The organism is Acinetobacter sp. YH12046 (assembly GCF_013419905.1).
Lineage (GTDB): Bacteria > Pseudomonadota > Gammaproteobacteria > Pseudomonadales > Moraxellaceae > Acinetobacter.
Window position 1 is genome coordinate 1 of record NZ_VOZF01000001.1, and the last position, 115343, is coordinate 115343.

Sequence of the window (115343 nt, forward strand, 5' to 3'; positions counted from 1 at the left end):
GTCCGGTGCTTTACAAGCCTGAACGATCTGCTGTTTAAATTCAGCACTGTATGTTCTTCGTTTTTTCGCAAGAGATGCGATGGATGTCTGATGATTTGTAGTCATAAATTTTAGTCCCCACTTGTTTTTAAGTGGGGACTAAATTAAGGCTTATAGGATGAATTCATAAGGTGTGTTCAGCGGACGCTTACTGTAGCACTTCGAATTCATTGACTGAATCATGATCGGAAATCATAACTTCCATTCAGGTAATATCCATTTTTTAATTTAAATTTTATTTTAATAATCAATTAATTATAATAAAAAAATGAGCCAAAAATAATTTAACCCGGGTTCTACATCCTGTAAAACCCGGGTTAATGAGGTTGTGCTTTCATATGTTATAATTGCTTCTTCGTTGTTGTGATTTCCCTTTCAGCATCATTTCCATGATGTTTTCATTCAGCTTCGTCTTCCTTATGAGAATATCCTTTCTCGACTCCCTGTGCTGATGAGCTTAGAATACGTGGATTCCTCTGTACTGCCCATTCGCAAGAAGCGGAAACTGCTGTAAGCAATATCGTACACTTTTCAGCTAAAACTATAAGAATTTCTCCTTATTCTTATAAGCCATCGCAATCTTATCAGTGACCTTTTTCTCTTCTTTCTCTGCCTTTTCAATTCCTTCCTGAATGGCTTCTTTGGCTTCCTGATCATCCTGGTCCGTTTCTTCCAGCTCTTCCTGATGATGCTCAAATACCCGCCCAGTTTGTAATACCAGATAAACCGGAAAGTGATCTGACCCGACATGTTTTAAACGCTCCATATGCACCAGGGCAAAATCGGTGCTGTGAAACACATGGTCAAGCGACCAGCGTAATAAAGGATAATCGGCATGGAAGGTATTTACATAGCGTCGACCGACACGTGGATCCAGCAAACCGCTGATACGCTGGAATAAACGTGTCGTGCGTGACCAGGCCACATCATTCAAATCTCCCATCACAATGCAGCTTTCATCCAGATCCTTAATCTGATCCCCTACAATCAGCAGTTCTGCATCACGTAAGGTTGAATCTTTAGCTTCAGTTGGACTTGGCGGTTTCGGATGCAGACAATAAAGCTGTACCGGCTGTCCGGAACGTAACATGACCTTGGTATGAATCGAGGGAATTTCATCACTCAGAATAAATTTAACCTCGGTTTCACTCAGCTCAAGTTTGCTGTACAGATGCATGCCATACAGATTATCCAAAGGTACGGGCACCCGATAGGGATAATCTGGCTCAATGACAGCCAATGCATCCTGCCATGCCTGATCGGTTTCCAACGTTAAGACCAAGTCTGGCTGATGGGTCTGGATCTGTTCAATCAGTAAATGATATTTAGTATTGGTGGTCAGAACATTTGAAACAATCAGGGAAATCTGACGATCCGGATCCAGCTGATCCTGCTTGACCTGCTTGACCTGTTTTTTCCAAACAAAGGTATAAGGCAAGACCATTTTCAGCTGATACGCCAAAGCAGCGATCAGGCCGACAAAAAGCAGCTGATTGAAGGCCGTCCATGGGTGATCGACCAGGAGAAAAAGAACAAAGGCAATGAAGCCCAAAACCAGAATCTGTAAACGTGGAAAATCTGCACCACGAATCCACCATTCATCTCGGGGAATCAGCGACCAGAAACTTAACCAGATGACCACGATTGCCATGATCTGGATAAACCCTACCATAAGATACACTCTTTACTAAGTTATTATTTTTTCTAAAAGAAAAATTGCTTTATCAATTTTGTATGTATCATAAAGCAGATATTTCGCTCAAGAATATTGATGTTTTGATTGTGTAGCTCTTGCAGTCACGTCCCTTTTTGATACACTCGAATCCCTTTTGATTTTTTAACGCACCGAGGCAAAGTGACATGAAAGTAGGTCTGGTCGGTTGGCGCGGGATGGTGGGTTCCGTCCTTATGCAACGTATGGTTGAAGAGAATGATTTTGCTCATTTTGAGCCATTCTATTTTTCTACCAGTAATGCGGGTGGTGAAGCTCCGGCATTTGGTGGTAAGACTGCCCCAGCACTTATGGATGCAACAGACATTAACAGTCTGAAGCAAATGGATGTCATTATTACCTGTCAAGGTGGCGATTACACCACTGAAGTTTTCCCAAAAATCAAAGCTGAAGGCTGGGATGGCTACTGGATTGATGCAGCATCTACCCTGCGTATGGATGATGAAGCAATCATCGTACTTGATCCGGTGAACATGCATGTGATCAAAGACGGTCTGGTCAAAGGCACCAAAACTTTCGTGGGCGGTAACTGTACTGTTTCCCTGATGTTGATGGGCTTAGGTGGTCTATTCCAGAACAATCTGGTGGAATGGGCAACTTCAATGACTTATCAGGCAGCTTCTGGTGCTGGCGCGCAAAACATGCGTGAGCTGATTACTGGTATGGGTTATTTATATAACAATACCAAAGACTTGCTGGATGATCCACGTTCTCCAATTCTGGACATTGATTCTAAAATTGCTGAATTGCAACGTGGTGAAGGCTTCCCATCTGCAAACTTCGGTGTACCTTTAGCAGGTTCTCTAATTCCATACATCGACAAGCAGCTGGAAAGCGGCCAGTCTAAAGAAGAATGGAAAGGTCAGGCTGAAACCAACAAGATTCTAGGTAACCAGCAGATCGTACCGATTGATGGCCATTGTGTACGTATCGGCGCAATGCGTTGTCACTCTCAGGCATTAACCCTGAAACTTCGCAAAGACGTTCCACTGGATGAGATCGAAGATATCATTGCAAATGCAAATGACTGGTCTAAAGTTGTGCCAAACACTCGTGAAGCATCAATGACTGATCTGACTCCTGTTGCAGTGACTGGCACATTAACTGTACCTGTTGGTCGTCTGCGTAAACTGAACATGGGTAAAGAATACCTAGGTGCATTCACAGTAGGTGACCAGTTACTTTGGGGTGCTGCAGAACCTTTACGTCGTATGCTGCGCATCTTGATTGACTATAAAAACTCTTAAGTTTCCGTCAGGAAATAAAGCATGAAGCCGATCTTTATTGATCGGCTTTTTTGTGTAACTATTGCGTAAGTATTTTACAAAAAACAAACATCCCGTTAATCTATAATTTTCGCTATGCGATAATGACTGAGCTCACAGATGACTGTATATAACAAATTAAAGCTTGCCATTTTAGCCATTGTTGCTTCACAAAATATCTATGCGATTAATGTAGATTCGGTACAAATCCAGTCTGCACCTGGGGAATTGCTTTATGCGGAAATGAATTTCCGTCAATCAGATATTAACTTGCCCATTGAGGTAAGTTTAGCCTCGCCAGAAGACCTGATTTCTATGGGTGCATCGCATCAGCCACCGGGTCATTTAAATTTTTTCACCCGTCGCAACAGTAATGGTACTGGGGTTATTACCATTACCTCGTCGCGCCCGGTCACTGATCGTGAATTAAATATCATTGTAAAAATCAAGGAAGGCAATGCAGCACGCCTACAGCATATCCGTACTGCATTAAGACCTAAAACTGATTTGTTACAGGCCAGCCTGAAACAGACTGAACAGCCCCTCGCGCCTGTCGTAGTCGTGAGTGAAAAAGATATTGCCCTGAACTTACCGGTGAGTACGCGCTATACCAATGCCTCATCCAAACCAGCCACCTCGTTTGTGGCAGAAAAACCGTTAGCCTTACAAAACACAGCACCTCCTGCATTATCAGCCAGCTCGATTCCTAAAACAGCGATAGCTGCTGTGACCCATGAGCCGACATCGAGTATTGCAGCTCAAGTCGCAAGCCCAACAAAACTTAATACCGAAACTGCGGTAGCAGCGACAAGTCATAGTTCACAGCAGGCTAGTACTGTAAACACTACGCCAGTAAATACTCCATCCAAAGCAGTCAACACAGCGGTGACTCAAGCAGATGCAACGCCCAACTTCCAGGCTGCAGCGACAAAAGTTCAGGCTGAAACAAAACCAGCTGAAGTTGCAGTAGATCCAACAAATAAAAATGCAGCCTCAGCGCAAGTTTCTGCACCGACAAGCACTGAAAACCAGATGGTGTCCAGTGATCCACTTGTCAAAAAATATGCAGAACAACAGGCTCGCAAGCAGGCGGCATCCAGCACTGCACAGGACAAACCAAATTTAGCGACTAAAACTCAGGCACAGCCGGCAGCCATCAAACAAAGCACCTCAACCCAGATCAAGCCGACGTATGTAGTACAGTCAAATGAGTCGCTTTGGGGCATTGCTTCCAGGATTGCCAATGAACAGCAGCGTCCAGTGAGTGAGGTCATGCAGCAAATCAAACGTGAGAATGAACATGCTTTTATTGGAGGCGATGCCAACCGCTTGCGTAAAGGTGCAGCGCTTAATTTAGCGACCATTCATACTGCGAAAACTCCGATCCAGGCCGCAGCGATTAAGTCCACTCAAGTACCCTCCAAACCTGCTGCAAAAACCAAATATCGCCTGAATGAGGCTGAAATGAGCCTGGTTGCCGAGAATCAGCGTGATTCCGGCCAGGTTTCTGCCAACTCAAACACAAAAGAAAATCGAACTTCGAAAGAGTTGTCATTAAAAGTTATGACAGCCCGTGAAAAAACCGTTAAATTACAGAGAAACGTAACTGAACTAGAATTGGCACTCAATCAGAAGGATCACAGAATTCAATTATTAAATGCTCGTCTTGCCCAGCTGCAACAACAGCTTAAAGCACAACAGGCAGATAAAAAGCCAATTAATTAAAAAGTTACACATGACGATTTATTGGGATAGGCGAACTTAATGACTCTATCCCCAAGGGGTAAAACATGCTGATTTATGTGATTCCATTAGTGATATTGATCATCGTATTAATTGTCATAAAAAAACGACAAGATGCTCAAGAATCAGATAAAGCAAAAACTAAAACTGTAAAAGCGAAAAAACCTGGCGCTGCGTCAAAATCCACTTCCCAAAGAACCAAAGTGGTCGAGCCAGCCGGAGTCGTTAAAAAATCAGCAACGCCTCTATCAGCAGAGACACGCAAGAAAATTGAAGGTCTGATTCAGGAACGTAATTTCTTTGCAGCCGAAGCGCAAATCAATCAGGCACTGAATCGCGATAATTCTCAACATGAGTTGTATTTACTGCTACTCGACATTCATATCCTGCAAAAAGATGAATTTGCGATTTCACAGCTGATTAACCATGTTCGCTCTCTGGAACTGGAAGATATTCTGGCTCAGGCTGAGGTCAAAAAGCGTGAGTTTGAAAACTCTTCGGTCGCTGTTCAGGATACTATTGATTTCCCAAGTGCTCAGCCACAAACCCCTCCTGTACAGGAAAGCAAACCTTCTACAGATGCCTTTGCAGACCTGGTTGCCGCCCCCGCTTCAAACGAACAGGCATTTGATGCATTACAACAGGAACTGCAACCGAGTAAACCAGCTGCTGTAGCGGAACCAGTACCTGATATCCAACCCTTAGAGTTCAACTTTGAACCGAAGATTCCAGCGGCTGAGCCAGTAAAAACGGAAGAAGTTCCGCCTGTATCAGATAATTCAGTTGAATTTGATCTTCAGATGAATACTGCTGAAACCCAGACTGCTCCAACAGCAGCAACTGAGTCAGCACCGGTTCTGGATTTTAAGCTTGAGCTTGAACCATCTATATCCTTAAAAACAGAATCAGCGCCTGCAACAACAGAAGAAATCCAGCCTTTAGATTTCTCTTTCTCTTTAGACACTCCAATACCTGCAGCAGAAAAAACAGCCGAACCTGTGACTGAGTTTGACCTGTCTAGCCTCGATATTGCAACGCCTGCAACTGAAACGCCTGCTGCGACTGAAACATCTGGATTAGATTTTAAACTTGATAATGTCGAAGCTGTAAAAGAGGCTCCTGTTTCTACAGGGGTGAATTTTGAGATTCCGACAGCGCCTGTGACTTCAACAACCGATCAACATGATCCATTGGTGCAGTCCTTCCCGGAACTGATGGAAGTTAATGAAGCGGACCTTAACCTGGAGCTGGCACAGCAATATATCCAGTTAGGCGCTTATGCAGCTGCCCGTGAAGTCATAGCTGAACGTGAAGCTGAATATACAGCAGCACAACGTCAGCAAGCCGATCAGTTGCTGAATCAAATCGCATCTTAATCAATTTCCCTTTACACTAAAGCAGTCACATTTGGCTGCTTTTTTTATGATGAAAGATATTGCACTGATTTATATGGGCGGCACCTTTGGCTGTGTCGGTGATCCGCTCGCCCCTATGTCTGCCGATTTATTTATTCCAAAACTGGAACAGCTACTTACAGATCAACCGTTCATTCAGTATTACTGCGCTCCTGTGATTAAGGACAGTAGTGCCTGTATTGCTACAGACTGGTTAGAACTGGTGCAATTTATCCAAAATCTGCAATCTGAACAGCAGATACAACATTTTGTGATTATTCACGGGACAGATACCCTGAGCTATGCCAGCGCAGTATTGGCACATTTTATGGGGAATTCGGCTCATATTGTGCTGACTGGCAGCCAGTATCCCCTCCTGAATGCTGAAGGCGATGCGCAACGCGAATTTAGCGATGCCATGGACAATCTGAGCTTTGCGCTCTCTTCAGTAACTCAGTGTAATGCAGGTGTTTATCTGGCTTTTCATCAGCAACTGATTCATGCTCAAACTGCCTTAAAGCAACATACCACTGAGCTGAATGCCTTTACTGGTCTGGATGCGCATATCGCTATTCAGGCCAACCAGCAAAGTCATCAGGTTACAGCAGACGATATTGCCAAAGCTCTGGATTTTAACTGTATGAGCTTGATGATGCAGCCGATCGATTTAGTTCAACAGTTCAATAATCTGAAAAATATTTTGGCCTATCCTCCGCATTTTCTATTCCTGCAAGGCTTTGGAACCGGCAATCTGGCCGTCAATCCAGAGATCGTAGATTTTATCAATCAGCTCTATGCCAAAGGCTGTATCTCGGTCTTAACTACTCAAGTGCCTTTCGGTGCCACCGATCAGCGTTATGCCATTGCTGAATGGGTGCATGATTGCAAAATTCTACTCAATGAAAGTTATGGCCATGCTGATCTTTATGCAAAAGCCCTAAAAATGTATTTACAATATGACACGGTAGAGCAATGGCATGCCCATTGGTACGATTAGTCAGGTTTTGAGGTCATTATGCAGCGTTTTGCGGTGGGAATTGAGTTTTGTGGAACGAATTATCGAGGTTGGCAGACTCAACAACCGGGCGTAATCAGTGTTCAGGAAACCATCGAGAAGGTTCTCAGTAAAATTGCCGATGAACCGATTATTCTGCATGGTGCAGGCCGAACCGATGCCGGCGTGCATGCGACCAATATGGTCGCACATTTTGATACCCATGCCTTGCGTTCTGAACGAGGCTGGTTAATGGGCTCAAATAGCCAGTTACCTAAGGATATCTCAATCCAATGGATCAAGGAGATGGATGATGGCTTCCATGCACGCTTTAAAGCACAGGCACGCCGTTATCGTTATATTGTCTATAACCATCCGGTACGCCCTGCCTTGCTGCATAAACAGGTCACGCATATTTACTATCCACTTGATGTCGAGAAAATGATTGAGGCAGCTGCAAAATTTGAAGGCACGCATAACTTTGAGAGTTTCCGTGCAGCAGCCTGCCAGTCCAATCAGCCGGTACGTCATGTCCGTCATTGCCGCCTGATCCAGCATGGGCCTTATCTGATTCTAGATATTCAGGCGGATGGCTTCCTGCATCATATGGTGCGAAATATCATGGGCTGTTTACTGGAAATTGGTCAAGGCATGTATGAGGTTGACCATATTGACCATATTTTTGCAGCAGAAGATCGTAAAGCAGCTGGCGTTACCGCACCACCGGATGGTCTGTATTTTATTCAGGCTGAATATCCAGAACATTTTGACCTACCCAAAGTACCTTTGGGTCCATACTGGTTAAATATGCCGGAATAAGCTAATTATTTTTAATTTTTAAATCCCTCCTAACCTCCCTTTGAAAAAGGGAGGAACTCTCCTCCTGAGCAAAGCTTAAGCACTGCTTTAAGCTGAAGCGCAAGAAAGGAGGGACTTAAGATGGTAATTAACGCTGCTTCCGCTTGCGATATTCCACTGGCGTTTCATTGGTCCAGCGTTTAAAAGCACGGTAGAAGGTACTTGGCTCCGAGAATCCAGTCAGATAAACAATACGCTCCACACTTTCATTGGTACTCGCCAATAGACGTTTAGCCAGACGACAGCGATAATCAGACAGAATCTGCTGGAAACTGGTATTAGCCTCACTGAGCTGGGTACGTAAACGGCGTGGAGTAATATTCAGTTGAGCGGCTACAGTTTCTAGCGTTGTTTCACCACTTTCTAAAGTAGAGCCAATAGCCCGACGCACTTCCCCGACTAAATCGTAACGAGCCAGTTCCTGTAATTTTTCAATTGCCAGCTGTTCATGTAGCTGCAACAGTTCCGGCTCTGCCTGCCAAAGCGGGAAATCCAGAATACTGGGATCAAAATACAAACGGGTTTCTTTCTGGCCCAGACTTACCGGACATTCATAAACCCGGAAATATTCTTCATCTGCCGCGCCTTTGGAAAAATTGAAATCGATATAGATCGGTTCAAAACGGCCTTCAGTAATAAATTTAAAGAAACGCAACACACCTGACATCGCACATTCGGTAAAGTGACGATTGACCAGACTTTCAGCAAAAGGCTGTTCACCATTGGTCAGATAGCAGCGATCATCTTCGACCACCAGCTTGGCATGAAAGGCATCACTGATCAGACGCTGATAAGCCAGTGCACGTTTCAAGCCTTCACCAAAATTCTCTGATGAAATAAACAGATGCTCAATCACCTGTCCGCGATAGAGCGGCAAATGTTCACCCAGATGCAATCCGATATCCGGGTCCTTACTGACCTCTTCTGCGGCAACCCAGAAGGCATACTGAGCACTGAGCGGAGTACGGTCATTGGTCTCCACCTGATTTAAAGCGACTCCTGCTTTCGTCAGAAGTTCTTCTGTTGGCAAACCTGCACGACGAATCGCCTGATAGCCTAAACGCAATACGACTGATGCATCCGTTAGCTGACTCACTCAAAAACCTTCCTTGTATGTACTTCATTTATACTTAAAAAGATTGAAATTAGATTAACTGTGATTGACCAAACTGACAACAGATACCACACGCTTTTTAGTTAAAAAGTTTAAACTCACACTTCGCTTATTTTTACTGACAGATGATCAGTCTAACGCCCGTTACACCTTGTGTTTTGCGAAAAAATTGACTATAATTTGCGCCTTTCCAATTTATTCATTCAGGTAGGCTATGGCCAATAAAGAGGAACTCATCGAGTTCGAAGGCGTTGTCACCGAGACGCTTCCTAATACTATGTTCCGTGTACGTTTAGAAAACGGTCACGAAGTAATTGCCCATATTTCTGGTAAAATGCGTAAACACTATATTCGTATTTTGACTGGCGATAGCGTGAAGGTCGAAATGACTCCTTATGATTTGACTAAGGGTCGTATCACATACCGTGCGCGCTAAGTTTTAGCGGAAGCAAAAGCCACTCATCCAGTGGCTTTTTTATTGTCTTTTCTTTTATATCAATTCCCCTGCACATTCCCTATACTGCATTCGAAGATAATAATTTCTATTTTTCCTCTAATAAAAACAGTGAATCATTCATGCAAAAAATCTTGCTTTCTCTGATCCTAGGAATCAGCCTGACTGCCTGCGCCACTACCAATTCGACAAAATTACGACAAATAGATCAGCAGTTATAGCAATATATCGGCCAATCTGCAGAGTCGATTCGCAAGGATCTGGATTTAACTGCACTCGGTTTTAAGACCTCAAAAGCACCTGTACAAACGGAAAAACGTCTGAGTTATACCGTACTTCGCACCATTGAACTTCCGCTGGGAACACCGGCCATTCAGCAAAGTGTCAGTATAGGTGCCCCTGTACGACTCGCAACTGCACCCGGCCCGGGTTATCAGGTTGAAATGCCCTGTCAGATTCATTTTCAGCTAGAACAAGGGATTGCTCAATCCGTGCAATATAGCGGACGTGCCTGTTAAGACTTATTTTTGCGTTTTATTCATTTTAAAGTGGATATAAGAGCGTTCTAAGTTGTCTTGAATTTGACAGCTACAGCTAACTGCCTGATTGATCCTGTCTTGCCTAATAATAAATTACAACAGTTCCTCTCACACTTTGCTACTACACTGTTTTTAAGCGTTCCTTGAGTAGGAGTGATGTGATGTTGTTAAGCAAAGGTACTTCTCTGGTATTGGGCTTGAGCATCCTGTTGCTCGGTCTGTCAGGGTGTGCACAAACACCTACGATCAGCCAGACTGACCGTGAAACTTATTTACAGCAATTTATTGGGCAGAGTAGCCAGTATATTGATCGCAATTTAGATCTGAAACGTTTGGGTTATCAGCAAATCAGTGAACCTGAGCTCAGCTCCCAACAGCTCAGCTATGTCGTGGAACGTCCTGTGACCGTTCCCTTACCGATTGCCCAGTTTCCGGCAGCAGGTACTGGCACAGTTCCGGTTCCAGTCACTGTGAGTCCTGCATCAGGTTATGATGTGAATTTGCAATGCAAGATTACCTTTTTGCTCAAAGACAATATTGCAACTTCTGTCAGCCTTTCGGGTCGAACCTGTTAATCAAAATCAGTCGTAAAAAACGCAGCTCAAGGCTGCGTTTTTTACGTGGAACTAATGTGTAACTTAGTTCAATGCAGTTACCACTGCCTGACCCATTTCCACAGTACCCACTTTAGTCATGCCTTCAGACATGATGTCAGCAGTACGCAGACCTTGGTCTAAAACATTACCTACCGCATCTTCAATCGCTTTAGCTGCAGCTTCTTCACGGAAGGTATAACGCAGCATCATGGCTACCGACAGAATGGTTGCCAATGGGTTTGCCAGGTTTTGACCTGCGATATCTGGTGCAGAACCATGGCAAGGTTCATACATACCCTTACCATTTTCATCCAATGATGCTGATGGCAACATACCGATTGAACCAGTCAGCATTGCAGCTTCATCAGACAGGATGTCACCGAACAGGTTAGACGTTACGATCACGTCAAACTGTTTAGGCGCACGTACTAATTGCATCGCAGCATTGTCTACATACATATGAGACAGGTTAATGTCCGGATATTGCTCTTCTTTCAGTGCAGTCACGGTCTGTTTCCAAAGCTCAGTCACTTCAAGTACGTTGGCTTTATCGACTGAACATACTTTACCGCCACGCAGACCAGCAAGTTCGAACGCAACTTTGGCAATACGTTTGATTTCAGACTCTGCATAAACGTCAGTGTTGAAACCTTGTTTTTCGCCATTTTCCAGTTCACGGATCCCGCGTGGTTGACCGAAGTAAATACCACCAGTCAATTCACGTACGATCAGAATATCCAGACCAGAGACAATTTCCGGTTTCAAACTAGAGGCATCAGCCAATTGTGGATAAAGAATCGCTGGACGTAAGTTCGCAAACAGATTCAACTCACTACGTAGTTTTAACAGGCCACGTTCTGGACGGATTGAACGCTCAATCGTATCCCATTTTGGACCGCCTACAGCACCGAGCAGAATTGCATCTGCTTTTTTCGCCTGTTCAGACGTTACGTCTGGATAAGGTGAACCGTGTGCATCAATCGCAGCACCGCCTAAAAGACCTTGTTCCCATGTTAAACCCAGATTGAATTTTTCATTAACTCGTGTAAGCACCTGTTCTGCGGCTTTTACAATCTCAGGGCCAATACCGTCACCAGCTAAAATCAAAATTTGTTTAGACATGAGCTTTTCCATTTATAAGGTCAGGCATCCACCTGACTAGGTTAAATTTTTTTTTCTACAAACTCTGCAATGCCATTGATGACATTATAAGGTTTGCAAAAACGACGAATCACTTTCTGCTCTTGCAACAGGTCCACACACAATGGATCAGGTGCAGAGGCATTTAATAAACTGGTGCTACGTGCATTTCGGTCACGGAACATTTTCAGGGTATAGCGTTTATTCGCATTAAACTGCTGGAACAGATGCAAGGTTTCGGCCTTATCCTTGCTAATCGGATAGAAACGCACCACCAGTTCATGCTGCCCTTCCGGCACAGATAAATAAATTGGATTATCCTGTTTCAGGTTTTTGGCCTGCAAACGAACCAGACGCTGATCCAGCGCTTCTGGGCTGATTCGCTTGGTGGCCTCATCCACAATCATGGTCCGATTTAAACGTTCAAACTGACAATCCGGTGTGCCTGCACAATAAATCAAGGCATTGGATTTGCTTTCTGCATCTTCTTTGGCGTGTTTAAGTTTGAAGGTATCAATGCTCTGACACGCGGTCATCAGCACTGATACTGCACTTAGAGCAAGCCACTGTTTCCAATACGTTGCCATGATGTCTGTATTAACCTATCAAAAAAAATTAATAATCTTCTGATATTAGCAAGGCCTTCGCAGTCATGCCATGACAATTTTTGCTGTTTTATGAATGAATTTCAGCAAATACCCATGGGCGTGATTGTTTGGTTTTTTCTTCGTAGGCACGAATATCATCTGCTGCCTGCAAAGTTAAGCCAATATCATCCAAACCATTTAACAAACAATGCTTACGGAATGGGTCCACTTCAAACTTGAAACTTTCGCCATTTGGTGTACGAACTTCCTGCGCTTCCAGATCAATCGTTAACTGATAACCTTCAGCTGCTGCACATTCCTTAAATAACCGATCAACCGTTTCTTCCGGCAAAATTACCGGCAACATGCCATTTTTAAAACAGTTATTAAAGAAAATATCAGCAAAGCTTGGCGCAATCACAGTACGGAAACCGTATTCATTCAATGCCCACGGCGCATGCTCACGGCTTGAACCGCAACCGAAGTTAGCACGAGAAATTAAGATGGATGCACCTTGATAACGTGGCTGGTTTAACACGAAGTCCGGGTTAATCGGACGAACCGAGTTATCCTGACCCGGATAACCTTCATCCAAATAACGCAATTCATCAAACAGGTTTTCACCGAAACCGGTACGTTTGATCGATTTCAAAAACTGTTTTGGAATAATTAAATCTGTATCGACATTGGCACGGTCTAAGGGTGCAACAATACCTTGTTCAACGGTATAAGCTTTCATATTTCTGCTCCTGCGTACCAATTAAAATGAACGGACATCAACAAAGTGACCGGCAATCGCTGCCGCCGCCGCCATGGCTGGACTCACCAAGTGGGTACGACCGCCATTACCCTGACGACCTTCAAAGTTACGGTTTGAAGTTGAGGCACAATGTTCGCCTGGCTGCAACTTGTCAGCATTCATTGCCAAGCACATAGAACAGCCTGGTTCACGCCATTCAAAACCAGCTTCGATAAAGACTTTGTCCAAACCTTCAGATTCTGCCTGCTGTTTCACTAAACCCGAACCCGGAACGACCATGGCCTGCTTAATGCTAGAAGCCACTTTACGGCCTTTGATTACTTCAGCCGCAGCACGAATATCTTCGATACGTGAGTTGGTGCAAGAACCGATGAATACACGGTCTAACTGAATATCTGCTAAAGGCTGACCTGCAGTTAAGCCCATATATTGATAAGCACGGTTCCAGTCATTGCGCTGTACATCATCTTTGGCCTGTTCCAAAGTTGGAACCGCTTGAGACACCGGAATCACCATCTCAGGAGAAGTCCCCCAAGACACTTGCGGTTCAATCTCTTCACCTTGTAACACTACAACTGTATCGAAGTGAGCACCTTCGTCGGAGTGCAAAGTATTCCAGTACGCAACCGCCTGATCCCATTGCTCGCCTTTCGGTGCATATGGACGGTCTTTAACATACTCAATGGTTTTTTCATCGACTGCGACCATACCGACACGTGCACCCGCTTCGATTGCCATGTTACACACGGTCATACGGCCTTCAATCGACATGTCACGGAACACCTGACCACCAAATTCAATCGCGTGACCTGTACCGCCTGCAGTTCCGATTTTACCGATAATGGCTAAAACCACATCTTTCGGTGTTACGCCTTGACCCAATTTACCGTCAACGCGTACCAACATATTTTTCATTTTCTTCTGAACCAGGCATTGGGTTGCCAATACATGTTCAACTTCTGATGTTCCAATCCCGTGTGCCAAGCAGCCAAATGCACCATGTGTTGCAGTATGTGAGTCACCACATACAACGGTCATACCTGGCAAGGTTAAGCCTTGCTCAGGACCAACAACGTGCGCGATGCCTTGACGAATATCGTTAATATCAAATTCAACAATATCGAACGTCTTACAGTTATCATCCAAGGTTTGTACCTGGATACGTGAAGTATCATCTTCAATCCCAGCCACGCCCTGCTCACGCTCTTTTTTAGAGGTCGGTACGTTATGGTCAGGTGTCGCAATATTGGCACTTAAACGCCATGGCTTACGGCCAGCAAGTTGCAAGCCTTCAAAGGCTTGTGGCGAAGTCACTTCATGCAATAAATGACGGTCGATATAAAGTAGAGCTGAACCATCATCTCGTTGTTTTACTAAATGGTCATCCCATAACTTATCGTATAATGTTTTTGCTGTTTGGGTCTCGCCTGCCATGTCGATGTGCTCCACTGGACTGGGTAAATTCTTTCGCTAATTTTGATTATATCGCTGCATTCACATAAATCTAATTTATCATTTTTATTAGTTAAAAAACTTTTTGGAATCTTTTAAAACTTAAATTAAATCATGGTTTAGCTCTCTTTTTATAAATCTAATTTTCCGATCTTTTTATTAAAAATATTCGTTTTTACAAATTAAATGAGAATTATTATTATTTCCTCATCGGCACAGATCATTTGTTTTGAGGAAGATCCACATGGCACATATTCAACGTTTCGTAGACAACAATCAGCGCATGTTCAAAAAGACATTTAGCTATTACATCATGCACATCACTGTCGCGATGTTAGTGGGCTATTTTGTCACAGGCAGTTTAACCATGGCGATTGCCTTGAGTTTATTAGAACCGACTGTACAGGCAGTTGCTTTCTTCTTCCACGAGAAAATCTGGGAAGCAAAAAGCCAGCAACAGGATGAGGAAATCACCGCATAATTTTTTGTCGATCTTCCTCTTTGAGCCACCTACCCTCGGTGGCTTTTTTTATGACATAAAATAAAACATTTAAAAATGTGTATTAATTCAACATTAAACCAATAGTTCTATATTTTTACTTTGATTTATTCTTAAATTATTACAATAATAAACTTAAGCATAAAAAAACTTTATAGGTGATCAAGATGAATCTCGCAGCTTTTGAAGCCTTTGTAAAAGTCATGGAAACAGGTTCGATTTCTTTGGCTGCAGATCAGCTTTTTATTACCCAACCGGCTGTTACCAAACGTATTCACAGTCTGGAAGAATATTTTGGGGTGAAATTATTTGAATCTGCGGGCCGTGGTGTTCAGGCCACTCATGCGGCACATTCCCTGCTGCCTAAGGTAAAAAACTGGCTGAACGAGTTGGGTGATATTCACTACACCCTGAGTCATGAACAAGGTCAGGTCCAAGGCAAACTGAAAATTGGCACCAGCCATCATATTGGCCTGCATCATTTACCGAGCCATCTGCGTGAATATGTACAGCAATATCCAAATGTGACGCTAGATGTACATTTTGTAGATTCTGAACAGGCGCATGAACAGGTCATTGCTGGTGATCTGGAACTGGCTTTCCTGACCTTGCCACCGCATGGTGATGAACGCCTAAAATATGTCACTATCTGGAATGATCCTCTGGTTTTTGTGGTCGCACCATTCCATCCACTGGCTCAGCAAAAAAACCTGTCTCTTGAAGATCTGGTGAATTACCCAAGCCTGCTGCCTTCTGCGCAGACCTATACTACGCAGATTACGATGGCCGAGTTTGAAAAGCAGGGCATCAAGCCGAAAACGACCATGAGCAATAACCCGCTTGAATCCATCCGGATGCTGGTTTCGATTGGTTTAGGCTGGTCAGTCTTGCCCAAAACCCTGGTCAACCATGACCTGCAAGAACTGGATCTGAATCTGGAAATGAACCGTCAGCTCGGTATGGTCTGGCATCCGGGTCGTACTCAATCGAAGGCGGCTGAAGCATTGGTTCAACTGATGCAAGGCCCGTCAATTTAAAATTAATTTTCACATTTCTCTGCTGCATCGATATCGATGCAGCATTTTGTTACCTAAATACATCGCATCAGTTGCTTCCTTTCAAGTACTTTTAAAAGTATCAAATTCATTTTCCTGAAGATGAAAAATTAAAACGTATTCAAGGAAGCACAGAATGCAGATCAAATCTTCTGATTCCAAAACTTTATTATCTTCTTCTCATGACCTGCTCGAAGAAATGGGTTTATGGAAACCGCTTAAACCAACGCTACACCCGACTCCCAACCTTGATTTTGAAGATGAACCGACAGCGCGTGCCGTATTACGTGATTATTTTCTAAATACCTTTGACACCTATGAGCAACTGTTTGACTGTCTGAAAAATGAAGAAGCCTTTTATGACAAACCGATTGCCTTACGTCATCCACTGATCTTTTATTTTGGTCATACTGCCACTTTTTTTATCAATAAGCTGTTGCTGGCTCAACTGATCCCGGAACGTTTAAATCCGCATCTGGAAAGTATCTTCGCGATTGGTGTAGATGAAATGAGCTGGGATGATCTGGATGAACAGAACTATCACTGGCCTAGCATTCAAGCGGTACGTGATTACCGGCATCAGGTGCGTGCCCTGGTCTTGAAAGTGATAGAACATGCGCCGCTACAACTTCCACTGAACTGGCACAATCCCTGGTGGACCATCATCATGGGCATTGAGCATGAACGGATTCATCTGGAAACCTCTTCAGTTTTAATTCGCCAGCATCAGTTACGTTATGTACAGAATCATCCGCAGTGGCGTGCCAATGTCATTACCGGTATTGCGCCTGAAAATAGTCTGATAAAGGTACCCGCAGGTCAGGTCAATTTACATAAAAATTTCGAACATGCTTTTTATGGCTGGGACAATGAATACGGCCACCATCATGCCGAAATTGCAGAATTCGAAGCCTCTAAATATCTGGTGTCCAATCAGGAGTTTTTAGCCTTTGTTGAAGCAGAAGGTTATCAGACAGCTGACTACTGGACTGAAGAGGGCCAGCAATGGTTAGCATTTTCTCAAGCCACACATCCTACCTTCTGGGTCAAAACGGAACTGGGTTGGTCCTTAAGACTGATGCTGGAAGAAGTTCCAATGCCTTGGGACTGGCCAGTCGAAGTGAATTATCATGAAGCCAAAGCTTTCTGTAACTGGAAATCAACACAGACCGGAGAATCCATTCGTCTGCCCACTGAGGATGAATGGTATCGATTGTATGCAGTTTCAGGACTGGATCCAAAATTACCAAGCCCTGAGCAAGCCAATATTGAATTAAAATATGGCCCTAACTCTTTTCCGGTGGATCATTTTCAGCATGGCGATTTTTATGATGTTCAGGGCAATGTCTGGCAATGGACCGAGACCCCGATTTATCCTTTCGAAGGCTTTCAAGTCCATCCTTTCTATGATGATTTTAGTACCCCAACCTTCGATGGCCAACATCATCTGATTAAAGGCGGTTCCTGGATTTCAGCCGGTAATGAAGCCCAGCACAGTTCACGCTATGCGTTCCGGCGACATTTTTTCCAGCATGCCGGTTTTCGCTATGTTGCCGCGGAAGAGACATCACCGCAGTTTCACTCTCAATATGAAAGTGATCAGCTGATTTCCCAATATCTGGAATTCCAGTATGGGGCGGAATATTTTGCTGTTCCAAACTTTGCCCAAAGCCTCATTCAACTGGCCCGTCCTTATTTTCAAAACATTCCGTGTCATAAAGCGCTGGATATCGGTTGTGCCACCGGACGCGCCAGCTTTGAACTGGCCCAAGATTTTGATCAGGTCACAGGTTTAGACTTTTCAGCCCGTTTTATTCAGCAAGGTGTGGTGCTGGCGCAAGGAGAGACCCTGCGCTATAGCATTCCTGTTGAAGGTGAACTGGTGGAATATAAATCCTGCTCACTGGCAGAACTTGGACTTGAACAGGTTGCCAATAAGGTCGAGTTTTATCAGGGCGATGCCTGCAACCTGAAACCGCAGCTTAAAGATTATGATTTTATTCTGGCAGCTAACCTGATTGATCGTCTGCATCATCCTAAAGCTTTTCTAAGTGAGATTCATAATCGCCTGAATATAGGCGGCATTTTGATGCTGGCCTCACCTTATACCTGGCTGGAAGAACATACAGCACGCAGTGAATGGATCGGCGGATTTAAGCAGGCGGGAGAAAACCTGAGTACCTTAGAGGGCATCAAAGCTTTACTTAGTCCACATTTTAAAATGCTGGACGAACCTGTGGATGTGCCTTTTGTGATTCGGGAAACAGCGCGTAAATATCAACATACCCTGTCCCAAATAACTTTATGGAAAAGGGTACGATAATTCCAAAATGAAAAAGCCAATCAGTTGATTGGCTTTTTGTTCGCTATTCCATCCCACTGGTAGCATCTTCATGCAGAGATTCATTAAGCTGATCCACCACAATGGCCCATTCTCCATCTGAAGCAATTTTTTCAGCCAGGAACTGGCGCTGTGCATCTGACCAATACGGCGCCTCCATCAGGTTTACATCTTTGGGTAATTGATGCTCATGAATAAATTGGGCAATCCCTTCTGCACTCGAATCCAGACCTAACTGTGCAAATAGATGAGTCATACGTGGTCTAACTTGGGTCATTTTCATTACCTCAGCGCTTGCTATCGTTATTGTCGACTTGCTTTATTTATTCTGAGCATAGCATGTTTATTCAGCAACGGGCATGTCAAAAAGTACCCTATTCTGCTTATAAAAAAGCACAACCGAAGTTGTGCCTGATTAAATCAAAAGAATTGCTTAAATCGACCAGTCCTGAATTTCCCAGCCCTGTTCTTTGGCCAATGCTTCCAGACGATCATCCGGATTTACGGCAATGGCATGATCGGCATATTCCAGCAGAAAACGGTCATTGATTGAATCTGAATAGGCCCAAGACTCGGTCACGTCACGACCTGCCAGCCATTGTTCCAGACGGGTCAGTTTACCTTGTTGATAGCAGGCAATATTGGTCACCTTACCGGTATATTTACCATCAACGACTTCAGCATTGGTGGCAATAATTTCAGTAATCCCAAACTCACGGAAAATCGGTGCAGTAATAAAGTCCGAAGTTGCAGTAATGCCTACAATTTCATGCCCTGCATCTTTATGGCGCTGAATCGCTTTAAAACCTTCCGGACGCATCTGGGGGCGAATGACTTTTTGCATGAACAGTTGATGTAATTCGGTCAGATAATCATGGTCATGTTGGGTCAAAAACTGGAACACAAATTCATTATAGGCATAGGGATCCAGTTGACCCTTTTTATAGTCCTCATAGAACTTGTCATTCATGGCGCGGTGATGAACGGGATCCACCAGGCCTTCATTGACCAGGAATTCCCCCCAGGAATGATCCGAATCGGTGTTTAACAGGGTGTGATCGAGATCAAATAGCGCCAATTTCATGAAAATACTCGTAAAAACTGAAATTTAAGAAAAAAATTGTAAATCTATCTCCGCTAGTCGATAGAAATTCGTTAAGATCATAGCAATTTTAACATTTTTAAACTTTGCTTTTTTTCGAGTTGGATAAAGAAATAATATTCCCCGAAAGCAAAGGCATAAATTAAACAATTTTAGGTAGCCAAATGATCGACTCAGAAGGTTTCCGACCGAATGTCGGGATCATTTTGGCAAACGATGCTGGACAGGTTTTATGGGCAAAACGCATTGGTCATAATGCATGGCAATTTCCACAAGGAGGTATCCAATATGGAGAAACCCCTGAGCAGGCACTTTATCGTGAGCTGAGAGAAGAAGTTGGCTTACTGCCTGAACACGTCCAGATTATCGCGCAGACCAAAGGATGGTTGCGTTATCGTTTGCCGTATCGATACATTCGCACGGATTCAGATCCGGTATGTATCGGTCAAAAACAGAAGTGGTTTTTACTCAAACTGACGGCGCCCGTACAGAACATTCAACTTGATCTGTCCGATCCGCCCGAATTTGATCAATGGCAATGGGTCAGTTACTGGTATCCATTAGGCCAAGTGGTGAATTTTAAACGCGATGTTTATCGCAAGGCCATGATTGAACTCTGTCAGCAATTACCACAACAAAAACCTTAAAAAAATCGCGTGCATGTGCAGATTTTTTGCTCGGCTATTGTTATAAATAAACTAAATTACCGGACTTCTAAAAAAATACGGAGCAGCTCCCATGTCGAATATGCAACTGGATACCCTGAGACGCATTGTCCAAGAGATTAATGCGTCTACCAGTTTGCATGAATCACTCGATATCATGGTCAATCAGGTCGCTCAGGCCATGCATGTGGATGTCTGCTCCATTTATCTGCTCGATGAACGCAACCAGCGCTATCTATTGATGGCATCTAAAGGCCTGAAGCCTGAAGCTGTCGGTCATGTGTCTCTACATACCGGTGAAGGTCTGGTTGGTCTGGTGGGTCAGCGTGAGGAAATCGTTAACCTCGACAATGCCCCTAAGCATGATCGTTTCCTGTATTTACCGGAAACGGGCGAAGAAATTTATAATTCCTTTCTGGGCGTTCCGGTCATGTACCGCCGTAAGGTCATGGGCGTACTGGTGGTCCAAAATAAAGAATCCCAGGATTTTAGTGAAGCGGCTGAATCGTTCCTGGTTACGCTATGTGCCCAGCTTTCGGGCGTAATCGCTCACGCCCATGCAGTCGGCAATATTGATGTATTCCGCAAGCCAAATAATTTACCGGCATATAAAACCTTCCAGGGCGTATCGGGTTCTGGTGGTATCGCACTTGGCCGCGCCATTGTGCTTTATCCACCTGCAGATCTGGGCGCTGTTCCGGATCGTGAAGCAGATGATATTAGCGAAGAACTGGCTTTGCTGGATAATGCTTTAAATTCGGTACGTGAAGAAATTCAGTTCCTGGATGACAAGATGCAGGATGCGCTGATGGCCGAAGAGCGTGCCCTGTTCAGTGTGTTCCTGCGTATGCTGGATGAAAATGCCCTGCCATCTGAAATTAAAGCACTGATTCGTGATGGTCACTGGGCACAAGGCGCAGTTCGCATCGTGATTGATAACCATGTGGCGCAGTTTGCCCAGATGGAAGATGATTACCTGCGTGAACGTGTCGCTGATCTGAAAGACCTAGGTCGCCGTATTCTGGCCAAGTTGCAGGAAGCCGATGAAAGCCATCGCGAACTGACCGATGAAAGCATCCTGATTGGTGAAGAAATTTCAACGGCTGCACTGGTGGAACTGCCTGTTGATAAGATTGCAGCAATTGTCACCACTGAAGGTGCCATGAATTCACACATGGTGATTGTGGCACGCGCGCTGGGTATTCCGACTGTCGTGGGTGTGACCGAACTGCCAATCAACACCTTGGATGACGTCGAGATGATTGTCGATGCACATCAGGGCCGCATCTTTATTAATCCACCACGCCGTTTGCGTACCCGTTATAAAGAAATTCAGAAAGAAGAAGAACAGATTGCCAAAGATCTACGTCAATACGAGACCAAAGATGCAATTACACCGGATGGGACTGCTGTACGTCTGTTTGTAAATACCGGCTTGATGATTGACGTGGTTCGTGGTGTACAGCGTGGTGCCAAAGGTGTTGGCCTGTACCGTTCTGAAATTCCCTTCATGTTGCGTGACCGCTTCCCGGGTGAAGAGGAACAACGTGCCATTTACCGGCAGCAGCTCAGTCACTTTGCCAATAAACCGGTGGTGATGCGAACACTGGATATTGGTGCAGACAAAGACCTGCCATATTTCTCGATTGAGGAAGAAAATTCAGCATTGGGCTGGCGCGGTATCCGCTTCACCCTGGATCATCCTGAAATCTTCTCTTCTCAGATTCGTGCCATGCTAAAAGCCAGTATCGGCCTGAATAATCTGCATATCCTGTTGCCAATGGTCACCAGCGTCAGTGAAGTTGAAGAAGCACTGTATCTGTTAGAACGTGATCATCATGCCGTTCAGGAAGAAGAACAGGTCAAAATTACCAAGCCGCAAATCGGGATTATGGTGGAAGTACCAAGCGTACTGCATCAGATTGATGAGTTTTCTGAACTGGTCGATTTCTTTTCGGTCGGTTCTAACGATTTGACTCAATATTTACTTGCCGTAGACCGGAATAATCCGCGTGTGGCCAACGTTTATTCACATTTGCACCCAGCCATTCTGCGCGCCCTGACCCGCTTGGTAGAAGACTGTCACCGTAATAACAAACCGATCAGTATCTGTGGTGAAATGGCTGGTGATCCTCTATCGGCCGTACTATTAATGGCCATGGGATTCAATACCCTGTCCATGAGTTCCAGTAATATATTGAGAGTCCGAAAAACGATCTGTCATGTACCGATGCCTGATGCACAGGAATTACTCAAACATGTACTAAAACTGGACAATCCACTCATGGTAAAAAGCTGGATGGAGCATTATTTTAGAACACATGGTTTAGGAGATATGGTGAAATCCACCACCCGTATGGTCAGCGCTTAAGGAGGAACTTTTCCAGGTTCCTCTGCATCAGTCGAGGTACTTATGGAATTTGTGCTTATCCTGCTTATGCTGGCTGCAGCGTTTTATTTTATTATTGTTGCACCAGCCTTACGTTCGCAAAAATCCAGATATACATCTTCTCGTGATCGTAATAACATCAGCTCCAGTCACCAGTATATCCGTGAAAGTGAACGTCCTAAAGCCTGTCCCTTATGGGGAATTGAAATTTCTCGTACCCAGCAACGGCGTTTAGGCAAGAATGATCCATCGGTCATTGCCGCAAAACTGTATCGGCAACAGCTAGGAAAATTTGCCAGTTTTCAACAGACCCGGCCTATGGCTGAGGCTGATCCAAATAGATCTTCGAGTTCTGCGACCCTGCCCCGTTTTTTTCAAAATATGTTTCCCGAAGAAGCTTCTTCAACTACCCGACAAAACTCACCACATTCTTCGAAAAGAAATTCATCTTTTAACTATACCCGCCAGAATCCCTTAAAGTCAGCTCCTGTCCAAAACAGACCTACTTCTTCCTGGCCGCCCTAAGCCGCCCATAAAAAAGGGCGATCATCTTGTTGATATCGCCCTTGTTTGTGCTTGGTATAACCACGTTTTGCATTTTTCTTCCGGTCTACAAAAACCTGGCTTTTATTGACTTCATGCATATGTTTGGCCACGAAGTTTGGCATGACTGCCTCTACAGCTTTTTTCTTTGCCATCTTGCTCTCTGTTTAATTTGGACTAAGGAAATGATCCGCTCGGGATGTGAAATGATTATAAGGGCGACTGGCCAATTTTCAAGCAGATCAGGACTTAAATATTTTCCAGAAAATAGATAATTTGGTAGATATTCTTGCTGTAAAAATCAGAAAATTGTGAGCAAGAGAATGCTGATTTAACTACCTGTTTAATCTTTATATTTTAATCTTAAATCTAGCTACTTTAAAAATATTTATATAATTAATAACTTACTCAACAATTTATAAAAAATAAAAGAAATATTGAAGCATTTTTCTGACTTAGAGAAGACATCTTAAATTCTGATTTTCTTATTTAATCATTTTAAACTGAGTGAAAAATTTGCATATTTTAACATTGTCACATTTCTAGAAATATCTTATGTTCAAATTAGATTATTTATTTTCAATGACTTAATTTTTATTCATTTAGGCAGTATTTTCTGAAGTTACAGAAAAACCAAACTTATTGCCAAAACACCCAATTCAACAACTCACTTAATTAAAAATCTGTTGGAAATAAAGCCCCTAATGTTATTCCTGCGCTTATAGATGATTTTTTTGAATGCTGGAATAACGAATAAAATTCTCAACGCTTGGAGAGAAATATGAGCCAAGATATGAAAAAGTGCCCTGTCACCCATCTGACTACTGAAGCTGGCGCACCTGTAGTCGACAACCAGAACAGTATGACGGCAGGTAGCCGTGGCCCATTGCTGGCCCAAGATTTATGGCTGAATGAAAAACTGGCTAACTTTGTTCGTGAAGTGATTCCTGAGCGCCGTATGCACGCAAAAGGTTCAGGTGCATTTGGTACCTTTACCGTAACCAATGACATTACTGAATATACCCGTGCAAAAATTTTCTCGGAAGTCGGTAAAAAAACCGAACTCTTTGCCCGTTTTTCGACCGTCGCTGGTGAACGCGGTGCAGCTGATGCAGAACGTGATATTCGTGGTTTTGCCCTGAAGTTCTATACTGAAGAAGGTAACTGGGACCTAGTCGGTAACAATACACCGGTATTCTTCCTGCGTGATCCACGCAAATTCCCTGACTTAAACAAAGCAGTAAAACGTGATCCGAAAACCAATAAGCGTAGCGCCACCAATAACTGGGATTTCTGGACTTTATTGCCGGAAGCTCTACATCAGGTCACCATTGTGATGTCGGATCGTGGGATTCCAGCCGGCTATCGTCATATGCACGGTTTCGGCAGTCATACCTACAGTTTTATCAATGCCCAAAATGAACGCTTTTGGGTAAAATTCCATATGCGTACCCAGCAAGGTATCAAGAATCTGACTGATGCTGAGGCAGCAGAGTTGATTGCTAAAGACCGTGAAAGCAGTCAAACCGACCTGTTTGATGCGATTGAACGTGGCGATTATCCGAAATGGAAAATGTACGTTCAGATCATGCCTGAAACAGATGCCGAGAAAGTGCCTTATCATCCGTTTGACCTGACCAAAGTCTGGCCGAAAGGTGATTATCCACTAATTGAAGTAGGTGAATTCGAACTCAACCGTAATCCGGAAAACTATTTCCAGGACGTAGAACAAGCCGCTTTTGCGCCAAGCAATCTGGTACCAGGTATCAGCTATTCACCGGATCGCATGCTACAGGCACGTTTGGTCAATTATGCTGATGCAGCGCGTTACCGTGTAGGTGTGAATCATGCCCAGATTCCGGTCAATGCCGCACGTTGCCCGGTACATTCAAATCACCGTGATGGTTTGGGCCGTATGGATGGCAACTATGGTTCATTGCCGCATTATGAGCCGAACAGTTTCAGCCAGTGGCAGGAACAGCCAGAATTCAGAGAGCCCCCCCTCAAAATCATGGGTGATGCAGATTTCTGGGATTATCGCAAAGATGATAATGACTACTTCAGCCAGCCACGTGCCCTGTTCAACCTGATGAATGATGAGCAGAAACAGGCTCTATTTAATAATACCGCAGCCGCAATGGGTGATGCGCTTGATTTCATCAAGTACCGTCATATCCGTAACTGTTATGCCTGTGATCCCGCCTATGGTGAAGGTATTGCTCAAGCTCTTGGGATGAGCGTAGCTGATGCCCAGATGGCTCGAGCAACTGATCCAGCTAAAGGCCTACCAAGCTTTCTCTAAGTTTTTTAGCTTGAACTGAGCGAATAAAAAACCACCCGAGGGTGGTTTTTTATTGGTGTTAAATTAAAGCATTAGGAATATGAATTGCAGTTCATTTCAGGTCATGTGTTTGACGGTCACGGATTTCAAAAAGGTTCTTCTACCGGTACCCAGATCTTTTTCATATCCATCAGATTCACGAAGAAATCATTGCTCAACATACCCACCCGATCAGTCAGTATGCCATGCTTGTTTCCACCACGATTGGCACCTGTACCCTTCAGCATAGGATTTAATCCTATACAAATGAGAGCTACTCTATATGCTAGCTAACGACTCAATCGTTATACAGGAGTGATCTTAAGCCCTTAGACAATAATCCGTTTGCCCTCACGAATACAGTAAAACGGGTTAATCAGCTTGGAGGAATGCTGGATAATATGCTGCAATTCATTTTCAGGCTGGTCACGTGCTTCATCGGTGAGCTGGAAGGTCCGATAATGAATGGCCATAGAACAACGTGCCATTAAGTCCTGATGGGCATGAAAAGCATCTTCCGGATTCATATGAATATTGCGCATCAGTTCACGCGGTTCATAGGCACCGATCGGCAACAGCGCAATTCGTGGTGGTCCAAGGCGTTTGCGAATTTCCTTGAAATGCGGCGCATAGCCGCTATCCCCGGCAAAATAGCAATGGTCCTTACCATTCAACAAGGAAAAACCGCCCCATAATGCACAGTTCTGATCGCGCATTCCACGTCCTGAAGCATGCTGTGCTGGCGAGTAGACAATCTGGATATCTTCAAAAAATGCATTTTCCCACCAGTCCATTTCAATGACATTATAGTCTTTAGGCAGGTACCAGCCATTACCAAGGCCGGTATAGATCGGCATTTGATAGGTCTGATGCAGCCAGGCCAAGGTCGCCAGATCCATATGATCATAATGGTTATGGCTGAGCAATACGGCATCAATATGCGGCAGCTCATCCAGGGCAATGCCAGCAGGAATGACGCGCTGTGGCCCTCGGGATGCAGAAGGACTGGCATATTCACACCAGACCGGATCAGTCAGAAAATTATACGGCCCGATCTGGATCAGAGCGGTGGCATGCCCAATAAACCAGATTTGCCAGTCATCTAAAGTGGCTTCCGGCCGATTTTGTGGCAAGGCACGCGGACGTGAAAAAAACTCGGCACGTTCCTGTTCCAGATTCACTTCCCAGGTGCTGGATTTTCTGGTGAATAACCATTTATACAAGTCAAAGCGACTCTGCTCGAGCGAATGATGCTCCAGATTCTTAAACCGCTCACCATCAAAATGATCGGAATGTAGATAATCAAATACCGGCTTGGACCAGAGATGTTTCCAACTGGACTCAGTCTCAAGCTGAAATTTTTTAGTCTTGAAAAGATCTTGCATAAATATCCACTATTTATTATTTGTTATATGCAAGACAGCATCCACCTGGAATTTTCAAACGGAGCATCTCTTTAAATCGCATACAAACTTATATACTTCGGTATTTCAGCATAGTATGAAATACGTGCCTAAGATTCATTTATGTTTTTGTTATTTTTAGCAAAACATCGAGCCCATGGAAAGACTAAAACCGATGAAAAGCTTCTAAAAAAATGAATACTCGAGATCAAGTTTGTGTCCATTCTTCTTTCTAAAAAGACAGGAGAATGATCGATATTCATCCGATAATTCTCACTCCGTACCTGACTGTACATGATTTCATGACCTAAATTTTTATCCCGTATTCATGTAATCACGCTTGATGCCCTTCTGACTATCCGACGAAAGTTATCTGCTGAAATCTTCACTTCCTCAAATACGACCTTGGGTTCGTTCCAGCCATACCGCTTTGGTTTGAGGTTTCACAAACAGAGTAATAATTTCCGGGTGTAGCTGTTTGATCTGCGCTTCAATCCGGTTAACGCACGCTTCGATCTCATCAGAAGTGAGATCGTCTTTGAATTCCAGACTTAAGGAGGCAATCACCTGATGCGCGCCCATCTGCTCAGTCAGTACCCCATTGGCACTATAGACCGCAGCATCCTGCTGGGCAATGTTAAGCACATTTTCACGCAGTCTAGGATCTGCTGTTTCACCCAGCAATAGGCCTTTGGTTTCACGTGCCAGTAACCAGGCCGATACCGCCAACACGACACCAATTAGAATAGAGGCAGCACCATCCAGCTCAGGAATATTCAGTTGATGAGCCAGGAAAATCCCGATCAGGGCAATAAAAAGACCTACTAGCGCAGCAGTATCTTCAAATAATACGGTAAAGGTGGTCGGATCTTTACTCCGTCTAAAGGCTTCGAAATAGCCCATCTTCCCTTTCATTTTACGGAAGGTTCTTAAAGCCACTGTCCAGGAGAATCCTTCACACAGAATCGCAATACCCAGCACAATATAGTTGATCATCGGATCCTGCATTTCTTCAGGATGAATAATGTGCTGGATGCCCTGATAGATCGACACAATGGCACCTAGAGCAAAGACCATCAAGGCCACGATAAAGGCCCAGAAGTACAGTTCACGACCATAGCCAAAAGGATGGTGGGCATCTGGGCGCTGCTCTGCCTTTTTCATGCCGTACAGCAACAGAATTTCATTCAGGGTATCAACCACCGAGTGAATCGCTTCACTCAGCATCGCAGAACTATTGGTGATATAGGCCGCAATAAACTTCACCAGCGCAATAGCCAGGTTGCCAAATAATGCTGCATAGACCACAATTTTATTAGATTCAGATGACATTCAAAGTTGTCCTAGTTTTTCCTCAAACAGATGGATCTATTTGATTTTTCATTTTATCTCTTTGCATCTTAATAAACTGCTGACATAAATTGTTTATTGTTTTGTTGTTCTCATTTTTAATCGGAATCTTCATGCCTGTGATTATCCCTACTTCTGCCGATCGTCATCCTCAGCTCCTAGAATTGTGGGAACAATCCGTCCGTGCTACGCATCATTTCCTAAATGACGAGCAGGTCCTGAAGATTCGCCAGCAGATTATCCAGCATAGTTATTTTGCTCAGGTGCAACTGTTCCATGTGGAACATCAGCAGCAGATTCTGGGTTTTATGGGCATTGCAGGCAGCAAACTGGAAATGCTGTTTATTTCCCCTTTGGCCTTCCGGCAAGGTATTGGCAGCCAGTTATTGCAACATGCTCTTGCTCTGGGTGTGACTGAAGTTGATGTGAATGAGCACAACCCTAATGCGATTGCTTTCTATTTAAAACATGGTTTCAAGATCATCAGCCGCTCAGAAACCGATGCTGAAGGTAATCCCTACCCAATACTGCATCTAAAACTGCAAAAATAAAAAAAGGAAGCCAAAGCTTCCTTTTAGGTCTGAATTTAACTTGAACAATCTATTTTAAGATTTAGAAAAATACTGCTCGCGCCATTCTTTCCAGAAGTACATCACGATCCCGAACATCACTACCGCAATACCAGCAAAGGCATGACTGCTGATCACTTCGTTATTCAGGGTTGCACCGAGAATCAGGGCAATGATTGGCGTCATCACATTGCTGAGGGATACGGTGGATGCAGCCAGACGGCGAATCAGCCAGAAGTAACACAGCATCGCCACAATCGAAGACAGGATCATGGTAAAACCAAAGCCGAACAGCGCCTGCATACTTGGCATTTGTGTTGGGAAAGATTGCCAGATAAATGGAATGATTAGCAATGATCCCAATGAGGAAACAATCAAAGAACCGGTGGCTTGGGACATCGGTTTTAACGGTGCATTGATCTGCTTCACCCAGAAAATCGAGCTGATATAAGACACCATGCTAATCAGCATTAGCACCACACCCCACGGATTCACTTTACTATCTGCTGACTCCGCAAAGACAAAACTTAAACCACCGACGGCAACTGCCATACCGAGCCATTGCAGCCAGATCAGACGGTTGGTTTTCAGGATGACATGCCCGATCAGACCTGCAACCAGTGGTGAGAAACCGAAAATTAAGGCCATTAAGCCAGAGGTCAAATAATTCGCAGCCAGGTAGATAAATAACTGCGCGCCGATCAAGTTCAGGCTACCTGCTACATAGCTCATCATGGAGGTTCGATCAAATGGCAATGGATTACGCATGGCAGCCAAGATCGCCAGCGCCAGCAGAGAAGCGCCGAAATAACGGATGATCAGCACCCACATCGGGTGCACTTCCTGCACGCTCCAGACAATCGCCAGTGGCGTTGCTGCCCAGATCAGCACCAGCAAGGCATAAATACTTGCCGTCACCAGCATGGGAGATGAATTTGAATTCATAAAAGACTCAATTAAATTTTTTTAGAAAGAATTGAACTAACTTCTCGTTCAAATCCACAATCGACAATACTGATGGTGGCAGGGATGCCGCTCGAGCTTTTGGGATACAGGGAAGTAGCCTCAAATGCTCAAAAGATTTTTGTTACCTTGCGCCATATATGGCTCATCTTTTAAAAGTAAAAGCACCTACTCTATAACTTATATAAGTAGAATCAAAATTGGAGGTCATGATAACTGCTCATCACAATCAAGTCCCTACATCTTTCAATATTTTTTAATACTCATAAAAAAGCAGACCCAAGTTGCCCAAGGTCTGCCCTTTTGTAAACTTATCAATAAAACAAAGTTATTTCACAAGTTTACGAAGATCCTGGCTGAGATCTAAATATTTATCTGCTTCAAACGCTGCATTCTTGCTGATCAGCTTTTTCAGGTGACGCATTTCTTTTGCCGCATTTACCGTAATACCGCCGACAATAACGCCATCAGTCACACCAAACATCACGAATGATGATTCAGCGCGAAGCTCTGGATTGATTTCACCACGAACTTGCCATTCAGCAGCCGCCATGTCACCTACGAACTGATAATTGATGTCCAACTGATCTGTCCAGAACCATGCCGGGTTAGGTGTCGGATGCTCAACGCCCATCACATGACGTGCAAAGATCCCTGCTTGCAGGTTGGCATTTTCCCAAGTTTCGACACGACGGTGGTTACCGCAATTACGAAGTTGAGTTGCCACATCACCTGCTGCATAGATGTCTGCATTTGAAGTCTGGCAGTTTTCATTTACTTTAATCGCGAAATCAACATCCAGGCCAGCTTCTACAGCCAATTGTGCATTTGGCACGATACCAATACCATAAACTACAGCATCAGCGCGAAGTTCTTCACCACCCTCAAGGGTAATCACCACTTCTTCACCATCCAGTTTGCAATCTGCAATTTTGGTTTCCAGACGAACGTCGATACCTGCCAAACGTTGTTGTTCAAGCAGGAATTCGCTCAGAATACGTGGCGAACAGCGACCCATCACCATAGGACCCATTTCGATCACAGTCACCTGACATTCTTTGAAACGTGCTGAAGAAGCCAGTTCCAGACCGATCACACCACCACCAATCAGGACAATACGACGGCCTGATTGCAATACTGGAACCAGTGCTTGTGAATCTTCTAGGTTACGTAGCGTATAAACATGTTTACCCAGCGCATCGAAGTTCGGCAGACGACGAGCTGCGCCGCCTGTAGCAAGCAACAGTTTGTCATAAGCAACAACGTCACCATTTTGAAGTTCAACCGTTTTCGCTTCAGCGTTGATTTTTTTCACGCCATTGCCACGAATGGTTTCTACACCAAGTTCCGCCAGTTTTTCTTCTGACAGGATTTCAATCTTGGTCTCTTCAGGTTTTAGAATCACGTCTTTAGACAGTGGTGGACGCTCATAAGGAAGATGCGTTTCATCACCGATCAGAATGATTTTACCTTCGTATTTGTTGCCACGAAGTTCTAAAATCGCGCTTGCACCTGCCTGGCCAGCACCTACAATTACGATGGTTTCGATGTTGCTCATGTCTTTAACCTTTTAACTCTGCAGATACGATGCCGAAGCCCGCAATCCATTCACTGATTTCTTCATAACAGTGCGTTGTCATTTCGTACTCGCCCATTTCGCTTAAAGCAGCAAATGCCGCCATCCACGAACGAACTTCCTGACCACCACGGCCACCATCACGGCGGATTTCAGCTTCAGTCATGGCTTCTAGTGCAGCGAAATCAGCATTTTTGAATTTTTCAAGCAATGCGATATCCCATTCAGCATTCAGAGGAACTGCAACAGAGGTGTCGCCCGCTGCCAGTTTTTGTCCCACTGCAATGATTTTTGACTGACGCGCGTTACGTGCTTCAGGTGTCGGGTTACGACCTGCAATCAGGAACTCTTCCACTTCTGGTGGTACAGAACCCATTTGCGGAGTTGGTGGATCGTGTGACAGACCACCTGTCCCCAGAACTAGTACACGCTCATTTTCAAGGTTCAGAGATTTGATGAACTGACCTACAGCACGGCCTAAAGCGATGGTACGCTTCGTAGTTGGCATCGGTGCTGCAGCGCCATTAATGAAAATTGGAATCGTTGGATAACGATCAAGTTTGCCGTCGCACAGGAAGTGCAATGGCTGAGTCACACCATGGTCGGCTTGCATACGGTAAGAATACGCAACGTCCACGCCCTCATCGAGTACACGACGCACTAAGCCCAGTGCTTTGTCTTCTGGTACATCAATGTGTGCATTGTCTTTACCATAGTCCCAGTCACCTGCAGCAGTCGCGCGAATGCCCACACAGAAGCTTGGCATCAGGTCATAGAAGAAACCATTGAAATGGTCAGGACCAAAGGTAATGATCAGGGTTGGGTCGTAAGCTTTTACTTCAGCAGACAGTTTTTCAAACGCTTCACGAACAGCCTGTTCTTTGCGTTTTTCCTGCGGTGAAGCAAATTCCATTAAAGGACTGTGCGATGCACAAATAAGTTTAACGGCCATGAGAGACTCCTTAAAAGGAAGGCAGCCTTAGAACAGGCTGCCGAAAAGTCCATTTCAGACTAGATTTTTATTCGTCAAAGAAACCGGCACGTGGCTGACGTAGACCACGAATACCCAGACCGCATTCTGCATTGATCAGAACACCAGTCAAAGGACGGTTATTTTGACGAGATGCCAAGAGCACATATGAACCAGTCATATCTTCCGGCTCAGGTAAGAAATTCAGTGGCATGCCACGGGCGATTTTCTCAGGATCACGTGCATCGAGCAGGCCAAGATTTTCCTGACCCAAAGATGCAGCACCTTTGATATTCACATTCATACCTGATGGCGCAACGGCATTGACTCGGACTTTAGGTGCAAGTTCATAAGCCAGTTCTTTCATAATGCCTACACCGGCATGTTTCGATGCTGTGTAAACTGGACCGCCACCTGCAGAATAAAGTGCAGAATTTGACAGTGTAAAAATGATCGAACCTTCAGATTTCACGAGCTCATCAAGTGCAGCTTTCGCGCCTAAGATCAGAGATTTGGTATTAATCCCCATAATCTCATCAAAGGCTTTTTCCAGCTGCTCACCTGAAGTATTGACGATATCGGCATAGTGATCCCAGATACCGGCATTACCCACGAAACAGTCGAGTTTACCGTAACGCTCTACAGTCGCTTTAACAGCGCGGACGTTGTCTTCATAGCTGGCCACATCACCTGCGATTGCCAGCACGCGATCACCAAAATGTGCATTCAGTGCATCGACTTTAGACTGTGAACGTTGAAGAACGGCCACTTGTGCACCCTCTTCCAGGAAACGTTCTACCAGTGCCCAACCGAGACCTGAACCACCACCAGTGATCAGTGCAACTTCGCCTTGTAGCCAACCCATGATTACTCTCCTGCCATCTCTACGTATAACGCACCATCTTCAAGTACAACCGGGAATGTTTGAATTGGGTCAGTTGCTGGTAAGCAAAGTGCCTGACCTGTTTTCAAACAGAAGCGAGCTGCGTGAAGTGGACATTCCACTGTACCGTCGTCTTCAAGGTAGCCTTCAGACATAGAAGCATTACCGTGTGAACAGCGGTCGTTCATTGCGAAGAATTCGCCACCGTTGTTGAATACTGCAAGCGCTTCGATACCGTTTACGCCGCAATCCACTTTTAACGCTTCGCCTTCGTCTAATTCGTCAACTTGGCAAACAAAAATCTTATTCATTAGAAGAACACACTCAGGTTATGTGAGTTATAGGTAACTTGGTCAAGCGTGATCTTACGGTTGAAGATCTGGAAGCCCAGGCCGCCTTCAACTTTGCGGATCTTGTCATGACGTTTACCACAGTAAATCGTAACGTCTTTCTCTTTCTGGGTACGGTACAGTAGGTATGTCACGTACACATCGTATTCGCCTTCAACTTCAGTTGGCTCAACAATCACGTTGCTCACCATGTGAGTGGTACGTGATGGAGGCTCTTCAGCCCAAGCCATACCAGTTTCCAGACGTGCAACACGACGTTCCAGAAGATCTTTCGTATCGTTGAATACCCAGGTAGTAGGTGGTTCAACTGAACGACGACGGTCACGCGTTTGAGCGTTTGGTGTAGTACGTAGCGTGTAAGAAATATCTTCAGCTAGCGTGTCTAACCACTCGCGGAATTTCCAGTCATCAAGAAGCTTGGCTTCTTGATACAGGAACTGACTAATTTGGTGATGAAGTTCTAAACTGATTTGACTCATTTCATAAGCTCCTTCTCATATTCGTCAGCCGCAGCTTCAACGTCTTCCCATTTTTCATGAATCAATAAATCTGCCCAACGGCGGTACATACCACGTGCTGCAGTTTCAGAGAAAATATAGTTAGTGATACCCGGGATACCATCTTCACGTACTTTCTCGTTACCTTTACCCATTTCCATAATGAGTTTGTTTTGACGCGCTTTGTAACCACGTAAAACTTTTTGGATTTCGATCCAGTTTTCAGAGTCATCTTGCTCCAGGAAACCAGCAGGACCGAAGGCACGAGTTGCAGAACGTTCAAATGCTGCTTGTACATCTTCTGGCGCGTCCGCATCACAGATACAGAATGCCCAAACTTCAGTTTTGTTTGGACCACGTGGGTGCCATACACGAAGAGTCGCAGTACCGTTCAACCAAGACAATGTAGGGAACATGGTGTTGTGACCTGCAAGACGCAGCGCACGAGTTTCACCTAGGCGTTCTTTCACTTCTTCGTAAGTTTCGCGGAAGTAGTTTGCTACTTCACCATCAACCCATACGTTTGCGTCTGGTTTCTCTGTGAAGAAGAAGCCTGAACCGTGACCACGTGAACCGTATTGGATCGCGTCTTTCGCAGTTTCCCAAACTGGACGAGCAGTTTGTGCAGCACCTAATTTCTTAGAAGATTCGTCGTCTGGTTTCGCACCAAGCACCTGAATTGCAGATGCGTGAGAGAACAACGCGTGATATTGGTCAGATGCGAACTGTTCAGCTGCAAATTTCCAGTTACACTCGATTTCCCATTTGTGTACACCACCCACAATCACAGTACCGCCTTCACGACGATCTACAACGCCGTCCAGGTACCAAGCGATATCGCCCATGTATTCTTCTAGATCTGGAGTCGTTTCATCCCAGCATCCGAAAATCAGGCCTTTGTATGATTTAACACGGTTAACTTCTACCAGACCCCATTGCTCTTTACATGCACCATGTGGGTAAGCACGATCTTCAAGCGGGATGTCTTTTAGAGAACCATCAATACCGTATGACCAGCCGTGGTATGGGCAAGTGAACGCACGTGTATTACCACAGTCTGCGAAGCTTACGCGCATAGAACGGTGACGGCATTGGTTTAAGAATGCTTTGATTGAGCCATCTTTTTGGCGTGCCACGATGATTGGATCTTCACCCATGTAGGTATTGAAGAAATCGCCAGCCTTAGGAATTTGGCTTTCATGGCAAAGGAATAACCATGTACGACCGAAGACACGTTCAAGTTCTAATTCGTAAATGTCAGGATCTGTATAGATAGATGGCGTGATACGTCCATTTTGTGCATCGACTAAAGCGTCGATTTCGCGCACATCAATTTTTCCACTCATGAAAAGCTCTCCTGTGACCAGTTATGGCACAAAGTAATAGACTCAACTTTTCAACGATGATGGATTTTAGGGCGGTTTTGGGGAAATATTTTTTTTGTTTCAATTAATAGTTTTAAGCAATTATTCTAGGCGTGTATTTTTATATTAAAACACTAATCAATCCCTCCAAAGCATTTACTTTCTAAATGACAAAATAATCTTCACGACATAGTTGTTTATAGATTATACTCTTCTGAAATTATAGTAAGACATTTTTTGGATTACTCGACGGGCTGATGATATGGAATTACGACACCTCCGCTACTTCATTACTGTGGCTGAAGAACTCAACTTCAGTAAGGCAGCACTCAAACTTTACACGGCTCAGCCATCACTTAGTCAGCAAATCAAAGATTTGGAAGAAGATGTCGGTGTCAAACTGCTACACCGTACCAAGCGTAAAGTCGAACTGACCGAAGAAGGTGCTGTATTCCTAGAACAGGCCCGCCTGACGCTGGCACAAGCTGATAAGGCGATTGCCATGGCCCGTCAGGTCTCACAAGCCAAGCAGCAGATGCTACGCATCGGTTTCGTCCCTGTCGCGGAAATGAAAATCTTCCCGTATATCCTGCCGAATCTGCGCGTGCAAAACCCTGATTTAAAAATTGAATTGCTCAGTCTGAACAATAATGAGCAAATGCGATTATTGAAGAAAGGCGAACTGGATCTGACCTTTACCCGTCACAATTTCCATAGTGATGAAATTGAAAGCCAGTTTGTGATTCGTGAGCCATTGATCTTCATTTTGCCGAAGGATCATCCTTTAGCGAAATACGACCGTATTCCAGTTAAATTACTGAATGGTATAGATTTTATTATTCCATCTGCAGAACAGTCACTCACCCTGCACAATACGATTATGGAATTTGCCAAGACCAATGGCATTGGGCTTAATATTGTGCAAAAGGCGGATAATATCCTGTTCAATATCAACTCGATTGGAATGGGTTTGGGCTGTGCCATTCTGCCAGGCTATATCGCACCATTGACCATGAACAATACTGTAATCCGCCCGCTGGATGTAGAACTTCCCTTTTTAGATCTTTATGTTAGCTATCGCAAGGATAGTAATTCAGTCGCAGTGAAGAAGTTCCTGGAACTCCTGACTCGCGTATTCTACCTAGACATTAACCGCGACGAACCACATTAATTTTCTATTTTTATAGCAGCACACGTAATTTCCTCTGAGAATATGTGTGCTTTTTTGTTTTTATTTTTTCTGATCAAAATTTCATTTTATATTCATTTTTCCTATGACAGACCACATCTAGCTTGGCTTCCAACATCTCCGACCATGGCTTATTAGGTTTAATTTTTGCTCAAATTAGGCTTCTTTTACAACTTAAGTCTAATAAGAAGTCTAAGGCCCATTTTAATTTTTGAAATTCTGATTAATAGCTAAAAGGCATTAAAAACATTCAAAAAATTCACTGAATGAAATGACACTCATTTGGCAGCAGTAAATCAAATATTTTAGAAAGAAAAAAGGATGACCGAAGCCATCCTTTTTCTAAACTGTTTACGACTTATTTTACGCCGTGTACAGCCAGGTAGTTTTTGATCACAGTGTTGAACTCATCTGATTTTTCAACTTGAGACCAGTGACCACATTGACTGAAGATGTGTGCATCAGCATTTGGCACGATGTTCAGGATGTCCCAAGTACGAGAAACCGGAATGACCACATCTTGAGTACCATGAATCAATAATACAGGTACAGTGATGTCTTTCATTTTTTCGAAGTCTAATGGGAATTCGAAACGGTCACGGTCACGTGCGCCTACTACATCCATCAAACGGTTTGATGCATAGTCATTTGCAGCAGAAGCAAAACGTACTTTCACCAGTTCGTCAGTGATCAGGTCTTTGTTCACGACAAACATAGAAAGTGTTTTCTTGATGCCTTCTTCAGTTAATACAGGGTTTGCATGTGCTTTTAGTGCAGCAGTCTGTTTTGCACCGCCAGTACCCATAGACACGATACCTAGAACACGTTCAGGATAATCAAGTGCCATCTGGAATGCCAACCAGCCACCCAGAGAGTTACCCACTAACCAGGTTTTTTCGATACCTAAAGCATCTAGAGTACGTACAGCATGATCCACCCATGCACGGATACCATAAGCAGTACCTGGTGCAACCACAGTTTGACCATAACCAATGGTATCGATTGCGATACAACGTGCTTGTTCACCAATTGAAGGTAGGTTTAACCACCAGTTTGCAGCAGCAGACACACCCGTACCTGAACCGTGCAGGAACAGAATAGGCGTACCTTCACCAATTTCATGGTAGTGAGTCAACTCACCTTCTGCAGTTTCAATCCATTTGTCTTCTAAGCCGAAGAAAGGATCTGTTTTATAATCAGGGATTTGAACAGTGCTCATCATGATTCCTCTTACAGTTTCTTGCTTGCGTGTTCCTCGATGACGAGAATTCGACGTCAAGTTGACTCATTAAAAATGATCTTTTTACCGTCTTATATTAACCGCTCTACTGTCTTCAACTGATATAAAATTACGATTGCATACTACAAAAAATATATTATTTAAGTCCTTGTTTTAATTAATTATTTTAAATTTAAAACCTTGTTTAATTTAAGGCTTTGATTAAGTTCTTAACTCAAAAAAAAGCAGTCAGAATACTGACTGCCCTTAAAATGCGCTTAACTTAGAATTTATGGGTATAAGTCGTCGCTACGCGGTATTCTTGAAGATCTGGTTTAGTAGGATTAGCAAAATTCACATCGATATACATTGCTTGGATGCCTAATCCTTTTAACTTACCCTCTGGAACAGTGTAATTCGCAATCAAATTTAGCTCATCAGTATTAAAGTTTTGATCACCTGATTGAGCATCATAACCTTTGAAATAAACTGCAGTTGCATTTAATCCTTTGGCACCCATTTCAGAGAAGTCATAGCCATAAGAAACATTCCATGACTTTTCTTCTGGTGCAGTAAAGGTTGCAACGCCCCAGTTCACCAGATAAGGCTGCGGCACCCAGCCACCGAATGTTGGAAATGCAGTATCACCAAACATTTGCTGATAACCCAGACCTACGGTATGCGCACCATGATTAACTTTTGCCCCTACTGACAATGCCTGATTATCAATATCACCATACAGTTTGTCACCTGAATCTGAGTTATCAAAATAACGCACATGGCTATCTAATTTGGTTTTTTCGCCTAGCGCAGTTTTGTAATTCACACCCAAGTAATGCTGTTGGTAGATGTCTTGAACATCTGCATACCAGTAGCTACCACTAATTTCAGGCGTGAACTGGTGATCTACACCGGCAATCCACATACCATCAGATTCAGGACCTAAGTCATAATGACCTTGTCTACCATCAGGTAAAGTTCTACCTGGAGAAAATAAAGCTAAATCACGGAACTGATTGTCGTAACGATTATTAATTTTATCAATATAAGCCAAAGTCAGTTTGGTATCTTTAATCTCTTTAGATTCTAACCATGCACCGCTATAAGTAGTGATGAGCTGACGAGATGGATCAAATACCAGCACTGGAGATACAGGCAATAACTCACCCACTTTCAGCTCAGTCTCAGAAACTTTAGCTTTTAAGGTTGCTCCAACTTTACCAAAATGATCTTTAGATTCTTTACCATCGTGAGGCAACACCCAATCCGGATTTTGATCACGGCCTTTGAGTTTAACTGCATGTTGAACCAGAACATCTGCACCAACCTGCACCCCACCACCAATATCGTGATAGCCTGACTTCGCATCCAAAGTCACACCTTGTGACCAAGAACCCCAATTACGTGAAGAAAAATCATCTTGATACTGACGATCTAGATAAAAGTTTTTAAATTTAAGCTGGACATTACTATCGTCAATAAAATCTGCATTCGCTGCAGTTGTTCCTAAACTTGCTGTTGCAGCAAGCATTGCTATCCATAAGTTTTGACGACGCATGGCTTATTCCTAGTAATCAAATTAAGCTATGCCGCTATCATGCTCAACTCTAGTTTTTTTAAAAATCCGACTACAGTATTAAAATTTTTCTATTAATCTCTATAGATAGAATAAGTATGCTGAAATTTGAAAAAGACTTATATTTATAAACAATTAACTAAAATAAAAAATTAACCAGATAATCAATATAAATCCATGTTTTCTATTATATAAACAGCTATTATTTTTTTATTATTTAAAAATAACTTTTTATTTATCGTTTTTATGTTTAAGGAAATGTGCGTGATTATTTTCTTAAAATAAATAGTAATAATTAAAATATCTTATTCTATCGTTTTAATATCTTATTCATTTTATTCAAATAAATAAAAAAGCGCCCTTTCGGACGCTTTTTTTAAAATTTAGCTTTTAACTATTAAGCTTGAAGCTCTTTCGCTTTAGACATAGTCAATGCCAAATCTTCAATCATATCTTCCTGACCACCAACGGTGCCACGACGACCAAGCTCAAGCAGAATTTCACGAGCAGATACGCCATATTTTGCTTCAGCACGTTTAGCGAACAGCAGGAATGAAGAGTAAACACCCGCATAACCTAAAGTTGCAGCATCACGGTCCGCACGGATCTGATGAGTCATCATTGGGATGATCAGATCTTCTGCAACGTCTTGTACTTTAAACAGGTCAACACCAGTTTCCATTTGCATACGATTGGCAACCGCAACAAACAGTTCAAGTGGCGTATTACCTGCACCAGCACCCAGACCGGCAGATGCCAAGTCAACACGTGTTGCACCCGCTTGTACAGCAGAAACAGAGTTAGCTACGCCCATACCTAAGTTGTGGTGACCATGGAAACCGATTTCGATATCTGAACCCAAGTTAGCACGTAAAATACCTACACGGTCAGTCACGTCTTGCGGAAGCATATAACCAGCAGAGTCAGTCACATAGATACAGTTAGCACCGTATGACACCATTTTTTGTGCTTCTTCAAGTAATTTTTCAGGTGTTGCCATGTGAGCCATCATCAGGAAGCCCACAGTGTCCATACCCAGTTTACGAGCAGCAGTAATGTGCTGTTCAGAAACGTCTGCTTCAGTAGAGTGAGTCGCTACACGAATAGTTGCTACACCTACATCATGTGCCATTTTCAGGTGATCAACCGTACCGATACCAGGAAGTAAAAGTGCAGATACTTTCGCTTGTTTCAGGTTTGGAATCACCGCTTTCAGGTATTCTTCATCAGTTGCAGCTGCGAAACCGTAGTTCACAGAGTTACCGCCAAGGCCGTCACCGTGTGTTACTTCAATCAGCGGTACACCTGCATCATCCAGAGCAGTTGCAATCGCAACCATTTGCTCAGGTGTAGTTTGATGGCGCATGGGATGCATACCATCACGTAAAGTCATATCATTAATAATAATCTTAGACATGAAGGTGCTCCTTAAGCTTCAACTGCATTTAAAACACGTTCTGCAAACATCTCTGCGGTACGTGCAGCTGCTGCAGTCATAATGTCGAGGTTACCTGCATATTTCGGCAGGAAGTCACCCAGACCTTCAACTTCAAGGAAGATCGATACGCGGTTGCCATCAAATACTGGACCATTCACCAGTTTGTAACCTGGTACGTATTTTTGAACCTCGAGGATCATCGCATGTACAGATTCAGTGATCGCTGCCTGATCTGGCTCACCTTCTACTAGACAGTGAACAGTATCACGCATCATCAGTGGTGGCTCAGCCGGGTTAATGATGATGATCGCTTTACCTTGTTTCGCACCACCGACTTTCTCAATTGCACCAGCAGTAGTACGCGTGAATTCGTCGATGTTTTTACGTGTACCAGGACCAACTGATTTAGTAGATACAGTCGCAATGATTTCGCCATAGTTCACAGGCTGAACGCGAGAAATCGCTGCAACCATAGGAATCGTTGCCTGACCGCCACAAGTTACCATATTGACGTTTGGCACTTCACCTTGTTCAAGCAATGCTTCAAGGTTGACAGGTGGTACGCAGTAAGGACCAATTGCAGCTGGTGTTAAGTCAATCATTAACACGCCAAGCTCGTTCAGCTTACGGCTGTTTTCAGCATGTACATAAGCAGAAGTTGCATCGAAGGCGATTTTGATGTCATCTTCAACTACGTGAGGCAGCAAACCGTCTACGCCTTCAGCAGTGGTTTTTAAACCCATTTTTGCTGCACGTGCTAGACCTTCAGAAGTTGGGTCAATCCCCACCATCCATACTGGTTCTAACCATTCGCTGCGTTGCAGTTTATAAAGCAAATCAGTACCAATATTACCTGGACCGATCAATGCACATTTAATCTTTTTCATGAATGTACTCTCTTGTATTCCCTTATTCAGCAGCAAAAGCAGCTGTTACTGAACCAAAGCCTTCAATTTCAACTTTGAATTCGTCGCCAGGCTGAGCTACAACCATTGGACCCAAAGCACCAGTCAAAATAATGTCGCCTTTTAGCAATGGACGGCCACGGCGTACCATTTCATCTGCCAGCCACACAGCAGCATTTAACGGGTTTGCCAGACATGCTTTACCCACGCCTTGAGAAACCACTTCGTCGCCACGTGTCATGACCATTTTGCAGTTCACAAGATCAAGGTTTTCCAGTTTGACCGGCTTAGAGCCCAGAACGAATGCAGCAGAAGATGCGTTATCAGCTACGGTATCAATCAGGCTGATTTTCCAGTTTTCGATACGGCTATCGACCACTTCTACAGCAGGAAGTGCATAGTCAGTTGCACTAATGATGTCTGCATACGTATGTTTTGCTTTAGTCAGATCTTCTTTGATGACCAATGCGATTTCAGCTTCAACTTTCGGTTGAATCAGCAAACCTGCAGGGATTGCTTCACCATCGCCATAGGCCATGTCGGCAAACAACATACCGAAGTCAGGCTGATCTACGCCAAGCTGTGCTTGAACCACTTTCGATGTCAAACCAATTTTACGACCTACTAGACGGCGACCTTCCGCCAAAGCACGCTCGGTATTTACTTCCTGAACCGCATAGGCAATATCTACGTCAGCACTTTCACCACCAAGTTCCGGGCGAATCGGTGCGATCGCAGTTTTTGAGAGTTCAGCAGTACGTAATGCTTGTGCAACTGATTCAACAACAGCAGAATTCGACATCAATGTTTCCTTAAACTGCAAAAATGAGGCTTATGCCGAGAACTAAGACAGGCAAAATGTTTTGACCTGATCATTTCGATCATTCCAATAAACAATTGCGCCTAGTACGGGCATATGAATAAACAGTTTTAGGATGGGAAAAATACGACGTGAATGCCAATAGTTATTTTATTTTTTGCAATAGCTATTATCTATAAATTAAATTTATAAAAATCAATTAAAAACATAATCTTATAATTATGAATTAAGTTATATCCAACTAAATAACTCAACAATCATGACAGAACAAAACCACTGTAATCACAACTTTAGACTAAAAGATAAGACCAGTTGTTCAAATCTACAGCATTGATCCGCATCTTCTATTTCAGAAAATGCCGGATCTTGAAGAATGACTAAGATACTGAATTAAATGGCTTCTTTCCATTGGACTTTAGCCAATAAAAAGTCATGCAAACTGCTGACATCCTTCACAATCGACAGTGGATTAAACTGTGCCAAAGTTTCCGGTGTATGGACGCCATAAGTCACGCCTACACTTGGCATGGCAATATTCATCGCCATTTCCAGGTCATAAGATGTATCCCCCACCATAATCGCTTCATGCGCACTAATACCAGTTTCAGTCAGAATTTCAGCCAGCATTAAAGGATCTGGTTTAGAACGGGTTTCACTGGCAGCACGAGTGGCATGAAATAGATCTATACTCTTGGTTTGCTTTAATACTCGGTCTAAACCTTTACGGCTTTTACCTGTTGCCACCGCTAGCTTAATCCCTTCATCTTTTAAGCTATACAGCATCTCAGCTACGCCCTCAAACCAGGCATCATTGACTGAGTTCATCACATAGTGATCTGAATAGGCCTGCAAAATATCCGCATGTAATTCTGGCACACTTGGGAATAGCCGTTGGGCTACTTCCGGCAAACCTAATCCGATAATACTTTTCGCATCTGCATCAGTTAAAGGTTGCTGAAACTGTTGCGCAGCAAACTGTAAACTCGACACGATCTGACCCACTGAATCAAATAAAGTGCCATCCCAATCAAAAATGACCAGTTTTACAGGTGAATTCATATAAGGTTCCTAGTATTTGATTCAGTGTCTTTAAGCCCTCTCCTTCTAGGAGAGGGTTTGGGAGAGGTGAGTTAAATTAATTCCCCACCACAATTAACATCAGTGAGCAGCTGTTTTCGTATAGGTATTATCTACTTTTCAAGGATGAAAAGTAGCAAAAATCCTTTGTTACTCTGATGGCACGTCCCTGTACCACAGAGTAACAGCGACATCCATGTCGCCCTTCATTGATTTAGAAATTGTCTTGAATCATCTCTAATAAAGAGGGAAATTTCTCCCACTCAAGTAAAGCAAGATAAGACTCATTAAAAAGCTAAAAATTACTCGTCATCTTCCGTAGGTATTACCACCTTATCCGCCTTTTGCGCACGAAGCTGAGCTACAAGACTCTGCATATCTTCAGGCAAAGGCGCTTCAATCGTCGGATAACCCGGAATTTCTAAGCGCATCGCATGCAGACATAAACGACGTGGTTTTGGTCCACGATATTCAGTCTCGTGACCATATTTCTCATCACCCACTAACGGATGACCAATGCTGAGACCATGTACACGAATCTGATGGGTACGACCAGACAATGGAGAAGCATACACCAGTGTCGCATGCATAAAACGCTCTGCCACATTCCACTGGGTTTTAGACTCTTTGCCTTCTTTAGAGACACGGACACGGCGCTCACCATTAGAAAGTTCATAACGATGCAAAGGTGCATCAATGAGTTGCTTATCTAGCGTTACCTGCCCTTTCACGACAGCGGCATAAGTTTTTTTAATCTTATGTTCACGTAATAAATCTTGTAGCGTTTTTAAGGTACTGCGCTTTTTCGAGATCATCACCAGACCCGATGTGTCACGGTCAATACGGTGAATCAATTCCAGGTATTTTTTACCTGTTGCAGCACGTAGGCCTTCAATCAGGCCATACGCCACACCGCTACCGCCATGCACGGCAATACCCGATGGTTTATTGACGACCATCAAGCCTTCATCTTCATACACTACACAAGATAAAAGGCCTTGAGCCACCTTGTCCGAAATCGGCGCTTCTGATTCATCTTTTTGTTCATAACGGATAGGTGCGACACGAATCTGGTCGCCAATCGCCAGTTTGGTTTCAGCCTTAATGCGTTTTTTATTGACGCGAACCTGTCCCTCACGAATCAGACGATAAATCCGACTTTTAGGCACCCCTTTCAGACGACTGAACAGGAAATTATCGATTCGCTGTCCATCTTGATGTTCATCCACTTCAAACCAAGTGACGCTTTGCCATTGTTGTGTAGAATTCATACAGTTACTATGACCCAAAAATTACTAAAATTGATTAAAAACTGATCACTTAGGTTATGCTTTACACAAGAAACATAAGCTTAGCCCATAGGCAGATGATGCAAGGTTTGATATAGTCAGCGCACGGAAACCATCGTTTGTGAGTAAAAGTTGAAGCATTTCAGATTTCTCTGAACTTGATTATTCAATTAAAGACTCACATGATACGGGAAGGTCCCAAAAGAATTATGCCGACGCCGAAGGCTTATTATATCGGCAAACAAAGCAAACTGTTGCGTTTAATTGTACCTCAGGTACATAAATCAGTTTGTCTGAAAAAATATGTCGCCAACCTAGTTGGTTTTTAAACGTAAACTGATACACATCAGATTAGTCGCACCCTGAAGACGACTTCAGGCTACAGCGTTTGATGCATTGGATCTGCACAGTTTGTAAAGATACGACGACAATTCCGTATCAAGACACTTTCTATAAAGAAGGGATGATCTTCGAGCAATGTGACAGTGAAAGTTACTCACATCTAATGCACCGCTTGTCCGCCAGTGAAACGTTCAGGTGACTTTAATCGTTTAAAGATTGAAGCCGTATTGCCATCATCAATACGTGAATCAAAATACCGAAGCTGATCTATATTCAAGTAGACGCCGGGAATAAAAGACTCAGACCACAATGCCAAGCATTGGAGATCTGGGCCATTGATCCGTGATGTGTGATGTTCGCTACGTGAATAGCGATTTTTTGCTGTGTATCACTATAAGGTGTTACACCCATGAAACGTATGTTGATTAATGCAACACATGCCGAAGAAATTCGCGTTGCACTTGTCACTGGTCAGCGTCTTTACGATTTCGATTTAGAGAATCGTACCCGTGAACAAAAAAAATCTAATATCTATAAAGGTCACGTGACTCGCGTTGAACCTTCTTTAGAAGCTGTATTCGTTGAATACGGCGCAGGTCGCCAAGGCTTCCTGTCTATGCGTGAAATCGCAAACTCTTATTACAAAGCCGATCCTCGCCAAACTTCAAATATCCGTGAACTGATTACTGAAGGTACTGAACTTCTGGTTCAGGTGGAAAAAGAAGAGCGCGGCAATAAAGGCGCTGCTCTCTCAACTTTCATCTCTTTAGCTGGTCGTTATCTGGTTCTGATGCCAAACAACCCGAAAGGTGGCGGTATCAGCCGTCAGATTTCTGGTTCAGTACGTGAAGAACTGAAAGAAATGCTGGCCTCTTTAAATGTGCCACGTGGTATGAGCGTCATTGTTCGTACAGCAGGCATTGGCCGTTCTCAAGAAGAATTACAGCTTGATCTGCAACATTTGCTAGACCTTTGGGCACAAATTCAAAGCACTGCAAATTCAGGTCCATCACCTATGCTGGTCCATCAGGAAGCAGGTGTGGTAACTCGTGCCATCCGTGATTACCTGCGTGATGATGTAGCAGAAATCCTGATTGACTCTGAGCAAGCCTATAACGAAGCTTATAACTTCGTTAAAGCAGTAATGCCGCTTCAGTTAGACAAACTGAAAACTTATACATTGAATGAGCCTTTGTTTGCGCATTTCGGTATCGAAAGCCAAATTCAAACTGCTTATGAACGCGAAGTAAAACTGCCTTCAGGCGGTTCGATCGTGATCGATCAAACTGAAGCTTTAGTTTCAATCGACATTAACTCGGCAAAATCAACTCGCGGTCAGGACGTTGAAGATACAGCGTTAAATACCAACCTTGAAGCCGCTGAAGAAATTGCTCGCCAATTACGTTTACGTGATATCGGTGGCTTAGTTGTCATCGACTTCATCGACATGACCAAAGACCGCAACCAGCGTATGGTAGAAGCGAAACTGCGTGAAGCAACTCAAAGCGACCGCGCACGTATACAGTTCGGCCAACTGTCTCGTTTCGGCCTGATGGAAATGAGCCGTCAACGTCTGCGTCCATCGCTTGAAGAAGCAACTGGTTATGTCTGCCCACGCTGTCATGGTACCGGTATGGTACGTGACCTGCGTTCTCTATCCCTTTCAATTATGCGTAAAGTGGAAGAAATCGCACTACGTGAACGTCATGGTGAAGTTCAGGTTGAAGTACCGGTAGAAATTGCGGCGTTCATGCTCAATGAAAAACGTCACAGCCTGGTATATCTGGAACAAACTTCAAATACACGTGTGACTGTACTTCCACATCCACACTTGGAAACACCTCACTACGAAATTTCGTATAATCCTGAAGGTTTCGCACCGACAAGTTACGAGCGTACTGAAGCAACCCGTTCAAGCGAAAAAGAACTGGGCTATGAGTCTTCTGAGTGGCATTTAGAAGAAGAACATACGCATACCGCTGCACCAGCACCTGCACAGCAGCAAAACAACGGCAAAAACAATAAACGCCGCAATAACCAGAACCAGCAAAACGTACAGCAAGCACCTGCTGCACAACAGGCACCTGCTCAAGTTGCAGCACCTGCAGCAAGCCCATGTGCATGGTTAGAAAACCTGTTTGTACAAAAACAGGCAACTACTGTTGATCAATCTCGCACGGCGAATAATGCAGCTGCTGCCATCGAACAGATGGTGAATGGCGGTGCAGTGAGCCGTGGCCAGTTCGGCCAGGTTGCTCCTGTAACACCAGCAGTATCCGCACAGCCAGCAGCTGTTGCAGCACCAGCAACTACCGGCAATGCTTATCTGGCGCCATCGACTGTAGTCCATAAACCAGAGCGTGATCAGTCTGAAAAAGCTGAACGTGAAGAGAAATCACAGCGTCATAACAAGAAAGCACGTAGCAACAAGCACAAAGAGCCACGTGAACAGGCGCAGTCTGATAATGCATCACAACATCAGGTGCATGAAGAAGTGGTTCAGGTTTCTCGTCAGGAACAACGTCAGGAAGCGCGTGAAAACAAACGCAACTCTCGCCGTCAGCACCACAATGAGTCTGCACAGCAAAGCGATACTCACGGCAATGAGCAACAGCAAAACGTGCCACGTCGTGACCGTCGCAACCAGCAACGTCCAGAACGTCCAAATCGCCACCGCGATCCAAGTGTTCTAAATGAACAAGCTGCACCTCAAGCACCTGCTGCCGTTGAAGCGCCAGCAGTCAATGAAAAGCAAGTTCGTGTGGAACTGGTCGATGCTCCTCGTAAAGAAGTGATGCCAACAGCAATGGTGGTAAATATTGACGAGGCGAAAAGCGAAATTGTGGCATTGAATGACACTGCTCCAGTCGCAAAACCTGCTGTTGAAGTGACTGCTCCCGCCGATGCTCCTGTAGAAGCACCAGCTGCGGAAGAGTTCCTGGCTGAAGTGACTGCATCTGCTCCTGCAGAGAAAACGCCTGAAGCTCAGTCATCATCAAAACAGCGTGCCAGCAATGACCCACGTCAACGTCGTCGCGACCGTCGTGCTGCACAAGGCCAACAGGCGAAAACTCAGCAATTGACACCATCACAGGTGCCAACACTTGGCCAATACACTATTGGTAGCCTGATTCGCCATGTTTATGGTGAAGACTGTTCAGTCCTGATTGAACAGTTCGGTCTGTTACCAACATTTAACCGTGCATTGCAAAAGTTCACGCAGGAATATAATGCGACTTTAGCAACGGTTTCGACCGCGACCACAGAGAAAAAACCTGTAACTCGCGATGTAGAAGTCAGCAAAGCGCAACCTGAAGCAGAACCTGCACCTGTGCTGGATTTAACTCCGCCTGCACCGGTTTCAGAGAAACGTGTGGCGAATGATCCACGTGAGCGTCGTCGTCTCGCTAAACTGGCTGCCGAGCAAGCGTTACAGCAGGCAAAACAGCAAGCACAAGCTGAAGCTGAACCTGCTGCAGAAGTAACGGCTCCAGCGGAAGAAGCGAAAGCTGAAAGTGCTGAAGCTGTACCTGCTGAAGCTCCGGTAGCTGCAGTGGAAAGCGCAGATACAGCTGAAGCGACTCAAGCTCCTGAGCCAGCTGCTGAAGCGCCTGTAGAAACTGCGAAAGCTGAACAGGCTCCCGCTGAAGAAGTCACTGAAACGACTACAGCTGAAGCAACTCCAGTAGAAAACGAAGCTGCACCTACCGAAACTCCGGAAGCCGATAAAGCTGAAGAAACTGTAGCAAAAGCTGAAAAACCGGCTGCCCGCCCACGTCGTCCACGTGGCCGTCCACCGAAAAAAACCAATACTGCAACTGAGTCATAATTCGCCCAATTGCAGTTAACTAAAAAACCTAGTCATTTCGGTGGCTAGGTTTTTTTTGCTAGATTTTGTCAGAATAGGTTGATTACTCTAGTTTCAACACGCTAAAAGATGGCTATCATCCGTTTATTGCATATAAATTAAACGCATTGGATACGAAAAATAATAGGACGCCCATGACCCAGACGAACCAACCCGATCTTATTGGCATTGCAGATGTCGCAGCCAAAATCCCTGCCTTCATCAGTAAGGTCCCTAATCTGCTGAACGGACTGCGACAGGCTTATTTACGTACTCCCAATACGCCCGCAGGCCTGGGTTTGGCTTTTGAAAAAGCAACGCAGCGTAATCCTGAAGGTATTGCATTACGTTTTGAGGATCAGTCCTATACCTATGCTCACCTAAATGGCTGGGCGAACCAGATCGCACATTTCTACCTCTCTCTCGGTGCACAGAAAGGTGATGTGGTGGCTGTAATGGTCGAGAACCGTCCGGAGTTCATTGCCAGTGTGATTGGTCTGGCCAAGCTAGGCATCACGATTGCGCTGGTGAATACCTCTCAGGTCGGTAAAGTCCTGACACATAGTATTAACCTGGTGAAACCGATTGCAGTCATTGTCGGTGAAGAGTGCCGTGCTGCCGTTGATGAAATCCGCAATAATCTCAATATTGCCGCTGACCGTTTCCACTGGTTTGCCGATCAGAACACACAAGAAAATACCGGACAAGCACCTGAAGGGTTTATCAACCTAGCAGAGCAGATTGACCAGTTCCCGAAATTCAATACACCGACTACGCATTCGGTACAAGGCAAAGACGGCCTGTTCTATATCTATACTTCAGGTACTACCGGCTTACCTAAAGCGGTGATCTTTACCAATAGCCGCTGGACACTCGCCTATGGCACCTATGGCCATGTCCTGAACCTGAATAAAGATGACGTGATGTACTGCACCCTGCCGCTTTATCATGCGACAGGTATTGTGGTGTGCTGGTGTGGGGTGATTGCCGGAAGCAGTACTTTTGCCATCCGCCGTAAATTCTCCACCTCTTCCTTCTGGAAAGATGTCAAAAAATTTGATGCTTCAGCGATTGGTTATGTCGGTGAACTTTGCCGCTACCTGATGGATGCCCCACCGTCTGAACTGGAAAAAGGCCATCGTGTCACCAAGATGATTGGTAATGGCATGCGCCCGAACATCTGGGATAAATTCAAATCCCGTTTTGGCATCAAGGAAGTACTGGAACTGTATGCCTCAAGTGAAGGTAATGTCGGTTTCAGCAATGTCTTTAACTTTGACAATACTGTCGGTTTCTCACCAACGCCTTATGCCATTATCGAATTTGATAAAGATAAAAATGAGCCTGTACGTGATGCCAAAGGTCGCTGCAAACGGGTGAAAAAAGGTGAAACCGGTTTATTGATTGGTAAAATCACCCGCCGCTCCCCTTTCGATGGCTATACCGATCCGGAAAAGAACAAGGCGGTCATCATGCATGACGTGTTCAGCAAAGGTGATTCCTACTTCAATACCGGCGATCTGGTACGTAATATCGGTTTCCGTCATGCCCAGTTTGTTGATCGTCTCGGTGATACCTTCCGCTGGAAAGGTGAAAATGTTTCAACGACTGAAGTCGAAAACATGCTGACCGAGTATGACAAAATTATCGAAGCTGTGGTTTATGGCGTAGAAATTCCAAATACCAATGGCCGTGCCGGTATGGCTGCAATTACCCTGCAACCGGGAAGCACCCTGGATGAGCAAGACCTGAAAAATATGGTCAGCACCTTTAAACGCTGTCTGCCTGCATATGCAGTTCCAGTTTTTCTGCGCATTCAAGAACAGGTAGAAACGACCGGTACCTTCAAGTATCAGAAAAACAAACTGAAAGAACAGGCTTTTGACCCAAACAAAACCGATGAACGCTTGCTGGTTTTATTGCCAAGCAGCGATGCGTATTGTGAGCTGACTCAAGAAATTTTTGAGAACATTCAAGCCTATCAATATCGTTTCTAAGTGCTGAAGTTGCCTATTTTTTGTTTAGATAAAGCAGAATTGTTGTATTTATAATCAAACATAGGCAACTTTGTTATTTTTTACTTGCGCTGCAATGAGATCTTGCTACAATACGCTCCATCAAACAAAGTGGTGCTTTCAGAACTCTTTAGTTTCTTTTGCACTGCACAATTAAGCCTTGCTTGATTGTTGGTTCAGGGCCGTTAGCTCAGTTGGTAGAGCAGTGGACTTTTAATCCATTGGTCCCGCGTTCGAGTCGCGGACGGCCCACCATTAAATTTGATATCCCCTGATGGGCCGTTAGCTCAGTTGGTAGAGCAGTGGACTTTTAATCCATTGGTCCCGCGTTCGAGTCGCGGACGGCCCACCATCATTTCTAAAATCTCTTTTTAGAAACTTCAATCAAAGCTACTTTGATTACCCGAATGGGCCGTTAGCTCAGTTGGTAGAGCAGTGGACTTTTAATCCATTGGTCCCGCGTTCGAGTCGCGGACGGCCCACCATTCTCCCCTCTATATTTATTTCTTCTTTCAATATTCTTATAATATTTCCTATATTATTCAGTTCATTCTTTTTATTTAAGCGCAATTCATCCTGACAATTTTAGAATCGCCATTTCCATTTACTCTGTTTTTAAATTTTTTACAGATTTTATCGCTTTTATTCTGTCATCTTAAATTCAGAATCTTTGACCAGCTCATACGCTTTAGAAGGTGCAGGATAACCCTGATCAAATAACTGCTGGTTTGCTCGTTCTTTTTCGTCATAAATTTTTTCCAGATTCATGACCAGATGGGTTGGGCTTTTAATTGTATAATAGAATTTTGCCCCCTCTTTACGGTCCACGATCAGTTCAGTTTGTTCCGGATTAATCGTCCAGCGGTCCTTACGATAGGTCACATTGCTTTCGGTCTGAACTCGTCTGGAATTATTCACAAAGACTTTGCCATAATGCACGATACTGCGATGCACTGTACCATCTGGCAATAAAGTCAAAATAAACACCGATTTCCCTTCCGTACAAGGTGCAAACCGTCCGTCACAATCAATCTGGGTAAGATAACGCCCGACATAGCTTTTGGCATAATCCGGTACAGGTTTAGGATCGACATTTGGTTCTACAGGCAATGCATTATAGGTTGCAGTCTGGGTGAGCGATTTAGCATTACGGGTGTCATAACTTTCATTGGCGGCGGAGATGACTACGCCATCTTGTGCCAAAGTTTTCGTAGTATCAGGTAAGGGTTTGCTTTGATGGTCATCACAGGCAATCAGTCCTGCAACACTTCCCAGCACAAATCCAAGCCGGCATAAACCACTTAAATGATGCGATACATTCGATTTCATTTTAAAAATATACCTGAAGGGGTGCACATCTATATAGGCAGACGACTCACTGAAAACTTATAAGTTTTAATAATGAATTCAATGGAATTTTTATGATCTTAGTGATTTTTTAAGGATTATTTAATCTCCCGTAACATTACTTAACGAATTTATTTTCAATAGATACTTTAAAAATTCAGATAAAACTCCATTCTTATAAATACGAGTCATTTTTTAGACTCAACCTTATTTTTTCTATCAGGAGACTTGGATGGCCAATGTTGGTTTATATCGCTCTAACCGCTCAAACATGATTGCAGGTGTAATGGGTGGTATTGCTGAACGTTTTGGTTGGAACGCAAATTTATTACGCCTGATCTTTGTGATTATTTCAGTCATGAGTGCCGCTTTCCCGGGTATTCTGGTTTATCTGGTTCTATGGCTGGTGATGCCAAAAAAGAATTCTATGCCTGATTATGCCGCGAGCAGAACTGATTATGAACGTCCTGTGCGTACCGTGAATCAGGATAAAGACTACCGATAAAATCGTTTCCTCTTTCACCTAAATATTCATATGGTGAAATTTTTATGCCACGGTCCTTCCCCCAAAAGATCGTGGTTTTTTTTGCCTGATTTTTAGGTTTTGGTCTTATTACCATTTTATGCTTTACCCTGCTCACCTGTTCAGGGTAAGTTGATACTTTATTCTTGAAATGGATTTCAGATGACACAGGCAGAATGGATTGTGCTTTGGCTGTGTGCGATCGCGGCATTACTGCATGGGGTCAGTGGCTTTGGCTTTCCTATGCTGAGTACGGCTGCCTTATCCAGTGAATATGCCTTAAGTACAGCAGTCACCCTGGTGATTCTCCCCTGCCTGTTATTGAATCTTTGGATGCTCAATAGTGATCCAAAACATGGCCTGTTGCAGAGCATTCGCTATTATGCCTCACGCTATTGGCCACTCATGCTCAGCAGTCTGGTCGGTAGTGTGCTGGGGGTCAAACTACTTATCTGGATCAATGAAGGCTATCTTAAATTATTGCTGGGTCTGGTGATTATATTTTATGTGCTGGATCAATTACGTCCTACTCCGCTTCGGGTCAGTAGCAGTCAGCTCAGTATGCTAGGATTCGGTTTACTGGCCGGCATGATTGGAGGTGCAACCAATGCCATGGCACCCTTCCTGATGATGTATCTGCTTAGCTGCCAGCTCTCCAAAACTGATATCGTCATCATCAGTAATCTCAACTTTATTGTCAGCAAACTGGTGCAGTTGACCTTACTCTTCCCGATCCTCATTTCTTTACAAACCCATCAGCGACATATCCTGCTCGGAATCACGTTATTTGCACTCATCGGCGTCTGGCTGGGTGGAAAAATACGGCATCGACTTTCCCAGCAACATTTCAAATATCTGGTGCTGTTTTTTCTATTTGGACTGGGGATTTACGCACTTTGGCAAAGTGTGGGATTATTACAACACTCTACTATACTGTTTAAATAATATCTTTTTTAATCAAAACACATATTCACTTTTATAAGAATTTCAAAAACGCTTTTAAATAAAAAAGTTGAGCAAGGAGGTTGTATGAACGACCCTTTACGCACCCCGACTAATGCCATGCCAAAAGGAATTCGCAAAGGCTGGATTTTAATTGTGATCGCTGCCGTGATCTCTTATGGCTTGTATCATATTTTACCCTATGACGAAAATGCCAATAAGGGATTGGCCCTACTGACCTTTATCGCCATTCTATGGCTGACCGAAGCCCTGCATATTACGATTACAGCCCTACTCATACCGGTACTGGCGGTTGTATTGAGTATGCCGATGGCAGATGGTGATGAACTGGTACCGATTAGCATGCAGGCAGCACTCGCTACCTTTGCCGATCCCGTGATTTTCCTGTTTTTTGGTGGTTTTGCTTTGGCTACGGCGCTGCATATCCAGAAACTGGACAAGAAGATTGCCACATGGATTATCTCGCTCTCCGGTGGACATCTCGGTGCTTCGGTACTGGCTATCTTTTTAGTAACTGCTGCCCTGTCGATGTGGATTTCCAATACCGCCACCGCAGCTATGATGTTGCCTCTGGCGCTGGGTTTACTTGCGCATCTGGATGCCGAAAAAGAACGTAAAACCTTTGTATTTATTCTGCTCGGGATTGCCTATTCAGCCAGTATTGGTGGCTTGGGCACCATCGTCGGTTCTCCACCGAATGCGATTGCAGCCAAAGCCCTCGGTTATGACTTCGCTGACTGGATGAAAGTCGGCCTGCCAATGATGTTCATTATTCTGCCAGCAATGTTGATCAGTCTGTATGTGGTATTGCGTCCAAAACTGAATCATAAGGTGAATTTTGTCACTGAAAATATCCCCTGGACCACCACCCGTATTGCGACGATGGTGTTGTTCCTCTGTACGGCAATGGCCTGGATTTTCAGTAAAAAATTGACTGAAAATTTCGGTATTTCACAGCCTGATACCTGGATCGCGATTCTGGCAGCCTGTCTGGTGGTGATTCTGGGTACGGCTACATGGAAACAGGTTGCTGAAAATACCGATTGGGGCGTGCTCTATCTGTTTGGTGGCGGCTTGACCTTAAGTGCTGTCTTGAAGGATTCAGGCAGTTCTCTGGTTTTAGGTCAAACACTGGCAAATGCTTTCGGTGACTCCTCGCCTCTCGTAATTATCTTCGTTGTGGCAACCTTCATCATCTTCCTGACTGAATTTACCAGTAATACTGCCTCAGCTGCCTTACTGGTTCCGGTCTTTGCCGCCATTGCCGACCAGATGGGTATGCCTAAAGAGATTCTGGTGATTGTGATCGGGATTGGGGCTTCTTGTGCCTTCATGCTACCTGTGGCGACACCACCGAATGCGATTGTGTTTGGTACTGGCCATATTCAACAAAGTGAAATGATGAAAGTCGGCTTTGTCCTGAATATCATGTGTATTTTCTTGGTTTCCCTGTTTATTTACTGGTTCTTTATCTAAGTTTAAATAAATCCAGATTCCAAATTAAAAAGCACCCGAGGGTGCTTTTTTTTCAGAACTATTCAAAACAGCTTTAAGCTCTCATTTTAAAATGGTTCAGTTCCTGATTCAGGGCAGCGATAATATCTGCGCGGCTGATAATTCCGACCAGACGCTGCTCACTCACTACCGGAATATAGTTAAAGGAACGTTCCACAAAATAGGGCACCAGATCCTGAATCGGCTGCAATGGCTGCACAGTGACCACTTTGCGGGTCATAATATGTTTGACTTGATGTTCCCAGCTGCTGCGCACATCTGCAGCACGTTTAAACCATTCTACCACCTGATACATGGCCAGCGTTCCCACCAGCTTGCCTTCCGCATTAACCACCGGCAGGCTCATCAGGTTCATTTCTTTAAATTTATCCAGTGCATGCTGAATATTATCATTGGCATGCAGGGTCACCACGTCTTTAGTCATAATGTCCTGACAGGTAAACTGGTTGACCGCACGGGCATTGGCTCGGTCCTGCGCTTCCAGAATAATCTTTTGCAGGTCATATTCACTAATGTCCAGCAGCTCGGTTTGCTGATCTAGTACTTCCTGAATATCTTGCGGCTGAATAGTGACTTTCTGGGTCGGGGTCGGATCTTTGGAACGGGTATTCAATTGCGCCTGCTGCGGATAACGCTTGCCAATCATTCGATTAAAGACGATCGCAATTACCATCAATAAGATCGAATTCAGCAGCACCGGATAGAAAACGAAAGCATAGCCGAGTTCATGCACCGCATTGCCGCCGAGTACCGCCGTAATAGCCACAGCACCACTCGGTGGATGCAGGGAATCGGTGGTCATCATCAGGATAATAGCCAAAGCTACCGCTAGACTAAAAGCTTCCGTCGGACTGGCAATAAACAAGGCACAGGTCACACCCACTACCGCAGCAATAGTATTACCTACCAGAATATTCCAGGGCTGTGCCAAGGGACTGGCCGGAACTGCAAACAGCAGTACCGAAGAGGCCCCCATCGGCGCAATATACCAGGCTTCAAAATCACCCAGAATCCATAAACTCAGTAATGATGATACCGTGAGACCCAGTAGTGCCCCAATACCGCAGAGTAAACGGTCCTTGAGTGGAAGAACTTTAAAATTCGGTTTTAAGGTATTGAGCCAGTCGAGATTGGAATGGAACACGGCGCGCCTGATTTTAATGTTTACAGATTTTGCGCATTATAAAACTAGTCGCTTTAAAGATGTATTTATTTTATATCTTTTAATTACACTTAAATGGATGCTGTTTAAAAAGCTAAGTCACACACCAGAGAAAAACCATCCATCTAGTCCTATTTTACTATTCAATCTCTCATAGGATTTTCAATAAGATCATTCATGTCAGGTGATTTTAGTCTCAGCTTCGCTATGAGAACCAGATTTAATCAGAGGTTCGATTTTGAGCAGCTCGACCTGACCATAATAGGTTGAAAATGCTACATCTCCGGCATCTACCCCAGTACCAATGCGAATCAGCTCGTCGACCGGAGCTAAACGGGTCGGATCAAACTGTACCCACCCGCCTTCCAGATAGGCTTCAAAAATGGCATGAAAATCGGGTAAAAATTTTTCAATTTCCACATAACCGACCACCATGCGTGCCGGAATTCCTAAAGCACGACACAGCGCAACGCCCAAATGAGCAAAGTCACGGCATACACCCGCTCGGTGGACCAGTACATCTGTCGCAGTCGTAAACTGGTCAGAACAGCCAGAGACATAAGAAATATTGTTATAAATCCACTGTTCAATGGCTTTTACACGCGTATAGCCGGGCGTCATCCAGCCAAATGAACGTTTCGCCATTTCTAATAATAAATCTGAATTGCAATAGCGGCTGGCCAGCAAATAAGGCAGTACCTCATCCGGCAGATCTGGGATTTTGACTTCATTCAGATTTTGCCTCAGATCATTCGGAATGCTCGGCTGACGGGTAACTGTCGCGCTATAGTTCAGTTCAAATGCCTCACAGGGTTCGAGTTGCAACCGGATATGACGGTTTTGATGCTGAGCATCCTGAAATTCATGCCACTTGACCGGCATATTCATAGTGAGCTGTTCTCCGAGAATATTCTGATCGGGATGATGGGCGACCTGAACCATAAAAATAAATTCGGTAGGTTGTACAATCTTGTATTTTAAATGGCACTGAATTTGGTAAGTGGTCATGAAGTTCCTTATTATTAGGCATTATTATATTGTGTGAAGATTAAACTAATTCTAAGACCGCAATCGTATGAGATCAGTTTAACTTTATCGCGCTTCAGTGAACAGGATGCTATACATCTGATTTATTCCTGATTTTTGGATCTCATCCCATTGCTATTCCAGCATAAAATTGCAGCAAAGCCGCGCAAAATCTGGCATGAATGAAGACCATTTTAATTTTTTCCAAAATATTTTCAGCGTATTAACCCTTTGCCACTCCCCTGTAAAATCCTTATAATCAAGCACAATTTTTCTCTAATTTTAAGTGGATGACCATGAGTCGCGCCATATCGCATATTGATACCTTCCAAGGCTTAATTCTTGCCTTACAAAACTACTGGGCGGAGCAAGGCTGCGTCGTGTTACAGCCTTACGACATGGAAATGGGTGCAGGGACATTCCACACTGCAACTTTCCTTCGTGCGTTAGGTCCCGAAACCTGGAATGCTGCTTATGTTCAGCCATCACGCCGTCCGAAAGATGGTCGTTATGGTGAGAACCCGAACCGTCTGCAACATTATTACCAGTTCCAGGTTGTGCTTAAGCCAAACCCGGACAACATCCAGCAGCTTTACCTAGATTCTTTAAAGGCAATCGGTATTGATCCTTTAGTTCACGACATCCGTTTCGTGGAAGATAACTGGGAATCTCCAACATTGGGCGCATGGGGTCTAGGCTGGGAAGTTTGGCTGAACGGCATGGAAGTGACTCAGTTCACTTACTTCCAGCAAGTCGGTGGTGTTGAATGCTACCCAGTAACCGGTGAAATCACTTATGGTCTGGAACGTCTGGCGATGTATCTGCAAGGTGTAGACTCAGTTTACGATCTGGTTTGGACCAAAGGTCAGTTCGGTACTGTGACGTATGGCGATGTGTTCCATCAAAATGAAGTAGAACAATCGACTTATAACTTCGAATATGCACCAGTAGAAAAAATGTTCGAACTGTTCGATTTCTACGAAGCTGAGGCGACCCGTTTAATCGAAGCTGAACTGCCATTACCTGCTTATGAGCAAGTGATTAAAGCATCACACAGCTTTAACCTGTTAGATGCGCGTGGCGCGATCTCTGTGACTGAACGTCAGCGTTATATTCTGCGTGTGCGTACTTTGGCACGTTCAATTGCGACCAGTTATGTAGCAGCACGTGCGAAACTTGGTTTCCCAATGGCAGAACCTCACCTACGTGACGAAGTCCTGGCTCAGCTTAAAGCTCAAGTAGAAGCAGAAGCGGCTCAAGCAGAAAAATCAGCGGAGAACAAATAATGTCTAAACATACAGTTTTATTTGAACTTGGCTGTGAAGAACTTCCTCCAAAAAGCCTGAAAAAATTACGTGATGCTTTAAAAGCTGAAACTGAAAAAGGCTTAAAAGATGCGGGTCTGGCTTTCGATGCGATCGAAGCTTATGCAGCGCCACGTCGTCTGGCACTTAAAATCGTAAATGTTGATGCTGCTCAAGCGGATACGCAAAAACGTTTTGACGGTCCTGCTGTGCAAGCGGCTTATGATGCTGAAGGCAAACCAACCAAAGCACTTGAAGGCTTTATGCGCGGTCAAGGCATTACGGTTGATCAGGTGTCTACTTTCCAGGCCGGTAAAGTTGAAAAAGTCTGCTACCTGAAAGATGTGAAAGGCCAAAGTCTGGACGTTTTACTGCCACAAATCCTGCAACATGCTCTGGATCAATTGCCAATCGCAAAACGTATGCGTTCTGCAGCTAGCCGTACTGAATTCGTTCGTCCGGTAAAATGGGTGGTCTTGTTAAAAGACAGCAATGTGATTGATGCAACCATTCAGGATCACAAAGCAGGCAACGTGACTTATGGTCATCGTTTCCATGCGCCTGAAGCGATTATTCTGGCCAATGCAGATGCTTATCTGGATGCCCTGCGCGCTGCGAAAGTGGTTGCGTCTTTTGAAGAGCGTCAAGCAATCATCGACCAGCAAGTCAAAGCGCTGGCTGATGAAGTGAATGCGATTGCCATTGTTCCTGCGGATCTGCGTGACGAAGTCACTGCTCTGGTTGAATGGCCAGTTGCTCTTCGTGCCAGCTTTGAAGAACGCTTCCTTGCAGTTCCTCAAGAAGCACTGATCACTACCATGCAGGACAACCAGAAGTATTTCTGTCTGGTGAATGCTGAAAACAAATTACAGCCTTACTTCATTACCGTTTCAAATATTGAGTCTAAAGATCCGACTCAAATCATTGAAGGTAACGAAAAAGTAGTTCGTCCGCGTCTGTCAGATGCAGAATTCTTCTTCCTGCAAGATCAGAAACAACCGCTTGCGTCTCGTAAAGAGAAACTGGCCAACATGGTATTCCAGGCACAACTGGGTACTTTGTGGAACAAGTCTGAACGTATTGCCAAACTGGCTGTCGCGCTTGCTCCGATTACCGGTGCCAAAGCGGAAGATGCTGAAAAAGCTGCTCTGCTTGCTAAATGTGACTTAACGTCTGAGCTGGTCGGTGAATTCCCAGAACTTCAAGGCATCGCGGGTACTTACTACGCACGTCTTGAAGGTGAAAATGATGAAGTGGCTGAATCTTTAGGTGAGCAGTATTTACCTAAATTTGCTGGTGACGTTCTACCGAAAACCAAAACGGGTACAACGATTGCGCTTGCTGACCGTTTAGATACCTTGACTGGTATTTTCGGTATTGGTCAGGCACCTACAGGTTCTAAAGACCCGTTTGCGCTACGTCGTTCTGCGATTGGTATCCTGCGTCTGGTGACTGAAAATGAGCTTGATGTATCTATCGAAGACCTGATCAAGCTCGCTTTAGCTGCTTATGGCGATGTCTTGAAAGACCACGACAACACTTTGGCAGATGCAGTTGCATTCTTGGAAGGCCGTTACCGTGCGAAATACGAAGACCAAGGCGTTGATGTTGACGTAATCCAAGCCGTTCAAGCACTGTCACCAAAATCACCACTTGATTTTGACAAGCGTGTAAATGCGGTAAATCACTTCCGTGCATTGCCTGAAGCTGCTGCACTTGCTGCTGCAAACAAACGTGTTGCCAACATCCTTGCCAAAGAAGCTGCACCTGAAGGTGCTGTGGTAGAAGCTAATCTGGTGGAAGATGCTGAAAAAGCATTATTCGCTGAACTTGCGAAAATCACACCAGTGGTTGAACCATTATTTGCTTCTAAAGATTACACTGCTGCGTTGTCTGCATTGGCTGCCCTGCGTGCGCCAGTCGATGCGTTCTTTGACGGCGTCATGGTGATGGCAGATGATGCTGAACTAAAAGCAAACCGTTTACGTCTGCTTGCTCAGCTTCGTGACCTGTTCACTAAAGTTGCAGATATTTCAGTGCTTCAACACTAAGTTCTGATTGAAATAAAAAACCCGCTTTAGAGCGGGTTTTTTATTAAAGTGCCAAAAATTCTTCAATAATAGGAAACACCAATTCTTCAAATTTATCAAATATAATTGGATCATTAACATTCTCACATACATGATCACAAAACTTATTTTTTTCAAATTTTTGGATTATTGATGGAGCCCCATAGTCATCTATTTTCTCTATTTTTGTATAAAACTCTTCTGTAAAAAGTTCTTCACTTAGAAGGTTTTCAGAACCCTTTTTGATTTTATTATTGCATCCATTAAAAGGTACTTTTTCCTTCAAAACACTTCCAATTTTTTGCTTCTGCGCTTTAGTGTCACAATCATATAAAAATAATATTCTTCTACTGATTGCATTTAAATTGTGTTTTAAAAATTCAAACCCCTTTTCTAAACTACTTTCACCACCAAATTTAACTTGTCCATCTTCTGTAGTAATGCCAATTTCATCAATTTCGATATTTTCTAACCAATCAGCTTTACCTTTTAATTCAAAAGCTTTTCTTAGAAATTTAATATCAGTTTTACCTTCAACTAGAATTAATGGTTTTTGTGTTTCTTTAATTTTTTGATGCAATTCTTCTTCAAATTTAGAAGTGTTTTTATAAAAATCAAATGATTCCTCAAACTCGCTAAACCTTTCAGAAGTAATATTCATTCCTGATGGTAAGTCAATTAATTGAATATTTTCTGCACCAAATTCTTTTTCCATTCCTAATACAAACAATGGCGAATGGGAAGTAACAATAAATTGCACTTTAGGAAAAAGCTTTATTAGCTTTGGTAAAATCTCACTTTGATGTTTGCTATGAAGATGTGCATCTATTTCATCAACAACAACAATTCCTTCAATATTATCTAAACGAATACTGTTGTTTATATTTTTATAATCAGCATGGCGAATAATCGTGATAAATAAATTAAGTAAAATTAACTGACCTGTTGAAAGTTGCTCTAAAGTTGGAATAACAACCTTTCCTTTACTATGTAAAGACAATCTAGACTTAGCTTGATTTCGCCAACCCGTTTTTAAATATAGTTCATGATTATCTAAAATTGTTTGAAAAACTTTATTTATATTTCTATATGAATTATTAATAGCATGTTTATTTCGTATGGTTTGGTCTCTCTCACCATCTCCTACTAGACAATCTAACTCTGCAGGTAAAATAGCAGAATCCAAAATAACATCTAACATCCACTGGATGTTTTTTTGAAATGTATCTATACACATTATTTCCTTATTCAGATTACCCCCATATTTTGTTTCTATATCAAATAATTCTTCAGTTGGGGCTTTTAAGTTTAACCAATGAGGAACAACCTTTCTAAAACTTGGGAAGAAAACAATAGTATTAGAGAACAAGCTTTTTATATCTTTAGTTTGAGCAAAAACCTTCTTATCGTCCCCTCTTTCTCCTTCATTAAAAGTTATTTTATTAGAATATAGATTTAGCAGATCACGTGCAGAATCTGTTTGACCTATTTTTTCACAGTAATGTATTTCTGTATTATTCTGATCATCTTGATATCTTAAATATGCAGCAGCACTTTGGTTGATTGTATTTGTATTTATATCATTACCCGAAACAATTTTAAAATATGGAGAAAATGTACTAGTCTGAGCCTTTACAGCGTCCTGATATTCACTTTTAGCTAGTTCAAAAAATGAATCCGCAATGTATGAGAGTGTATATGTTTTACCTGAACCATTTTTTCCAACTAAAATTACGTGCTTTGGATTTAAATCCTCTCGTAATTCTAACTCTAAATCTAGTTTTTCAAGTGGTCCAATATTTCTAATATGAATATTTCTTAAGTACATAACAATTTCTTTTTTATTCCTGTTAATCCAATAGTAACAAAAACCTACGATCTTTTTTCTTTACTTAATAAGTAATTTTTCATTCAAAAATTAAATATCTTTGGATTCTAAAATTTCATCCACTATAGGCATATCTCTATATATTTCATATACTCACCCTAACAACACTCAACAAGAAAGAAGCGCATGAAATTTCAAACACTCATTATGACGACTCTTGCGGGTATCGCACTTACAGCATGTACATCTCAACCGACCATTCCACAGCTGGAACTGGGCGTATTACAGGAAGTAAAAAATCTCGAAGTTATTCCAGAAACAACCAACAATAAGGCAAAACTGACCAAATTCCTCGACAAATGCGTGATTGAATTTACTGGCGACATCGGCAACAACCGTTCAGTTGAACAATGGTCATTTAAAGGCCTGACCCTGATTGATGCCGGTTCAGCAACTTTCCAGCGTGACGGTACCAGCACGGCACAAAAATTTGACCTGCACGATACGGCAGTACAAAAGAACTTTGTAATTCTGCGCAATCATTTTGCCAAAGATGCCCTAACTCAATGTGATTAAATAGATCGCCCTGTTTTTATGATGAAAATAGGGCTATTTATTTGAATGAACAGAAATTTAATTTTTCTTCTGATTTAAACTGCCTTTTCTTCCTTTTAAAAATTATAAGATCCTCGCATCAAACTACGCTGAACCTATACTCTCTCCATAGCTTATTCATTGTTTTTGGCTGATTATCCGTTACACTGAAAACCAAACTCAGACCGCTCTTTGACGAATTCGAGGTCGATCCATAATGAATATCAAAACCCCAATTATTTTAACGACTGCTTTAATGTTCTGTGCACCTGTATTTGCACAGACCGAAACCACTCAGACTACTAAACCGATTGCACCTTATGGTGAGAATCCGAACCTGCTGCATGTATTTGCCTATAAAGCACAGGAAGGTGTTATCAATACCGCTGAAAAAGTAGGTGAAGTCACTGAAAAAGGCATTGCCAAAATCAAACCGGGTGTAGATCGTGCCTGGGGCAATACCAAGTCTGCGGCATCAGATACCATCCAGAAAGTAGATGAAGGTGCGACTCAGGCAGCACAGCAAACGGGTCAGAAAATTCAGCAAACCCGTGAAGTCTGGCGCGGCAATTCACAACAGACGCCAATCGTGCAACAGCCTTTGAGTCAGCCATCTACCGCAACTCAAAATTCATCGGTATCACAATCCCAATCAAGTTCCGGTACAGCAACCAGTTATGCAGTAGATGATCTTTAAATCATCGAATTGAAAAAAGCCCATTACGGGCTTTTTCTTTTAAGCATTGAAGATAGTTGAGTCTTTCTTTAGACTGAACTCAAATAAAATCATGAGAAGATAATAAAAATGAAAAAAATTCTCCTCAGCTTTATCGCCGGCATTCTGTGTGGTGTAGCCATCCTGTACATCACTTTACTGGTTTCAGGTGAAACCGTGACCTCAATTGCTGCGATTGATGATGAATTATCCTCCATCCCGAGCCTGTCTAGTGCGAATCCTTATAACCATAAAACCGAAGGCGAAAAAATCCAGCATATAGAACACTTGGAGGAAGCTGAATTTAGGCCCGCCTCTGGCAATAATGCCGACCTGTATCGGATCAAGGATATGTGTAAATTAAGAATCGGGACTCAAGGAGATGACATTTATAGCTATCGAACTGCTTATTTTTCGCAGAATCATCTGATTTATATGTTTGAAACCCATTATCGAACATCTTATGACAAGCGTCCCGATGAACGGGTACCCGAATTTAAGCGCGTCTATCAGGAAATTATATTTAACCCCCGGTCTGCACTGGTTCAGAGTGAATTTTTAAAGCTATTAGATAAATATATTACGCCAGAAAACCGAAAAAAATGCTGATCGAATTTAATCAGCATTTAGTTTTTATTTGGCAGTTTTTAATTTACCTGACGGATAGGCCGGCCTTGCTTAAAGGCTTCTACATTTTCCACCATCTGATCCACAATGCGTTGACGCGCATCAACGCTGCCCCAAGCATTGTGCGGTGTAACGATCAGGTTAGGAATTGAGGCATCGAGCAATACATTTCCCTCTTTCGGAGGCTCCACGGTAAGCACATCCGTCGCAGCACCGGCAATTTTGCCTTCGCGTAAGGCCTGAGCCAAAGCCTGTTCATCGACGATTCCACCACGCGCACAGTTAATTAAAAATGCACTTGGTTTCATCGCGTCCAATTCGGCATGACTGATTAAATGACGGGTATCTTCCGTTAAAGGGCAATGCAGGCTTAAAAAATCCACTTGTGGCAATAACTCTGCAAATGGAATACGGGAATCATCTGCTGGACGGTTGGGCAAAGCTGCAATCAGTACTTTCATGCCAAAGGCTTCTGCCAGTCTGGCAACTGCATGGCCCAGCTCACCATAACCAACAATACCTAAGGTCTTGCCTGCCAATTCTACAATTGGCGCACCCAATAGACAGAACTGGCTGGCCTTTTGCCATTCGCCCTGCTGTACTGCACGTTGATAGGTTAAAAATGAAGTGGCCAGATTGAGCATCAGCATAAGGGTATGCTGAGCGACGGCAGAGGTGCCATAAGCCTGACAGTTACACACCACAATGCCACATGCCTTGGCCGCAGCCAGATCGACATTATTGGTGCCCGTAGCAGAAATCAGGATCAGTTTCAGTTGAGGGCATTGCTGGATGGTTGCCGCGTCAATCATGACTTTGTTGGTAATGATGACATCGACATCGGCCACACGAGACTGAATCTCTGCAGCCGATGTGGCCGGGTATAAGACCAGCTGATCAAATACTGCATGTAGTGCCTGAAAGTCCAAATCCTGTTGGTCTAAAGAAGCATAATCTAAATAAGCGGCTTTCATGGCGCTACCCTCAACCTTGTTTGACAATTTATTTTGATTGCCATTTAAAACAAGTCCTGCAGGGTTTTCAAGCAACTTACTGTCAGAAGTGGTTAATCTACAGACTTATCAATATGGTTACGCAGAGAACGGCGCACCTTATAAATCACATATACACTGAGAAAGATCAGAAAAATAAGAGAAGAACTGAGCAAGATCACTGCAGGATGCACACTTTCCGCGTGTGCAAAATTAGGCAGCATCAGTCCAAGAATAAAACAAATACTTGTAACTTGTTTGGATTGCATATATTTACTCCCTTGTCATATAAACAACCGGGAGCGGTGTGACTATTTTTCATACCGCCTAAGACCATATTAGGCCTTAGCAAACATAAGTCAAGTATTTGTTTTTTAGATAAATTTTTTGGTTAGTTCATTTCACTTCGTGTCACAAACTGTGTATTTTTGTCACTTGCGTCAACGAAACCGGAAGCGCCGTATTCATCTGTATGCAAATTCAGATGTTTATAGCTGAACATATAAAAATCAGCATAGCGTTTCATGATAATCGGATGCATGCCTACATTTAATTCATCCTGCTCCTTGACCAGTTTCATAATATGCCGATCATTCATCACCACCAGATAACGCTCATCATTCAGGTTGATGGTCAGCAAGCCATTACCCTTGGCATAGATTGGAATCAGGAATTTATGGTTCAGTGCAATCGCATCACCGGTATAGCTTTCGATCTTGTTGCTGATGACGTTAAAGACCAGTGCATGTCCATAGGCATCCAGCAATAACTGGCGCTTTTCCTGCGGCAGATTGACGTGAATTCCGAGCTTAAGCAGATCCTGCTGATCGACCTGTTTATTACTCAGCAATTCACGCAAAATCACCTGTTTCTGGGCTGCATCAAAAAATTGAGTATCCAGCAATAGGTCATTATTTTTCAGAATACGTCCTAAAGCAAAACGATGCCTCGGCAGGATATTCTCAATCACCTTGCGATAATAGAACTTGCTGTTTTTTTTGACCCGGCGCATTTTCTGGTAGAAATAACTTTCATCATAATCATGCAATAAAAAGTCATACAGCAGCTCGGAGCTGGCCAGAACAGCGATGGCGTCATGGCCGGTAAATGGCAGATGCAGTACATGATGCTGCGGAAGTACGGCTTCCAGTTTCAGATAATGTGCCCGGTCTTCGGTGCAATACGGGTCATATACCAGAATATATTCCCGTTCCGGACTGACATCTTCTGCCTCAATCCGCATGCCTTCATTCAGCTCGGGCTGGTAAAACATGTTGTAGCGGGCATCTTCGACATCTTCCGGATCAATCGAATATTGCGGCACCATCGCGACCACTCGCTGAACATTCAGCAGATTGGAATATTTAATCGCAGCATAGCCACCCATGGAGCCACCATAGGCAATGCGCTGCTGAAACGGTGCAATCAGCTCGGCAATGGCTTGCAACATGTTCCACATGGAACTTTTTGGAAACCAGGATTTATGTTTGGGCATGATTCCCAAAACATTAAATTCAAATTTCGCTAATGATTTTTCGGCATTGATGCTCAAGCCCTTGGCACGGGTAATCAAATCTCCAAATGAAAAAATCAATTCTGAAGATGACCCCGGCATAAAAATTGCGCGTATATGCTCATCTTCAAAAACAATCTGCTTATCCATAACTTTCCCGTGCTGGTGAATCTAACTTTTCGGCAACAATTCACTCAATGAATAGGGCCGAAAAAGTGAATATGCTATTTTATATCGATGAAAAAGATTAAAAAGCGCAAAATATGACACAATCACTGCATCCTGCAGCTCAACAAGGGTTTAGTACAGCGGCTGAGCTTTATCAGCAGGTACGCCCTGACTATCCGGCAGATCTTAGCCCATGGCTTGCCGAGACACTGTCATTGCCTGTAGATGCAGATCTTGTTGATTTGGGAACAGGAACAGGTAAATTTATTGCCTATTTGCGTCCACTCAGCAGCCACATCACCGCCATTGATCCTGTCCCTGAAATGCTGGCCCAGTTAAAACTGGCACATCCGGATATTCATACCCTTGAAGGGATGAGCCACCAGCTTCCCCTGCCCGATCATAGCGTGAATGCCGTGTTTTGTGCACAGTCATTTCACTGGTTTGCCAATCTGAAAACCTTAAAGGAGCTGGATCGGGTACTTAAACCTCAAGGCTTTCTGGTACTGGTCTGGAACCAGCGTGATATCACAGTCGACTGGGTCAAAGCCCTAGCAGATTGCATTGCACCACTGGAAGGCGATACACCACGCTATCATAGTGGTGTCTGGCGTAAAGTATTTGAAGAACAGAATCTCTTTCAGCCTTATGCTGAAACGCAAATGCAACAGCTACAGCATGGCCCTGTCGAGCAGGTGGTTTCCAAACGCTTATTGTCAACCAGCTTTATTGCGGCACTACCAAAAGAACAGCAACAGCAGCTCAAGCAGCAATTCGAACAAATTATCAAAAACTATACGGACAAGGGTGCAGAAGATATGATTAATTTCCCTTATGTCACCTATGTTTATGTATTCAAGAAAAATAATTAGGAACAGGATTCAATCATGCACACGATTCAATTGATGTCACGAACTGCACTTTTCACTGCCGCCATGTTTTTGATGGCCTGTGACCAGAAAAGTTCACAATCTGTAGAACAGCAGGCAACGGAAGACTCTGCATCAGAGGAAATCATGCAGGAATTGAAAACTGGACCCGTGAAAAACTTCCCTAAAACGGAAGATGATCCCCATGATATTGCTGTCTTGAATGACTATGAAGAACGTTTCCAGGAAATGAGCGCGGATCTGGAAGCTGAGCTCAATGGCATGCGCAATGATGACAATCTGACTCCGGAATTTGTCCAGCAACGTCAACGCGATCATGTCCAGTCTTCGCTAAATATGCTCAAAGATCTGGAGCTTAAAACTGAACAGGGCCGTTATATTCAGGGTTTGATGTATCAATACTGGGAACATCAGGAAAAACTGGTGAATAGTCCGAAATCTCAGGCCACTACTGTGAATGAAGCCAGTGAAAATGTAAAAGGTCTGGGCAAATATCTACATGCCCAAGAGCAACTGGAACGTTGGCGTTCACAATATCCAGAGATGACCACTGCAAATAAAGCCCCAGCACAATAAATAATACATTTCAGGAAGCAGACGCTTCCTGAAATTTTATATGCAGCACCCAGATTTAACTTTTACTTTCTGATGAATGCGTATTATTAAGCTTGAACTAAATAGTGCTGCACCCCTTCTGCGGCTGCACGTCCAGTGGCAAAACAGGCAGTGAGTAAATACCCCCCTGTAGGCGCATCCCAGTCCAGCATCTCACCACATAAGAACACATGTGGATTGGATTTAAGCTGAAGCTGCTCTGACAGAACCTCGCGTTTAACACCACCTGCACAGCTAATCGCTTCCTGTATAGGACGGAAACCTGTTAAAGGAATTTTCAATTGCTTAATCTGCTGTGCTAATTCAGTAGCATTTTGCCAAAGCGGTTTTGGTACCAATTCACGCACTAGAGCAGCTTTTGCACCCTCCAAACCTGCTTTCCGCCAGATATTATTCAAAGACTGCTTTTTACATGGCTGTAATTTTTTAGCCAGCTGCTCAACTGTTTGATCCGGGAAAAGATCCAGATTCAGCTGCATCGGCTGCCCCTGTTTCAGCTGTTGACGCAGCCCCCGGCCTTGTTTATAGATCAGACCACTTTCCAGACCATAGTGACTGATCACAATATCACCCATAGTCTTGTCACCGCCATTAACCCAAGCCTCGACCCGTTTTAGGGGCTGACCGAAGATTGGCTGCATAAACTTGGACCATGAATATTCCACACCCGCATTACTGGCTTGAAAAGGTTCAATCTCGCTGCAATCAAGCCATGCTTGCCATTTCCCATCACTGCCGAGTTTTGACCATGACACTGCACCACAAGCCAAAACAATCGCATCAAAGTTTTCTGTGAATGCGCAATCATTTTTTAAATCATGCATCTGTAGCTGATGATTTTTTAGATCTAGAATTTGATGGCGATAATGAAATTTTACCCCTTGCTCAGTTAAACGTTTTAACCAGGCACGCAATAGTGGAGCGGCTTTCATTTCGGTAGGAAAGACCCGACCTGAAGAACCAATATAAGGTTCAATACCAAGATCTCTCATCCAGTTTTGAATCCATATGGCATCCCAGCGTTTGATCCAAGGTGCTAACCAGTTCACCTGATCATAACGCTGCACAAACTGCTCGACGGGTTCGGCATGAGAAATATTTAGACCGGTTTTGCCAGCCATCAGGAATTTACGGGCAGCCGAAGGTTTTTGTTCAAACACATGCACCTCATAATCAGACTGGCTCAGTACTTCTGCAGCCATCAAGCCTGCCGGGCCAGCACCCACAATTGCAATGCGCTTCGTCATGACTTATTCCGCCGAACTCGCATTCTGCCCTTGTAACGGCTGAAACTCATCAAAACGCGTTGTATAGCCTTCCGGTTTACTAATAATCAATTGCTGGCACAACTCACCACGCTCTAGATATTTAATTTCAAAATGAGTTCTTGCCGAGTCTTGGCCAATGACTTCTTTAACAAAAGGCAGCTTCCACAGGTTTTGAACCTGCTGCTCTGCCTCCTCAATATATTCAGGAATGTTACTCGCTAAAGTGATCGTGCCACCGGTTTTTAAACGCGATAATAAAAACTCAAAAAATGGCATATTCAACCAGCGCTGCGCCGGGTTATGCGGCTCAGGGTTCGGATATAAAATAAAAAACTGTTCGACTTGCGCTGGATAGAGAGCATGCACAATCCAAGGCAAGGCATCGGCATGAACCGTTTGTAAATTCGGCTGTCCTTCCAGCGCATGCTGTTTTTGCATGACCAAAAATTTCTCTCGAGTCCGCTCGATCGCTATCAGCTTGCTGTTCGGATTGGTCTGGGTAAAGAGCAATGCGTGTTTACCTTTGCCCGCACCGATTTCCACACAAACCGGTTCAGAACTGATACTTTGGAAATCACGAGGCGCATGCATACGCTGTGCTTGAAATTGACGAATCGACATAATCAGATCAAACTAATAAAAACTGTATAAGTCTAACAAGTGCAGTTATATTTGCCTAATCGAAGCTTTATTTTTCTAGGGAATGTGCTGATGCCGACCACTTTAAAATGTCCACGCTGTGGCAAACTGACCACTTGGGAAAATAATGAATTTCGTCCTTTCTGCTCGGAACGCTGCAAAATGATTGATCTAGGCGCTTGGGCCAGTGAGGAATACAAACTGCCAACCCAAGATGCTCCAACAACTGAATCTTCTGAAGAAGACTGAACCTTTTAAAATATCCTATCACATTAAGCATATCCTAAATAATCACATGATTTTTATAAAAGGCTTATAGAAAACCAACACAAGTTAACAGCACATATGCCAGTTTAATACTATGTTCTTACGCAGAAATATCACATTATTTTAGAGCAAGAACATGGGCTACATTATTCTAAAGATCATTTTAATTGGGGTAGGAATACTTGCGATATTGTCATTAGGGATAGGCATTTTCCAGCAGGATGGCTTATTTATTGTTGTTGGAATTCTCCTTGCCATTATGACTTGGCTGATCTACGCACAAACCCGTCAGTCTTTAAATAATCCTTTTAGCAAATAAAAAGACCAGCTAGGCTGATCTTTTCAACTACTTTAACCGGCTTTTCCCGCAACGAAAGGATTATGCTGTTTTTCAAAACCAATATTGCTGATCGGACCATGTCCTGAAATAAACCGGGTTTCATCCGGCAGGCTAAAACATTCGCGCTGGATTGAATCGAGTAACTGCTGATGATCGCCACGCGGGAAATCTGTCCGTCCAATTGAGCCTTTAAACAGTACATCCCCTGTCCATAACAAAGCATGATTCTTGTTATAGAACATTACATGACCTGGAGTATGGCCTGGGGCAAAACGTACTTCAAACTCTTCATCACCTAGCTTGAGAACTTCTCCACCTTCCAGCCATTGCGTGACTTCTACTTTTTCCGGAATCGGAAAACCGTAACGGGTAGACACTTCCTGAATCATATCCAGCCAGAATGCATCATCCTTATGCGGACCAATCACCGGCACATCCCAAACTTTTTTTAAAGCACCAACTGCTCCAGCATGATCGAGATGGCCATGAGTCAGCCATAAAGCCTTGACCGTTAAGCCCAGTGCTTCTACTTCCGCTTTTAATTTTTCAGGTTCGCCCCCTGCATCAATCAAAACAGCCTCTTTACTGTCGCTATCCCAAAGAATCGAGCAGTTTTGCTGAAATGCAGTCACAGGAACAATTTTGACTTGTAACATAGGATAAGAAACCTCAAAAGATTAATGGGCAAGCGTCTGGTTCAATGCTTCAAGATTAGCCTGTAACAGTGTATTGAGCAATTGCACATGATCCTCACGATTGTTCAAAGCCGGAATATAACTGTAACTTTTCCCGCCATTGGCCTTGAAGGTCTCCCCATTTTCCATGGCCAGCTCTTCCAGTGTTTCCAAACAGTCGGCCGAGAAAGCAGGACTCATCACCTGAATTGATTTCACGCCCTGTTTGCCCCACTCTTCAATTAAGGCATCCGTATAAGGCTTAACCCACTCCTGTTTACCAAACCGGGACTGGAAACTAATTGCATATTGATCTTCAGATAGACCTAAAGCTTCTGCAACCAGTTTGCCTGTGATCCGGCAACGATCCGCATAAGGATCACCTTTATCGGCATAGGGCTGCGGGATACCATGAAATGACATCAATAGTTTTTCCGGCTGCCCATGAATCGCCTGATAATCCCGAACACTTTGTGCCAGTGACTGAATAAATAAGGGATGCTGATAATAATCGCGGATAATCGACAGACCAGGTAAATTGCGCTGTTTCAGCACCCATTTTGCGACTGCATCATACAGAGGTGCGGTAGAGGTCGCTGAATACTGGGGAAATAACGGAAACAGAATAATATGATCTTGCGGTTGAGCCGAAATCTGATCAAGAACACCCTGAATATTAGGATTGCCATAAGTCATGGCAGGCACCACATTCAGTTCAAATTGCGGATATTGTTCAATGAGTTTGGCCTTTACTTGACTCACCTGCTGCAGCAGAATCTCACGCATCGGTGAATCCTGACCCCAGACCTGTGCATAAGCCTGGGAAACTCGCTTGGGACGGAACGGTAAAATAAATAAACGCAGGATAAGTTGCCAGATCGGCTTGGGAATTTCAATGACACGCTGATCAGATAAAAACTGCTTCAGGAAATCGCGTACTGCCGGCACAGTCGGTGCATCAGGTGTGCCTAAATTTGCCAATATAATCGTAACTTTCGGTTTAGCTGTAGAAAACATGCAGTACGCCCGTCGTGGTATCAACCTGCTTACTTTAACAGCTTTTTACTTATTCTCTATATGGATTAATACACTGACTTATATTGAAAAGTACGATCTTTATCCAGCAAATTACTGTCTAACAGCTTCTGTGCCTTAGGCGTAATCTGCCAAAGCAGACGTTGGCGGTCATCACGGCCTGACGGCACAATCCAGTCATTCTGGCGCATTTGCAATTTCAGGCTATGCAAGGCGCGAATATTGATCTGGGCACGGGCTACAGCATGTGCACGCGGCATTTCCGCTCGTGCATCTTCCAGACCGGTTTCATTCAAATACTCATTCATACGCTTGGAGAAAAATTCCTCCGGCGTTGGATTAATGAAGGTAGAACCGAGAATAGCCAGCAATTGTGCCCAAGTCAGTCTCTTCTGAACTTTCAGCTCTTTAAAGTTACCATCCTGATAGGCATGCATACGGTATTCGAAGGAGAAAACTTCATGCATAGACACTTTCGGCAGGCTCAGGAAAGGATCCACTTCACGTGTCCCCCCATCGCGTTCCAGTTGGGCCACTTTAGCTTTGAGCTGGTCAATCTCGTCATGCAAGGCTTGAGTATTCTGAGGACGTACCCAGCCACTTACCGGATAACGTTCCAGCATTTGCGGCATGTTCAAACGTACCGCCATTTCCAGATCGCGCAAGGTACGATAGCAAAAGACCTGATCAGCTTCCTGCTGCAATAACTGACGAAATTCTTTAAATTTTTCTTGTAATTCAGGTTTGGTATCGTGCAAGGAAGGATCACGTGAAGCCGGATCTTCATGCATAAACACAATAATCGGTTTCTGCTTGGTCACAGCGTAAATGTATTCCAGATGCATATAACCTACACCGGAAACCGACTGCTCGCCATACTGGCTACCCAGCAGAATCACCACATAATCACAATCATCAATCTGGCGACGTGCAAATGCAGTATTTAAAGGAGTGCGTTGTTCCAGCCCCCAGGAAAAGAAACCCATGCCGACCAAAGTTTGTGACAAGATGATCCGCTCTGGCTGCATTTCTGCACCAGAGGTGGAGATAAACACCTGATAACGTTTATCGAGCATTGGTTATCCTCTTTTACTGCACATTGATCTGGCCGGCTAAACCCTGCCCTGACACAATATGACGACCCCAGTATAAAAATATATCTTTCAAAATTATAAGATGAGTGACGGTCGCCTAGCTGACTTCTGTCTCCATATTGCTGACCTGCCATTTAATATCGGCTGGAATCAGATGCCCTAAAATCGGCTGGAGCTGTTCAGCATTTTGACCACTAACCACAAGTCGGATTTTTAGACTGTCCTTGCACTCATGTTCAAATAATAACCCATTTTTGATCAAAATTCGGGCCGTTTGTCTCGCAACCGCGAATCCTGAGTCAATTAATGTCAGCTTTTGACCAAAAATATACTGAATTGACGATTTTAGGAAGGGGTAATGTGTACATCCTAGCACTAAATAATCAGCACCCTGATCAACAACCGGTTGTAAAATCTGAGTTAATGTCGCCAGACACTCAGGACTCATCTGCTGACCGGCTTCTACAAAAGGCACCAGATCCAGACAGGTCACCGGAATTACTTTGACCTGTGCCGGCTCGGCAAAACGGGTCATGACATCCTTAATCAGCTGGCCACGAAAGGTTGCAGGTGTGGCCAGAACGGCCACCGTTTTGGATTGGGTATTGAGGACTGCAGGTTTGAGCGCTGGCACCAGTCCAATGATCGGAAAGTTTTCACCATAATGCTCACGTAAATAATCCAGGCTAAATGCAGAAGCGGTATTACAGGCAACGACTGCAACTTTACAGCCTTCACGATACAGCCATTCAATCGCTCGCGCAGTTAGGTCACGGATTTCCTGATCTTTACGGGGCCCATAAGGTACGTAAGCCGTGTCGGCATAATAAACAAAGCGTTCATTGGGCAAATACCGGGCAATTTCCAAAGCAACCGACAACCCTCCCACACCAGAATCAAAAATCCCGATAGGTGCATCAGCACTGGCTTTAGGCATGGGATCTACTAAGGGATAAATCGGTTGGATAGCGCTCATAACGTTGCTAGTTGCTTGTTTCAAATGACCTTGCGACAAAGCTTAAACCTCAGGTGCTTAAATGCAAGTCTAAATCACCACTTTTCAAGCTTAAAACCGTCTCTCCAGCAGCATTTTCACCAAGCTCGCCCATCTCCACCAGATGTAAAAAAGCAGCCCGCTGAATAAGCGCATTGATTCCAAAACGCACATGCACATAAGGGCGCAATTCATCCTGATACTGACGCATAAAGATAGGATGTTCGCTATCGACAATAATGATGTCCTGAGTCGTGGTGGTCAGTTGCAGGTAAGTCCTGCCTTCAATCTTGACCTGATCGACCTGATTTACAAACAGAGGTTCATCTTCGACCTCGATTTCAATCATTTCAACCGGCGTCTTTAGATAGAATTTTCCTTCTTCTTTCCAGAGTACCGTGGAAAACAGGTCTATCATCGGCTGACGCTTGATCAATTGACCTTCGTGCCACCATTCTCCATTGGCCAAAACCTTGAGATCCATTGCGCCACAATGCTTTGGCTGCCATTGATCCAAAGGCGGGATTGACCTTTTGTGACTGCCCTGTGCATCTTTTAAGTATTGTGCGATATCCATTAAATTTTTATCATCGCTAGAAGCTACTTTTTTCGTCGGATTTTTATCGGGTGCTGACTTATTCATATAAAGAAGACCTTAATGACGGAAAAATAATATGTTTCAGCCAATTGGCTTAACCTGGGTTTAAAACTATACTAGCCCAGATGCTTAAAGACACTACTATTTTTGTGTCTAGGAATTCAGAACACTCATGGCAGCACCCAATCATCCGATTATGGTTGCCACCGAATAGAAATATGAGGAGTCCTACATGGAACACATCGAACGTGAATCGATGGAGTTTGACGTTGTGATCGTAGGTGCGGGTCCTGCCGGCCTGTCTGCTGCAATCAAGATCCGTCAACTTGCAATTGAAAACAATTTAAATGATCTGTCCGTTTGTGTCGTAGAAAAAGGCTCCGAAGTCGGTGCACATATTCTTTCGGGTGCTGTGCTTGAACCACGTGCCATGAACGAACTATTCCCGAACTGGAAAGAAGAAGGTGCGCCTTTAAATGTGCCAGTGACAGAAGACAAAACTTTCTTCCTTCTTTCAGATGAAAAATCACAAGAAGCACCGCACTGGATGGTGCCTAAAACTATGCATAACGATGGTAACTACGTGATCTCACTGGGTAACGTGGTGCGCTGGTTAGGCCAGAAAGCCGAAGAGCTGGAAGTATCGATCTTCCCGGGCTTTGCTGCTTCTGAAATTCTGTATCATGAAGATGGTACGGTGAAAGGTATCCAAACCGGTGACATGGGTATTGGTAAAGATGGCGAACCGACGCATAACTTTGCGCCGGGTTATGAGCTGCATGCCAAATACACCATCTTTGCTGAAGGCTGCCGCGGTCATTTAGGTAAACGCCTGATCCAAAAATTCAATCTGGATAAAGATGCTGATCCGCAGCACTACGGGATCGGCATTAAAGAACTCTGGGAAATCGATCCAGCGAAACACAAACCAGGTCTGGTAATGCACGGTGCCGGCTGGCCTTTATCTGAAACCGGTTCGTCAGGTGGCTGGTGGTTATACCATGCTGAAAATAACCAGGTGACATTAGGCATGATCGTGGATCTTTCTTATGAAAATCCACACATGTATCCATTCATGGAAATGCAGCGCTGGAAAACCCATCCACTGATCAAACAGTATCTGGAAGGCGGTAAACGTATTTCTTATGGTGCGCGTGCCGTAACCAAAGGTGGTTTTAACTCTCTGCCGAAATTCACCTTCCCGGGTGGATCTTTAATTGGTGATGATGCGGGCTTCCTGAACTTTGCCAAGATCAAAGGCTCACACACTGCCATGAAGTCCGGCATGCTCTGCGGTGAAGCGGTATTTGAAGCGATTGCTGCCGGTGTAGAAAAAGGCGGTGATCTGGCGATTGCCCGTGTGACTGAAGGCGAAGACTTCTTTGTTAAAGAACTGACTACTTATACAGACAAGTTCAACAATAGCTGGTTGAAAGAAGAGCTATACAGCGCGCGTAATTTTGGCCCTGCGATGCACAAGTTCGGTCAATGGATGGGTGGTGCATTCAACTTCATCGACCAGAACGTGTTTAAAGTGCCGTTCACGCTCCATGATTTAGTGCCAGACTTTAAAACTCTGAAAACAGTCGATGCAGTGAACTTCAAGCCGAACTATCCAAAACCGGATGGCAAGCTAACCTTTGACCGTCTGTCTTCTGTGTTTGTATCGAACACGGTACATGAAGAAAACCAGCCAGCGCATTTAAAACTGACCGATGCTTCGATTCCGGTAGATGTCAACTTGCCGAAATGGGATGAGCCTGCTCAGCGTTACTGCCCGGCAGGTGTGTATGAAATCATGGAAAATGATGACGGTTCGAAACGCTTCCAGATCAACGCAGCGAACTGTGTACACTGCAAGACCTGTGACATCAAAGATCCATCTCAGAATATCACCTGGGTAACACCGGAAGGTGGCGGTGGTCCGAACTACCCTAATATGTAATGCTTAATTAGCTTGCATAAGCCTCTAAAATAATTAATTATTTTAGAGGCTTTTTTATATTGATAAGATTATGAAATACGCATCATTTAATTTTTTTGTACAAGAAAAAATTAGTATTTAATAGATTTAAATATTTTATCTGCATCATGGCGCTGCCAAATATGGAATAGGCTGTTATGGGTACAATTCATAGCTTTTAATATTTCTTCTTGGGTTTGAATTGAGTTGTAACCATCTAATTTTTTATTAAGAACCTCAAAAAATAATTTATCAGTATTATTTAATTCATTCGGTATATCAATAATGTCTTTTATTGTTTGCACAGTCCAGATTGGTTGAGGGAGTAAATCTTCCCCATAAACCATAATAGATATCCTTACTATGTCTATATAAGGTATTTTTATTATTACATCATCTATATTTACGCCCACAATCTGATCATGCTCTAAGCTAAAATTTTTAATTTTAGTTTTATAATTACTCGTATCTAAATTTTTATTAGCTTCTTTTCTTACTAACCTTTTTAAAAACTTAAACATACAGGCTACCTACTGGAATTAAAATAAAGTCCATTCTGTAAAAGCTTCCAACTCTTCATCATAAGCTTCAACTAATTTATATGCTCCATACCCTCCCGCTAGACCGCCAATTATTACACCTACTGTTGAACATATGGGAGACCCGGGGCCACAAATTCCTCCTGCAATAGCACCACCCACAGCGCCAGCTGCCACTCCTGAGCCTATGGTTGCGGCTTCTTTATAAAATTCCTTTTCTTTATTCTCAGCTGAAAAAATCTCATACCAAGCATAGGAAATTGAAATAACGACAATTACTCTGCCTAGTGGTTTCATATACTTTGCTGCTTTATCAAAAGTTCCATGGGATGCCCCTGATCCTTTAACTACACTATAAAAAACTTTATTTTTATCTGCTGTTGAAAGCGCCTGAAAATATGAATTTCTTGTACCTGTTGATGCTTTTACATAATGATCTAAGGTTTGTCTTGACTGATCTTTCAGTCTTTTCCATTTATCAGGATCTTTTAATTTCAATGCATAATATTCTAAGAATTGATCTAAGCTTTTAGCCGCTATTTTTTCTTTTTGTGATACTGCTAACGCGATTGGAGAATTCTTTTTCCTGGTCTGTTCTAAGATATCATTTCTTAATGTATGAGCCTCTTTCGAAGCATCTTTTACAGTCATTCTTCCATTTTCAACATCCTTTAAGTAATCATGACTCATTTTTTTAATTGCTTTCATATAAGCAATTCTTAAGGAGCTATCATGATCTAAAAAGTTATTACTAAAGTAAAGTGCTGTACCATGTAAGGCTTCAAGTGCTATTTCTAATTCATTTTTAACTTTAACAGGTACTTTATTTGATTCTGCTTGTTTTGTTGTACCTGTAGTTGATTTTAATTTATATATCGATTTATTAAATTCGCCATTTTCTAGTGCGGGAACACGCACTCTGGCAATTTTTGAATTATTTAAAATTAACTCTACAAAGATTAAATCTAATTTATTGCAACTATAGATTTTGGTACAACCATTCGGATCAATTTTTCCTCCATAACTTTTTTGAGTTGTCGTATTTAGTAAGGTATAGCTTAATTTTGATAAAAGGTCTTTATTATCACAGGATACTTTTAAACGAGCCGTATAAGTCATTCTTCTAACTCCGATATCTCTGCATCATATTTATGCACCATAACCGTATATTTTTCTTCCTTATTTTTTGAGGTAATTCTAATAATTCCATCTTTGGGAACCTCTCCTGTTCGTACATTCCCCTTAGAATCAATAAGACTAAAAATTGGAGAGCTTTCTAATAATTTATTGTTTATTTTATGTCGCACATCGAACTCTAAAATATAGGAACTATTATGTGAGGCAGGAAGATAGGGAATATCATGCATTACCTTTTCTCCTGATAAAAATTGATGCTGCCCTGCCTTCATCTCAAACTGACCACCCGTCATCGGCAAAATTCCGGCACTACTGATCTCAACTTGAGAACCGCCCGCAGTTAAAACAATTTCCTTCGCTGCTGTAATTTCGATCTGATCTTCAGTGGAGATAGTTTTGATACCTTTGCGTGCAATAATATCCATCCCATCATTTTGCGCCTGTAGTTCAACTTTGCCTTTTGCGGCATAAGCTCTTAAGCCTTGTTGGGCTGCAAACAGACTGACTTTAGAAGAGGCATGCCCAATAATATTTTTCTGCGAACTTAAATTAATACTGTCCGCTGACTGGTGGCTAATTTGACCCTCCGCAGACAAATGAATATCCTGCTGGGTACTCAGCGCAATGGATTTTGGTGCTGTCAGAATCATAATTGCCTGTTTAAAGGCAGCTGCCTTGTCTTGATCTTGCTGTTCAATTTTCTCAATAAAGCTTTTTAAATTTTCAAAGATTTCAAGCGGATCAGTTTGCTGGTTTTTAGCAACATCACTTAGCGCCTGGCTCATCTGCAAGCCTGATTCAAGCTGGCTTTTCGCTGGTTCAGCATCCATATGTGAACCGTCTGCGGCTTGCTGTTTATGAGCCGAAATCAATAACCCTTTACCTGCACGGACTGCACCCCATTGGTCAGTTCTAAGTTCAAAGCCTTCACCCCGTCCTTCATTTTCAGCCTGTTCTTTTGAATAACTTAAGTTACCCAGATTGAGCTGACTGGCAGCTTGACTACTATGTAACTGTATACTGATCTGGCCAGTCGTATCATCAAAACGTAACTGGTTAAAGCCTTGCCCCTGTACTTCTTGCGAGCGAATACCACTGAGTTTTTTGGTATCTGGTAGTTGTCCTTTTTGATCAAACTTCGTCGGAGAACGTTGGCCTTCATGAATCCGACCTACCACAAAAGGCCGATCAATATTGCCATCAAAAAAGTCGACGACCACAATTTCACCAATGCGTGGCAAGAAACGGACCCCATAACCTATACCTGCCCACGGGGTCAGAACATCTACCCAGGCTGAATCTGTATCACTGTCATTGCTGCCTGCGCCACCATCGTGAGCATGGTCATCCGGACGAGTGAACAGAAAACGGATTTTGATCCGCCCCCATTCATCCACATAAATTTCTTCATCTTCTGGCCCGACTACCTTGGCGCATTGCGGATAGGCCTGTGGCCGCTGCAATAAAGGTTGATACTCAGGAACCAAGTGAATATGGCGACGTTGCAAGACTAGCTGGTTGGCCTGACGCTCACCTGCGTCCTTGGATTCTGTCATCTGCCAACAGCTTTGCTGAATTAAAGCATGAACCTGCTCATTTAAGTCTTTAGGCAAATTATTTTGGTTATAAAATTTCCTAGAGATGATTAAAAATTCTTTATCTACTGCTGGATGCTGGTCAATTTCAGGATGCTGATCCAGCCGAAACCAGTAACCCACTTGGGCATCACGTACTGTGGATGTTGCTAAAAATTGTTTGGCCTGTGCATCATAGAAATGCTGCAAATTTTGGTTTATTTTCTCGATTTGTGCATCCGAGGCTAGAGTTGCCTGATCTGCATGCCTGAGATCAGTGATCCATGCCGGACTGATGTTCCAGCCTTGTTCCAATGCCAGGCTGGCATTATCCTGAACCTGACTCTGCTGGTGCTTGCTTTGTACTAAACCTATGCCTTCTTCCTGATTCAAGCGACCGGCATGCCAGCGCTGGATATGTACAGCGGTCGGCTGCAACTGTCGTTCTGCAATAAAACTGGTCATGCTATCTTCTTGTTCAGTCGCACTGGAACGATGGAAACGGATCGCTCTGTGGCTTAAAGCTTGGTAGTAGCTATTGTCATCAATTAATCTAAGCTTTTGCGCTGCAATCGCTGCAGATGAATGCACAACTATAAGCTCAGACTCATCAATCAGCCAGTTAATCCCCTCACTACGCCATAAACGGGTTAAAAAGTCATAGTCGCTTTCATTCAACTGCATAGTAAAAGGACGCACATCATAAGTTTGCTGCAAACCGGATAAATCCAGCTTAAGTGCAGCCGCAAATAATGGACTCTTACCCTGCCATTCTTTGAATAAGATTTCAGTAATCTCTCGGACACTCTTGTCCATGAACACACGACTATTACGGCGTTTATGCCATAGCGACGTTGCATCTTCCAGGGTGAGTTTATAAAGCACTAATGCACCACTCTGTCCCTGAGTTGCTGCAGTAATAATTCCGGAACTGCGAAATAACTGTCCTTGATCCGTGACCTGATCTATCGCTACTTGAGTTCCAATAAATTCTTTAAGGGGAATCAAGGCATTAGTCGACACACAAATCAGCTCAATCTTTAGTCCCTGATTTAGGACATGTTGGCCATCAATACGTTGCAGAAAAACTTCGGAATTAAGTTTTTGATGGGAAAACTGAACAAGCAAAGCACGCTTCTGTGCGCTAAGACCCAATTGCTCTAATACTTGAGCGATATGATTTTTTATCATTTTTAATTATTATAAATATTTTTGCGGCATTATAGTGAATTATTTATATCCAGCCTAGATTCATTGGTCTGGCCATGGTTCCGATTCATCACTGTAATTCTGGAAGAGGCTTTAATATCAAATTTTTATTTTCTGAAAGTCAGGAACTTCAAGCAGATCAAGTATTCAAAAAAAATAGCTTTCTTTTCATTTTAATCTTTCAACAATATGGGCAAATAAATCACTCATCTGCCCAAAAAATCTCTTAACCGCCTTTTTTCACCAGATAATGGAACTCTTTATTGCCATTTTCATCCAGACGTTCTTCTTGAAGCAGCAGTTCATGGCCGAGATGCATACAGAATTTTGGAATATCCCAAGAGGTCGAATTATCCGTAGCAAAAACTTCAACTACATCACCAGCTTTAGACTTACGGATGGCTTGATGCAACATCATCACTGGCTCAGGGCAGCGTAATCCACGGGTATTCAATTGCAGGCTTGGCGTAATTTCGGCTTCAGACATCGACAGACTCAGGAATTTAAGATTAGCCTATTTTAGCATAAAGCGGCTATCGCATTGCAGCCCGCGCTTTGAACCAATTCACAAAACCATACTGACCCGCGCGATCAAGTCTGCGCAGCATAATTACAATAGACAAGCGTATTTTCTGCGGTATGATAAAATCACGTTTTTTTAGATATTAAGAGTCTTTAGGAAAGATCATGCACGAGGAATCAGGCCCGTCGTGGGGTATGCGCGGCTTACGTAAATGGCTGGGAACTGCACCCGAAACTCGCGACGAACTGCTAAAATTAGTACAAGATTCACGTCGATTTTTAGAACCCGATACTGTTGCAATGCTGGAAGGCGTATTGGATCTGCCAGCCACCAAAATTCGTGAAGTCATGACGCCAAGAACGTCCATGATTAGCTTGCAGGAAGATGACCAACTTCTGGAAATTCTGCATGTTTTAGTTGAATCTGCGCATTCGCGATTCCCTGTGTTCTCATCGGATCAACCGGATAATGTAGTTGGTATTTTACTGGCCAAAGATCTGCTTCCTTTCCTGACCGAGCCTTCTTCCAAAGTCGATATTCGTGCCTTGATGCGTCAGCCGCTGTTTGTGCCGGAAAGTGCGCGTTCGGATCAGGTTCTACGTATGCTGAAAAATACCCAGACTCATATTGCGGTAGTGATTGATGAGTACGGTACAACTTCAGGCCTGGTGACATTAGAAGATATTCTCGAAGAAATTGTGGGTGAAATTGAAGACGAACATGATATTGCGGATGAAGAAGCACAATATATTGTTCCGGATCAAGACCCGAAGACAGCCAATACCTGGGTAGTACAAGCGCTGACGCCAATCGAGCATTTTAACAATATGCTAGATGCCAATTTCTCCGATGATGAAGTTGAAACCATGGGCGGTTTGTTATTACAAGAAATTGGTCTGGTAAATGATCTGGAAGGTCAGACGATTGAACTGGAAAACTGGCAATTTACCATTCTTGAGGCAGATTCACGTTCTATTCGTTTAATTCGAGCTGTGCGCCAATGAGAGCATATTTCGATAAGCTATTAAATCCAGCCCAGCAGCAAAAGCAGCTAGCCTTAATTTATCCTGTATTGATTGCCTTATTTGCAGGAGCCATTTTTAGCTTGGCACTGGCACCTTATCATTACTGGTGGCTGGCAATTCTGTCTCCTGCTTTATTGTATGCTTGCGTCCGTGGTCGTAGTGCGAAACAGGCCTTTGGGATTGGCTGGGCTTATGGGATTGGATTATGGTTTGTGGGTGCATTCTGGCTCTATACCTCTATTCATGTGTATGGCGATACCAGTTCTTTCCTGAGCGTAATCATGATCCTGATCATGGCGATTGTCATGGGACTGTTTACTGCGCTTCAGACTTTCATTTATCGTCGATTTTTCCCAGAAACACCTCTTACCTTCGCACCACTTTGGGTAATCTTTGAATGGGCCAAAACCTGGGTATTTACCGGTTTCCCATGGCTCTTTGCAGGTTATGCTTTTACTGAGCTCTATCTGGATGCCTATGCGCCTTTATTTGGCGTATTTGGGGTGTCCTTTGTGGTGATTGTTCTAGCCTGTGCACTGGTTGAAATTTTAAGTAAACGGGTCTTCTGGATCGTTCCTTCTGCACTCTTGTTATTGGGTGCTTGGGGCGCAGCACAACTGACTTTCGTGCAAGAAAAAAATGAAAAGCCGCTCACCGTTTCTCTGATTCAGGGCAATATCCCCCAGGACCTGAAATGGTTAACTGAATATCAGGTAAAAACCCTGCTGATCTATGCCAATCTGAGCAAGACCGAATGGGGACGTGACCTGATTGTCTGGCCAGAATCTTCGATTCCGATGTTCCAGACTGACATCGAGCCTTTCTTGGATGCCATGAAAGTTCAGGCAGAAAAATCTGGAACAGCTTGGGTCACAGGTATTCCGTTCTGGGATCTGGCTGAGTCACAGGAAGCAGGCACGCCAAAATATTACAATAGCATCATGGCGACCGGTGATGAGTCGAGTGGTCTTTATAAGAAGCAGCGTCTGGTGCCTTTTGGGGAATATATTCCACTTTCTGGCGCACTCAGCTGGGTACTGCCAGCTCTGCAAAACGACCCTTCGGTGAGTGGTTTCTCGCGTGGTGCGGATATCCAGAAACCATTAAATGTGAAAAACCATCCTTTAGGTGCAGCGATTTGCTATGAAGTGGCTTATCCAAACCTGACTCGTCGTAATGCCAGCCAAAGCGCTTTTCTGGTGACCGTATCTAATGATGCCTGGTTTACTGGCACTGCCGGTCCACAGCAACATTTACAGATGGTACAAATGCGGGCCAAGGAAAATGGTCGCTGGTTTATTCGTGCTACCAATACTGGGGTAACTGCGTTCATCGACCACAATGGCCATATTGTGAAACGTGCACCTATGGATAAAGAAGCTATACTCCGCGGTGAGCTACCCGCCATGCAGGGTGAAACGCTCTACATGAAACTCAGCGACTGGCCAGTGCTGATTTTCTCCGTATTGCTCTTATTACTAGGTTGGCGCTTCCGCCCACGTAAAGTGGATATCAGCTTTAAGTCTAGAAGATAGTTCTCTCAAAAGCCCCCTTTGCAAAAGGTGAGTCCTATATGGCGCAAGAAGGGGGATTAATTTTCTAAACCCCTCCCGACCTCCCTTTTAAAAAGAGAGGGGCAATAAAAAACCGAGGTTCATGCCTCGTTTTTTATCTATATATTTATTAAGAATGTTATTAAAACTGGATCACCAGATAAGACAACATGCTCGCCAGTGACAACATTGGAATATAACGATAGATCTGTACAATACCGTTTTCAAATGCAGAAGCCTGTTCTTGTTTAAACTGCACGACAGATGCTTTTAATGCTGACCAGAAGCATAGTACGAATAAGGTACTCATCATGCTAATGGCAAAGAAACCCACCATAATCTGGCTGCTGCCTTCAGTGGTCTGCCATAAATGCAAAATTCCTTGGCTGGCTGGAAGAATGCTTAAAACCAAAAGAACAGATTTCAGCATCGACCAATGAAACTGGTTTATTTCATCCGACAATATTAATGCTTTCATACCATTCTCCTTTGGCTAAAAAAGGGCCATTAAGAATATTATGAGCTATTTTTTGTAAATAGAAAGTCTATATTTATTCACATTTTACGATAATTGTAATAGATAAATATGGGAATAATTCTTATTATAACTATCAAATCATCAATATTATAGTAATAGCATTAAATTCAGTTATTTATATTATATTTTATGATTGAGAGTTATTATCACTTCACCCAATATTGAAACAATCAATCAAGTGAAGTGATATATTCAATAACCTACTAATTTATAATAATTATCAGTTAAGGTTGGTAATAAATATCAGCATCAGTTCCTTCGCCACCCGCCTGTCCATCGGCACCAAAAGAGTACAAATCAAAAGCACGACCATTGGTTCCTGGAATCACGTATTGCAGGTCATTATCCCAGCTGTCTTTTGGGTAACCTCCTTTCACATAGCCACCTGGGAGCCAGTTCTTCGCTGTTGCTGGCTGATTTACCAGTGCATCCAAACCACCTTCTTGCATGCTTGGATATTTGCCATTGTCCAGCTTATATTGATCCAGTGAACCCGCAATACTCTGCAATTTGATGACTGTGGTATCCACTTTAGCCTTTTCACCGCGTCCCATTACATTTGGAACAATTAGGGCCGCAAGCACACCGAGAATAACAATAACCACCATTACTTCAATCAGGGTAAAACCTGAGGCACGATGGGCACGTAACTGGCTCACACGTACGGTAGGTTTAACAGCTGTAATTGAAGGGGCTTTGGCTTGATTTGGATTCCTTTTCATTCAATATCTCTCATTCATCTTTAGAAAGTTTCAGGCACTTTCAATTCTTTGTAGACGTTACACATGTTATTTAAATCATATTATTCATATTGACGATTGGCAGCATCACTGCGATCACAATTACCAGCACAATACTGGCCATGAGTACCAGCATCAGCGGCTCTAGAAGTGCGAGTAATGTCGAAATCAGCGTGGTCACTTCCCGATCCTGCATGGTCGATGCCCGTTCCAGCATACGATCCAGCTCCCCCGAGGCTTCACCACTTTTGATCATTTGTACCATCATCGGGGGGAAATAACCACTACGTTCCAACTGGGTAGCCAGGTTCCCGCCTTCAGTCACTTTTTCAGCAGCCAGATTAACCGAATCCCGGATCACCCAGTTATTACTTACCGCCGCTCCAATGCGTAAGGCATCTACCAAAGGTACACCAGACTGGGTCAGAATCGATAGAGTACTGGCAAAACGGGCAGCATTAATGCCACGTGATAATTTTCCGAATAAAGGTAGTTTCAGAGTCAGGCGATCAAAAGCATAATGCCCAGCCGTTGTTCTTAAAAACCGTACCAGAAGAAAAATACCTACCGCACTCCCTATCAACAAAAATGGCCACGCGATCCGGATAAAATCGCTGGCTTTCATTAAAGTCACTGTAATCCAAGGCAAGGCATCTTTACTTTGATCAAAGGTCTTGACGATATCCGGTACTACATAGGTCATCAGACCCATCACAATTGCAAAAGACATCAAGAGCAAAATAATCGGATAGATCATCGCCCCTTGAATCTTTTTCTGCATAGCAAAACGGTTTTCGGTATAGTCAGCTAACTGATCCAGAATCAGGTCCAAGTGACCAGAACGTTCACCAGCCGCAATGGTGGCAATATACAGCTCTGGAAAACGTCCAGACTGTTGTAGCGCCTGAGCCAAGCTATGTCCTTCCAGCACTTTAGAACGTACTGACATCAGCAGATTTTGCACATGAACTTTTTCGCTCTGCTTGCCGACGGCGCGAATAGCTTCTTCCAGCGGAATTGCGGCAGCGACCAGTACCGAGAGTTGTCGGGTCATAAGAGCCAAATCATAAGCAGTAATGCTTTTTTCAAACCATTTGCGACGGTAGTGCTGGTCTTTTTTCTCAACCGGATCTACAGAGACCGGAATCAGCGCCTGATCCCGAAGCTGTTGCCGGATTTGTCGTGCTGAATCCCCCTCAAGCACGCCTTTTTGCTGCTTCCCTGAAGCGTCAAGCGCAGTAAACTGATATGCAGGCATTGTAATGCTCTAATTTTCCAAAATTTTGCTTAACGCTGTTGCGTCAGACCATCAAAATCATTCATATTCTTCAATATAAATTATCTGCTCACTCTAACATAACTGAACTTTGAGCACGACGAAATTTCATCAGGACCCACTCTGTTACTATGCCAAATTCTGTTCCCGTTACTGCCCCTGTTTATCGTGTTCGTGTTGCAGTGCCGGTGCATCTGTTTGACTGTTTTGACTATAGCTTGAGTCAGGAACAATATCAGCAGGCAGAAGTGGGTGCCCGAGTCGCGGTTTCTTTTGGCCGGCAAAATCTGGTCGGCGTGATTACTGAAAAATTACCGCTAGATGCTCCGATTGATCCCAGTTTCAAACTGAAAGCCATTACCGAGCTTTTAGATGACCGTGCCATTATCAATTCCCAGGTTTTAAGTGTATTGACCTGGTCAGCACAGTATTACCAGTTTCCTATCGGGGAAGTGATCCAGACTGCCTTGCCGACCTTATTGCGTCAGGGCAAACCTTATAACCTGCTGGCCCGAAACTGGAAATTGCTGGATCATGAGGCTGAAGCCAAGGTTCGCCGTTCCGAGAGGCAACAGGAAGCTTATCGGATTCTAAAACTACATCCGGTGGGAACAACTGAGAATCTCTTAAATCTGGCCGGAATAGAAACAGCGACTTTAAAAGCGCTCGAAAAAAAAGGAATTTGCGAATGTGTCCTGGAAGCACAGGATTTTAGCCCGCAACCTGTACAACTGGCCCAGATGCCATTAACGGCCAATCCGGAACAAAAGCATGCGATTCAGCAAGTGCTGAAATACCGCAAGCAATATCAGGCCTTTTTACTCGATGGCCTGACTGGCAGCGGCAAAACTGAAGTCTATCTTCAGATCATGGAACAGGTACTTAAACAGGGCAAGCAGGTACTGGTACTAGTGCCTGAAATCGGACTCACGCCACAAACCATTAGCCGCTTTCAGTCCCGTTTCCATTGTCATATTGCCTTACTTCACTCTGGCCTGAATGACAGTAAACGCTTACAAGCCTGGCAAGCCGCTGAAACCGGTAAAGCGTCCATTGTGCTTGGCACCCGTTCTGCGATCTATACACCGATGCCGAATCTAGGCCTGATCATTCTGGATGAAGAGCATGACCTGTCTTTTAAACAGCAGGAAGGCTTTCGCTATCATGCCCGTGATGTGGCATTGTACCGGGGACATTTACAGCAATGTCCAGTCCTCTTGGGTTCGGCCACCCCCAGCATTGACAGCTATGCGCTGGTGCAGCAAGGCAAAATGCAGGTGCTGGAACTGAATCAACGCGCGGGTACAGCACTAATGCCAAAAATCCATATTCTGGATTTAAAAGTGGCACCAAAGCAGCATGGCATCAGCCTGCATCTGATTGAAGAAATCAAAAAGCGCCTGGCTAAAAAAGAACAGGTACTCATTTTCCTGAATCGTCGTGGTTATGCGCCCGTACTGATTTGTGGCAGTTGTGGTTGGCAGGCGCAGTGTCCGAATTGTGATGCCAATTTCACTGTGCATCGGCAACCTTATCAGCATCTGCATTGTCATCACTGTGGCACCATTCATCGTATGCCTGAACAGTGTCCGCAATGTCAGCATCAGGAGTTGGCTACTTTAGGCATGGGGACTGGAAAAGTTGAAGAACATCTGAATGAGCTTTTTCCAGATTCTGAAGTGATCCGGGTCGATCGCGACTCAACCAGCCGGGTTGGCAGCTGGCAGAAAATCTATGACAAGATTCAGAAAAGTGAGCCTGCGATTCTGCTCGGCACCCAGATGCTGGCCAAAGGCCATCATTTTCCTTATGTCACGCTGGTTGCAATTTTGGATATCGATTCTGGTCTTCTTAGCGTTGATTTCCGGGCCACAGAACGTACAGCACAATTGATCGTACAGGTCGCAGGTCGTGCAGGACGTGGGGAACATAAAGGGGATGTATATTTACAGACCCTAAGACCTGATCATGCGCTGCTGAATACCTTAGTCACTGAAAATTACCGCGCTTTTGCCAAGCAGACTTTGACCGAACGGCAAATCGCCCAGATGCCTCCTTTTCGTTATGCCGTGCTGATTCGCTGTGAATCCAAAGATCAGGCACAAAATACCGAATTCTTACAGAAACATGCTGCCCTGCTCAGGCAATATCCCGATCTGGTGCTGGACATCTGGGGTCCCATTCCTGCCCCGATGGAACGCAAAGCCGGACGCTATCAATCCCATATGGTGCTATTGTCCGCAGACCGTGCCCGTTTGCATTATTATGTCCGTAGCTGGTGGCAAAACCTGTTACAGGATAAGCCATCCAATATGAAGCTGACACTGGATATCGATCCACAAGAACTCAGCTAAAATATTGAGACCATCTTCATTTGATAAAGGCTCAACTTTAAGACTGGATGAAAATAAAATTTAAGGCGGAAAAATGTCGATACTGTTACAAATAGCGCTGGTTCTGGCGATTGCACTGTTCATGGTGCCACTGAGCCATAAACTCAGACTGCCAACAGTGCTGGGCTATTTACTGACAGGTTTAATCATTGGGTCGAGTGCCTTAGCGCTGATCTCTGCTCCTGAGGTGATGCAGACTTTTATTCAAATCAGCCTGTTGGCCCTAATGTTCTGGATTGGTCTGCAACTCAGACCACAACGAATTCTTCAGCTTGGGCAACCCCTGTGGTTTATGGCCATTTTACAGGTACTGAGCACGGCCCTGATTTTGAGCCTGCTGGCCTGGTTCTTTCTCGATCAGCATCTGGTTTCCAGCATTGTCATCGGACTGGCCGGCAGCCTCTCTGCCATGACGTTGGTGACCCAGTTTTTAAATAATCAACAACAACTGGCGACCAGTTATGGTCAATCTGCTTATGCCAACACCCTGATTCATGCACTGATTGCAATTCCTATCATTGCAGCGATTCCGCTTTTTGCTGGGGTCAGTTCAACAGAACATGGCATAGCTTATTTTGCTGCCATGATGGCTACCTTTACTGGCTTATTTCTATGTAACCGCTATTTCATGCAGCCGCTCTATCGCTGGATTGCCAAAAGTGGTCGTCATGAATTGCATAGCATTGTTACCATTGTCATTTTCTTGGGCTTACTAGTCCTGATGGATACGCTGGGACTGAATCTGTACCTGGCAGCATTATTTTCCGGTATGTTACTGGCAGATTCTGATTTCCGGATTTCGATTGAAAAGAGTCTGCAGCCTTTTAGCGGTTTATTGATTGGGTTGGCTTTTATCAGTCTGGGCATGTCATTGCAGTTTGCCGATGTGCTGACGCAACCCGTATTGATTATTGCCGGAACACTTTCGCTGATCCTGATTAAATTTGCGATTACCTTAGGATTGGCACGTTATTATCAGCATAGTTGGCGCAACAGTACGCTACTGGCCGCCAGTGTGGCACAAAGTGGTGAGTTCGCTTTTCTGGCACTCATCATTGCGCTTTCGCAGCAGATCATTACTCCAACCCTGCTCTCCCCATTGATGTGGATGGCAAGTTTATCCATGCTACTCACACCGGCATTTTACTGGTTATTGCATAACCAGATTCTGCCACGACTGGATCGGCAAAATCATTTGGCAGCGACCTTTGACATTGAAAGCCTTCCACCAAATACCACACCAATTTTATTAATCGGTTTTGGCCGTTTTGGCCAGATCATTGCCCGTATTTTGCTGCAACAGCAGCAAAAATTCAGTGTAATGGACAGCAATATCGAAGCAACTGAATTGCTGACCTCTTACGGTATTACCTTCTATCAGGCCAATGCGACTGAGCCAGAGGCTTTAGCTCAGGCACATCTGGATACGGTTCAGCATGTGATTGTCGCCATTGATGATATTGAAGATTCACTGCTGACCGTCCGACATCTGCGCTTAAATTATCCTGACATGTCTTTATGGGTACGGGCACGTAACCGGCATCATGTCCATTTACTTCAGGAGCTGGGCGTGGAACAAATCTGGCGAGAAACCTATGCTTCTGCACTAGAACTAAGTCAGTGTCTGCTAGTTCAGCTGAGCGGACTGTCTGAAGAACAGGCGCAACAAAAGATCCATGAGTTTCATACTCATGATCAGAAACTGCTCAATCGTCAATTTCAACCAGATACGGAGAGCCCGTTTAATTCCGCAGGCTCAAGGAATACACTGGCAGAACTGGAGCATCTTCTTGCTCAGGATCAGCTAAAAAAAGCACCAGAACAGGATACGGACACGCAACAGGACAACAACGCTTCAGGAATTGATGCCATAAGAGATGATCTGGCATAACTTGTGTTTTACAATAATGCCACCATTAAAGCAGGGTTATGGAGAATTTTATGTCTGATTTACGCCAACGCTTTTTTATTGAAGATAGCCCTGTTCGTGGTGAAGTGGTGCATCTTGAAGAAGCTTTACAAACAATTTTGGCCCAGCGTGACTATGCGCCTGCAGTAAAAATCCTGTTAGGTGAAATGCTGAGCGCCACTGCACTATTGGCCAGCACCCTGAAAATTAAAGGGCGTATCAGCCTACAAATTCAGGCTTCAGGCACATTTAAATGGGCAATGGCTGAATGTAACCATCGCGGTGAAGTACGTGCACTGGCGGATTACGAAGAAGATCCACACTTTCAGGCAGCAGAAGATAGCAGCACAGTTTTAAAATCACTGACTAATCCAGTGCTGTTTATCAATATCGAGCCTGAATTTGGTGAGCGTTATCAGGGTATTGTTCCGCTTGATCAGGAAAATCTGGCTGGCTGTCTGATGCAATATTATGACCTGTCTGCCCAGATTCCGACACGTATCGTGCTGGCCAGTGACAACAACCGTGCAGGTGGTTTGCTGATTCAATTGCTACCGCGTAACAGTGAAGAAGAACAACGCCGTGTCGATGAAGACTTATGGCCACGTCTGACCATGCTGACTGAAACATTAAAAACAGAAGAACTGGTCACTCTGGAGGCCAATGAAATTCTCTATCGTTTATATAACGAAGAAGAAGTGCGCTTACCAGAAGTAGAACATTTGCAGTTTGGCTGTACCTGTTCTAAAGAACGTTGTGCGATTGCCTTACAGCAGATTGGTGTAGAATCGGTTCGTGAAACTTTAGAATTCCAGAATCCAATTGAGATGGACTGTCAGTTCTGTAATAGCCGTTATATTTTTACGGCTGAAGAAGCTTTGAGCCTGTTTGGTGAACACCTCAGTTAATAACAGCCCCTGCTCGACTCAAAAAAAGCACTCAATATTGAGTGCTTTTTTCATTTTATATTTTCATAAAATATTGACCAAAATTCCTCATAAAAAAAGACAAATGTACTTAATTTCAAGCTTGCCTCATGATTAAAATTTGCACACCAATAGAATCAGAAGATCAACGGTATTTTCAAAGTAAAAAAATCAAAAAAAATAAGTGGAAGATTTTAAATGAAATTTCGATATTTAATGGGTGTGATGTTATGTGCTGCGCAGAGCTTCAGCTATGCAGCCGAAATCACGGGGACATGGAAAGCCATTGATGACAAAACGGGCTATGCACGTGCTGATGTTGAAATCAGTAAACTCAATAATGGTACTTATCAGGGTAAAGTTGTTCGTATCCATGCCATTCCAAATCGTCCTGCACATACCCACTGTTCTAAATGTAAAGGCGCACTGAAAGACGTGCCTATTCTGGGTCTATCTGTCTTATCAGGTCTAAAACCAAATCCAGAAAAGAAAAATGAATTCGTTAATGGAGCAATTCTCGATCCACTAACCGGTAATGTCTATAAAAGCAAGGCAACTCTGAATTCCCGAGGCAATGTACTGACGCTTCGTGGCTATGTAGGTACACCCATGCTCGGACGAACAGTATCCTGGGTGAAAGTCGAATAAATCTCATTTTTTATAAATTCTCATCTGCAAGCTGTCTGGCCAGATCAAAGGCTTGGACAGCTTAAAATCATTATCTTTATCCCATTCCTTATCACGTAAATACTTACTCATTCTCATCATGCTGAATGAACGTAATTTTTAACTCATATTCATTTTTCTTAATTTAATGTGATTATTGACTGGTATTTAGTGTATTTTTCACGCTATATTAATCCCATAATTTTTTTATGCCTTTAAGAAGTTAAATATATTTTCAATAGCATGGGGTAATGTGGCAATGAGATTCAAACTGCTTTGTTCTATCATTCTTACAGCAGCAAGTACCATCAGTCTATCCGCGTTCGCCAACAGTGACCCATTACTTGGCCACTGGAAAACCATTGATGACCGTACCGGTTATTCCCTGGCAGATGTGGTGATTAGTAAAGATGCTCAGGATCGCTATATTGCCAAAATTGTGCATGTTCGTGAGATTCCTGGGGCAGCTCGACAGCAAACTTGCACTCTATGTAAAGGCGCATTAAAGGATCAGCCGCTCATTGGACTAACAATGCTTAAGGGACTGAGCAGTCATCCCGACCATAGCAATGAATTTATTAACGGCACTCTGCTCGACCCGGTTTCTGGACAGCTTTATCAGGCCCGTGCCCGCCTGAAAAATAATGGCAGGCATCTTGCCATTCATAGTCGTGCTGAAGGTGCACCGGTCGGACGCAATATGACCTGGATTAAAAACTAGTTTCGAATTCAGATTATTAAGAAAAGCTCCTTAGGAGCTTTTTTATTTTAGGTCATGTGATAATTCACATGAATTCATTAATTTTATGCCAATCTCATCACATTTTATGCTATTGATTTTGTTACATTTTATGAATAAATTAGAGTAATAAATCTAATATAAATAATCATTGATCAACAGGCATGTTATGAAGAAAATTTTAAGTCGCTTAATGATGGGGATCACATTGGCAACAGCAGCAGGTTTAAGCTTTGCTTCTGAAGATCCACTACTGGGGAAATGGAAGACTATCGATGATCAATCCGGTTATTCTCGTGCTGATGTCGAAATCCGTAAAAAACCAGATGGCAGCTATGAGGGAATTATCGTAGAAACCCGTAGCCTGCCAGGTGCAGAAAAACTGGGAATCTGTAGCAAATGTCCAGGACAGCTTAAGAATAAACCATTTATTGGCTTGCCATTTATCTGGGATTTTAAGGCAGACCCCAAAAAACCTCACGAATTCCATGATGGCAAGATACTTGATCCAATCAGCGGTAAAGTTTACAAAGGTAAAGCACGTTTAAGCGCCAATGGCAAACGCCTGACCCTGCGTGGTTACGTAGGCGTTTCGGTTATCGGACGCAGTGTTACCTGGATAAAATACTAATTTTTGTCAGTTTTCCATGCCCCTGTTTCAGGGGCTTTCTTAATGGTTATGATTTGAAACAATTAAGTACAAATAAAAACTGTTTCCCTTAGCCCAAACTCATAATAATGAATTGAAGACGGTTATTTTTTATTCACACAATGATCTATCTTCAGCTGCAATTCAATCTGCTACGGACTCTGGAACCTCTGGAACGGAGTATCCATGCAACAAGTATTCCTCAATTGATAGGCATGGGTAAATGTGTGTTGCAAACAGCGGATGGTTTGCAAATGACAGATAAAACTATAAAAACAGATGCCCGCCTAGATCTTTGTTTCCCTGCTCAGACTGAGCTGTTCAGGTTCAAGCAGGATTTCCACAGGATAGGAGTTCCTCTTCTAGGCAGGGTGCTGGTTCAACTAGCATCCCATACCGTTAGGGCACAGCGCAGCGGCCATAAAATATTATGGCATTCCCCTACTTCAGGACGACCTTCCTTTCTGAATGTCTCAAGCCTGGCTGTTTAAGGAGTAGAGCTATGACTACAATTCAATATAGAGAAAACTTTTCCAACGGTTATATCCCCTCTGAAATCATGGATGATCGTACCTTTGATTTGTTCCACTTTTCTGAAGCATGTGGCCAAAGTCCGGAATGGGTGATGCAACTCATTGAACATGGAATTTTGCCGAACCGTTCTAAAACGCATCCTGGTACCTTCCTCGGGGAAGATATTACTCGAGCACAACGGGCTTACCGTTTGCAGCGTGATTTTGATGCTTCCTTTAGTGCCGTTGCCATGATGCTGGATCTCATTGATGAAGTGCAGGAATTACGTCGTGAGGTGAAACATCTGCATTTCAAGTAATGCCCTTTAATGTCCGGTCTGCATGAGTTAGATCAATGCGGACTAGGGCATATTTTGCTTTTTTCTTTTATTTTTTGAGTGATAAATATCCCTATGAAAACCAAAGACTGCAATAAAAAGATCAAATATATGTTCCCAGAATACCGTGATTTAATTGTGCAATTACGTGAGGAAAATCCGTACTTTGCCCGACTGTTTGAGGAACATAGTGAATTGGACAAACAGATTAGTCAGCTTGAACTCGATCCAGTCAATCATATCAATGATGATATCGATGCGATTAAACGCAAAAAACTAAAACTGAAAGACGAGATTTATCGCATGCTGAAAAACTCTGAAGCCGATCCGCTTACCTAAATGAGAACAGCTTTCTCAACCAAGAATGTTTCAATATAAGGTTTAATCATCCGTTTTATCTACAATGTGATTATTAAATGATTTCGGTTCTTAAATAAAGAATCTGTCCAAATAAAAAAGCCCGCATGATGCAGGCTTTTTCAGACTTAAAAGTAATCGAATTATGCTTGTTCGATGTCTTTCATGGTCAATTTAATACGACCACGGTTGTCAACGTCAGCAACTTGTACTTTCACTTCCTGACCTTCTTTCAATACGTCAGCCACGTTGGCAATACGTTCGTTAGAGATTTGAGAAATATGAAGCAGACCGTCAGTACCTGGCAGGATGTTCACGAATGCACCGAATTCAACGATACGAATCACTTTACCTGTGTAGATTGTGCCTGGCTCAACTTCAGCAGTCAGTGCCTGGATTTTTGCAATCGCAGCCTGTGCAGCAGCTTTAGTTTCACCAAATACGCGTACTGTACCGTTATCTTCGATGTCAATCGCAGCTTTAGTTTCTTCAGTGATTTGACGGATAGTCGCACCACCTTTACCAATCACGTCACGGATCTTGTCAGGGTTGATGTTGATCACTTGGAAAGTCGGCGCGTGCATAGAAATTTCTGGACGAGCACGTGAAATTACTTGATTCATCGCGTTCAGGATGTGCATACGACCTGCATAAGCCTGGTTCAATGCAACTTCCATGATCTCTTCAGTAATACCTTCGATCTTGATGTCCATTTGTAGTGCAGTAATACCGTTAGCAGAACCCGCTACTTTAAAGTCCATATCACCAAGATGGTCTTCGTCACCCAAGATGTCAGAAAGAACTGCGAAACGTTCGCCTTCTTTCACTAGACCCATTGCGATACCCGCAACTGGTGCTTTAAGTGGAACACCGGCATCCATCAATGATAGAGAAGCACCACATACAGACGCCATTGAAGATGAACCATTAGATTCAGTGATGTCAGATACGATACGGATTACGTACGGGAAGCGGTCAGCTGCTGGAAGCACGGCTTGAACACCACGACGAGCCAGACGGCCATGACCGATTTCACGACGTTTAGGACCAGACTCACGACCTGTTTCACCTACAGAATATGCAGGGAAGTTGTAGTGAAGCATGAAGTTGTCAGTTTTAGTACCAGCCAAGGTATCTACCATCAACGCATCACGAGTATTACCCAGAGTAGTAGTTACCAATGCCTGAGTTTCACCACGTGTGAATAATGCAGAACCGTGAGCACGGTCTAATACGCCAACCTGTACATCAAGGGCACGAACAGTTTTAGTATCACGACCGTCAATACGCGGTTTACCAGACAAGATGTTGTCACGTACGGTACGGTATTTAAGATCTTCAAATAATTCGTTTACGTCATCAGCAAGACCAGTTTCGTCACCTTCTGGAACGAACTGAGCGAGCGCTTCTGCTTGAAGTGCATCAAGTGCTGCATAACGGTCTTGTTTCACCGCAATGGTATATGCTTCAGAGATTTTCGCTTCGAATGCTTCTTTCAGTTTTGCACGAAGGTCTTCGTTTTTCTCAGGAGCCACCCAAGTTGATTCTTTCGCACCAGCTGCGGTCGCGAATTCTTTGATTGCTTGGATCGCGATTTGCATTTCATCATGACCGAACAATACTGCACCCAGCATTTGGTCTTCTGAAAGTTCTTTCGCTTCTGATTCAACCATCAGTACTGCAGATTCCGTACCTGCAACGACAAGATCAAGATCACTTTCTTTCAATTGTTCAAAGCTTGGGTTTAGAACGTATTCACCGTTGATCAGACCCACACGTGCCGCACCGATTGGACCACGGAATGGTGTACCTGCGATCGCAAGTGCTGCAGAAGTACCCAGCATTGCTGCAATGTCAGCTTCCATAGTCTTGTCAGAAGACACAACAGTCGCAGTCACCTGGATTTCGTTATAGTAACCTTCTGGGAACAATGGACGGATTGGACGGTCGATCAGACGTGAAATCAGCGTTTCAGCTTCAGATGCACGACCTTCACGTTTACCGTAACCACCAGGAATACGACCAGCTGCGTATTGTTTTTCTTGATAGTTAACAGTCAGTGGGAAAAAGTCTTGACCTGCTTTAGCAGTTGGTTGAGCAACAACAGCAACCAATACAGTTACGCCGCCCATAGTAATCAATACAGTATTGGCTTGACGCGCAACACGACCTGTTTCTAGGACAACCTGATGTTGGCCAAATTGGAATTCTTTACGAACAATATTAAACATCGACATGTTTTATTTTTTCCTGATTTTATTCTAGTGGAGACCCCTAAGGTTTGGCATTCACATCCAAATGGACGGGTAAATGACAAAGCTTAGAAGCCGACCTCACCAGAAATAAACACTATTTTTAAACACAAAGAAGGAGCGAACATTCGCCCCTTCCCCTGATCTAGCCAAAGGCTAAACCGACTTTAGTTTTCAGCTGTAAAGCATAAGGCATGCAATAAACCCGAAAATAAAGTTTAAATCGAATTAACGACGTAAACCTAAAGCACCGATCAATGCAACATAACGACCGTGGTCTTTACCATTTAGGTAGTCAAGAAGCTTACGACGTTGGTTAACCATACGGATCAGACCGCGACGGCTATGGTGGTCGTGTTTGTGCTCTTTAAAGTGACCTTGTAAGTCATTGATTTGAGCAGTTAAAAGAGCTACTTGAACTTCTGGTGAACCAGTGTCATTTTCAGCGCGAGCGAATTTAGCAATGATCTCTGCGCGATCTGCGTTTGTTAAAGCCATTCGATTTCTCCGAGATGCTTATATATCTTGATAAAAATCAAAGTAATGAGAATTCAATACATTGACTGCCGTGCATCACTACAGCAAGTTGCATATTTTAAGGGAAATTGCGTCAGATTGCAAAAATAGATCATGAATTTTGAGGGTGTCGGTTGCCAGATGTCTTTGCTTATTTGTTGATATGAATAAATCCCATATGGTTCAATTTACAACGGATTTCAGGAATTGGACTTGATCCGGCTTACGAGTAGCTGTTTAGATAACTGCAGAAATTAACTGATCTTTTTATATTTAAAATATTTCTGGTCGCGCTTAGAAATAAATGATAAAAAAAAAGCCCGAGTAAACTCGGGCTTTTTCGCGCTGTAGTTTCTTCTATTATCATTTTTTATTTATTATTTTTTTAGTGCGTTTTACGCTTTATTATTTTCAAATCTTCCTGACTAAAAATAACTTCCTTGTGTGGTAGATTTTGCCATATTGTCGAAATGCTCATAGAGGCATTTATCCTCACTCGCTGTAAGCCATTGCGTACAAAATTGTCATCGAAATTTGCAAAATATTACACTTATATATCTTTTAATTACACTATTTACTTAAATTTACTTATTCTGCCAACTTAATTGAACTATAAGATTACGGCAAAATTCCATTAACGGCAGATATAAAAAAGCCTTGTAGTCTCTCCCAAAACTACAAGGCTTAGCGGCTGTAAGTTTCCTCTTTCACTTACTTCACTGTAAGTTCGCTGTCTGATGACATTCTTGTTCTTATTATGCGATTTATACCCAACTTTCCGTGTTGAGTTCTTTTGTGTGACCAATCTTCTCAAAAACCGAGTAAAAGCTCCATGCGCCAATTTCCTGAATCCATGTAAGCATTTACCTACAACAGTTATTTATTTTTTGCCAATAGATTGTTGCATTGTTCAAGTATTTTTTCGCTTAAGCCACTCTTTCGTGTGGTTCTGACGCATAGCGCTTGTGTAAACGCGTCGCGATCTACCAGTAAGCTCACAACTTTTTTGGCCCGGGTAATCGCTGTATAAATCAGTTCCTTACTCAGCAAATTTTTGGCCTGTTGATCGAGTACTACAGCCGTATGAGTAAATTCTGAACCTTGCGATTTATGAATCGTCAAAGCAAATGCCGTTTCGATACTTTTCGGTAAGCGGGTCGCCAGCACCCATTTTTCTAAGCTCGGGAAATACACTTCAAATTGTGACTGTCCTTCTTGTTCTCTCCAGAAACAGATGCCAATATCACCATTGGACAGACCCAGCTGATAATCGTTATAAGTCATCATCACTGGTCGACCGGTATACCAGTCGCCCTGTTTTAACTTGCCTACACTGGCCAGAAAACGCTGTTCAATCTGCTGATTGATTTTATTCAAACCCAGATCACCATGCCGAATTGCGGTGAGAATCCGGTAATCATCAAAGTACTGAATTGCCTGCTGCACATATTGCTCGAAACCAGCCTGATCCTGAGCCAGCTTGATCGCGTCTGCATAACCCTGATAGCCATACATCAGTTGATCATAATATGGGTCTAACTGTAGACCTGTAGTTGGGTTTATTTCTGGCAAATATTGCAGTTGCAGCTGGTCAATCTCTACCTGATCCAGTGCAATTGCTTGCAGCTCACTCGCAGTAACTACTTGCTGTTCAAACTGGTTTAAAACTGATGCTGGAACATGCTCCTGCTGGATAAAGTGTGCCATCGCTCCAATCCGGGCGCCTGAAGCAAAACGGCGTGTCGTGATTAAATTCACTCGGTTATCCGCCAAAACAGAAGTCTGCTGTAAATCTGCCAGTACAGTGCCGACATCCACCGAGGCCAGCTGGTCTGCATCGCCTAATAGAATTAAGCGGGCTGAATCTGGCACTGCAGCAAGGAGCATCTGTGACAGGCTTAAGTCCAGCATGGATGCTTCATCAACCACGATCACATCATAGGGTAAAGGCTGCTTGGCATGAAACCGTGGGCGTCCCAACCGGCCCAAGCCCAGTAAGCGGTGCAAAGTAACGGGTTGAACCTGCTTTAAAGCCTCCAGTTCAAAAGCGTGTAACTTTTCACTATGTAAGGCTTTCTGCAAGGCCTCTTGCATCCGCTGCGCCGCTTTACCCGTCGGAGCAGCCATCGCAATCCGGATATTAGGCAAGGCTTCATGCAGTACAGCAATCATATGTGCCAAGGTGTAGGTTTTACCAGTTCCTGGTCCACCGGTAATAATATTCAGCCCCTGCTTGGCGACCATTTCCAGCGCTTGCTTTTGCTGTGGATCTGTCAGGAGGTTACGATCACGCTCACTTAAATTTACTGGCGTGATGGCTTGTGACTTGATCCGGGCGATCTGTGTGGCGACCGCTTGTTCCAGCTGCCAGTAGCGGTATAAATACAATTGCTGGTTTTCAAAAATAAAGGGTGCAATGCCTTGAGCCTGCTGGCTACGATCCAATACCAAATGATGCAATAGAGCTTTTTGCTCAGCACTGGCCGGAATACAACTATTGCCCTCCTGCATCGCTTCAAGGAGCTGCTGAATCAGCAATTTTGCGGCAGCATCAAAGGTCGCCGAACTAAATGGTGGCTGACATAAATAGTCAATCCAGGCCATTAAATGGGCTGATTGCTGAGACACGTGAATTTGCTCATTTTCCACACAGTTATCCTCAAAGTTATCCACAGGATAATCTTCTGTTTAAACTCTTAAAATTTTATAAATCATCAAAATTATGCTGATTTTTTCTGCTTAAAATAGCCCAGAATTTCATCCAGTTTCAGAATAAATTCCAGACCAGGCTGCCAGTGATAAGCGCCTTGTTCAGCCTGACCATTCATACCGCGCAAATACAGATAAGTCGCCCCACCCAGATGCTGCTGCATGTCATATCCCTGCATGTTCACGCTTAGATAACGATGCAATGCCACCAGATATAAGGCCGCTTGCAGCCAGTAACTGGAGTGGGTCATATTCTGCTGGATGGCCTCGGCCGTGTAATGCTGCTGATCCGGCCCGAGAAAATTGCTTTTATAATCGGCAATATGATAACGCTGGCCATCAAAATAAACCAAATCGATAGAACCGGTCAGATAGCGTGCCGATTTTGCCTCATTAAAATCAGGCATGAGAATATCATGCTCGGCAAACAGTTGCTGGATCTGACGAATCTGTAAGGGCGCATCGGTTAAAGACAGATAAAACGGAAACTCGGACAGATACGCACCTTGCTGCAACTGTTCCAGGCTGAAGTCTTCCTGTAGGGGTGCAGCCAGAATTTCTTTGAGCCAGTCATGAACCCGATTGAGTAGAAGATCCTCAGTCATCTCATCAATGAAATGATCGAATGCCTGCTGAAAAACGGCTTCTACATCCAGTTGCGCTGCTGTCTCAGCAGGCGTCATCTGCGCTATTTCCTGTTCGAAAAACAGGATAAAAGGTTCATCATCCAGTTCTGTAAAATAGCGCTGAAACTGCCCTAAGAAGTTCAACCATTCAGAGTGATCGAATGTTTGAGCGGAACGGAAAAACTGCTGCCATTCCTGACGATAAGCTTCACTCTGATCATGCAGGCGAATTCCGGTCAGGATTTTATAATTCAGGCTGGAGAGTACTTTTTGCATACTCTGCTGCAATTTTTCCGGCTGCATTTGACCTTGACGGGCCACCTGACTAAACAGGGTCTGTAAATTCACACAGGCCGTCTGATAGCCCGGGGTAAATGCCTGCTGTAACAATGGACGAATATGAAAGGCCTGATGAAATTTCTCTTTCAGTTCCTGCCAGATTTGTGGCGCCGTATTTTTAAAACGACGACGGATTTCCAGATTCCAGTAACTGCGATCCTGAAAATTGATATGCTCAAAAATACTGTGCAGGAAGGTTCCGGCTACCGTGCCTTTTGGAAAATTCAGCCTGATCCAGTCCAGTGGCTGACTGGCTATCTGCTGTTCCAGTTCCAGTAGATTCATTTCATCTGCGGCACTGTCCGGACGTTCAGAAGCGATGACCAGATCATCCTGCAATATTGCCTGATGCGGGAGATGCTGTGACAGTGCAGTAAAACTGGTTTTGGTCCGCGGATAGAACTGTCGCTCCGGTAAAGGATGAGCCTGCATCTGTAACGGTGCTTCTGTCTGTTGTGCCACAATTCTAGGCGGCTCAGAAGCCAGAGGTGGTTCAAGCAGACTTAGGGCATGCTGAAAGGCCGCCTCACCTTGTCCACGCCAGAACGCCAGACCTGAATCCGCCTGTCCGCTCTGATCTTGCAGCATGGCATAAACCCGGTGACTGGCCCGGGTCAGTGCCACATACCAAAGCCGGTGATTTTCTGCGGCATTCCGGGCCGCATTTTGCAAAATCGCCTGCTCATGCAAGTCCTTATGATTAACTGCAATTACCCGGGATTGTTCCAGTACATTTTCCGCAGCTGACAGGGAAAAGTTCAGATTCCCCTTATTTACATCAAAAGGCGCATCGGCACCCAACAGGAACACGACTTTGAATTCCAGTCCCTTGGAAGCATGGATGGTCAGCAGTTGCACCCCATGATCGCCGGAGAGTTTGCGCTCTTTTTCATTGTCCTTGCCGGAAGGTGATTGCAATTGACGCAGATACCAGTGATACAGCTTTTGAGCACCCTGATAATATTCACTTTGCTGGCACAGAATCTCGGTCAGGTGACGTAAATTCACCACCACCCGTTCATTGTCCAGACTCTGGCTTGCAACCAGATTGGTCCAGACCTGAAACAGATTTAAAGCATAATTCCAGGCCGTCAGAAACCCTTTTTCAAACCACATTTCCCGGATAGCATCAAAGTCTGCAATATAACGGCTCAGACCTTCGCTCTGCTCTTGCAGTTCGATTAACTTTTTCAGGTTAAAGCCCAATAAACGGGTCAATAAGGCACGTTTGACTTTGGCTTCGTTAAAAGACTCCATGATCGCGGTCAGAACAGCTGCAACATCCTGAGCCACCGGACTGGCAAAGACGCTCTGCTTAGATTCCTTATAACAGGGAATCCCCATGCGTTGCAGACGCTGCTTGACCTGTTCCAGCGCATAATGGCCAAAACTGAGAACTGCAATATCATCCGCTTTTAAGTGCTGAACGTTGTCACCCTGCTGGAAATACAGTTGCTGCTGTTCAGACTGATTCAATAACTGGCGGATTTTCCAGACCACCTGATCGGCTTCAACGTCCTGTTCACCGAGCTGAATCCAGCGTAGTGGATGCGGATTACTCAGCGTTTTATCGATTAAATCCGGATGTGGCCGGCTCCCCGCCTGAATCAGGGTGTAATGCACCTGTTCACCAAAATCCATCTGGCGTTGAAACAACGCGTCCACCACCTCGACTAAAGGCTTTACCGAGCGATGGTTCTGGATCAGAGTATATTCACGGCCCTGCTTTTGCAGCACATCGGCACGCGCCTTGTTATAGGTCAGCATGTCACCGCCACGGAAACCGTAAATCGCCTGTTTCGGATCACCCACCATGATCATACAACCGGCTTTGACTCGATTCGGATCACGCCAGATTTTAGCCAGCAGATCATCCTGATCCTGGTTGGTATCCTGAAATTCATCCACCAGAATGAGTGGATAGCGTGCCTGTACAAACTGGGCAAAGCGTTGACCTTGCTGTCCCTGTAAAGCTTCAGCCAAGGTTCGAATCTGTTGGGAAAATGTGGTTTCACCCTGTTTTTGCAAGGTTTGCGGCAGACGGTTCTGCACACTGCGAATAATATGATATTCCAGATAGGTGGTCAGCTGCTTCAACTGTGCATCCATCTTCTCTTTGACTTCGCACAATCCATCAATGGCCTGAATCAGGCTATGTTGCAGAATCTGCTGCTGCTCTGCTTCCGGACAGCTTTTGTTAAATACTTGCTTCATTGAGACCGGTTGAAAATCGGTTTTCTTGCGGCGCAAATAACACAGATTTAATAAGATCGCATGCAGTTCTGGATCAAAAAAGCTCATCGCGCCTTTGGTTTTCAGCACAGCCATCCAGGTCATAAAGTTTTCACAGACATCGCTTAATCTGGTGAAAAAACTCTTATGAAAATACTTGGGAGAATTCTGGCAATACTCCCGAATGATCTCAATTTCATGTTCATGTACATCGAACAGGCGCTGAATGCAGTGCTCTAGTTCAGCCAGATCCCATTCGACTTTTTCTACCTTCTGAAAGTATTGCACACGGAAATTTAGAGCATCACGAACTAGTCCAGTATAATGTTCTACTGGTTTCAACAGGTTTTGTAGATACAGGTGATTGACCATATATTGCGGCTGCTGCTGGATCCATTCTCGTAGTACATCATGAATCAGCTGCTGGATATACAGGTCCTGATCTTCAGTCAGTTCGGCCCGTTCAATCTTGCCGCTTTCAAAAGCAAATTCACGTAATAATTTCTGGCTAAAGCTGTCCAGTGTTCCGACAAACAGCTCATCCAGCTGGTTCAGAACCAGACGCAGACGGCGCCGGGCGTAATCCATGCGTGAGCCATAATCTTTTAATACCTGCTGAAATAGTGGATCCGATTCAGTCTGGATTTTGGCGGTGATTTCGACCGAATTCAGCTCCTGATGACGCTGAATGAAGGCTAGTGTTTCCTCGACTCTGAGACGTACCCGGTTTTTCAGTTCAGCTGTAGCCTTACGGGTAAAGGTTGTGGCAATCACCTGATGCGGATAATACTGATCCAGAAAAATCCGTACCATCAAACTGGATAAGGTATAGGTTTTACCGGTCCCCGCGGAAGCTTCAATCCAGTGCAGGCCGCTAAAGCGCATGTCCTGAATCGGATTGGTTGAAATCTTTTTGTTCTGGTTGGGTAACATGGTCATTGTTCTTTTATCCATTCCAGATGTTCATGAATCGGTGCATATAACGCATGGGCAAAATCATGGCAACAGCGTTGCAAGGCCAGATCCGGGTCCTGATCCTGCAAAATAAACTGCCAGTCCTGATGCAACTGGCTGGATTCATCGCTGGCCAAAGGCTTGGCACTTTCATAGCTGTTGTTCCAGGCCTTTAGCAGTTCCTGCATCTCGGCAATGGTGATCTGTCCCTGTTCATTTTCGGTCCATTCCCAAGCCTTTTTCATCAGCAATTCGGCAGGCAATACCAGCGGCTGGGTCTGTCCGATTTCCCAGGCTTTCAACCAAGCCTGTAAATGATGACGTGCCTGACTAGAACGCAGCCCGGAGAACTTCAGGGTTTTATTACTGAAAATGACAATCCGTTCCAGCTGCGGAGACAGTTCATCATTGTTCAGATAGGCCAGCCAGAGCAGATATTCCAGCCAGACCTGTGCCCGACGTTTTTCCGAAGCGGAGGAAGACTGCATACTCAGCCAGTAACTGCTGTGCGGCACTTGCGGCAAGGTAATATGAATCAGCAATTCAGGGTTATATTGCCAAGTTTGCTGCGTTACAGGTGTCAGCTCTTTATTCAGCTGCAATAAACGTTCTTTTAGCGATTGCTGTTCCTGCTGACTGCTGAGCCAGGTCGCTTCCTGAGTTTTTCCGACCGGCAAGCGGTCCAGCATCAGCTGTGGCTCAATCTCTTGATCCTGTTGTAATAGGAAATCACGGACCTGATACTGTTCCAGTTTATTCAGCAATAAGGGTTCTCGTGAACTTGGCAGATCGGCATATCTCACACTGGAAACACCGATACTTTTCAGGAACAGGCGTGCCGGGAAAATCATGTCACGAATCCACTCATCCCCTTTCAGCACCCGGATTTCTTTCTGCATCAAGGCCGGATAATGGGCATTGATCCAGCTGCTGCGCTTGCCCTCTGCACTGCGAATATATTCTGCTACAGCAAACCACTGGGTCTGATAACGTGGAGTATGAGATTCGACGTAACCGATCGGATCGAACGGCTGTAGTGGATGCACATGATAGAGCTGACGGATATGCTTGGCCACGCTCAAACCATTCATCTCAACCGTTTCATCGACTTCAGCATCGGGCTGGTCTGACTGGCAGATCAGGGCAATATGCTGGATCAGTTCCTGCAATGAAGTGGATGGATCACGCGCTTCACCATCATCAACATTAAAGCCATTATAGAACAGCCATAAATTGTCCTGTGCCAGTAGCAATGCATCCAGAAAAGCGCCTTGGTCATCATCCAGACGGGAACGATCCCCTAACTGCGGCTTCAGACTGTTCATCAGGTCAAATGGCACCTGCTGATTCCGGCTCGGAAATTTACCGGTATCCAGATTCAGCATCACCACCAGCTTATACGGCAACGGACGGATCTGGCCGATTTGACTAAAGGTAATTTGTCCGGTCGGCTCGGCCTGATCCAGTTGCATCTCCAGTGTATTCTGAATTTCTTCCAGTACATAAGGCAATGGCAGACTTAAGGCGACCAGCTCCTGGCTGGCCTGCGGATCATCCTGATCATGGTAATCGGCCAACGTCAGCATCCGCATCTGCTTGTCAATGATTTCTGCGACCGTCTTTAAGGACTCAACCCCGGCTTCACGGAACTCATTCAAGTCTTCACGCAGATATTCCAGCCAAGTTTTTACCGGGGTACGTTGTCCCTGTTCATGCAAAATCAGCCAGTCACGGCGCTGTACCAGATCCTGATAAATCTGGATCAGAGTCGAAATGAGAGGAAAATCACTACTCAAGACCCGAGCATAGCTTAAGGTATCCTGAAACAGGGCATGTTCCGGAACTGCAAGCCCGAGTGCCAGCCGATCCAACGCAAACTTAAAACTGAAGCGGTAGTCTTCATCACCGGCAGTCAGGCTTTGCTGTAAATGCTGCTGATCCAGACCGCGTTTAAAGCCCGCTTCGCCCAGTAACTGCAACATGCGCTCAACTTGCGCGTAGTCCAGCGCATATAGTTGCTGGGTCGCATTCAGGCTGAGCCAGTCGGCAAAATCTTCGATACTGAAACGTCGATGCACCAGCTGAATCCGGCCCAGTACCGCGCGCCAGGCATTGCTGACATCGAGTCGGGACACCCCGGCAATCTGAATCGGTAAATACAGATTATCTTTTTGCAGACGCTGGCTATTACCTTCCCGTTCTCGCGGTGGTGGTGCAAAGACACTCCGAATCGCCGGCTCCAGCTCTTTCAAGTTCGGGGCCAGCACCAGAATATCGCTCGGCTGACGTGGGGCATCTTCGGCACCTTGAGCCAGCCAGTGAATCATCTGTTCTTTTAAAACTTCCAGTTGGCGCAGTGAAGAATGGCAGACATGGATCTGCACCGAATCATCGTCTGATTTGAGCGGATACTGGTGTTTTTCCGGTTCCAGCAGGTACAGAATATCCGACTGGATTTTGGCCAGTAACTTATCCTGATATTCATCCACGAAAGCATCCGCCCAGAGACCTTCTTCACCTGAAGACAGTTTGGATAATAACGAGAAATGATCACGCGCCTGCTTGCCAAAGCGGGTCAGCAAGGGATGACGCGATTCCCGGTCTTCGGCATTAAAGTTCAGCTGAAAGGCTGCAAAGAAATGCTGGATTTCGGTATCAGTCGGCAAACGTCCCTGAGATTTTTCAAATTTCCTGATGAAACGTTCCTGCACGCCAAGGTCATAACGCGCTTTCCAATCCGGATCGACGCTGTCAGCCCAGTATTCCTGTGAAGGGTTAAAGTGGAAAATATAAATATCGATGTATTGACCGAGACGGCGCAAGAAATCCAGCTGACTCGGTGGCAATTCTAGCAAGGTAAAGACCACGACCTGTTCTGGCAAACGTTTTAAAGCCTGTGCCTGAGTATCTTCATTTTCCAGACGTTCCCAGTACATCTGTTCGATGTCCAGAATCTTGGCATAATCATCCTGAAAGACATGCTGCCACAACCAGCGCTGCCAGGCTTCCAGTTCGCGTGCCTGAATCTTGACGAAGTCTGCCACCGGAATTTCATGGCCATTTTCATCTTTAGGAATATAGATCATATGCTCAACATCGAGCGCAATATCCTGCCCCCAGGACGCCAGCCAGTTAGTGGGACAACGACATTCCTGTGGTGGGCAATTCCGCGCGCAATAACCACGGTAATCCATATAATGGCTAAACAGGCGCGAGACCTGTTCGGACACCCAGTACAGCATGCTTTGTTTTTTCAGCTGCTTCTCTATGCCCTGTTCCAGACGATCTGCGCTGTCATAAATCCGTTTGATAATCGAATACAGTGGATGATCGATCTCTAATGGAATCTGCTCAGGCAAAATGCATTTACGTAATGCCTGAAATACCCGCCATTTAATAATAATTCGGGGAATATTGGCTTCACGAACCTGTTCGACTTCTTTGGGATTATTCAGCACCCACTGATAGGAAGTCCACTGAAAGGCACGGATCCGATGATGAAACTGGGTATTGGCACTGATGCCCTTTTTCTCGGCAATTTTTTGGGTCAGCCAGGCCTCGACTGCAGGAGATGGCACAATAAAATGCCGCGGCTGTAACACAGCCAAGGGATTTTTTGCGCTCTGATTAACGATACGCAGCATACTATCCAAAAGCACATCAATGCGTTGACTCTGAATAACATGAATTGCCATCGTTTCCCCTGAAAAATGAGATGGAGCAGTACTACAAAATGATAAAGATTATTTACTATACTTACCGAACTGTCTATGTCACTTTAAAACTCATACTTCAGTCAAAAAAGTTCTTTGAAAAAAGCATCTTATTGATGTTTGAACAGAAAAAAACAACATCTAGCTTTAGGTAATGCCCATGAAATTAGACAAAATTCCAGATCGTATCGATCCAAGTTTAGATTTAGACAGAATTCGCAACGAGTGCTTAGAGCTAACCAAAAAACGTGCCTATTATTCTGCCGGAGCAGCTGTGATTCCGGTGCCATTTCTGGACGTGGTCATTGATGTCGGCATTCTGTCGCAACTGATTCCGGAGATCAATGCCCGCTTTGGTCTAGCCCCTGAACAGATCAGTGTGTTTGATCCTGCAACCAAACAGGTGCACTGGAATGAACTGCGTAAACGCGGAATCGAGTTTTCCGGTCTGGTGGTAGCACGTACAGCAGTCAAAAAATCTTTGAACAATGTTGCAGCGAAAGTGATCACAAAGCAAGTCACAAAATTCATTCCACTCGGTGGTCAACTGGTAGCCGCGAGCCTCGGTTATTTTGTCATGAAAAAAATTGCTGAAGCGCATGTTGAAGATTGTTATCGCACAGCAAAAAATATCCAGCAAAAACAGATTGCTCAAGGCAAATAAATTTCCCGCCCCATTTTTTATCCCCAAACTTTTCAAAACTCAGGCAGATTAATCTGCCTGAAGCTGCTTTAAAATTGTTTTTAAAATTTCGACCCGAGCGGTGTTTTTATCATCAGTGGCGATAATGTGCCATGGTGCCTGTTCTGTCGACGTACGTTCAAACATGTCGGCGGCCGCTTTTAAATAATCATCCCAACGTTCCCGGTTACGCCAGTCCTCATCGGTGATTTTAAAGCGCTTATGTGGGGTATCTTCACGCGCCTTGAAACGGGCCGCCTGCTCTTCCTGGGAAATCGCCAGCCAGAATTTAATAATTACGGTTTGATGGTTAATCAGGCTCTGTTCAAATCGGTTAATTTCATCATAGGCCCGCTGCCATTCTGCCGGGCTGGCAAAGCCTTCTACCCGTTCTACCAGCACCCGACCATACCAGGAGCGGTCAAAAATACAGATATCATCATCAGTTTGCAGCTTGTTCCAGAAACGCCATAAATAAGGTCGATTCAGTTCATATTTTTCCGGCGCCCCGATGGTCTGGATTTCATATTCACGTGGATCCAGCTTTTTCACAATCCGCTTGATTGCTCCGCCCTTGCCTGCTGCATCCATCCCTTCAAACAGCAAAATCACATTGCGTGGGTCTGAGCGCAGCGCCTTGGCCACCTGAAGAGACAGTTTTTTCAGTTCCGCCTTATAGTCCTCTGTCTTGGCAAGCTCTTGCGAAGGATGCTGCAATAATTCTGGAATTTTGGCCTGTTTCCATCGTCCTTTGGCCCGAACCGGATGATTCGGACAATGTTTTAAAGCCTGCAAAATATGCTGTGCAAACTGCTGGTCACGCCGTTTTTCATCTTCCCCATCAATGATCAGCCAGTCGTCGTCTTTAGTAAACCGCTCTCGCAAACGCTGCACGGTGTCGTACTTTTTTTTGTCGCGCCAGTCCAGGCCATGCAGTTTGTGCCACTGCATTTCACTCGGATCCATCTGATCCAGGCGTTTTTGTAGCGTTTTCCAAGGCAAGTCGAACCAGACCTTGACCACATCAACATAGTTATTTTTTAGATCCTGCTCAAAGACACGCATATCTTCCAGATAGGCATCAAACTGGGCATCATCAATGGCACCAGTCTGCATGGTGGTTCTGAGCAGATCGCTGTACCAGTTGCCAAATAGCACCATAATCTGGCCCTGGGCAGGAATAAACCGTGTATAGGGTTTCCAGAAGGTCTGTTTTTCTCCTAATACTTGCGGCTGATCGGCCTTAACCTGCATATAACGGGGATCTACCCATTCACGTAACTGTTTGACCGCTTCGCCCTTACCCGCCAGTTCAATTCCATTGACCAGAACAATCAGGCTTTTGCCATTTTTCTGACCTTGGGTTTTCCTCAGATCATACTGGGCATTGATCAGCGCAAGGGATAGCTCGTCTTCATCCATTAACTGGAAACTTTGTTCTTCTATACGCATACAGATCCCTCATCTTTTATTCTTGTGGGCAGTATAGCGAGGAGTCTGAAGGCAAAAATAGCGTTAGCAACGTTTTTCACACGATTAGATTGTCTGTTTAAACAGCAAATTGACATTCAAATAAGGAATCATTGATCAATTTGTCATAGCGAGATTGCGCCACACCCTCTAAGATTCTGAGATCGAAAAATCATATTTGAAAATACATGTCCAAACTTGCCCGATTAGATGAACTCTTAGAACAGTATTATCAGCTGAAATATCATACTCAACCTGAAATTTTAAGCCGTTTACAGGATGTGCAGGCATGGCAAAAGGCACGGATGCAGCGTAGCCATCATCAGCATTTTTCTGAAAAAAATAACCAGCTGATGGCCGAATATTTCCTGAACCGGCTCTACGGCGGCTCGGACTTTGATGCACTGGCCGAGCAGATTGCACGACTGATGAAATATGCGCACAAGGCAGAAAAAATGATTCCGGAAAATGCCCTAAAAACCGGAACCTCAGGCGTCGAACTGGCGATCTTGGCCGTGCAACTGGATGAACAGGTCGCAATCCAGCTTTTAGAGGATTATCCTGCCAACGCACCACTGACTGATGAAATGATGCGTGTGACCTATCTGAAACTGGATCAGGGTGAGGCGCGCTTGAAACAGCTGGCATTGCTGGATCAGCTGGGTGTCAGCCTGGACAAATATATGCGTTCCTTTGTGGTGTATACCGCTTTCAAGATGTGTAAAGGCGCTGCCAATAAATATCATTTTCAGGTGATGTATGAGTTTATGCAGGACGGTTTCCAGGCCATGAAACCGTTAAAATCGGCAGAAAAATTCGTGCATGACTTTACTGCGATTGAACGCGGCATTATTGATAAGGTGCATTCAGGTGATCCAACACCATTCCAATAATACACTCCTGTCCCATCCATGATGAGGAAGGCTTGCGGTCCTGCCTGATCCTGATATTTTCAGGTTTTTAGGGCAGGCCATCGCCAGTGATAAATCATATGAGTTATTCGATCACTGGCAGTGAAGATTTCCGCCCATATTCCTATTTTTCTGTATATTATTCATAACAATTGCATCATGATTGCTGAATAACATCCAAGAATCTGTCATTATGCAGGCAATGCAAGATTAACCCGATTGATATGTTAGGAGTGACTCCAATGTCGAATGAAAATCAAACGCCTACCCCTACACCCGAGTCGGCACAACAGACAGACAAAGTGAGCCCATTCTTAACCACTCCGCTTCCGCAAGGCGCTCCACAAGGTCAGCAACAATCTCTAGAACAACGCCTGACCGATACGCCTGTGACTGGAACTGTCCCTAAATATAACCTGCCACGCGGTGCCAATACCGGTAACGTCGGTCCAACCACGCACTTCGGCTACAAGACTGTGAGCAGTGACGAAAAAGCCCAGAAAGTGGCTGAAGTATTCCATTCGGTGGCCAGCAAATACGATATCATGAATGACCTGATGTCATTCGGCATTCACCGTCTGTGGAAACGTTTTGCGATTAATATGTCAGGCGTGCGCCGTGGCCAGCATGTGCTGGATATTGCTGGCGGTACAGGCGACCTGGCCAAAGTATTTAGCCGTGAAGTGGGCCCTACCGGTCATGTAGTACTGTCTGATATTAACGAATCCATGCTGAATGTTGGCCGTGACCGTCTGATTGATGCCGGCTGTACCAATGTTGATTTCGTTCTGGCGAATGCAGAAACTCTAGAGCCATTTGCCGACAACAGCTTTGATCTGGTAACGATTTCTTTTGGTCTGCGTAACGTCACCGATAAAGATGCTGCACTGGCAGCCATGTATCGCGTGCTTAAGCCAGGCGGTCGTTTACTGATTCTGGAATTCTCTAAACCAGTCTTTGAGCCATTCTCAAAACTGTATGACCTGTATTCATTCACTGCTTTACCAATCATGGGCAAAATCGTGGCAAATGATTCAGAAAGCTATAAATACCTGGCTGAATCAATCCGTATGCATCCAGACCAGCGTACTTTAAAAGGCATGATGGAAAATGCTGGCTTCCAGAACTGTGATTATCACAACCTGACCGGCGGTATCGTTGCCGTTCACCGTGGCTTCAAGCTTTAAGGGTCGTACCCGATATGTGGTCACTTCTCGCTCTCGGTGCTGTTGAACGCCTGATTCATCATATGATTGATCTGGATGCGATTACCCGCATTCAGCTCAATGCTTTAGCCGGCAAAATGCTGCGGGTGGTCATTGCCTCACCGCAACTGTCCGTCGATGTCTTCTTTGATGAGGGCAAGGTTCGTCTGGAACCAACGCCAACCGGTCATACTGAAGAATCTTCGATTTTTGAACAGCGCCCTTATGAAGCCAATAGTACTCAAATTCCTGAAGCAACGGCGACGCTACAGGTGAATAATGTCGTAGAGCTGCTTAAACTGCTGCTTGCTGATGAAGTCGGTAATATTCCGCTGCAAGGTGACTATAAAATTCTGCAAGAAATCCAGCGTATCATGCAGCAGGCAGAACCTGATCTGGCGGCGCATTTGAGTCCCTGGATTGGCCCTGCTCTGGCACATGAAATTGGCAAGTTGCAGCTGGCTCCGAAGCATTTAAAACGCACTTTGCAAAGCCAATTATTTTTCGCTAAAGATGCCCTGAAAGAAGATAGTGGCCTTTTTGCCCCGCGCTGGCAAATGGATGACCTGAATCAGGATACCCGTATCCTGAACCAGAATTTGGATCGCGTCGAAGCCAAAATCCGTCAGCTTCAGGCACAGATTGAATCTGACGATTCTACTGATCAGCCATTTACTCCTGCTACACCTCATATTCCTTCTCAATACTAGGTACACCGCTTTATGATTCCGCATGTTTCACGTTTACTCGAACTTTGGCGCATCGCCGCGCACTATAGACTCGACACGTTGTTTCCTGCGGAAGAACTTCCTGAAAAAGCCCGGCACATTTTATCTTTAATTCGTATGCATCCGGCAGCCTGGTCTAGCCGTGAGCGTAAAAACCCGCTCAAGCTGAAACTGGCACTGGAAGAAATGGGGCCGCTGGCGATCAAGCTGGGTCAGTTACTTTCGACCCGTCGTGACCTGATTCCGCCTGAAGTGCTGCAACAACTGGTTCTATTACAGGATCAGGTTAAGCCCTTTGATAATGATGTCGCCAAGATGCGTATTCAGGAATCCTTAAAAGCCGATGTAAATACCCTGTTCGCCCGATTTGATGTTCAGCCGCTGGCAGCCGCCTCGATTGCACAGGTGCATACTGCAGCCCTGCACGATGGCCGTGAAGTGGTGGTCAAAGTGACCC

Annotated in this window: 98 protein-coding genes, 3 tRNA genes and 1 pseudogene (1 of these 102 running past the window's edge); 49 read left to right on the forward strand and 53 right to left on the reverse strand. The window is 44.1% G+C overall.

Going from position 1 to position 115343, the window contains the following annotated elements:
• Positions 1 to 580 precede the first annotated feature (580 nt).
• The gene (locus FTU03_RS00005; RefSeq protein WP_179992827.1) at positions 581 to 1711 is read right to left on the reverse strand and encodes an endonuclease/exonuclease/phosphatase family protein; all 1131 of its coding nucleotides are present in this window, start codon (positions 1709 to 1711) and stop codon (positions 581 to 583) included.
• A 188-nt stretch (positions 1712 to 1899) separates the two neighbouring features.
• On the opposite strand from FTU03_RS00005, the gene asd reads away from it, so the two are divergent.
• From asd to truA, 5 genes are all read left to right on the forward strand, one after another.
• Positions 1900 to 3018, forward strand: coding sequence for an aspartate-semialdehyde dehydrogenase (asd, locus tag FTU03_RS00010; RefSeq protein ID WP_004781864.1), 1119 nt, complete (start codon positions 1900 to 1902; stop codon positions 3016 to 3018).
• Positions 3019 to 3156: 138 nt separating this feature from the next.
• Positions 3157 to 4761: a hypothetical protein gene (locus FTU03_RS00015; RefSeq protein WP_179992828.1), complete on the forward strand. Its 1605-nt coding sequence runs from the start codon at positions 3157 to 3159 to the stop codon at positions 4759 to 4761.
• 65 nt (positions 4762 to 4826) lie between these two features.
• The gene (locus FTU03_RS00020) at positions 4827 to 6155 is read left to right on the forward strand and encodes a fimbrial protein FimV (protein WP_179992829.1); all 1329 of its coding nucleotides are present in this window, start codon (positions 4827 to 4829) and stop codon (positions 6153 to 6155) included.
• Between the two features lie 46 nt (positions 6156 to 6201).
• On the forward strand, positions 6202 to 7170 hold the full coding sequence (locus FTU03_RS00025; RefSeq protein WP_179992830.1) for an asparaginase domain-containing protein: 969 nt from the start codon (positions 6202 to 6204) through the stop codon (positions 7168 to 7170).
• A gap of 18 nt (positions 7171 to 7188) precedes the next feature.
• Entirely contained in the window at positions 7189 to 7986 is a 798-nt protein-coding gene (truA, locus tag FTU03_RS00030) for a tRNA pseudouridine(38-40) synthase TruA (RefSeq protein ID WP_179992831.1), read from the forward strand.
• A gap of 127 nt (positions 7987 to 8113) precedes the next feature.
• Here the strand turns inward: truA and FTU03_RS00035 are convergent, their stop codons facing one another.
• Entirely contained in the window at positions 8114 to 9121 is a 1008-nt protein-coding gene (locus FTU03_RS00035; RefSeq protein WP_004781856.1) for an AraC family transcriptional regulator, read from the reverse strand.
• A gap of 232 nt (positions 9122 to 9353) precedes the next feature.
• Here FTU03_RS00035 and infA point away from each other — a divergent pair, with 232 nt between their 5' ends.
• Positions 9354 to 9575, forward strand: a complete 222-nt coding sequence (gene infA / locus FTU03_RS00040) for a translation initiation factor IF-1 (protein WP_001284370.1) — start codon at positions 9354 to 9356, stop codon at positions 9573 to 9575.
• A gap of 718 nt (positions 9576 to 10293) precedes the next feature.
• Positions 10294 to 10707, forward strand: a complete 414-nt coding sequence (locus tag FTU03_RS00045) for a hypothetical protein (RefSeq protein ID WP_159123639.1) — start codon at positions 10294 to 10296, stop codon at positions 10705 to 10707.
• Between the two features lie 63 nt (positions 10708 to 10770).
• Here the strand turns inward: FTU03_RS00045 and leuB are convergent, their stop codons facing one another.
• The 4 genes from leuB to leuC form a co-directional block, all read right to left on the reverse strand.
• Positions 10771 to 11850, reverse strand: a complete 1080-nt coding sequence (gene leuB / locus FTU03_RS00050) for a 3-isopropylmalate dehydrogenase (protein ID WP_004781852.1) — start codon at positions 11848 to 11850, stop codon at positions 10771 to 10773.
• A gap of 41 nt (positions 11851 to 11891) precedes the next feature.
• Positions 11892 to 12455: a hypothetical protein gene (locus tag FTU03_RS00055; RefSeq protein ID WP_179992832.1), complete on the reverse strand. Its 564-nt coding sequence runs from the start codon at positions 12453 to 12455 to the stop codon at positions 11892 to 11894.
• An 88-nt stretch (positions 12456 to 12543) separates the two neighbouring features.
• The gene (gene leuD / locus FTU03_RS00060; RefSeq protein ID WP_034702382.1) at positions 12544 to 13194 is read right to left on the reverse strand and encodes a 3-isopropylmalate dehydratase small subunit; all 651 of its coding nucleotides are present in this window, start codon (positions 13192 to 13194) and stop codon (positions 12544 to 12546) included.
• Between the two features lie 21 nt (positions 13195 to 13215).
• Positions 13216 to 14649: a 3-isopropylmalate dehydratase large subunit gene (gene leuC, locus FTU03_RS00065; RefSeq protein ID WP_004781848.1), complete on the reverse strand. Its 1434-nt coding sequence runs from the start codon at positions 14647 to 14649 to the stop codon at positions 13216 to 13218.
• Positions 14650 to 14911: 262 nt separating this feature from the next.
• Between leuC and FTU03_RS00070 the strand changes: the two genes are divergently transcribed.
• From FTU03_RS00070 to ovoA, 3 genes are all read left to right on the forward strand, one after another.
• Positions 14912 to 15148, forward strand: coding sequence for a DUF2061 domain-containing protein (locus FTU03_RS00070; RefSeq protein ID WP_159123642.1), 237 nt, complete (start codon positions 14912 to 14914; stop codon positions 15146 to 15148).
• Positions 15149 to 15333: 185 nt separating this feature from the next.
• Positions 15334 to 16203, forward strand: coding sequence for a LysR family transcriptional regulator (locus FTU03_RS00075; protein WP_004781845.1), 870 nt, complete (start codon positions 15334 to 15336; stop codon positions 16201 to 16203).
• A 217-nt stretch (positions 16204 to 16420) separates the two neighbouring features.
• The gene (gene ovoA / locus FTU03_RS00080) at positions 16421 to 18544 is read left to right on the forward strand and encodes a 5-histidylcysteine sulfoxide synthase (protein WP_257225615.1); all 2124 of its coding nucleotides are present in this window, start codon (positions 16421 to 16423) and stop codon (positions 18542 to 18544) included.
• 43 nt (positions 18545 to 18587) lie between these two features.
• On the opposite strand, the gene FTU03_RS00085 is transcribed toward ovoA, so the two are convergent.
• Together FTU03_RS00085 and FTU03_RS00090 are read right to left on the reverse strand one after the other, a co-directional pair.
• Positions 18588 to 18839, reverse strand: a complete 252-nt coding sequence (locus FTU03_RS00085; protein ID WP_004781841.1) for a DUF2789 domain-containing protein — start codon at positions 18837 to 18839, stop codon at positions 18588 to 18590.
• A 156-nt stretch (positions 18840 to 18995) separates the two neighbouring features.
• Positions 18996 to 19646: an HAD family phosphatase gene (locus tag FTU03_RS00090; RefSeq protein WP_004781840.1), complete on the reverse strand. Its 651-nt coding sequence runs from the start codon at positions 19644 to 19646 to the stop codon at positions 18996 to 18998.
• A 182-nt stretch (positions 19647 to 19828) separates the two neighbouring features.
• Between FTU03_RS00090 and FTU03_RS00095 the strand changes: the two genes are divergently transcribed.
• The 3 genes from FTU03_RS00095 to FTU03_RS00105 all read left to right on the forward strand — a co-directional run bounded on the left by FTU03_RS00095 (position 19829) and on the right by FTU03_RS00105 (position 23243).
• The gene (locus tag FTU03_RS00095; protein ID WP_004781838.1) at positions 19829 to 20311 is read left to right on the forward strand and encodes an RNA pyrophosphohydrolase; all 483 of its coding nucleotides are present in this window, start codon (positions 19829 to 19831) and stop codon (positions 20309 to 20311) included.
• A gap of 91 nt (positions 20312 to 20402) precedes the next feature.
• Positions 20403 to 22700 (forward strand): phosphoenolpyruvate--protein phosphotransferase, encoded by a 2298-nt coding sequence (gene ptsP, locus FTU03_RS00100; protein ID WP_179992834.1) that lies wholly within the window; start codon positions 20403 to 20405, stop codon positions 22698 to 22700.
• Between the two features lie 42 nt (positions 22701 to 22742).
• A complete protein-coding gene (locus FTU03_RS00105; RefSeq protein WP_179992835.1) occupies positions 22743 to 23243 on the forward strand; it encodes a hypothetical protein in 501 nt (166 codons plus the stop codon).
• Here the strand turns inward: FTU03_RS00105 and FTU03_RS00110 are convergent.
• Complete coding sequence (locus FTU03_RS00110; RefSeq protein WP_004781833.1) at positions 23240 to 23416, reverse strand: hypothetical protein; 177 nt, start codon at positions 23414 to 23416, stop codon at positions 23240 to 23242. The genes FTU03_RS00105 and FTU03_RS00110 overlap by 4 nt on opposite strands.
• A gap of 626 nt (positions 23417 to 24042) precedes the next feature.
• Here FTU03_RS00110 and FTU03_RS00115 point away from each other — a divergent pair.
• Positions 24043 to 25563, forward strand: a complete 1521-nt coding sequence (locus FTU03_RS00115; RefSeq protein ID WP_179992836.1) for a catalase — start codon at positions 24043 to 24045, stop codon at positions 25561 to 25563.
• Positions 25564 to 25706: 143 nt separating this feature from the next.
• Here the strand turns inward: FTU03_RS00115 and FTU03_RS00120 are convergent.
• The 3 genes and pseudogenes from FTU03_RS00120 to FTU03_RS00130 form a co-directional block, all read right to left on the reverse strand.
• Positions 25707 to 25826: pseudogene (locus FTU03_RS00120) on the reverse strand (catalase-peroxidase 2); the annotation flags it as partial.
• An 84-nt stretch (positions 25827 to 25910) separates the two neighbouring features.
• Positions 25911 to 26966, reverse strand: a complete 1056-nt coding sequence (locus FTU03_RS00125; protein WP_159123646.1) for an MBL fold metallo-hydrolase — start codon at positions 26964 to 26966, stop codon at positions 25911 to 25913.
• Positions 26967 to 27377: 411 nt separating this feature from the next.
• Positions 27378 to 28316: a cation diffusion facilitator family transporter gene (locus tag FTU03_RS00130; RefSeq protein ID WP_179992837.1), complete on the reverse strand. Its 939-nt coding sequence runs from the start codon at positions 28314 to 28316 to the stop codon at positions 27378 to 27380.
• 131 nt (positions 28317 to 28447) lie between these two features.
• Here FTU03_RS00130 and FTU03_RS00135 point away from each other — a divergent pair, with 131 nt between their 5' ends.
• Positions 28448 to 28885 carry a GNAT family N-acetyltransferase gene (locus tag FTU03_RS00135; RefSeq protein WP_179992838.1) on the forward strand — a complete coding sequence of 146 codons (438 nt, stop codon included), beginning with the start codon at positions 28448 to 28450 and terminating at the stop codon, positions 28883 to 28885.
• 54 nt (positions 28886 to 28939) lie between these two features.
• Here the strand turns inward: FTU03_RS00135 and FTU03_RS00140 are convergent, their stop codons facing one another.
• From FTU03_RS00140 to hcaE, 7 genes are all read right to left on the reverse strand, one after another.
• On the reverse strand, positions 28940 to 29848 hold the full coding sequence (locus FTU03_RS00140) for a DMT family transporter (protein ID WP_125279397.1): 909 nt from the start codon (positions 29846 to 29848) through the stop codon (positions 28940 to 28942).
• A gap of 346 nt (positions 29849 to 30194) precedes the next feature.
• Positions 30195 to 31424, reverse strand: coding sequence for a 3-phenylpropionate/cinnamic acid dioxygenase ferredoxin--NAD(+) reductase subunit (hcaD, locus tag FTU03_RS00145; protein WP_034704704.1), 1230 nt, complete (start codon positions 31422 to 31424; stop codon positions 30195 to 30197).
• A gap of 4 nt (positions 31425 to 31428) precedes the next feature.
• A complete protein-coding gene (locus tag FTU03_RS00150) occupies positions 31429 to 32394 on the reverse strand; it encodes a 3-carboxyethylcatechol 2,3-dioxygenase (protein WP_004781819.1) in 966 nt (321 codons plus the stop codon).
• Positions 32395 to 32461: 67 nt separating this feature from the next.
• Positions 32462 to 33277: a 3-phenylpropionate-dihydrodiol/cinnamic acid-dihydrodiol dehydrogenase gene (hcaB, locus tag FTU03_RS00155; RefSeq protein ID WP_004781818.1), complete on the reverse strand. Its 816-nt coding sequence runs from the start codon at positions 33275 to 33277 to the stop codon at positions 32462 to 32464.
• Positions 33278 to 33279: 2 nt separating this feature from the next.
• Positions 33280 to 33606 carry a 3-phenylpropionate/cinnamic acid dioxygenase ferredoxin subunit gene (gene hcaC, locus FTU03_RS00160; protein ID WP_004781817.1) on the reverse strand — a complete coding sequence of 109 codons (327 nt, stop codon included), beginning with the start codon at positions 33604 to 33606 and terminating at the stop codon, positions 33280 to 33282.
• On the reverse strand, positions 33606 to 34124 hold the full coding sequence (gene hcaF, locus FTU03_RS00165; protein WP_004781816.1) for a 3-phenylpropionate/cinnamic acid dioxygenase subunit beta: 519 nt from the start codon (positions 34122 to 34124) through the stop codon (positions 33606 to 33608). The genes hcaC and hcaF overlap by 1 nt, the downstream gene beginning before the upstream one ends.
• Complete coding sequence (hcaE, locus tag FTU03_RS00170) at positions 34121 to 35488, reverse strand: 3-phenylpropionate/cinnamic acid dioxygenase subunit alpha (RefSeq protein WP_004781815.1); 1368 nt, start codon at positions 35486 to 35488, stop codon at positions 34121 to 34123. The genes hcaF and hcaE overlap by 4 nt, the downstream gene beginning before the upstream one ends.
• A gap of 280 nt (positions 35489 to 35768) precedes the next feature.
• On the opposite strand from hcaE, the gene hcaR reads away from it, so the two are divergent.
• Positions 35769 to 36677, forward strand: coding sequence for a DNA-binding transcriptional regulator HcaR (hcaR, locus tag FTU03_RS00175; RefSeq protein ID WP_179992839.1), 909 nt, complete (start codon positions 35769 to 35771; stop codon positions 36675 to 36677).
• A 376-nt stretch (positions 36678 to 37053) separates the two neighbouring features.
• On the opposite strand, the gene FTU03_RS00180 is transcribed toward hcaR, so the two are convergent.
• The 7 genes from FTU03_RS00180 to FTU03_RS00210 all read right to left on the reverse strand — a co-directional run bounded on the left by FTU03_RS00180 (position 37054) and on the right by FTU03_RS00210 (position 45001).
• Positions 37054 to 37914, reverse strand: coding sequence for an alpha/beta fold hydrolase (locus FTU03_RS00180; RefSeq protein ID WP_004781813.1), 861 nt, complete (start codon positions 37912 to 37914; stop codon positions 37054 to 37056).
• A gap of 283 nt (positions 37915 to 38197) precedes the next feature.
• On the reverse strand, positions 38198 to 39472 hold the full coding sequence (locus FTU03_RS00185) for an OprD family outer membrane porin (RefSeq protein ID WP_179992840.1): 1275 nt from the start codon (positions 39470 to 39472) through the stop codon (positions 38198 to 38200).
• 415 nt (positions 39473 to 39887) lie between these two features.
• Positions 39888 to 40907, reverse strand: coding sequence for a 4-hydroxy-2-oxovalerate aldolase (dmpG, locus tag FTU03_RS00190; RefSeq protein WP_125279391.1), 1020 nt, complete (start codon positions 40905 to 40907; stop codon positions 39888 to 39890).
• Positions 40908 to 40918: 11 nt separating this feature from the next.
• Positions 40919 to 41815: an acetaldehyde dehydrogenase (acetylating) gene (locus FTU03_RS00195; protein ID WP_004781810.1), complete on the reverse strand. Its 897-nt coding sequence runs from the start codon at positions 41813 to 41815 to the stop codon at positions 40919 to 40921.
• Between the two features lie 22 nt (positions 41816 to 41837).
• Positions 41838 to 42635 (reverse strand): 2-keto-4-pentenoate hydratase, encoded by a 798-nt coding sequence (locus FTU03_RS00200; protein WP_004781809.1) that lies wholly within the window; start codon positions 42633 to 42635, stop codon positions 41838 to 41840.
• Between the two features lie 408 nt (positions 42636 to 43043).
• Positions 43044 to 43712, reverse strand: coding sequence for an HAD-IA family hydrolase (locus tag FTU03_RS00205; protein ID WP_179992841.1), 669 nt, complete (start codon positions 43710 to 43712; stop codon positions 43044 to 43046).
• 320 nt (positions 43713 to 44032) lie between these two features.
• Complete coding sequence (locus tag FTU03_RS00210; RefSeq protein WP_179992842.1) at positions 44033 to 45001, reverse strand: RluA family pseudouridine synthase; 969 nt, start codon at positions 44999 to 45001, stop codon at positions 44033 to 44035.
• A 769-nt stretch (positions 45002 to 45770) separates the two neighbouring features.
• Here FTU03_RS00210 and FTU03_RS00215 point away from each other — a divergent pair.
• The 5 genes from FTU03_RS00215 (at position 45771) to FTU03_RS00235 (ending at position 51708) form a co-directional block, all read left to right on the forward strand.
• On the forward strand, positions 45771 to 49190 hold the full coding sequence (locus FTU03_RS00215; RefSeq protein WP_179992843.1) for an Rne/Rng family ribonuclease: 3420 nt from the start codon (positions 45771 to 45773) through the stop codon (positions 49188 to 49190).
• Positions 49191 to 49363: 173 nt separating this feature from the next.
• Positions 49364 to 51205, forward strand: coding sequence for a long-chain-acyl-CoA synthetase (locus FTU03_RS00220; RefSeq protein WP_179992844.1), 1842 nt, complete (start codon positions 49364 to 49366; stop codon positions 51203 to 51205).
• A gap of 197 nt (positions 51206 to 51402) precedes the next feature.
• Positions 51403 to 51478, forward strand: a tRNA-Lys gene (locus tag FTU03_RS00225).
• A gap of 21 nt (positions 51479 to 51499) precedes the next feature.
• Positions 51500 to 51575: transfer RNA gene (locus tag FTU03_RS00230), tRNA-Lys, on the forward strand.
• A 57-nt stretch (positions 51576 to 51632) separates the two neighbouring features.
• Positions 51633 to 51708: transfer RNA gene (locus FTU03_RS00235), tRNA-Lys, on the forward strand.
• A gap of 157 nt (positions 51709 to 51865) precedes the next feature.
• Here FTU03_RS00235 and FTU03_RS00240 read toward each other — a convergent pair.
• The gene (locus tag FTU03_RS00240) at positions 51866 to 52552 is read right to left on the reverse strand and encodes a hypothetical protein (RefSeq protein WP_159123913.1); all 687 of its coding nucleotides are present in this window, start codon (positions 52550 to 52552) and stop codon (positions 51866 to 51868) included.
• Between the two features lie 250 nt (positions 52553 to 52802).
• Here FTU03_RS00240 and FTU03_RS00245 point away from each other — a divergent pair, with 250 nt between their 5' ends.
• The 3 genes from FTU03_RS00245 to FTU03_RS00255 all read left to right on the forward strand — a co-directional run bounded on the left by FTU03_RS00245 (position 52803) and on the right by FTU03_RS00255 (position 55532).
• Entirely contained in the window at positions 52803 to 53075 is a 273-nt protein-coding gene (locus tag FTU03_RS00245) for a PspC domain-containing protein (RefSeq protein WP_034169835.1), read from the forward strand.
• A 180-nt stretch (positions 53076 to 53255) separates the two neighbouring features.
• On the forward strand, positions 53256 to 54038 hold the full coding sequence (locus FTU03_RS00250) for a sulfite exporter TauE/SafE family protein (RefSeq protein ID WP_179992845.1): 783 nt from the start codon (positions 53256 to 53258) through the stop codon (positions 54036 to 54038).
• A gap of 84 nt (positions 54039 to 54122) precedes the next feature.
• Complete coding sequence (locus FTU03_RS00255) at positions 54123 to 55532, forward strand: DASS family sodium-coupled anion symporter (protein WP_179992846.1); 1410 nt, start codon at positions 54123 to 54125, stop codon at positions 55530 to 55532.
• Between the two features lie 73 nt (positions 55533 to 55605).
• On the opposite strand, the gene FTU03_RS00260 is transcribed toward FTU03_RS00255, so the two are convergent.
• Entirely contained in the window at positions 55606 to 56715 is a 1110-nt protein-coding gene (locus FTU03_RS00260; RefSeq protein ID WP_034704289.1) for an HPP family protein, read from the reverse strand.
• A gap of 198 nt (positions 56716 to 56913) precedes the next feature.
• On the reverse strand, positions 56914 to 57741 hold the full coding sequence (locus tag FTU03_RS00265; RefSeq protein WP_179992847.1) for a transglutaminase family protein: 828 nt from the start codon (positions 57739 to 57741) through the stop codon (positions 56914 to 56916).
• Between the two features lie 314 nt (positions 57742 to 58055).
• Between FTU03_RS00265 and glyQ the strand changes: the two genes are divergently transcribed.
• On the forward strand, positions 58056 to 59045 hold the full coding sequence (gene glyQ, locus FTU03_RS00270; protein ID WP_005232423.1) for a glycine--tRNA ligase subunit alpha: 990 nt from the start codon (positions 58056 to 58058) through the stop codon (positions 59043 to 59045).
• Positions 59045 to 61114 (forward strand): glycine--tRNA ligase subunit beta, encoded by a 2070-nt coding sequence (gene glyS / locus FTU03_RS00275; RefSeq protein WP_179992848.1) that lies wholly within the window; start codon positions 59045 to 59047, stop codon positions 61112 to 61114. Before glyQ ends, glyS begins: the two co-directional genes overlap by 1 nt.
• Before the next feature lie 43 nt (positions 61115 to 61157).
• Here the strand turns inward: glyS and FTU03_RS00280 are convergent, their stop codons facing one another.
• Entirely contained in the window at positions 61158 to 62960 is a 1803-nt protein-coding gene (locus FTU03_RS00280) for an AAA family ATPase (RefSeq protein ID WP_179992849.1), read from the reverse strand.
• A gap of 186 nt (positions 62961 to 63146) precedes the next feature.
• On the opposite strand from FTU03_RS00280, the gene FTU03_RS00285 reads away from it, so the two are divergent.
• The 3 genes from FTU03_RS00285 to FTU03_RS00295 all read left to right on the forward strand — a co-directional run bounded on the left by FTU03_RS00285 (position 63147) and on the right by FTU03_RS00295 (position 64878).
• On the forward strand, positions 63147 to 63536 hold the full coding sequence (locus tag FTU03_RS00285) for a hypothetical protein (RefSeq protein WP_179992850.1): 390 nt from the start codon (positions 63147 to 63149) through the stop codon (positions 63534 to 63536).
• A 235-nt stretch (positions 63537 to 63771) separates the two neighbouring features.
• Positions 63772 to 64251 carry a hypothetical protein gene (locus FTU03_RS00290; RefSeq protein ID WP_179992851.1) on the forward strand — a complete coding sequence of 160 codons (480 nt, stop codon included), beginning with the start codon at positions 63772 to 63774 and terminating at the stop codon, positions 64249 to 64251.
• Positions 64252 to 64359: 108 nt separating this feature from the next.
• Positions 64360 to 64878 carry a hypothetical protein gene (locus FTU03_RS00295; protein WP_179992852.1) on the forward strand — a complete coding sequence of 173 codons (519 nt, stop codon included), beginning with the start codon at positions 64360 to 64362 and terminating at the stop codon, positions 64876 to 64878.
• A gap of 38 nt (positions 64879 to 64916) precedes the next feature.
• Here the strand turns inward: FTU03_RS00295 and FTU03_RS00300 are convergent, their stop codons facing one another.
• The 3 genes from FTU03_RS00300 to FTU03_RS00310 all read right to left on the reverse strand — a co-directional run bounded on the left by FTU03_RS00300 (position 64917) and on the right by FTU03_RS00310 (position 67551).
• Entirely contained in the window at positions 64917 to 65870 is a 954-nt protein-coding gene (locus tag FTU03_RS00300) for a 2-hydroxyacid dehydrogenase (protein ID WP_004781778.1), read from the reverse strand.
• 92 nt (positions 65871 to 65962) lie between these two features.
• On the reverse strand, positions 65963 to 66157 hold the full coding sequence (locus FTU03_RS00305) for a hypothetical protein (RefSeq protein WP_005232434.1): 195 nt from the start codon (positions 66155 to 66157) through the stop codon (positions 65963 to 65965).
• A gap of 122 nt (positions 66158 to 66279) precedes the next feature.
• Complete coding sequence (locus FTU03_RS00310) at positions 66280 to 67551, reverse strand: hypothetical protein (RefSeq protein WP_179992853.1); 1272 nt, start codon at positions 67549 to 67551, stop codon at positions 66280 to 66282.
• A 113-nt stretch (positions 67552 to 67664) separates the two neighbouring features.
• Here FTU03_RS00310 and FTU03_RS00315 point away from each other — a divergent pair, with 113 nt between their 5' ends.
• Both FTU03_RS00315 and FTU03_RS00320 read left to right on the forward strand, forming a co-directional pair.
• On the forward strand, positions 67665 to 68441 hold the full coding sequence (locus tag FTU03_RS00315) for a class I SAM-dependent methyltransferase (protein ID WP_179992854.1): 777 nt from the start codon (positions 67665 to 67667) through the stop codon (positions 68439 to 68441).
• 15 nt (positions 68442 to 68456) lie between these two features.
• A complete protein-coding gene (locus tag FTU03_RS00320; RefSeq protein ID WP_179992855.1) occupies positions 68457 to 69035 on the forward strand; it encodes a hypothetical protein in 579 nt (192 codons plus the stop codon).
• A gap of 86 nt (positions 69036 to 69121) precedes the next feature.
• Here FTU03_RS00320 and FTU03_RS00325 read toward each other — a convergent pair whose 3' ends face one another.
• Both FTU03_RS00325 and FTU03_RS00330 read right to left on the reverse strand, forming a co-directional pair.
• On the reverse strand, positions 69122 to 70321 hold the full coding sequence (locus FTU03_RS00325; RefSeq protein WP_179992856.1) for a TIGR03862 family flavoprotein: 1200 nt from the start codon (positions 70319 to 70321) through the stop codon (positions 69122 to 69124).
• Positions 70322 to 70324: 3 nt separating this feature from the next.
• On the reverse strand, positions 70325 to 70969 hold the full coding sequence (locus FTU03_RS00330) for an SAM-dependent methyltransferase (protein ID WP_179992861.1): 645 nt from the start codon (positions 70967 to 70969) through the stop codon (positions 70325 to 70327).
• An 84-nt stretch (positions 70970 to 71053) separates the two neighbouring features.
• Between FTU03_RS00330 and FTU03_RS00335 the strand changes: the two genes are divergently transcribed.
• A complete protein-coding gene (locus FTU03_RS00335; protein WP_179992857.1) occupies positions 71054 to 71230 on the forward strand; it encodes a DNA gyrase inhibitor YacG in 177 nt (58 codons plus the stop codon).
• A 154-nt stretch (positions 71231 to 71384) separates the two neighbouring features.
• Positions 71385 to 71567 (forward strand): hypothetical protein, encoded by a 183-nt coding sequence (locus FTU03_RS00340; protein WP_004781764.1) that lies wholly within the window; start codon positions 71385 to 71387, stop codon positions 71565 to 71567.
• Positions 71568 to 71599: 32 nt separating this feature from the next.
• On the opposite strand, the gene FTU03_RS00345 is transcribed toward FTU03_RS00340, so the two are convergent.
• The 5 genes from FTU03_RS00345 to FTU03_RS00365 all read right to left on the reverse strand — a co-directional run bounded on the left by FTU03_RS00345 (position 71600) and on the right by FTU03_RS00365 (position 76028).
• Positions 71600 to 72244, reverse strand: a complete 645-nt coding sequence (locus tag FTU03_RS00345) for an MBL fold metallo-hydrolase (RefSeq protein WP_179992858.1) — start codon at positions 72242 to 72244, stop codon at positions 71600 to 71602.
• Between the two features lie 21 nt (positions 72245 to 72265).
• A complete protein-coding gene (hemH, locus tag FTU03_RS00350; protein WP_179992859.1) occupies positions 72266 to 73279 on the reverse strand; it encodes a ferrochelatase in 1014 nt (337 codons plus the stop codon).
• Between the two features lie 65 nt (positions 73280 to 73344).
• Positions 73345 to 74373 carry a DUF4062 domain-containing protein gene (locus FTU03_RS00355; RefSeq protein ID WP_034704817.1) on the reverse strand — a complete coding sequence of 343 codons (1029 nt, stop codon included), beginning with the start codon at positions 74371 to 74373 and terminating at the stop codon, positions 73345 to 73347.
• A 115-nt stretch (positions 74374 to 74488) separates the two neighbouring features.
• Positions 74489 to 75367 carry a glutamate racemase gene (gene murI / locus FTU03_RS00360; RefSeq protein ID WP_166138033.1) on the reverse strand — a complete coding sequence of 293 codons (879 nt, stop codon included), beginning with the start codon at positions 75365 to 75367 and terminating at the stop codon, positions 74489 to 74491.
• A gap of 49 nt (positions 75368 to 75416) precedes the next feature.
• Positions 75417 to 76028 (reverse strand): DUF1285 domain-containing protein, encoded by a 612-nt coding sequence (locus FTU03_RS00365; protein WP_159123934.1) that lies wholly within the window; start codon positions 76026 to 76028, stop codon positions 75417 to 75419.
• Between the two features lie 187 nt (positions 76029 to 76215).
• On the opposite strand from FTU03_RS00365, the gene FTU03_RS00370 reads away from it, so the two are divergent.
• Complete coding sequence (locus FTU03_RS00370; protein ID WP_180053325.1) at positions 76216 to 77928, forward strand: electron transfer flavoprotein-ubiquinone oxidoreductase; 1713 nt, start codon at positions 76216 to 76218, stop codon at positions 77926 to 77928.
• 110 nt (positions 77929 to 78038) lie between these two features.
• Here FTU03_RS00370 and FTU03_RS00375 read toward each other — a convergent pair whose 3' ends face one another.
• From FTU03_RS00375 to tusA, 4 genes are all read right to left on the reverse strand, one after another.
• Complete coding sequence (locus FTU03_RS00375; RefSeq protein ID WP_166134832.1) at positions 78039 to 78467, reverse strand: hypothetical protein; 429 nt, start codon at positions 78465 to 78467, stop codon at positions 78039 to 78041.
• 18 nt (positions 78468 to 78485) lie between these two features.
• Positions 78486 to 79604, reverse strand: a complete 1119-nt coding sequence (locus FTU03_RS00380) for a hypothetical protein (RefSeq protein WP_179991989.1) — start codon at positions 79602 to 79604, stop codon at positions 78486 to 78488.
• On the reverse strand, positions 79601 to 82387 hold the full coding sequence (locus FTU03_RS00385; protein ID WP_179991988.1) for a type VI secretion system Vgr family protein: 2787 nt from the start codon (positions 82385 to 82387) through the stop codon (positions 79601 to 79603). Before FTU03_RS00385 ends, FTU03_RS00380 begins: the two co-directional genes overlap by 4 nt.
• A gap of 244 nt (positions 82388 to 82631) precedes the next feature.
• On the reverse strand, positions 82632 to 82892 hold the full coding sequence (gene tusA, locus FTU03_RS00390; RefSeq protein WP_004781744.1) for a sulfurtransferase TusA: 261 nt from the start codon (positions 82890 to 82892) through the stop codon (positions 82632 to 82634).
• 200 nt (positions 82893 to 83092) lie between these two features.
• Here tusA and FTU03_RS00395 point away from each other — a divergent pair, with 200 nt between their 5' ends.
• Positions 83093 to 83932: an HlyC/CorC family transporter gene (locus FTU03_RS00395; protein ID WP_004781742.1), complete on the forward strand. Its 840-nt coding sequence runs from the start codon at positions 83093 to 83095 to the stop codon at positions 83930 to 83932.
• Entirely contained in the window at positions 83929 to 85488 is a 1560-nt protein-coding gene (gene lnt, locus FTU03_RS00400; protein WP_179991987.1) for an apolipoprotein N-acyltransferase, read from the forward strand. The genes FTU03_RS00395 and lnt overlap by 4 nt, the downstream gene beginning before the upstream one ends.
• A 160-nt stretch (positions 85489 to 85648) precedes the next feature.
• Here lnt and FTU03_RS00405 read toward each other — a convergent pair whose 3' ends face one another.
• The 3 genes from FTU03_RS00405 to gspF form a co-directional block, all read right to left on the reverse strand.
• Positions 85649 to 85984 carry a hypothetical protein gene (locus tag FTU03_RS00405; protein WP_034705833.1) on the reverse strand — a complete coding sequence of 112 codons (336 nt, stop codon included), beginning with the start codon at positions 85982 to 85984 and terminating at the stop codon, positions 85649 to 85651.
• A gap of 284 nt (positions 85985 to 86268) precedes the next feature.
• Positions 86269 to 86766 carry a type II secretion system major pseudopilin GspG gene (gspG, locus tag FTU03_RS00410; protein WP_218946463.1) on the reverse strand — a complete coding sequence of 166 codons (498 nt, stop codon included), beginning with the start codon at positions 86764 to 86766 and terminating at the stop codon, positions 86269 to 86271.
• 70 nt (positions 86767 to 86836) lie between these two features.
• Positions 86837 to 88042: a type II secretion system inner membrane protein GspF gene (gene gspF, locus FTU03_RS00415; protein ID WP_034705070.1), complete on the reverse strand. Its 1206-nt coding sequence runs from the start codon at positions 88040 to 88042 to the stop codon at positions 86837 to 86839.
• A 149-nt stretch (positions 88043 to 88191) separates the two neighbouring features.
• Here gspF and FTU03_RS00420 point away from each other — a divergent pair, with 149 nt between their 5' ends.
• The 8 genes from FTU03_RS00420 to FTU03_RS00455 all read left to right on the forward strand — a co-directional run bounded on the left by FTU03_RS00420 (position 88192) and on the right by FTU03_RS00455 (position 96531).
• Entirely contained in the window at positions 88192 to 90414 is a 2223-nt protein-coding gene (locus FTU03_RS00420) for a primosomal protein N' (RefSeq protein ID WP_166134820.1), read from the forward strand.
• A gap of 73 nt (positions 90415 to 90487) precedes the next feature.
• Positions 90488 to 92344, forward strand: coding sequence for a cation:proton antiporter (locus FTU03_RS00425; RefSeq protein ID WP_179991986.1), 1857 nt, complete (start codon positions 90488 to 90490; stop codon positions 92342 to 92344).
• A gap of 50 nt (positions 92345 to 92394) precedes the next feature.
• Complete coding sequence (hslO, locus tag FTU03_RS00430; RefSeq protein WP_004781734.1) at positions 92395 to 93270, forward strand: Hsp33 family molecular chaperone HslO; 876 nt, start codon at positions 92395 to 92397, stop codon at positions 93268 to 93270.
• A 216-nt stretch (positions 93271 to 93486) separates the two neighbouring features.
• The gene (locus FTU03_RS00435) at positions 93487 to 93936 is read left to right on the forward strand and encodes a DUF2147 domain-containing protein (RefSeq protein WP_179991985.1); all 450 of its coding nucleotides are present in this window, start codon (positions 93487 to 93489) and stop codon (positions 93934 to 93936) included.
• Between the two features lie 277 nt (positions 93937 to 94213).
• Complete coding sequence (locus tag FTU03_RS00440; RefSeq protein ID WP_166134811.1) at positions 94214 to 94675, forward strand: DUF2147 domain-containing protein; 462 nt, start codon at positions 94214 to 94216, stop codon at positions 94673 to 94675.
• A 187-nt stretch (positions 94676 to 94862) separates the two neighbouring features.
• Complete coding sequence (locus FTU03_RS00445; RefSeq protein ID WP_179991984.1) at positions 94863 to 95324, forward strand: DUF2147 domain-containing protein; 462 nt, start codon at positions 94863 to 94865, stop codon at positions 95322 to 95324.
• Between the two features lie 520 nt (positions 95325 to 95844).
• Positions 95845 to 96174, forward strand: coding sequence for a chaperone modulator CbpM (locus FTU03_RS00450; protein WP_004781729.1), 330 nt, complete (start codon positions 95845 to 95847; stop codon positions 96172 to 96174).
• Between the two features lie 93 nt (positions 96175 to 96267).
• Positions 96268 to 96531: a YdcH family protein gene (locus FTU03_RS00455; RefSeq protein WP_004781728.1), complete on the forward strand. Its 264-nt coding sequence runs from the start codon at positions 96268 to 96270 to the stop codon at positions 96529 to 96531.
• Positions 96532 to 96692: 161 nt separating this feature from the next.
• On the opposite strand, the gene pnp is transcribed toward FTU03_RS00455, so the two are convergent.
• From pnp to FTU03_RS00480, 5 genes are all read right to left on the reverse strand, one after another.
• Positions 96693 to 98780: a polyribonucleotide nucleotidyltransferase gene (gene pnp, locus FTU03_RS00460; RefSeq protein ID WP_171505581.1), complete on the reverse strand. Its 2088-nt coding sequence runs from the start codon at positions 98778 to 98780 to the stop codon at positions 96693 to 96695.
• Between the two features lie 249 nt (positions 98781 to 99029).
• Positions 99030 to 99299, reverse strand: coding sequence for a 30S ribosomal protein S15 (gene rpsO / locus FTU03_RS00465; protein ID WP_004637724.1), 270 nt, complete (start codon positions 99297 to 99299; stop codon positions 99030 to 99032).
• An 894-nt stretch (positions 99300 to 100193) separates the two neighbouring features.
• Positions 100194 to 101966 carry an exodeoxyribonuclease V subunit alpha gene (recD, locus tag FTU03_RS00470; RefSeq protein WP_373684483.1) on the reverse strand — a complete coding sequence of 591 codons (1773 nt, stop codon included), beginning with the start codon at positions 101964 to 101966 and terminating at the stop codon, positions 100194 to 100196.
• A gap of 71 nt (positions 101967 to 102037) precedes the next feature.
• Positions 102038 to 106162 carry a UvrD-helicase domain-containing protein gene (locus tag FTU03_RS00475; RefSeq protein ID WP_179991983.1) on the reverse strand — a complete coding sequence of 1375 codons (4125 nt, stop codon included), beginning with the start codon at positions 106160 to 106162 and terminating at the stop codon, positions 102038 to 102040.
• Positions 106159 to 109872, reverse strand: a complete 3714-nt coding sequence (locus FTU03_RS00480; protein ID WP_179991982.1) for an exodeoxyribonuclease V subunit gamma — start codon at positions 109870 to 109872, stop codon at positions 106159 to 106161. The genes FTU03_RS00475 and FTU03_RS00480 overlap by 4 nt, the downstream gene beginning before the upstream one ends.
• A 178-nt stretch (positions 109873 to 110050) precedes the next feature.
• Between FTU03_RS00480 and FTU03_RS00485 the strand changes: the two genes are divergently transcribed.
• On the forward strand, positions 110051 to 110554 hold the full coding sequence (locus FTU03_RS00485; RefSeq protein ID WP_159123426.1) for a hypothetical protein: 504 nt from the start codon (positions 110051 to 110053) through the stop codon (positions 110552 to 110554).
• 48 nt (positions 110555 to 110602) lie between these two features.
• Here the strand turns inward: FTU03_RS00485 and FTU03_RS00490 are convergent, their stop codons facing one another.
• Positions 110603 to 112024 (reverse strand): phosphate--AMP phosphotransferase, encoded by a 1422-nt coding sequence (locus FTU03_RS00490; protein WP_179991981.1) that lies wholly within the window; start codon positions 112022 to 112024, stop codon positions 110603 to 110605.
• 206 nt (positions 112025 to 112230) lie between these two features.
• Between FTU03_RS00490 and FTU03_RS00495 the strand changes: the two genes are divergently transcribed.
• From FTU03_RS00495 to FTU03_RS00510, 4 genes are all read left to right on the forward strand, one after another.
• Complete coding sequence (locus tag FTU03_RS00495) at positions 112231 to 112935, forward strand: hypothetical protein (protein WP_166134796.1); 705 nt, start codon at positions 112231 to 112233, stop codon at positions 112933 to 112935.
• A gap of 260 nt (positions 112936 to 113195) precedes the next feature.
• The gene (ubiE, locus tag FTU03_RS00500) at positions 113196 to 114140 is read left to right on the forward strand and encodes a bifunctional demethylmenaquinone methyltransferase/2-methoxy-6-polyprenyl-1,4-benzoquinol methylase UbiE (protein WP_005232491.1); all 945 of its coding nucleotides are present in this window, start codon (positions 113196 to 113198) and stop codon (positions 114138 to 114140) included.
• A gap of 14 nt (positions 114141 to 114154) precedes the next feature.
• Entirely contained in the window at positions 114155 to 114868 is a 714-nt protein-coding gene (locus FTU03_RS00505; RefSeq protein ID WP_179991980.1) for an SCP2 domain-containing protein, read from the forward strand.
• Between the two features lie 12 nt (positions 114869 to 114880).
• Positions 114881 to 115343, forward strand: the beginning of a protein-coding gene (locus FTU03_RS00510; protein ID WP_179991979.1) for an AarF/ABC1/UbiB kinase family protein. 1157 nt of this gene lie beyond the right edge of the window; the window shows 463 of its 1620 coding nt (coding positions 1-463); its start codon is at positions 114881 to 114883; its stop codon lies off the right edge, out of view.

What these genes read in the sequence shown, in the direction of transcription:
- FTU03_RS00005 (WP_179992827.1), bottom strand. Translation starts at nt 1,711, where the DNA reads ATGGTAGGGTTTATCCAGATCATGGCAATCGTGGTCATCTGGTTAAGT.
- asd (WP_004781864.1), top strand. Translation starts at nt 1,900, where the DNA reads ATGAAAGTAGGTCTGGTCGGTTGGCGCGGGATGGTGGGTTCCGTCCTT.
- FTU03_RS00015 (WP_179992828.1), top strand. Translation starts at nt 3,157, where the DNA reads ATGACTGTATATAACAAATTAAAGCTTGCCATTTTAGCCATTGTTGCT.
- FTU03_RS00020 (WP_179992829.1), top strand. Translation starts at nt 4,827, where the DNA reads ATGCTGATTTATGTGATTCCATTAGTGATATTGATCATCGTATTAATT.
- FTU03_RS00025 (WP_179992830.1), top strand. Translation starts at nt 6,202, where the DNA reads ATGATGAAAGATATTGCACTGATTTATATGGGCGGCACCTTTGGCTGT.
- truA (WP_179992831.1), top strand. Translation starts at nt 7,189, where the DNA reads ATGCAGCGTTTTGCGGTGGGAATTGAGTTTTGTGGAACGAATTATCGA.
- infA (WP_001284370.1), top strand. Translation starts at nt 9,354, where the DNA reads ATGGCCAATAAAGAGGAACTCATCGAGTTCGAAGGCGTTGTCACCGAG.
- FTU03_RS00045 (WP_159123639.1), top strand. Translation starts at nt 10,294, where the DNA reads ATGTTGTTAAGCAAAGGTACTTCTCTGGTATTGGGCTTGAGCATCCTG.
- leuB (WP_004781852.1), bottom strand. Translation starts at nt 11,850, where the DNA reads ATGTCTAAACAAATTTTGATTTTAGCTGGTGACGGTATTGGCCCTGAG.
- FTU03_RS00055 (WP_179992832.1), bottom strand. Translation starts at nt 12,455, where the DNA reads ATGGCAACGTATTGGAAACAGTGGCTTGCTCTAAGTGCAGTATCAGTG.
- leuD (WP_034702382.1), bottom strand. Translation starts at nt 13,194, where the DNA reads ATGAAAGCTTATACCGTTGAACAAGGTATTGTTGCACCCTTAGACCGT.
- leuC (WP_004781848.1), bottom strand. Translation starts at nt 14,649, where the DNA reads ATGGCAGGCGAGACCCAAACAGCAAAAACATTATACGATAAGTTATGG.
- FTU03_RS00070 (WP_159123642.1), top strand. Translation starts at nt 14,912, where the DNA reads ATGGCACATATTCAACGTTTCGTAGACAACAATCAGCGCATGTTCAAA.
- FTU03_RS00075 (WP_004781845.1), top strand. Translation starts at nt 15,334, where the DNA reads ATGAATCTCGCAGCTTTTGAAGCCTTTGTAAAAGTCATGGAAACAGGT.
- ovoA (WP_257225615.1), top strand. Translation starts at nt 16,421, where the DNA reads ATGGGTTTATGGAAACCGCTTAAACCAACGCTACACCCGACTCCCAAC.
- FTU03_RS00085 (WP_004781841.1), bottom strand. Translation starts at nt 18,839, where the DNA reads ATGACCCAAGTTAGACCACGTATGACTCATCTATTTGCACAGTTAGGT.
- FTU03_RS00090 (WP_004781840.1), bottom strand. Translation starts at nt 19,646, where the DNA reads ATGAAATTGGCGCTATTTGATCTCGATCACACCCTGTTAAACACCGAT.
- FTU03_RS00095 (WP_004781838.1), top strand. Translation starts at nt 19,829, where the DNA reads ATGATCGACTCAGAAGGTTTCCGACCGAATGTCGGGATCATTTTGGCA.
- ptsP (WP_179992834.1), top strand. Translation starts at nt 20,403, where the DNA reads ATGTCGAATATGCAACTGGATACCCTGAGACGCATTGTCCAAGAGATT.
- FTU03_RS00105 (WP_179992835.1), top strand. Translation starts at nt 22,743, where the DNA reads ATGGAATTTGTGCTTATCCTGCTTATGCTGGCTGCAGCGTTTTATTTT.
- FTU03_RS00110 (WP_004781833.1), bottom strand. Translation starts at nt 23,416, where the DNA reads ATGGCAAAGAAAAAAGCTGTAGAGGCAGTCATGCCAAACTTCGTGGCC.
- FTU03_RS00115 (WP_179992836.1), top strand. Translation starts at nt 24,043, where the DNA reads ATGAGCCAAGATATGAAAAAGTGCCCTGTCACCCATCTGACTACTGAA.
- FTU03_RS00125 (WP_159123646.1), bottom strand. Translation starts at nt 26,966, where the DNA reads ATGCAAGATCTTTTCAAGACTAAAAAATTTCAGCTTGAGACTGAGTCC.
- FTU03_RS00130 (WP_179992837.1), bottom strand. Translation starts at nt 28,316, where the DNA reads ATGTCATCTGAATCTAATAAAATTGTGGTCTATGCAGCATTATTTGGC.
- FTU03_RS00135 (WP_179992838.1), top strand. Translation starts at nt 28,448, where the DNA reads ATGCCTGTGATTATCCCTACTTCTGCCGATCGTCATCCTCAGCTCCTA.
- FTU03_RS00140 (WP_125279397.1), bottom strand. Translation starts at nt 29,848, where the DNA reads ATGAATTCAAATTCATCTCCCATGCTGGTGACGGCAAGTATTTATGCC.
- hcaD (WP_034704704.1), bottom strand. Translation starts at nt 31,424, where the DNA reads ATGAGCAACATCGAAACCATCGTAATTGTAGGTGCTGGCCAGGCAGGT.
- FTU03_RS00150 (WP_004781819.1), bottom strand. Translation starts at nt 32,394, where the DNA reads ATGGCCGTTAAACTTATTTGTGCATCGCACAGTCCTTTAATGGAATTT.
- hcaB (WP_004781818.1), bottom strand. Translation starts at nt 33,277, where the DNA reads ATGGGTTGGCTACAAGGCGAAGTTGCACTGATCACTGGTGGTGGTTCA.
- hcaC (WP_004781817.1), bottom strand. Translation starts at nt 33,606, where the DNA reads ATGAATAAGATTTTTGTTTGCCAAGTTGACGAATTAGACGAAGGCGAA.
- hcaF (WP_004781816.1), bottom strand. Translation starts at nt 34,124, where the DNA reads ATGAGTCAAATCAGTTTAGAACTTCATCACCAAATTAGTCAGTTCCTG.
- hcaE (WP_004781815.1), bottom strand. Translation starts at nt 35,488, where the DNA reads ATGAGTGGAAAAATTGATGTGCGCGAAATCGACGCTTTAGTCGATGCA.
- hcaR (WP_179992839.1), top strand. Translation starts at nt 35,769, where the DNA reads ATGGAATTACGACACCTCCGCTACTTCATTACTGTGGCTGAAGAACTC.
- FTU03_RS00180 (WP_004781813.1), bottom strand. Translation starts at nt 37,914, where the DNA reads ATGAGCACTGTTCAAATCCCTGATTATAAAACAGATCCTTTCTTCGGC.
- FTU03_RS00185 (WP_179992840.1), bottom strand. Translation starts at nt 39,472, where the DNA reads ATGCGTCGTCAAAACTTATGGATAGCAATGCTTGCTGCAACAGCAAGT.
- dmpG (WP_125279391.1), bottom strand. Translation starts at nt 40,907, where the DNA reads ATGTCTAAGATTATTATTAATGATATGACTTTACGTGATGGTATGCAT.
- FTU03_RS00195 (WP_004781810.1), bottom strand. Translation starts at nt 41,815, where the DNA reads ATGAAAAAGATTAAATGTGCATTGATCGGTCCAGGTAATATTGGTACT.
- FTU03_RS00200 (WP_004781809.1), bottom strand. Translation starts at nt 42,635, where the DNA reads ATGTCGAATTCTGCTGTTGTTGAATCAGTTGCACAAGCATTACGTACT.
- FTU03_RS00205 (WP_179992841.1), bottom strand. Translation starts at nt 43,712, where the DNA reads ATGAATTCACCTGTAAAACTGGTCATTTTTGATTGGGATGGCACTTTA.
- FTU03_RS00210 (WP_179992842.1), bottom strand. Translation starts at nt 45,001, where the DNA reads ATGAATTCTACACAACAATGGCAAAGCGTCACTTGGTTTGAAGTGGAT.
- FTU03_RS00215 (WP_179992843.1), top strand. Translation starts at nt 45,771, where the DNA reads ATGAAACGTATGTTGATTAATGCAACACATGCCGAAGAAATTCGCGTT.
- FTU03_RS00220 (WP_179992844.1), top strand. Translation starts at nt 49,364, where the DNA reads ATGACCCAGACGAACCAACCCGATCTTATTGGCATTGCAGATGTCGCA.
- FTU03_RS00240 (WP_159123913.1), bottom strand. Translation starts at nt 52,552, where the DNA reads ATGAAATCGAATGTATCGCATCATTTAAGTGGTTTATGCCGGCTTGGA.
- FTU03_RS00245 (WP_034169835.1), top strand. Translation starts at nt 52,803, where the DNA reads ATGGCCAATGTTGGTTTATATCGCTCTAACCGCTCAAACATGATTGCA.
- FTU03_RS00250 (WP_179992845.1), top strand. Translation starts at nt 53,256, where the DNA reads ATGACACAGGCAGAATGGATTGTGCTTTGGCTGTGTGCGATCGCGGCA.
- FTU03_RS00255 (WP_179992846.1), top strand. Translation starts at nt 54,123, where the DNA reads ATGAACGACCCTTTACGCACCCCGACTAATGCCATGCCAAAAGGAATT.
- FTU03_RS00265 (WP_179992847.1), bottom strand. Translation starts at nt 57,741, where the DNA reads ATGACCACTTACCAAATTCAGTGCCATTTAAAATACAAGATTGTACAA.
- glyQ (WP_005232423.1), top strand. Translation starts at nt 58,056, where the DNA reads ATGAGTCGCGCCATATCGCATATTGATACCTTCCAAGGCTTAATTCTT.
- glyS (WP_179992848.1), top strand. Translation starts at nt 59,045, where the DNA reads ATGTCTAAACATACAGTTTTATTTGAACTTGGCTGTGAAGAACTTCCT.
- FTU03_RS00280 (WP_179992849.1), bottom strand. Translation starts at nt 62,960, where the DNA reads ATGTACTTAAGAAATATTCATATTAGAAATATTGGACCACTTGAAAAA.
- FTU03_RS00285 (WP_179992850.1), top strand. Translation starts at nt 63,147, where the DNA reads ATGAAATTTCAAACACTCATTATGACGACTCTTGCGGGTATCGCACTT.
- FTU03_RS00290 (WP_179992851.1), top strand. Translation starts at nt 63,772, where the DNA reads ATGAATATCAAAACCCCAATTATTTTAACGACTGCTTTAATGTTCTGT.
- FTU03_RS00295 (WP_179992852.1), top strand. Translation starts at nt 64,360, where the DNA reads ATGAAAAAAATTCTCCTCAGCTTTATCGCCGGCATTCTGTGTGGTGTA.
- FTU03_RS00300 (WP_004781778.1), bottom strand. Translation starts at nt 65,870, where the DNA reads ATGAAAGCCGCTTATTTAGATTATGCTTCTTTAGACCAACAGGATTTG.
- FTU03_RS00305 (WP_005232434.1), bottom strand. Translation starts at nt 66,157, where the DNA reads ATGCAATCCAAACAAGTTACAAGTATTTGTTTTATTCTTGGACTGATG.
- FTU03_RS00310 (WP_179992853.1), bottom strand. Translation starts at nt 67,551, where the DNA reads ATGGATAAGCAGATTGTTTTTGAAGATGAGCATATACGCGCAATTTTT.
- FTU03_RS00315 (WP_179992854.1), top strand. Translation starts at nt 67,665, where the DNA reads ATGACACAATCACTGCATCCTGCAGCTCAACAAGGGTTTAGTACAGCG.
- FTU03_RS00320 (WP_179992855.1), top strand. Translation starts at nt 68,457, where the DNA reads ATGCACACGATTCAATTGATGTCACGAACTGCACTTTTCACTGCCGCC.
- FTU03_RS00325 (WP_179992856.1), bottom strand. Translation starts at nt 70,321, where the DNA reads ATGACGAAGCGCATTGCAATTGTGGGTGCTGGCCCGGCAGGCTTGATG.
- FTU03_RS00335 (WP_179992857.1), top strand. Translation starts at nt 71,054, where the DNA reads ATGCCGACCACTTTAAAATGTCCACGCTGTGGCAAACTGACCACTTGG.
- FTU03_RS00340 (WP_004781764.1), top strand. Translation starts at nt 71,385, where the DNA reads ATGGGCTACATTATTCTAAAGATCATTTTAATTGGGGTAGGAATACTT.
- FTU03_RS00345 (WP_179992858.1), bottom strand. Translation starts at nt 72,244, where the DNA reads ATGTTACAAGTCAAAATTGTTCCTGTGACTGCATTTCAGCAAAACTGC.
- hemH (WP_179992859.1), bottom strand. Translation starts at nt 73,279, where the DNA reads ATGTTTTCTACAGCTAAACCGAAAGTTACGATTATATTGGCAAATTTA.
- FTU03_RS00355 (WP_034704817.1), bottom strand. Translation starts at nt 74,373, where the DNA reads ATGCTCGATAAACGTTATCAGGTGTTTATCTCCACCTCTGGTGCAGAA.
- murI (WP_166138033.1), bottom strand. Translation starts at nt 75,367, where the DNA reads ATGAGCGCTATCCAACCGATTTATCCCTTAGTAGATCCCATGCCTAAA.
- FTU03_RS00365 (WP_159123934.1), bottom strand. Translation starts at nt 76,028, where the DNA reads ATGAATAAGTCAGCACCCGATAAAAATCCGACGAAAAAAGTAGCTTCT.
- FTU03_RS00370 (WP_180053325.1), top strand. Translation starts at nt 76,216, where the DNA reads ATGGAACACATCGAACGTGAATCGATGGAGTTTGACGTTGTGATCGTA.
- FTU03_RS00375 (WP_166134832.1), bottom strand. Translation starts at nt 78,467, where the DNA reads ATGTTTAAGTTTTTAAAAAGGTTAGTAAGAAAAGAAGCTAATAAAAAT.
- FTU03_RS00380 (WP_179991989.1), bottom strand. Translation starts at nt 79,604, where the DNA reads ATGACTTATACGGCTCGTTTAAAAGTATCCTGTGATAATAAAGACCTT.
- FTU03_RS00385 (WP_179991988.1), bottom strand. Translation starts at nt 82,387, where the DNA reads ATGATAAAAAATCATATCGCTCAAGTATTAGAGCAATTGGGTCTTAGC.
- tusA (WP_004781744.1), bottom strand. Translation starts at nt 82,892, where the DNA reads ATGTCTGAAGCCGAAATTACGCCAAGCCTGCAATTGAATACCCGTGGA.
- FTU03_RS00395 (WP_004781742.1), top strand. Translation starts at nt 83,093, where the DNA reads ATGCACGAGGAATCAGGCCCGTCGTGGGGTATGCGCGGCTTACGTAAA.
- lnt (WP_179991987.1), top strand. Translation starts at nt 83,929, where the DNA reads ATGAGAGCATATTTCGATAAGCTATTAAATCCAGCCCAGCAGCAAAAG.
- FTU03_RS00405 (WP_034705833.1), bottom strand. Translation starts at nt 85,984, where the DNA reads ATGAAAGCATTAATATTGTCGGATGAAATAAACCAGTTTCATTGGTCG.
- gspG (WP_218946463.1), bottom strand. Translation starts at nt 86,766, where the DNA reads ATGAAAAGGAATCCAAATCAAGCCAAAGCCCCTTCAATTACAGCTGTT.
- gspF (WP_034705070.1), bottom strand. Translation starts at nt 88,042, where the DNA reads ATGCCTGCATATCAGTTTACTGCGCTTGACGCTTCAGGGAAGCAGCAA.
- FTU03_RS00420 (WP_166134820.1), top strand. Translation starts at nt 88,192, where the DNA reads ATGCCAAATTCTGTTCCCGTTACTGCCCCTGTTTATCGTGTTCGTGTT.
- FTU03_RS00425 (WP_179991986.1), top strand. Translation starts at nt 90,488, where the DNA reads ATGTCGATACTGTTACAAATAGCGCTGGTTCTGGCGATTGCACTGTTC.
- hslO (WP_004781734.1), top strand. Translation starts at nt 92,395, where the DNA reads ATGTCTGATTTACGCCAACGCTTTTTTATTGAAGATAGCCCTGTTCGT.
- FTU03_RS00435 (WP_179991985.1), top strand. Translation starts at nt 93,487, where the DNA reads ATGAAATTTCGATATTTAATGGGTGTGATGTTATGTGCTGCGCAGAGC.
- FTU03_RS00440 (WP_166134811.1), top strand. Translation starts at nt 94,214, where the DNA reads ATGAGATTCAAACTGCTTTGTTCTATCATTCTTACAGCAGCAAGTACC.
- FTU03_RS00445 (WP_179991984.1), top strand. Translation starts at nt 94,863, where the DNA reads ATGAAGAAAATTTTAAGTCGCTTAATGATGGGGATCACATTGGCAACA.
- FTU03_RS00450 (WP_004781729.1), top strand. Translation starts at nt 95,845, where the DNA reads ATGACTACAATTCAATATAGAGAAAACTTTTCCAACGGTTATATCCCC.
- FTU03_RS00455 (WP_004781728.1), top strand. Translation starts at nt 96,268, where the DNA reads ATGAAAACCAAAGACTGCAATAAAAAGATCAAATATATGTTCCCAGAA.
- pnp (WP_171505581.1), bottom strand. Translation starts at nt 98,780, where the DNA reads ATGTTTAATATTGTTCGTAAAGAATTCCAATTTGGCCAACATCAGGTT.
- rpsO (WP_004637724.1), bottom strand. Translation starts at nt 99,299, where the DNA reads ATGGCTTTAACAAACGCAGATCGCGCAGAGATCATTGCTAAATTCGCT.
- FTU03_RS00475 (WP_179991983.1), bottom strand. Translation starts at nt 106,162, where the DNA reads ATGACCATGTTACCCAACCAGAACAAAAAGATTTCAACCAATCCGATT.
- FTU03_RS00480 (WP_179991982.1), bottom strand. Translation starts at nt 109,872, where the DNA reads ATGGCAATTCATGTTATTCAGAGTCAACGCATTGATGTGCTTTTGGAT.
- FTU03_RS00485 (WP_159123426.1), top strand. Translation starts at nt 110,051, where the DNA reads ATGAAATTAGACAAAATTCCAGATCGTATCGATCCAAGTTTAGATTTA.
- FTU03_RS00490 (WP_179991981.1), bottom strand. Translation starts at nt 112,024, where the DNA reads ATGCGTATAGAAGAACAAAGTTTCCAGTTAATGGATGAAGACGAGCTA.
- FTU03_RS00495 (WP_166134796.1), top strand. Translation starts at nt 112,231, where the DNA reads ATGTCCAAACTTGCCCGATTAGATGAACTCTTAGAACAGTATTATCAG.
- ubiE (WP_005232491.1), top strand. Translation starts at nt 113,196, where the DNA reads ATGTCGAATGAAAATCAAACGCCTACCCCTACACCCGAGTCGGCACAA.
- FTU03_RS00505 (WP_179991980.1), top strand. Translation starts at nt 114,155, where the DNA reads ATGTGGTCACTTCTCGCTCTCGGTGCTGTTGAACGCCTGATTCATCAT.